Source organism: Mucilaginibacter mali (assembly GCF_013283875.1).
Taxonomy (GTDB): Bacteria; Bacteroidota; Bacteroidia; order Sphingobacteriales; family Sphingobacteriaceae; genus Mucilaginibacter; species Mucilaginibacter mali.
The window spans coordinates 2,763,078-2,878,420 of record NZ_CP054139.1; the positions used below are offsets into that span (position 1 = coordinate 2,763,078).

103 protein-coding genes and 1 tRNA gene (2 of these 104 cut by a window edge) are annotated in these 115,343 nt (G+C 45.4%); 67 read left to right on the forward strand and 37 right to left on the reverse strand.

Translation table 11 applies throughout. The annotated features are described in order from the left end of the window. Together HQ865_RS11660 and HQ865_RS26060 are read right to left on the reverse strand one after the other, a co-directional pair. A protein-coding gene (locus HQ865_RS11660) for a glycoside hydrolase family 43 protein (RefSeq protein WP_173415060.1) crosses the window boundary here: on the reverse strand, positions 1 to 349 show its beginning. 713 nt of this gene lie to the left of the window's left edge; the window shows 349 of its 1,062 coding nt (coding positions 1–349); it begins with the start codon at positions 347 to 349; its stop codon lies off the left edge, out of view. A gap of 121 nt (positions 350 to 470) precedes the next feature. Next, entirely contained in the window at positions 471 to 596 is a 126-nt protein-coding gene (locus HQ865_RS26060; protein WP_262889729.1) for a hypothetical protein, read from the reverse strand. Between the two features lie 92 nt (positions 597 to 688). Here HQ865_RS26060 and HQ865_RS11665 point away from each other — a divergent pair, with 92 nt between their 5' ends. Further along, the gene (locus HQ865_RS11665; protein WP_173415061.1) at positions 689 to 1,120 is read left to right on the forward strand and encodes a DUF1801 domain-containing protein; all 432 of its coding nucleotides are present in this window, start codon (positions 689 to 691) and stop codon (positions 1,118 to 1,120) included. A gap of 329 nt (positions 1,121 to 1,449) precedes the next feature. Here HQ865_RS11665 and HQ865_RS26135 read toward each other — a convergent pair whose 3' ends face one another. Together HQ865_RS26135 and clpB are read right to left on the reverse strand one after the other, a co-directional pair. Beyond that, positions 1,450 to 1,776 (reverse strand): Ig-like domain-containing protein, encoded by a 327-nt coding sequence (locus tag HQ865_RS26135; RefSeq protein ID WP_173415062.1) that lies wholly within the window; start codon positions 1,774 to 1,776, stop codon positions 1,450 to 1,452. 234 nt (positions 1,777 to 2,010) lie between these two features. Beyond that, entirely contained in the window at positions 2,011 to 4,614 is a 2,604-nt protein-coding gene (gene clpB / locus HQ865_RS11675; protein WP_173415063.1) for an ATP-dependent chaperone ClpB, read from the reverse strand. A 410-nt stretch (positions 4,615 to 5,024) separates the two neighbouring features. On the opposite strand from clpB, the gene HQ865_RS11680 reads away from it, so the two are divergent. Beyond that, positions 5,025 to 6,356: a sensor histidine kinase gene (locus tag HQ865_RS11680; RefSeq protein WP_173415064.1), complete on the forward strand. Its 1,332-nt coding sequence runs from the start codon at positions 5,025 to 5,027 to the stop codon at positions 6,354 to 6,356. 95 nt (positions 6,357 to 6,451) lie between these two features. Here HQ865_RS11680 and HQ865_RS11685 read toward each other — a convergent pair whose 3' ends face one another. Next, positions 6,452 to 7,213, reverse strand: a complete 762-nt coding sequence (locus HQ865_RS11685) for a YdcF family protein (RefSeq protein ID WP_173415065.1) — start codon at positions 7,211 to 7,213, stop codon at positions 6,452 to 6,454. Positions 7,214 to 7,237: 24 nt separating this feature from the next. Next, positions 7,238 to 7,438 carry a YqaE/Pmp3 family membrane protein gene (locus HQ865_RS11690; protein ID WP_173415066.1) on the reverse strand — a complete coding sequence of 67 codons (201 nt, stop codon included), beginning with the start codon at positions 7,436 to 7,438 and terminating at the stop codon, positions 7,238 to 7,240. Positions 7,439 to 7,514: 76 nt separating this feature from the next. Between HQ865_RS11690 and HQ865_RS11695 the strand changes: the two genes are divergently transcribed. After that, the gene (locus HQ865_RS11695; protein ID WP_173415067.1) at positions 7,515 to 8,411 is read left to right on the forward strand and encodes a pirin family protein; all 897 of its coding nucleotides are present in this window, start codon (positions 7,515 to 7,517) and stop codon (positions 8,409 to 8,411) included. A gap of 271 nt (positions 8,412 to 8,682) precedes the next feature. Here HQ865_RS11695 and HQ865_RS11700 read toward each other — a convergent pair whose 3' ends face one another. Further along, positions 8,683 to 9,621, reverse strand: a complete 939-nt coding sequence (locus tag HQ865_RS11700; protein WP_173415068.1) for a PepSY-like domain-containing protein — start codon at positions 9,619 to 9,621, stop codon at positions 8,683 to 8,685. A 199-nt stretch (positions 9,622 to 9,820) separates the two neighbouring features. On the opposite strand from HQ865_RS11700, the gene HQ865_RS11705 reads away from it, so the two are divergent. From HQ865_RS11705 to HQ865_RS11720, 4 genes are all read left to right on the forward strand, one after another. Continuing rightward, complete coding sequence (locus HQ865_RS11705) at positions 9,821 to 10,198, forward strand: hypothetical protein (protein WP_173415069.1); 378 nt, start codon at positions 9,821 to 9,823, stop codon at positions 10,196 to 10,198. A 97-nt stretch (positions 10,199 to 10,295) separates the two neighbouring features. Then, the gene (locus HQ865_RS11710; RefSeq protein ID WP_173415070.1) at positions 10,296 to 11,684 is read left to right on the forward strand and encodes a TolC family protein; all 1,389 of its coding nucleotides are present in this window, start codon (positions 10,296 to 10,298) and stop codon (positions 11,682 to 11,684) included. Positions 11,685 to 11,691: 7 nt separating this feature from the next. Further along, positions 11,692 to 14,931, forward strand: a complete 3,240-nt coding sequence (locus HQ865_RS11715) for an efflux RND transporter permease subunit (RefSeq protein ID WP_173415071.1) — start codon at positions 11,692 to 11,694, stop codon at positions 14,929 to 14,931. Between the two features lie 4 nt (positions 14,932 to 14,935). Further along, positions 14,936 to 16,153: an efflux RND transporter periplasmic adaptor subunit gene (locus HQ865_RS11720; RefSeq protein ID WP_237073794.1), complete on the forward strand. Its 1,218-nt coding sequence runs from the start codon at positions 14,936 to 14,938 to the stop codon at positions 16,151 to 16,153. A 145-nt stretch (positions 16,154 to 16,298) separates the two neighbouring features. Here the strand turns inward: HQ865_RS11720 and HQ865_RS11725 are convergent, their stop codons facing one another. The 7 genes from HQ865_RS11725 to HQ865_RS11755 form a co-directional block, all read right to left on the reverse strand. Next, entirely contained in the window at positions 16,299 to 17,063 is a 765-nt protein-coding gene (locus tag HQ865_RS11725; RefSeq protein WP_173415072.1) for a PI-PLC domain-containing protein, read from the reverse strand. A gap of 467 nt (positions 17,064 to 17,530) precedes the next feature. Continuing rightward, positions 17,531 to 18,805, reverse strand: a complete 1,275-nt coding sequence (locus tag HQ865_RS11730; protein WP_237073795.1) for a BamA/TamA family outer membrane protein — start codon at positions 18,803 to 18,805, stop codon at positions 17,531 to 17,533. Between the two features lie 145 nt (positions 18,806 to 18,950). After that, positions 18,951 to 19,994 (reverse strand): carboxypeptidase-like regulatory domain-containing protein, encoded by a 1,044-nt coding sequence (locus tag HQ865_RS11735; RefSeq protein ID WP_173415073.1) that lies wholly within the window; start codon positions 19,992 to 19,994, stop codon positions 18,951 to 18,953. 169 nt (positions 19,995 to 20,163) lie between these two features. After that, positions 20,164 to 20,943, reverse strand: a complete 780-nt coding sequence (locus HQ865_RS11740; protein ID WP_173415074.1) for a GLPGLI family protein — start codon at positions 20,941 to 20,943, stop codon at positions 20,164 to 20,166. A gap of 11 nt (positions 20,944 to 20,954) precedes the next feature. Further along, positions 20,955 to 23,756 (reverse strand): TonB-dependent receptor, encoded by a 2,802-nt coding sequence (locus tag HQ865_RS11745; protein ID WP_173415075.1) that lies wholly within the window; start codon positions 23,754 to 23,756, stop codon positions 20,955 to 20,957. 214 nt (positions 23,757 to 23,970) lie between these two features. Continuing rightward, positions 23,971 to 24,765, reverse strand: a complete 795-nt coding sequence (locus tag HQ865_RS11750) for a DUF4249 family protein (RefSeq protein ID WP_173415076.1) — start codon at positions 24,763 to 24,765, stop codon at positions 23,971 to 23,973. After that, positions 24,765 to 27,575: a TonB-dependent receptor gene (locus HQ865_RS11755; RefSeq protein WP_173415077.1), complete on the reverse strand. Its 2,811-nt coding sequence runs from the start codon at positions 27,573 to 27,575 to the stop codon at positions 24,765 to 24,767. Before HQ865_RS11755 ends, HQ865_RS11750 begins: the two co-directional genes overlap by 1 nt. Before the next feature lie 386 nt (positions 27,576 to 27,961). On the opposite strand from HQ865_RS11755, the gene HQ865_RS11760 reads away from it, so the two are divergent. Then, positions 27,962 to 28,225: a hypothetical protein gene (locus HQ865_RS11760; RefSeq protein WP_173415078.1), complete on the forward strand. Its 264-nt coding sequence runs from the start codon at positions 27,962 to 27,964 to the stop codon at positions 28,223 to 28,225. A 21-nt stretch (positions 28,226 to 28,246) separates the two neighbouring features. Continuing rightward, complete coding sequence (locus HQ865_RS11765; protein ID WP_173415079.1) at positions 28,247 to 28,597, forward strand: DUF488 domain-containing protein; 351 nt, start codon at positions 28,247 to 28,249, stop codon at positions 28,595 to 28,597. Here the strand turns inward: HQ865_RS11765 and HQ865_RS11770 are convergent. Beyond that, a complete protein-coding gene (locus HQ865_RS11770; protein WP_173415080.1) occupies positions 28,594 to 29,295 on the reverse strand; it encodes a uracil-DNA glycosylase family protein in 702 nt (233 codons plus the stop codon). The two genes, HQ865_RS11765 and HQ865_RS11770, sit on opposite strands and share 4 nt — an antisense overlap. 181 nt (positions 29,296 to 29,476) lie before the next feature. Here HQ865_RS11770 and HQ865_RS11775 point away from each other — a divergent pair, with 181 nt between their 5' ends. Continuing rightward, the gene (locus HQ865_RS11775) at positions 29,477 to 31,894 is read left to right on the forward strand and encodes a TonB-dependent receptor (protein WP_173415081.1); all 2,418 of its coding nucleotides are present in this window, start codon (positions 29,477 to 29,479) and stop codon (positions 31,892 to 31,894) included. A gap of 67 nt (positions 31,895 to 31,961) precedes the next feature. Here the strand turns inward: HQ865_RS11775 and HQ865_RS11780 are convergent. From HQ865_RS11780 to HQ865_RS11790, 3 genes are all read right to left on the reverse strand, one after another. Further along, positions 31,962 to 32,032: transfer RNA gene (locus tag HQ865_RS11780), tRNA-Gln, on the reverse strand. Between the two features lie 87 nt (positions 32,033 to 32,119). After that, positions 32,120 to 33,136 (reverse strand): zinc-binding alcohol dehydrogenase family protein, encoded by a 1,017-nt coding sequence (locus HQ865_RS11785; protein WP_173415082.1) that lies wholly within the window; start codon positions 33,134 to 33,136, stop codon positions 32,120 to 32,122. A gap of 14 nt (positions 33,137 to 33,150) precedes the next feature. Next, positions 33,151 to 34,161 carry an aldo/keto reductase gene (locus HQ865_RS11790; protein ID WP_173415083.1) on the reverse strand — a complete coding sequence of 337 codons (1,011 nt, stop codon included), beginning with the start codon at positions 34,159 to 34,161 and terminating at the stop codon, positions 33,151 to 33,153. Positions 34,162 to 34,317: 156 nt separating this feature from the next. Here HQ865_RS11790 and HQ865_RS11795 point away from each other — a divergent pair, with 156 nt between their 5' ends. The 9 genes from HQ865_RS11795 (at position 34,318) to HQ865_RS11835 (ending at position 50,660) form a co-directional block, all read left to right on the forward strand. Continuing rightward, complete coding sequence (locus HQ865_RS11795; protein ID WP_173415084.1) at positions 34,318 to 40,407, forward strand: putative Ig domain-containing protein; 6,090 nt, start codon at positions 34,318 to 34,320, stop codon at positions 40,405 to 40,407. A 44-nt stretch (positions 40,408 to 40,451) separates the two neighbouring features. Next, complete coding sequence (locus tag HQ865_RS11800) at positions 40,452 to 40,874, forward strand: secondary thiamine-phosphate synthase enzyme YjbQ (protein ID WP_173415085.1); 423 nt, start codon at positions 40,452 to 40,454, stop codon at positions 40,872 to 40,874. 210 nt (positions 40,875 to 41,084) lie between these two features. Then, positions 41,085 to 42,023, forward strand: a complete 939-nt coding sequence (locus HQ865_RS11805; protein ID WP_173415086.1) for a hypothetical protein — start codon at positions 41,085 to 41,087, stop codon at positions 42,021 to 42,023. Positions 42,024 to 42,216: 193 nt separating this feature from the next. Next, positions 42,217 to 43,659 carry an arginine deiminase family protein gene (locus tag HQ865_RS11810; protein WP_173415087.1) on the forward strand — a complete coding sequence of 481 codons (1,443 nt, stop codon included), beginning with the start codon at positions 42,217 to 42,219 and terminating at the stop codon, positions 43,657 to 43,659. A 132-nt stretch (positions 43,660 to 43,791) separates the two neighbouring features. Further along, the gene (locus tag HQ865_RS11815; protein WP_173415088.1) at positions 43,792 to 44,007 is read left to right on the forward strand and encodes a hypothetical protein; all 216 of its coding nucleotides are present in this window, start codon (positions 43,792 to 43,794) and stop codon (positions 44,005 to 44,007) included. A 116-nt stretch (positions 44,008 to 44,123) separates the two neighbouring features. Next, positions 44,124 to 44,954: an isocitrate lyase/PEP mutase family protein gene (locus HQ865_RS11820; protein ID WP_173415089.1), complete on the forward strand. Its 831-nt coding sequence runs from the start codon at positions 44,124 to 44,126 to the stop codon at positions 44,952 to 44,954. Between the two features lie 113 nt (positions 44,955 to 45,067). Next, positions 45,068 to 47,107 carry a polysaccharide lyase family 8 super-sandwich domain-containing protein gene (locus tag HQ865_RS11825; RefSeq protein WP_173415090.1) on the forward strand — a complete coding sequence of 680 codons (2,040 nt, stop codon included), beginning with the start codon at positions 45,068 to 45,070 and terminating at the stop codon, positions 47,105 to 47,107. A gap of 100 nt (positions 47,108 to 47,207) precedes the next feature. Continuing rightward, positions 47,208 to 49,928 (forward strand): carboxypeptidase regulatory-like domain-containing protein, encoded by a 2,721-nt coding sequence (locus tag HQ865_RS11830; RefSeq protein WP_173415091.1) that lies wholly within the window; start codon positions 47,208 to 47,210, stop codon positions 49,926 to 49,928. A 111-nt stretch (positions 49,929 to 50,039) separates the two neighbouring features. Then, the gene (locus HQ865_RS11835) at positions 50,040 to 50,660 is read left to right on the forward strand and encodes a thioredoxin family protein (protein WP_173415092.1); all 621 of its coding nucleotides are present in this window, start codon (positions 50,040 to 50,042) and stop codon (positions 50,658 to 50,660) included. A gap of 292 nt (positions 50,661 to 50,952) precedes the next feature. On the opposite strand, the gene HQ865_RS11840 is transcribed toward HQ865_RS11835, so the two are convergent. The 8 genes from HQ865_RS11840 to HQ865_RS11875 form a co-directional block, all read right to left on the reverse strand. Next, complete coding sequence (locus HQ865_RS11840) at positions 50,953 to 52,833, reverse strand: CocE/NonD family hydrolase (RefSeq protein WP_173415093.1); 1,881 nt, start codon at positions 52,831 to 52,833, stop codon at positions 50,953 to 50,955. Beyond that, positions 52,830 to 53,240, reverse strand: coding sequence for a PIN domain-containing protein (locus tag HQ865_RS11845; RefSeq protein WP_202020470.1), 411 nt, complete (start codon positions 53,238 to 53,240; stop codon positions 52,830 to 52,832). The genes HQ865_RS11840 and HQ865_RS11845 overlap by 4 nt, the downstream gene beginning before the upstream one ends. Further along, positions 53,222 to 53,461 (reverse strand): hypothetical protein, encoded by a 240-nt coding sequence (locus tag HQ865_RS11850; RefSeq protein ID WP_173415094.1) that lies wholly within the window; start codon positions 53,459 to 53,461, stop codon positions 53,222 to 53,224. Before HQ865_RS11850 ends, HQ865_RS11845 begins: the two co-directional genes overlap by 19 nt. Before the next feature lie 85 nt (positions 53,462 to 53,546). Continuing rightward, a complete protein-coding gene (locus HQ865_RS11855) occupies positions 53,547 to 54,737 on the reverse strand; it encodes a phosphoglycerate kinase (RefSeq protein WP_173415095.1) in 1,191 nt (396 codons plus the stop codon). Between the two features lie 103 nt (positions 54,738 to 54,840). Beyond that, entirely contained in the window at positions 54,841 to 55,275 is a 435-nt protein-coding gene (locus HQ865_RS11860; RefSeq protein ID WP_173415096.1) for a GNAT family N-acetyltransferase, read from the reverse strand. Then, on the reverse strand, positions 55,272 to 56,267 hold the full coding sequence (gap, locus tag HQ865_RS11865) for a type I glyceraldehyde-3-phosphate dehydrogenase (protein ID WP_173415097.1): 996 nt from the start codon (positions 56,265 to 56,267) through the stop codon (positions 55,272 to 55,274). The genes HQ865_RS11860 and gap overlap by 4 nt, the downstream gene beginning before the upstream one ends. A gap of 77 nt (positions 56,268 to 56,344) precedes the next feature. Next, complete coding sequence (locus HQ865_RS11870; protein ID WP_173415098.1) at positions 56,345 to 57,454, reverse strand: MraY family glycosyltransferase; 1,110 nt, start codon at positions 57,452 to 57,454, stop codon at positions 56,345 to 56,347. Between the two features lie 57 nt (positions 57,455 to 57,511). Continuing rightward, positions 57,512 to 58,261: a glycosyltransferase family 2 protein gene (locus tag HQ865_RS11875; protein WP_173415099.1), complete on the reverse strand. Its 750-nt coding sequence runs from the start codon at positions 58,259 to 58,261 to the stop codon at positions 57,512 to 57,514. Positions 58,262 to 58,511: 250 nt separating this feature from the next. Between HQ865_RS11875 and HQ865_RS11880 the strand changes: the two genes are divergently transcribed. From HQ865_RS11880 to HQ865_RS12045, 34 genes are all read left to right on the forward strand, one after another. After that, on the forward strand, positions 58,512 to 59,099 hold the full coding sequence (locus HQ865_RS11880) for a polysaccharide biosynthesis/export family protein (RefSeq protein WP_173415100.1): 588 nt from the start codon (positions 58,512 to 58,514) through the stop codon (positions 59,097 to 59,099). After that, entirely contained in the window at positions 59,100 to 61,520 is a 2,421-nt protein-coding gene (locus HQ865_RS11885) for a polysaccharide biosynthesis tyrosine autokinase (protein WP_173415101.1), read from the forward strand. Positions 61,521 to 61,526: 6 nt separating this feature from the next. After that, positions 61,527 to 62,042: a UpxY family transcription antiterminator gene (locus HQ865_RS11890; RefSeq protein WP_173415102.1), complete on the forward strand. Its 516-nt coding sequence runs from the start codon at positions 61,527 to 61,529 to the stop codon at positions 62,040 to 62,042. Between the two features lie 163 nt (positions 62,043 to 62,205). Beyond that, positions 62,206 to 65,073 carry an asparagine synthase (glutamine-hydrolyzing) gene (gene asnB / locus HQ865_RS11895; RefSeq protein WP_237073796.1) on the forward strand — a complete coding sequence of 956 codons (2,868 nt, stop codon included), beginning with the start codon at positions 62,206 to 62,208 and terminating at the stop codon, positions 65,071 to 65,073. After that, the gene (locus tag HQ865_RS11900; protein WP_173415104.1) at positions 65,070 to 65,933 is read left to right on the forward strand and encodes an ABC transporter permease; all 864 of its coding nucleotides are present in this window, start codon (positions 65,070 to 65,072) and stop codon (positions 65,931 to 65,933) included. The genes asnB and HQ865_RS11900 overlap by 4 nt, the downstream gene beginning before the upstream one ends. A gap of 2 nt (positions 65,934 to 65,935) precedes the next feature. After that, the gene (locus tag HQ865_RS11905; protein ID WP_173415105.1) at positions 65,936 to 67,204 is read left to right on the forward strand and encodes an ABC transporter ATP-binding protein; all 1,269 of its coding nucleotides are present in this window, start codon (positions 65,936 to 65,938) and stop codon (positions 67,202 to 67,204) included. After that, positions 67,201 to 67,923 (forward strand): class I SAM-dependent methyltransferase, encoded by a 723-nt coding sequence (locus tag HQ865_RS11910; protein WP_173415106.1) that lies wholly within the window; start codon positions 67,201 to 67,203, stop codon positions 67,921 to 67,923. The genes HQ865_RS11905 and HQ865_RS11910 overlap by 4 nt, the downstream gene beginning before the upstream one ends. Continuing rightward, a complete protein-coding gene (locus tag HQ865_RS11915; RefSeq protein WP_173415107.1) occupies positions 67,920 to 68,708 on the forward strand; it encodes a family 6 glucosyltransferase in 789 nt (262 codons plus the stop codon). Before HQ865_RS11910 ends, HQ865_RS11915 begins: the two co-directional genes overlap by 4 nt. Positions 68,709 to 68,775: 67 nt before the next feature. Then, positions 68,776 to 69,621: an alpha-1,2-fucosyltransferase gene (locus tag HQ865_RS11920; protein WP_237073810.1), complete on the forward strand. Its 846-nt coding sequence runs from the start codon at positions 68,776 to 68,778 to the stop codon at positions 69,619 to 69,621. Continuing rightward, positions 69,614 to 70,552: a glycosyltransferase family 2 protein gene (locus tag HQ865_RS11925; RefSeq protein WP_173415109.1), complete on the forward strand. Its 939-nt coding sequence runs from the start codon at positions 69,614 to 69,616 to the stop codon at positions 70,550 to 70,552. The genes HQ865_RS11920 and HQ865_RS11925 overlap by 8 nt, the downstream gene beginning before the upstream one ends. 4 nt (positions 70,553 to 70,556) lie before the next feature. Beyond that, positions 70,557 to 71,141, forward strand: coding sequence for an acyltransferase (locus HQ865_RS11930; RefSeq protein ID WP_202020471.1), 585 nt, complete (start codon positions 70,557 to 70,559; stop codon positions 71,139 to 71,141). Continuing rightward, entirely contained in the window at positions 71,138 to 72,307 is a 1,170-nt protein-coding gene (locus tag HQ865_RS11935) for a glycosyltransferase family 4 protein (RefSeq protein WP_173415110.1), read from the forward strand. Before HQ865_RS11930 ends, HQ865_RS11935 begins: the two co-directional genes overlap by 4 nt. Continuing rightward, positions 72,304 to 73,197: a glycosyltransferase gene (locus HQ865_RS11940; protein ID WP_173415111.1), complete on the forward strand. Its 894-nt coding sequence runs from the start codon at positions 72,304 to 72,306 to the stop codon at positions 73,195 to 73,197. Before HQ865_RS11935 ends, HQ865_RS11940 begins: the two co-directional genes overlap by 4 nt. Before the next feature lie 6 nt (positions 73,198 to 73,203). Next, positions 73,204 to 73,953 (forward strand): glycosyltransferase family 2 protein, encoded by a 750-nt coding sequence (locus HQ865_RS11945; RefSeq protein ID WP_173415112.1) that lies wholly within the window; start codon positions 73,204 to 73,206, stop codon positions 73,951 to 73,953. Positions 73,954 to 73,956: 3 nt separating this feature from the next. Then, the gene (locus tag HQ865_RS11950) at positions 73,957 to 74,664 is read left to right on the forward strand and encodes a glycosyltransferase family protein (protein WP_173415113.1); all 708 of its coding nucleotides are present in this window, start codon (positions 73,957 to 73,959) and stop codon (positions 74,662 to 74,664) included. Between the two features lie 2 nt (positions 74,665 to 74,666). Then, positions 74,667 to 76,205: a hypothetical protein gene (locus HQ865_RS11955; protein WP_173415114.1), complete on the forward strand. Its 1,539-nt coding sequence runs from the start codon at positions 74,667 to 74,669 to the stop codon at positions 76,203 to 76,205. Between the two features lie 3 nt (positions 76,206 to 76,208). Beyond that, positions 76,209 to 77,105: a glycosyltransferase gene (locus tag HQ865_RS11960; RefSeq protein ID WP_173415115.1), complete on the forward strand. Its 897-nt coding sequence runs from the start codon at positions 76,209 to 76,211 to the stop codon at positions 77,103 to 77,105. After that, positions 77,106 to 78,116, forward strand: a complete 1,011-nt coding sequence (locus HQ865_RS11965) for a glycosyltransferase family 10 domain-containing protein (RefSeq protein ID WP_173415116.1) — start codon at positions 77,106 to 77,108, stop codon at positions 78,114 to 78,116. Continuing rightward, entirely contained in the window at positions 78,083 to 79,102 is a 1,020-nt protein-coding gene (locus HQ865_RS11970) for a glycosyltransferase (RefSeq protein ID WP_173415117.1), read from the forward strand. The genes HQ865_RS11965 and HQ865_RS11970 overlap by 34 nt, the downstream gene beginning before the upstream one ends. An 8-nt stretch (positions 79,103 to 79,110) precedes the next feature. Next, the gene (locus tag HQ865_RS11975; protein ID WP_173415118.1) at positions 79,111 to 80,091 is read left to right on the forward strand and encodes a hypothetical protein; all 981 of its coding nucleotides are present in this window, start codon (positions 79,111 to 79,113) and stop codon (positions 80,089 to 80,091) included. 1 nt (position 80,092) lies between these two features. Continuing rightward, the gene (locus HQ865_RS11980) at positions 80,093 to 81,010 is read left to right on the forward strand and encodes a glycosyltransferase family 2 protein (RefSeq protein WP_173415119.1); all 918 of its coding nucleotides are present in this window, start codon (positions 80,093 to 80,095) and stop codon (positions 81,008 to 81,010) included. A 37-nt stretch (positions 81,011 to 81,047) separates the two neighbouring features. Further along, positions 81,048 to 82,037 (forward strand): glycosyltransferase, encoded by a 990-nt coding sequence (locus HQ865_RS11985; RefSeq protein WP_173415120.1) that lies wholly within the window; start codon positions 81,048 to 81,050, stop codon positions 82,035 to 82,037. A 39-nt stretch (positions 82,038 to 82,076) separates the two neighbouring features. Further along, on the forward strand, positions 82,077 to 83,108 hold the full coding sequence (locus tag HQ865_RS11990; protein WP_173415121.1) for a glycosyltransferase family 4 protein: 1,032 nt from the start codon (positions 82,077 to 82,079) through the stop codon (positions 83,106 to 83,108). Further along, positions 83,092 to 83,823, forward strand: a complete 732-nt coding sequence (locus HQ865_RS11995; RefSeq protein ID WP_173415122.1) for an FkbM family methyltransferase — start codon at positions 83,092 to 83,094, stop codon at positions 83,821 to 83,823. The genes HQ865_RS11990 and HQ865_RS11995 overlap by 17 nt, the downstream gene beginning before the upstream one ends. Continuing rightward, complete coding sequence (locus tag HQ865_RS12000; protein WP_173415123.1) at positions 83,813 to 85,030, forward strand: glycosyltransferase family protein; 1,218 nt, start codon at positions 83,813 to 83,815, stop codon at positions 85,028 to 85,030. Before HQ865_RS11995 ends, HQ865_RS12000 begins: the two co-directional genes overlap by 11 nt. Then, entirely contained in the window at positions 85,027 to 86,313 is a 1,287-nt protein-coding gene (locus tag HQ865_RS12005) for a glycosyltransferase family protein (protein ID WP_173415124.1), read from the forward strand. Before HQ865_RS12000 ends, HQ865_RS12005 begins: the two co-directional genes overlap by 4 nt. Position 86,314: 1 nt before the next feature. After that, positions 86,315 to 87,466 (forward strand): glycosyltransferase family 4 protein, encoded by a 1,152-nt coding sequence (locus tag HQ865_RS12010; protein ID WP_173415125.1) that lies wholly within the window; start codon positions 86,315 to 86,317, stop codon positions 87,464 to 87,466. Then, positions 87,459 to 88,871, forward strand: a complete 1,413-nt coding sequence (locus HQ865_RS12015) for an exosortase Y-associated Wzy-like protein (RefSeq protein ID WP_173415126.1) — start codon at positions 87,459 to 87,461, stop codon at positions 88,869 to 88,871. Before HQ865_RS12010 ends, HQ865_RS12015 begins: the two co-directional genes overlap by 8 nt. Next, positions 88,868 to 90,001 (forward strand): XrtY-associated glycosyltransferase XYAG1, encoded by a 1,134-nt coding sequence (locus HQ865_RS12020; RefSeq protein ID WP_173415127.1) that lies wholly within the window; start codon positions 88,868 to 88,870, stop codon positions 89,999 to 90,001. Before HQ865_RS12015 ends, HQ865_RS12020 begins: the two co-directional genes overlap by 4 nt. Beyond that, positions 89,994 to 90,614: a class I SAM-dependent methyltransferase gene (locus tag HQ865_RS12025; protein WP_173415128.1), complete on the forward strand. Its 621-nt coding sequence runs from the start codon at positions 89,994 to 89,996 to the stop codon at positions 90,612 to 90,614. The genes HQ865_RS12020 and HQ865_RS12025 overlap by 8 nt, the downstream gene beginning before the upstream one ends. Then, complete coding sequence (locus tag HQ865_RS12030) at positions 90,611 to 91,486, forward strand: glycosyltransferase family 2 protein (protein ID WP_173415129.1); 876 nt, start codon at positions 90,611 to 90,613, stop codon at positions 91,484 to 91,486. Before HQ865_RS12025 ends, HQ865_RS12030 begins: the two co-directional genes overlap by 4 nt. After that, positions 91,464 to 92,024, forward strand: coding sequence for an exosortase Y (xrtY, locus tag HQ865_RS12035; RefSeq protein WP_173415130.1), 561 nt, complete (start codon positions 91,464 to 91,466; stop codon positions 92,022 to 92,024). The genes HQ865_RS12030 and xrtY overlap by 23 nt, the downstream gene beginning before the upstream one ends. Further along, positions 92,011 to 92,562 carry a WcaF family extracellular polysaccharide biosynthesis acetyltransferase gene (locus HQ865_RS12040; RefSeq protein WP_173415131.1) on the forward strand — a complete coding sequence of 184 codons (552 nt, stop codon included), beginning with the start codon at positions 92,011 to 92,013 and terminating at the stop codon, positions 92,560 to 92,562. Before xrtY ends, HQ865_RS12040 begins: the two co-directional genes overlap by 14 nt. A 9-nt stretch (positions 92,563 to 92,571) precedes the next feature. After that, positions 92,572 to 94,107 carry a hypothetical protein gene (locus HQ865_RS12045; RefSeq protein WP_173415132.1) on the forward strand — a complete coding sequence of 512 codons (1,536 nt, stop codon included), beginning with the start codon at positions 92,572 to 92,574 and terminating at the stop codon, positions 94,105 to 94,107. 71 nt (positions 94,108 to 94,178) lie between these two features. Here the strand turns inward: HQ865_RS12045 and HQ865_RS12050 are convergent, their stop codons facing one another. Both HQ865_RS12050 and HQ865_RS12055 read right to left on the reverse strand, forming a co-directional pair. Next, positions 94,179 to 95,048 carry a ferritin-like domain-containing protein gene (locus HQ865_RS12050; RefSeq protein WP_173415133.1) on the reverse strand — a complete coding sequence of 290 codons (870 nt, stop codon included), beginning with the start codon at positions 95,046 to 95,048 and terminating at the stop codon, positions 94,179 to 94,181. Between the two features lie 11 nt (positions 95,049 to 95,059). After that, on the reverse strand, positions 95,060 to 95,746 hold the full coding sequence (locus tag HQ865_RS12055) for a ferritin-like domain-containing protein (protein WP_173415134.1): 687 nt from the start codon (positions 95,744 to 95,746) through the stop codon (positions 95,060 to 95,062). Positions 95,747 to 95,865: 119 nt separating this feature from the next. On the opposite strand from HQ865_RS12055, the gene scpB reads away from it, so the two are divergent. The 3 genes from scpB (at position 95,866) to HQ865_RS12070 (ending at position 97,925) form a co-directional block, all read left to right on the forward strand. Then, positions 95,866 to 96,426 (forward strand): SMC-Scp complex subunit ScpB, encoded by a 561-nt coding sequence (gene scpB, locus HQ865_RS12060; protein ID WP_173415135.1) that lies wholly within the window; start codon positions 95,866 to 95,868, stop codon positions 96,424 to 96,426. A 116-nt stretch (positions 96,427 to 96,542) separates the two neighbouring features. Continuing rightward, the gene (locus HQ865_RS12065) at positions 96,543 to 96,716 is read left to right on the forward strand and encodes a hypothetical protein (RefSeq protein WP_173415136.1); all 174 of its coding nucleotides are present in this window, start codon (positions 96,543 to 96,545) and stop codon (positions 96,714 to 96,716) included. A gap of 90 nt (positions 96,717 to 96,806) precedes the next feature. Beyond that, positions 96,807 to 97,925 carry a GNAT family N-acetyltransferase gene (locus HQ865_RS12070; RefSeq protein ID WP_173415137.1) on the forward strand — a complete coding sequence of 373 codons (1,119 nt, stop codon included), beginning with the start codon at positions 96,807 to 96,809 and terminating at the stop codon, positions 97,923 to 97,925. A gap of 29 nt (positions 97,926 to 97,954) precedes the next feature. Here HQ865_RS12070 and HQ865_RS12075 read toward each other — a convergent pair whose 3' ends face one another. The 6 genes from HQ865_RS12075 to trpD all read right to left on the reverse strand — a co-directional run bounded on the left by HQ865_RS12075 (position 97,955) and on the right by trpD (position 103,640). Then, on the reverse strand, positions 97,955 to 98,296 hold the full coding sequence (locus tag HQ865_RS12075) for a helix-turn-helix domain-containing protein (RefSeq protein ID WP_173415138.1): 342 nt from the start codon (positions 98,294 to 98,296) through the stop codon (positions 97,955 to 97,957). A 71-nt stretch (positions 98,297 to 98,367) separates the two neighbouring features. Continuing rightward, a complete protein-coding gene (locus HQ865_RS12080) occupies positions 98,368 to 99,738 on the reverse strand; it encodes a UDP-N-acetylmuramate--L-alanine ligase (RefSeq protein ID WP_173415139.1) in 1,371 nt (456 codons plus the stop codon). Positions 99,739 to 99,853: 115 nt separating this feature from the next. Next, on the reverse strand, positions 99,854 to 100,624 hold the full coding sequence (trpA, locus tag HQ865_RS12085) for a tryptophan synthase subunit alpha (protein ID WP_173415140.1): 771 nt from the start codon (positions 100,622 to 100,624) through the stop codon (positions 99,854 to 99,856). A 90-nt stretch (positions 100,625 to 100,714) separates the two neighbouring features. Continuing rightward, entirely contained in the window at positions 100,715 to 101,896 is a 1,182-nt protein-coding gene (gene trpB / locus HQ865_RS12090; protein ID WP_173415141.1) for a tryptophan synthase subunit beta, read from the reverse strand. 137 nt (positions 101,897 to 102,033) lie between these two features. Next, complete coding sequence (locus HQ865_RS12095; RefSeq protein ID WP_173415142.1) at positions 102,034 to 102,648, reverse strand: phosphoribosylanthranilate isomerase; 615 nt, start codon at positions 102,646 to 102,648, stop codon at positions 102,034 to 102,036. After that, positions 102,648 to 103,640: an anthranilate phosphoribosyltransferase gene (trpD, locus tag HQ865_RS12100; protein ID WP_173415143.1), complete on the reverse strand. Its 993-nt coding sequence runs from the start codon at positions 103,638 to 103,640 to the stop codon at positions 102,648 to 102,650. The genes HQ865_RS12095 and trpD overlap by 1 nt, the downstream gene beginning before the upstream one ends. Positions 103,641 to 103,905: 265 nt before the next feature. On the opposite strand from trpD, the gene HQ865_RS12105 reads away from it, so the two are divergent. From HQ865_RS12105 to HQ865_RS12115, 3 genes are read left to right on the forward strand one after another with little or no spacing between them, the layout of a single operon-like run. After that, positions 103,906 to 104,850 (forward strand): ion channel, encoded by a 945-nt coding sequence (locus HQ865_RS12105; protein WP_173415144.1) that lies wholly within the window; start codon positions 103,906 to 103,908, stop codon positions 104,848 to 104,850. Between the two features lie 46 nt (positions 104,851 to 104,896). Further along, a complete protein-coding gene (locus HQ865_RS12110; RefSeq protein ID WP_173415145.1) occupies positions 104,897 to 105,118 on the forward strand; it encodes a DUF433 domain-containing protein in 222 nt (73 codons plus the stop codon). Further along, positions 105,118 to 105,453: a DUF5615 family PIN-like protein gene (locus HQ865_RS12115; protein ID WP_173415146.1), complete on the forward strand. Its 336-nt coding sequence runs from the start codon at positions 105,118 to 105,120 to the stop codon at positions 105,451 to 105,453. The genes HQ865_RS12110 and HQ865_RS12115 overlap by 1 nt, the downstream gene beginning before the upstream one ends. 1 nt (position 105,454) lies before the next feature. Here HQ865_RS12115 and HQ865_RS12120 read toward each other — a convergent pair whose 3' ends face one another. The 3 genes from HQ865_RS12120 to recR form a co-directional block, all read right to left on the reverse strand. Then, entirely contained in the window at positions 105,455 to 106,270 is an 816-nt protein-coding gene (locus HQ865_RS12120; RefSeq protein WP_173415147.1) for an SDR family oxidoreductase, read from the reverse strand. Then, complete coding sequence (locus tag HQ865_RS12125) at positions 106,254 to 107,090, reverse strand: glycosyltransferase family 2 protein (protein ID WP_173415148.1); 837 nt, start codon at positions 107,088 to 107,090, stop codon at positions 106,254 to 106,256. Before HQ865_RS12125 ends, HQ865_RS12120 begins: the two co-directional genes overlap by 17 nt. A 152-nt stretch (positions 107,091 to 107,242) precedes the next feature. After that, the gene (gene recR / locus HQ865_RS12130) at positions 107,243 to 107,860 is read right to left on the reverse strand and encodes a recombination mediator RecR (protein ID WP_173415149.1); all 618 of its coding nucleotides are present in this window, start codon (positions 107,858 to 107,860) and stop codon (positions 107,243 to 107,245) included. A gap of 163 nt (positions 107,861 to 108,023) precedes the next feature. On the opposite strand from recR, the gene HQ865_RS12135 reads away from it, so the two are divergent. From HQ865_RS12135 to HQ865_RS12170, 8 genes are all read left to right on the forward strand, one after another. Then, positions 108,024 to 109,511: a sodium:solute symporter gene (locus HQ865_RS12135; RefSeq protein WP_173415150.1), complete on the forward strand. Its 1,488-nt coding sequence runs from the start codon at positions 108,024 to 108,026 to the stop codon at positions 109,509 to 109,511. Positions 109,512 to 109,623: 112 nt separating this feature from the next. Continuing rightward, complete coding sequence (locus HQ865_RS12140) at positions 109,624 to 110,331, forward strand: LOG family protein (RefSeq protein ID WP_173415151.1); 708 nt, start codon at positions 109,624 to 109,626, stop codon at positions 110,329 to 110,331. A gap of 124 nt (positions 110,332 to 110,455) precedes the next feature. Further along, entirely contained in the window at positions 110,456 to 111,694 is a 1,239-nt protein-coding gene (locus HQ865_RS12145; protein WP_173415152.1) for a TCR/Tet family MFS transporter, read from the forward strand. A gap of 8 nt (positions 111,695 to 111,702) precedes the next feature. Next, positions 111,703 to 112,938 (forward strand): TCR/Tet family MFS transporter, encoded by a 1,236-nt coding sequence (locus HQ865_RS12150; protein WP_173415153.1) that lies wholly within the window; start codon positions 111,703 to 111,705, stop codon positions 112,936 to 112,938. Positions 112,939 to 113,051: 113 nt separating this feature from the next. Next, on the forward strand, positions 113,052 to 113,474 hold the full coding sequence (locus HQ865_RS12155) for a response regulator transcription factor (protein WP_173415154.1): 423 nt from the start codon (positions 113,052 to 113,054) through the stop codon (positions 113,472 to 113,474). Positions 113,475 to 113,631: 157 nt separating this feature from the next. Next, positions 113,632 to 114,162 carry a DUF4199 domain-containing protein gene (locus tag HQ865_RS12160; protein ID WP_173415155.1) on the forward strand — a complete coding sequence of 177 codons (531 nt, stop codon included), beginning with the start codon at positions 113,632 to 113,634 and terminating at the stop codon, positions 114,160 to 114,162. Positions 114,163 to 114,184: 22 nt separating this feature from the next. Continuing rightward, positions 114,185 to 114,721: a DUF4199 domain-containing protein gene (locus tag HQ865_RS12165; RefSeq protein ID WP_173415156.1), complete on the forward strand. Its 537-nt coding sequence runs from the start codon at positions 114,185 to 114,187 to the stop codon at positions 114,719 to 114,721. Continuing rightward, positions 114,721 to 115,343: the 5' portion of a VOC family protein gene (locus HQ865_RS12170; protein WP_173415157.1), read on the forward strand. Its footprint extends 145 nt past the window's final position; the window shows 623 of its 768 coding nt (coding positions 1–623); its start codon is at positions 114,721 to 114,723; its stop codon lies off the right edge, out of view. The genes HQ865_RS12165 and HQ865_RS12170 overlap by 1 nt, the downstream gene beginning before the upstream one ends.

Here is a 115,343-nt window from a genome sequence, read left to right on the forward strand (position 1 = left end):
GTTCCCACTCGGTATTGCGGTAGCCTGCCTTTTGCGCGTAGATATGCAGGTCGGTCAGTACGGTATAAAACATACCATCGGCACCACGGTAGATGTACGGGTCGCGGATACCTTTTTGTTCGGCAATGGTATCGCCTGCAATAATGGGCTTGCCCTGGTTAACATCGGTAAAGCTGTAACCGTCTTTACTCAGCGCGAAGTAAAGGCCATGCGTTTCGTCCTTAAAATACACCATCAGGTATGCTTTCATATCCTTTTCGGGTGGGAATTTGGCCTTTTTTTGCGCGATGCCTGTCACCGGTAACAACATTATCAGCGCAAGGATATGCAGACGTAAAAGTTTTTTCATTTGCAGCAGGAATAATTGGTTAAAGCAAACATAATTATTAAATGTTATTTTAACAATTATAAGTATCATGCACTATCTGTTACCTCAAACTGCCTCGCCGTTAAAAAATCTGCAAGTTTTTTTATTTATTCTGGATAAACCACCACATCGGCATAGCGAGGAACGATAGCGACGTAGCTATCCCCAGTTTAAAGGTCGACATGCCAATCCCCCTGCTTATCGGGGATAGCCACGCTACGCTCGCCATGACGATGAAGGGTAGTTAGGAAAAAACGACCTAAATCTTTTTTCGATGACTAAAAAATAAACGAGATTTGAATAAACAGCATCCCCATCATTATGAGTATACAGGAACAGATAGATAACTATATCAGCAGCCAACCGGAATCCAAACGTAGCGACATGCAAACCCTGCACGCGCACATTCTTAAAACATTGCCGGGATGTAAACTGTGGTTTTTAGATGGCAAAGACGCGGACGGTAAAACGGTTAGCAACCCCAATGCAGGCTACGGGGCTTATACGATGAAATACGCAGATGGATCGACAAGGGAGTTTTACCAAATTGGCATGAGCGCTAATACTACCGGGATATCTGTTTATATTATGGGGATAAAAGATAAGAATTACCTTGCCCAGACCTTTGGACCAGAACTGGGCAAAGCCAGCGTAACCGGTTATTGCATTAAGTTTAAAAAACTGCAGGATATCAACCTGAATGTACTTGAAGATGCGATAAGGTACGGAGTTAAGGCAACGAATGAAGATTGAACTATTAACCGGGATACGCCACACAGCGGAATTATCCGGCATATCATCTGAATTCTATTGGGATCCTATTTTTATCGTTTATACTTTGCACATCAAACCTTTGTAAAGTTGCTGAAACAACTTCAGCATGAATCTCTTCTTCTGGTCATTTCACTACTACCTCAATAGGATTCCCTACAAACAACGTGGATATACCGCCACAATGCGAAAAATACACCCCGAAAAAATCTTAAAAAAAATTAAAAAAAGCAGAACTTTTTAAAAACCCTACCGTATAAGGGGTATAAACAACACTAAGAAACGTGGAAAACACTGTTAAAAAAATAGAATCAGTTCACTATGATCAGGCACTTGCCTGCGGTGGCACTGTTTTTGTCTTTAACAGTTATCCAGGCAGAACCAGCTTTGTTAGCATGGATGGTATGATCTGGCTGAATAGTAAGAACAGCGTCGTTGGAAGTTGACCATACAACATCGATGCTACTAAATACGGATGGAGTAAATATAGGGGTAAGTTGAAGATTGTCGCCAACCGCCCTGTTTAATGTTTCAGACTGAAATTTTATGGTCTGCAGGACTACCTGTGTGCTTGCTTTTTGGCAAGCAGTAGTAAGCAGAAAGCCGAAAATGATCAATATGAATAAACTAATTTTCACTTAGGGTAAACTATACTATCAATACACAGGTATATTAAGGGTCAATATTATAATATATTTCTGATGTTTTAAAATTTATTTTTAAACATTTCAACTCTTTTGTGCATAATTTTTCTTATTCCCATTAGTTGTAAAACTTTCGTTAATAGCTATTTATATAACAAAAACGGAGTACTTATTGTACTCCGTTTTTGTATTTATTAATCAATAGGCAATATTTAACTATCGCATATATTATTTCCCGTTATTATCATTCAGAAAAACAAACTGGTTATCGAACATATCCAATTTTATTTTGGCGTCTTTATCTACTTTGCCTGCCAAAATTTGTTTAGAAAGTTCGTTCAGGATGCGTTTCTGGATCACCCGTTTCAGCGGCCTTGCACCAAACTGCGGGTCGTAACCTAACTGCGCCAGCCAGTCCAGTGCCTCCTCCGAAGCATCAAGCGTAATGCCCATTTCGGCCAGCGTTTGCTGCACATGGCGGAACTGCAATTTTACGATATCCCCTATCTCGTCCCTGCTTAGCGGGGTAAACATAATGATCTCGTCTATCCTGTTCAAAAACTCGGGGCGGATGGTGCTGCGCAGCAACTCGAACAACTGGTTCTTTGTCCTGGCCATCACTTCTTCCTTATCCTTATCATCAAAATGGGTAAAGTTTTCCTGTATGATGTTCGACCCGATGTTGGATGTCATAATGATGATGGTGTTCTTGAAGTTCACCACGCGGCCCTTGTTATCGGTCAAACGGCCGTCATCCAGCACCTGCAGCAGGATATTAAATACATCCGGGTGAGCCTTTTCGATCTCATCCAACAGGATAACGCTGTAAGGCTTGCGGCGTACTGCTTCGGTCAGCTGACCGCCTTCATCATAACCCACATAGCCCGGAGGCGCGCCGATTAACCTTGATACCGCGTGGCGCTCCTGATATTCAGACATATCTATCCGCACCAGCGCCTGCTCATCGTTAAACAGAAACTCGGCAAGGGCTTTGGCCAGCTCGGTTTTACCAACGCCGGTGGTACCCAAAAATATGAACGAACCTATTGGCTTCCGCTTATCCTGCAAACCGGCACGGCTGCGGCGTATGGCATCGCTAATAGCCTCGATAGCTTCCTCCTGCCCTGCGACACGCTTGTGCAGTTCTTCTTCCAGGTTCAGCAGTTTCTCGCGCTCGCTTTGGATCATTTTACTCACCGGTATACCTGTCCAGCGCGATACCACGCCGGCAATATCATCAGCAGTAACCTCTTCCTTCAGCATGCGGCTGTTCTGTTGATTTTCAAGCAATGCAGCTTTCAGTTTTTCAACCTCCTGCTCGGTCTCTTTTATGCGGCCGTATTCCAATTCTGCTACCTTGCCATAATCACCCGCTCTTTTGGCTTGCTCAGCTTCAAGTTTATAGCTTTCTATCAGCTCCACCTTTTGATTAATGCCATCAACCAGATCTTTTTCGCCCTGCCATTTGGCACGGAGTGAATCACGTTCTGATGACAGATCAGCTATCTCCCGGCTCAGTTCTTTCACACGGTCGTTATCCTTTTCCCGCTTAATCGCCTCGCGCTCAATCTCCAGCTGCATAATCCGGCGATCCAGTTCGTCAACGGCTTCCGGTACCGAATCCATCTCCATCCGCAGTTTAGAAGCGGCCTCGTCCATCAGGTCGATGGCCTTATCAGGCAAAAACCTGTCGGATATATAACGTTGCGACATTTCTACCGCGGCAATGATGGCCTCATCTTTAATACGCACCTTGTGATGGGTTTCGTAACGCTCTTTCAAACCACGTAAAATCGATATGGCATCCAGCGTATCCGGCTCATCTACCAACACCATCTGGAAACGGCGCTCAAGTGCCTTGTCCTTTTCTAAATATTTTTGATACTCGTTTAAAGTAGTGGCACCAATGGCCCTCAGTTCGCCACGGGCCAGGGCAGGTTTCAGGATGTTTGCGGCATCCATAGCGCCTTCGCCACCGCCGGCGCCTACCAGCGTGTGGATCTCATCAATAAACAAAATGATCTCGCCATCGGCCTGGGTAACTTCTTTTACTACGGCCTTCAGGCGTTCTTCAAACTCGCCTTTGTATTTGGCACCGGCTATCAGCGCGCCCATATCAAGCGAGTAAACAGTTTTACTCTTCAGGTTCTCGGGCACATCGCCTTTGATGATACGAAACGCGATACCCTCGGCAATAGCGGTTTTACCTACGCCGGGTTCACCCACCAGTATCGGGTTGTTTTTGGTTCGGCGCGATAAGATCTGGATCACCCTGCGGATCTCATCATCACGGCCGATCACCGGGTCTAACTTGCCCGATTCGGCATATTCGTTCAAATCGCGGGCGTATTTGTTTAATGCGTTATAAGTGGCTTCGGCGTTCTGATCGGTTACCTTACTATCGCCACGCAGTTCTACAATGGCTTTTTTCAGGTCTTTCTCGTTAACACCCATATCCTTCAGGGCGCTGCCGGCCTTATCGCTTACGGCAAGGATACCCAGCAGGATATGCTCTACCGATACAAACTCATCTTTAAATTCCTTTAGATAACCCTGTGCTTTTTGCAAGGCGCTGTTGGCACTGCTTGACAGGTATACATTGCTGCCGCTCACCTTAGGGAACGACGCGATCTGCTGATCCAACTGTTCGTTCAAGCGGTTCAGATTTACGTTAAGCTTTTTAAGCAGATAACTGATCACATTTTCATCAACCAATAATAAGCCTTTCAGCAAGTGCGCATTTTCAATAGCCTGCTGCTGGTTACCTGTGGTGATCTCCGAGGCTTTTTGCACAGCCTCCTGCGCTTTTATGGTAAAATTGTTGAAATTCATAGTACTGTTATCTCATCAAATGCACTGCCAATCAGCAGGATATGAAAAAAAGTCAGGCAAACGCTAAAGTTGTCCGTCAAATTGACAAGCTTGATTAAAAGTACTTGCCATAGTTGCAGTAAAACCGTTTAAAACATCCATATAAATGTTACATGGTGGCCAGTAAACCTTTGGGCGTCAAATCCGTTTAATACTTTAAAAACACCCTTATCAATGAAAAAGTTTTTCATCTCTGCCGCTTCCTTTGCCGTTTTGCTATTTGCAATTGTGGCCTACCTGTTTGGTTTTAAAGAATAGCCTTCTTTTAACATTTGCGCAATTTATTGGGTGCTTATGCCTGTTGTTTTTATTTGGCATGCTAAACAGATTAAAAATTTTATATTTTTGAACGGCCCAAGTTCAGCGCTCCATTGAATATTTATTTTTTTAAAAATATACCTGCCAATAACAGGTCGGCTTTCCGTAAGCACTACACGCTTCAAAACCTGAAGGCGGTGCGTGTGGTCTGTATCGTTTTTTTCGCGCTGAACGCTTTTTTGAGGTTATTTTATTTTGCCGCGCCCAATAATCTTACGCATGCCAACAATTTCCCCGAGTTTAACTTCAGCAACTGGATATACCTGGGCTTAACGCCACTGTTTTATCTTATCACCCGGCAATTACTATCGGCTTTTGATAAAACAAAGAAAGCTACCGGCCTTATGGCCTTCATAGTGATCACGTTCTCCATTTTTCTGCTGTGCGCGGGTATTGTATCCTGTTTTATTGCAAATTTTAGTACACGGGGTAACCTTACGCTATACCTGGTGGCGCTGATCACTGTAAGTGTGATGTGCGTGTTTGAGTACGAGGACACCATCATGCTCACTATCCTTACCGAGCTGATATTTACGGTAGTATTGTTCCTTTGCGAAGCAGACCCGTCAGAGGTGATCTATAGCCAGCTGACATCTATCGTTATCCTTTGCGGATTTTATTTTATATCGCGCTATTTTTACTCGTACAAGGCCAGCCATTTTATGCAGCTGAACGAGATCAGGCGGAAAAATATTGAGATTGAAAAGGCCAGCGATTTTAAGAATGATGTACTGGGCATCGTTGCGCATGATTTGCGCAACCCCATCGCCGCCATTGAATCGATAACGATGATGATGGCGCTGGAAGACCTTGACGAGGAAACCGAAGAAAACATGGACATGATCAAGGCATCATGCGCCAAGGCCCGCTCCATCATCGGCGATTTGCTTGAGGTGGCCAAAAATGAGAACGACCGTCCCTTCGAAACCCAAATGATAGACCTTGCGGCGCTGGTAAAAGGTATCATCGTAACCTGGAAAAGTATGAGTGAGATAAAGAACAATATTATACTCACCGAACACGCCAGCAATGTATACGTGCACCTTAATACCGATAAATTTAACCGGGTGCTGGATAACCTGATCAGCAACGCGTTAAAGTTTTCGAAAGAAAAGGATAACCTGGATATTATTTTAAGCCGCGAGGATGATATGGCCCTGCTGCAGGTGCAGGATCATGGGCTGGGTATCCCAAAGGATATGCTGCCACACATTTTTGAACGATTTACCAAGGCCGGCCGGCAAGGTTTAAAAGGTGAAGCCTCAACCGGATTGGGATTGAGTATTGTTAAACAGATCATCGAGAAGCATGGCGGAAAGATCAGCGTGGATAGTGAAGAAGGTAAGGGCACCTGCTTTAGCATCAGGCTGCCTTTGGCTGGTTGAAAAGTAGAGAATGCCGAATATCGAATGATAAATAACGAATGATAAAGGGTTTTACATTTATTATTTAACATTTATCATTCGATATTAATAACAAGTCAGTTGGCTGGTTTCATAAAGTAATTCACCATATAGCCCCACTCCTCTTTTATCGTACCGTTCCACCAGGTAATGGCCTCCATATCGGGCACCATCTCCAGCCATGATGGCCTGCTAATATTACTGGTGCTAAAGTTGCAGGGATACGGCACCACATCAACCCCGGCATGTTTAAATATCATCAGTGCGCGGCGCATGTGATAGCCTGATGTAATTAACAGATATGGCGGTTTCAACCCGCTTGTCTTTAATATTTCGGCAGAGAACCTGGCGTTCTCCAATGTATTGCGCGATTTGGTCTCCAATACGATAGCACTATCCGGAACGCCAAACTGCTTTAGTTGCCCCTGCACCCAAACTGCTTCCGAAAACTGCCTCGGATTTAAGGTACCGTTACCTCCACTGATCATGATATGTGATACCTTACCTGTTTTTTGTAACCGTACGGCTTGTAAAAAACGCTCGCATGCTGCATTAAAACGTCCGTCTGTAGCGCTGATCTGTGAACTGAAGCCCCCCAATACGATCGCTGCGCTGTAGTGTGCATTATCCGGCAGTTGCGCGGCCGGATACTCCCAAATATGTTCAAAGAGGTTGCAAAGCCAGGTATTGGAGAATATCAGCATTAAAACAACCGCGGATATGGATGTCCATTTACGCAGTTTTTTACGCTTGGTAAACGCGGCTATCAACAGCAAAACAAATATCCAATAAATTGGAAAGATGAGAAAGAGCAATATTTTACTGAGCAGGAAGTACATAGTGCAAGCTGGTTAAGGATGGTACTAATACCGGTTACGCCTCATCTCCCTGATCAGTTGCCTGTTGCGGCGGTTCTCGTAAAAATCGCCGGTTACCAGTATGGCGTGTATCACTCCCGGTATCCAGCCACACAGGGTTAAAATGATATTCAGTATAAGCGTGAACAGCCTGCCGGTGCTTAACACAGCTGCCGGCGGAAATATAATGCATAGAAAGTAGCGCATAAAAACAAATATTGGGTTAGGCTAATATACAAACAGGTGGGTATATTGCATCACACATTTCGCCAAAACAAAAAACATGTCAAACATCAACCTTATTATCGAAGAACGCCCGCGTAATATCGGCAACTTTATGGTGGGCCGCCTGCTGCCATTCCAGGGGAAGCGGATGGTGGGCCCGTTTATTTTTATCGATCACATGGGGCCTGCCGTTTTAGGTCCGGGTCAGAACATGGATATTCCGCCGCATCCGCACATCGGGCTGTCTACCCTCACCTATTTGTTCGAAGGGAATATTAAACATAAAGACAGCCTGGGTACCGATATTGAAATAAAACCCGGCCAGGTAAACTGGATGACCGCCGGCAAGGGCATCGTTCACAGCGAACGCACGCCCGATAACCTGCGCCAAAGCAATAAAACCCTGCACGGCCTGCAAATATGGGTGGCGCTGCCAAAGGACCTGGAAGAGATGGCCCCGACGTTTTACCACGCTAACGAAGAAGACCTGCCCAAGTGGGAAACCGATGGCGTAAGCTATACCTTAGTGGCCGGCACCATCGCCGGCAAAACATCACCGGTGCCGGTTTACAGCAAGCTATATTACCTGGAGTTGAAAAGCCCGGCCCGCCAAAGCATTAAATTAGGCGAACACCTTTACGGCGAGGTTGGCCTGTATATATTAGAAGGCAGCATCGAAAGTGAAGGTACCACTTTTGGCCCTAAGGAATTACTGGTGGCTAAAGAAAGCCAGCTTTGCGAATTTACCATGAACCCGGGTACTACTATTTACTTCTTTGGCGGTGAGCCCTTCCCCGAGGAGCGCTTTATTTACTGGAACTTTGTAAGTACCGATCACGACCGTATTGAGCAGGCCAAAGCCCGCTGGCAGGCGCAGGAGTTTGGCCAGGTACCCGGAGAGACGGAGTTTGTGCCGCTGCCTGCTGAGAATGTGAATTTGAAGGCGCATAAGTAGCCACTCTCTATCCGTCATGCTGAGCGATAGCGAAACATGACATATATGTTTTTCCGCTGAAGCCTCACCCTGCCCTCTCCAGAGGAGAGGGTTCCAAAGTCTCCCCCTTTGGGGGAGATTTAGAGGGGGCTTTCATCGGCATGTCATAAAAACCATTAGAGGCCGCCGGGATTATATCGCTCAACATGACGATCCCAGGTATAAAAAAGCCCCGGCAGGAATAATTCCAGCCGGGGTTAACGTTTAATTATATGTTGATTTCCGGGGAATCTTACTTAATCGTAGTCGCCTTTACAAATACGCCCGAGGCATCAAACTGTACCGCGTAGCGTGTACCGCTGGCGTCTATCAGCACCACGTATTTAGATACCACGCCGCTTACCTTTTCTACAAAAGCCTTATCGAACACATAACCGGCATAGGTAGCGCTCAGGTAAGTATTGATAGCGGCCGGCAGGTTAGCCTGCAATACCGGGGTTTTGATTGGCCTTGGATACAACTGCACTCTTTTGCTAAACACCAGTTTAGAGGTGAACGAGGTTGCGAACAAGCCCTTATTAGCGCTGAATACAATATAGCTGGTATCCTTAGTTACCACTGCATGTAGTAAGGTATCGGTAGCATAATTGGCAGTGAAGTAACTTTTGATGGTGGCCGGCAACGCGCTTAGGGCAATAGTATCAGGGTGCATACCGTTGCGGTTATCAAAGCGGCCGCCCGGGTGCCAGCCTGGTCCGTCGTGATCGGCGCGCTCGCGTTGTTCAAGCACGGCTACAAAGGTGCCGCTGGCGTCAAATTTTAACCCAACCGGTTTGCTGTTATAATTGATAGCTACCACGTAGCCGGTAACAGTGCCACTCTTATCGGTAACCTTAAATGCCTTTTGGAAGGTATAGCCCGAATAGTTGGTAGTTAAATAAGTGGTAATGCTTGCAGACAAGGCGCTGAACGCAACCGTATCCGGGCGTTTTCCGGCCGGGCAGGCATTCATCAGGAATAGCGAATCTTTAGTGGCTGCCGTAGTGGTTGTACTGCTGCTCGATGTAGCCGCGATAAGCAGATCGCCGTTGGTGGTGGCGGTTACCGTTGATGCCGATTTGCTGCTGCCAGTGCTTAAAGACGATACCGCCTCCTTGTTACATGAACTCAGCGCAAATACAACAGCGGCCGATGCAGCCAGTGTGTAATAGATGGTAATTAACTTTTTCATTGCTCTTAATTTTTAATTGGGTATTAAATCTGAAATGAAATTAAGGAGGCTGATGCAAAGCCGCAGCATTGTATCGGTGAATGGCGGGGATGTGTGGATTAACGACTGTTTTAAACCAACAACAGCAACATTTTAGTTACAAACAAATACCAAATTTATTTCTTATCAACTTTGCTTATTATTATTGCGTTTTAGAAAAATGTCGGTGTCAGCGTTTAAATATTTCCTTGTTTTTGCCATGTTTATGTTTGTGGCGAAGCCTTTTGTGGGGTATACCTTGCGCTATCAGCATTATTTTCGTAAAACCCATCACCGTGCAAGTATACTGGTAAAATCGTTCACCAAGCGCAAGCTGGAGCATAACGAAGACAGCGAGTTTAGTCTCGCCGGTATCCAAAAGCGCCTCGCCGATCCCACCCTGCCATCGTTATTATTATTTACAGCCGCTCTCGCCTTTATATTACCTGCTATACTTAATGCCGGTAAAAACATCACCTCGGGTTTTATAGCCCATATTAAACTGCACCTGGCTCAGTCACAGGCACGCTACCTGCTGGTGGGGCAACTTATTATTTGATCCATCATTCTGTTTAAATAATCAACCATAACTCCCCTGCCGGGTGTGTATGGCTATTCTATTTATTCCTGATTTTTTTAAAACATCATTTAACAGAATGCAATATTTCAAACGATATTGCTGCCTGGGTTTATTACTGCTAATTGCAGTTTGCGCCCATGCGCAGCAAGGCCCTGCCCCGGTTTCTCTAAAGGAAATTTTAAGCAGGGTTGATAAAAATGCCCCTACGCTCTTAACCGATTCGGTTGCCATTGCCATTAAAAAGGCCCAGGCCACCGAAACCCGCAACAACTGGCTGCCCAACTTAAAGCTAAATTACCAGGCCGATGTGGGCACCAATAACAATACCGCCGGGCCTTACTTTGGCTTCGGCATTGTGCCATCAAACACCAGCGGGGTGCGCGCCCAAAGCAATACCAGCACAGCACTGGTAAATTTAGGTATCGCCGCCTTTGATTGGGAAGCCTACAACTTTGGCGCCTACGCCGCGCAAAACAAGGTGGCGGGGGCAGAAGTAACCGTCGAAGAAAACCAGTTCCAGCGCTCGCGATATCAGTTACAAGGTTATGTCATTGGCGCCTACCTGCAACTCATCAGGTTACAAGATTACTTAACTATCCAATCGCGTAATATCGAACGCGACCAGCAGATCAGGCGGTCTATCCAATCGCTGGCAAAAAGCGGCCTGCGGCCCGGTGTGGATACCAGTATTGCCGAAGCCGAACTTTCCAAAGCGCGCCTCACCTATATCGAACTGAATAACCAGTACAAACAGGTACAGTTGCAGTTGGGCAATATCAGCGGGATCGATTACCGGAACATCATCCCCGATACGCTTTCGGCGGCCAAACTGGTTACGCAAGCCACGATGCCGGCATTGATCACGCCAGATACGGCCAACCATCCCGCTATTAACTATTACCGGTCGGTATTGCAAAGCAGTTTACAAAAAGAAGAACTGGTTAAAAAGCAATACAACCCAAAAATACTGTTGGAAGCGGCAGCCTGGGGACGGGGATCGAGCATCAGTAACGATCACTTTAACAACCTTTCCAGCGGCTGGGGTTTTGACAGGAATAACTACCTGGTGGGCGTTGGTATATCCTATAACCTGTTCGATCTGCGCCGTAAGCAACTAAAGCTAAGCACGCAAAAGGTAGCTACCGATTACGCGTCGCGGAAACTGGACGAACAAAAATCGTTGCTGGCATTAAGCATTAACCAGGCCGATGCCGAATTGAGCACCGCACGGTTACGGTTACAGGAGATCCCTAACCAGTTACAGGCGGCCAACAGGGGTTACCGGCAAAAACTATCGCTATACCGCAGTGGGTTGACCGACATCATCGAGCTAAACGCCGCCCTCAACATCCTGTACCGTGCCGAAACCGATTACGCGCAGGCTAAATACGCTTATATCAGCGCGCTGTTTCAAAAGGCGGTTACCGGCAACCAGGTTGGTTCAGTTTTAAACCTATTAAACTAAATTCCGAATGTCTATAGTTACATCCGCGCTTAAACGACCTATCACGGTGGTGGTGATCACCCTCAGCCTGATGATATTTGCCGTGTTAAGCGCCCTCAATATCCCAATTGATATTTTCCCGCAGTTAAACCTGCCAACGATCTACGTGATCGAATCGTACGGCGGCATGTCGCCGCAGCAAATGGAGGGCTTTTTCAGTACCCGTTTGCAGGATCAGTTCCTGTATGTAAACGGTATCAAAAACATCACTACCAAAAACATACAGGGGCTAACGATGCTTAAGATCAGCTTTTACGAAAGCACCAATATGGCCGAAGCACAGGCACAAGTAGCCCTGCAGGTAAACCGCGCCATGAAATTCTTTCCGCCCGGGGCGTTGCCGCCGCAAGTGATCCGGTACGATGCCTCATCGTTGCCGGTGGGCCAGCTTGTGATGTCGGCTCCCGGGCGTAGTTTAAAGGAGATCTACGATATGGCGGCCACCCGCATCAGGCCCATGTTCGCTTCGGTGCCGGGGCTTTCTGCACCGCCGCCGTTCGGGGCTAACTCGCGTTCCATCACGGTAAGTGTCGACCCCAATAAATTGCGCAGCTACGAGTTAACACCTGATCAGGTGGTTGAGGCGCTGGCCAAATTCAACGCCATGTCGCCATCGGGTAATTTGCGTATCGATAATACCATGTTCACCACCACCATCAATTCGCTGGTGAAGAAATCGGCGGAGTTTGGCGATATTCCCATTAAAACTAAGAACGGTGTATCGGTATTTGTAAAAGACGTGGCCCGCGTGGCCGACGCGTCGGATATCACGGTCGATTACGCTTTGATCAACGGCAAGCGGTCGGTTTATATCCCCATCGTAAAAACAGCCGATGCCTCTACCTGGTCGGTGGTGCAGGGCTTGAAAAGCAAACTGCCCGAAATGCAGAGCCTGCTGCCCGATGATATCAAGGTATCGTACGAGTTTGACCAATCGGTATTTGTGATCAACGCTGTAAAAAGCCTGATGACCGAGGGCGGTTTAGGCGCCCTCCTAACCGGTTTAATGGTACTGCTCTTCCTGCGCGACTGGCGGAGTAGTTTGATCGTAGTGATTACCATCCCCGTATCTATTTTATTGGGTGTGATGCTGCTGGGCATGTTTGGCCAAACCATCAATATCATGACATTGAGCGGCCTGGCGCTGGCCATCGGTATCCTTGTCGACCAGGCTACGGTAACTATCGAGAACATCCACCAACATTTGGAGATGGGCAAAAGCAAACGCCTGGCCATTTACGATGCCTGCGAAGAGATATCGTTCCCGCTGCTACTGATATTGCTTTGTATCCTGGCGGTATTCGCGCCATCGTTCCTGATGAATGGCGTGCCGAGGGCGATGTTCCTGCCGCTATCCATGTCAATCGGGTTGACGATGATCGTATCGTACATCCTTGCGCAAACCTTAGTGCCGATTATGAGTAACTGGCTTATTAAGGCCGAGCAATACCAACACTATCACCACGGCGAACTGCACGCCCATGCCGGCGAGGCGCTTAACCGGCCGGAGGAGATACAAGTTAATACCCATCTTCAAAACGAACAGCAGCATCCCGAAAAGAACGACCTGTTCGAGCGGGTAAAAATGCGCTTTATGGCCATCATTACCCGATGGATGCCAAATAAGAAGTGGATCATCCCGGTATATCTTGTTGTGGTTGTGGTATTGGCGGGTGTCGGCTTCGCCATCATTGGTAAGGATATGATGCCTAAGCTGAACAACGGGCAGTTCCTTATCCGCATTAAAGCACCCGATGGCACGCGCCTGGAGCGTACCGAAGACAAGTTTAAACAGGTACTGGATATCATCGATAAAACGGTTGATCATCACGTAGAGATCAGTTCGGGTTATGTAGGTATCATCCCCAGTAGTTATGGCAGCAGTAACCTGTATATCTTCAATACCGGCACGCACGAGGCTGTGTTACAGGTGAAACTGGATGAGAGCTACCACATGAATATGGACGAACTGAAAGATGCCCTGCGCAAAAACATCGCCCATGCCATGCCCGACCTGCGCATCACCTTCGAGCCCATTGACATGACCGAAAAGATCATGAGCCAGGGCGCGGCTACACCGATAGAACTGCGCGTGGCCGGCAAGGATATGGCACAGATTGAGGATTATGCCAACAAGGCCGTAGCCAAATTTAAGCAGATCCCTTACCTGCGCGATGTGCAAATCGTTCAGCCATTGAAAATTCCGGTGATAGCCGTAACGCTGGACAGGCAAAAGGTATCGCAATTTGGATTGAATGTGACCGATATCGCACGTTCGGTAACAGCCAGTACTTCATCCAGCCGCTTTACCGAGAAGAACCAATGGTTGGACGAGGATAAGCAATACACCTACCAGGTGCAGGTGCAAATACCCGAATACACCATGAACACCATGGATGAGTTAAAGGAGATCCCCCTGTTAAAAGGCCAAAGTACCCCTACCCTTGCCGATGTGGCCACCTTTAAAACCACCTATGCCCCCGGCGAATACGACCGCACCGGCCCGCGCCGCTTTTTAACCGTGAGCGCCAATATTTATAAAAAAGATTTGGGTACCGCCACGGCCGATGTACAAAAGGCCATTAAAACCATCGGTACACCGCCAAAGGGATTAGTAGCCGATTTAAAGGGTATGACAAACTTGCTTACCGAAACCATGAGCAGTTTGCAAAGCGGTTTGGGTTTCGCCGTATTGGTGATCTTCCTGTTGCTGGCGGCTAATTACCAATCGTTCAAGTTATCGCTGACGGTATTATCAACCGTACCGGCGGTTATCCTGGGTTCGTTGACGGCTTTGTTGCTTACGGGTTCTACACTCAATTTGCAATCGTACATGGGCATGATCATGTCGACAGGGGTATCGGTAGCCAATGCTATTCTTATCGTTACCAATGGCGAGAAGTTGCGGTTGGAATTTAAGGATGCCACCCGCGCGTCCATCACCAGCGCCGCTATCCGTTTAAGGCCCATCCTGATGACCAGCTTAGCCATGATGGCGGGGATGATCCCCATGGCATCGGGCCTGGGCGAAGCGGGTGAACAAACGGCGCCGCTGGGCAGGGCGGTTATCGGTGGGTTGTTCGCATCAACCCTGGCGGCTTTATTTATACTGCCGCTGGTATTTGCCTGGGTGCAGGATAAAACCACCTACGTGTCCCCATCGCTAATGCCCGAAGACGAAACATTTACCGAAACCTTAACAGCATAAAAACATGAACATCAAATTCAATAAATCCGACAATGAGGCCAATGGCCCGGCAAGCGGAAAAACATTACATCATATGGTTAAGATAGTACCGCCCCAACAACACCGCTCCGGGCACCGCTTCAATATGGAGTTTATTAAACGGTCGAAGCTGAGCGCCTTATGCATCGCTGCCACATGCCTGTTAGCTGCCTGTGGAGGCAACCAAAAGCCGGTTGACCTTACCGAAAACAAGAGCGCTGCACCGAAGAAATATGAAACAGGAACCATTGCCGAAAAGACGCTTTCCAGCTATGCCCGCCTGCCCGGACAACTGAACCCTTTTAACGAGGTAAACCTGTTCCCCAAAGTAAACGGTTTTGTGAAGCAAATTTATGTCGACCGCGGATCAGAAGTAAGAAAGGGACAATTGCTGCTCACGCTGGAAGCGCCCGAAATGGAATCGCAACTACAGGCCGCCAACTCGCGCTACCTGCAGGCACAGGAAACGGCCAATGCCAGCAAGGAGAAATATGCCCGCCTAAAACAGGCCGCGCAGGAACCCGGTTCGGTATCGCCATTGGATCTGGATAATGCCCTAACCCGTATGAAAGCCGATAATGCTATCGCCCAGGCCGAACGCTCGAATGTAGAATCGGTAAAAACGGTGCAGGGCTACCTCCGCATTTATGCACCTTTCGACGGCACCATCGTTCAGCGTAATGTATCACCGGGCGCGCTGGTAGCCCCCGGCAAGGCCACCGACCAGCCCATGCTGGTATTACAGGATACCCGCAAACTTCGCCTTGAAGTGGCTATACCCGAAGATTATGTAGACAAGGTTGATCTGAAGCAAGCTGTTACCTTCAGCTTTAATGCCATCCCGGGAGTGGATCATACGGCAAAGATCAGCCGGTCGGCAAACAGCTTGGGCGGCATGCGCTCGGAGGCTATTGAGATTGATGTGATGAATAACAACAGCCAATTAAAACCCGGGATGTATGCCGAGGTGAAGATCCCGATGGTGTCGGGCGCCAAATCATTACTGGTACCCAATGGCGCCATTGTACGCTCTACCGAGCGGAAATATGTGATTGTGGTAAAAGATGGCAAGGCCGCGTTAACAGATATTAAAGATGGCATGACCGGCAAAGATTCGACCGAAATTTTTGGCAACCTGAAAGCCGGCGACAAAATTGTACTTAATGCTAACGATGAGTTGAAGAATGGGGATGCGGTGAAGTAAGCTTTCTGCAATACACTTACCGCAAAACATAAAGATAAAAACTGCAGGCGCGAGGCCTGTACACTGTATATAACATATGCGGTTTTTACAGTGAGCGATGGGCATTACGCCCATCGCTGTTTTATATGAATTGCATCACTCCTCTTTATTGCTTCAAGTAAGCCGATAGCTCATCAATAAGATCGGTGCCGATAATATCTGCTTTCAATTTGATAAGCGATGACCATCCTGCCTTATTATCCGGCGCGTCCCAAAAGCGGATGGGTTTGCCCAGGCTATGCACGCTGTCTATTACGTGCTTTATTCGTTGCTCATCTTTCAAAGGGATCGCTCCTACACCTTTCCATTTTGAATAAAGCGAATATTGGAGGCTCACCTGCCCTATTTTTTTCAATTGTTCGGCCGTGTAAGTATGGCGCAGATCCTCGTCAAAGTAAATATAATCGGGATAGTTGGCAAATTCGGTCGGTGGCGGTCGGTTACCGCTGATGAGGATGAGCAGGCGGCCATCCTTTTTATCGGTTTTGCAATATTTGCGCAGGGGTTTCAGTTCTTCCAGCAGCACCGGCATTTCGTACCAGTAATCCTCCTTAACATCTATCAGCAAGGTTAAACGGCGACCGGTATCTTTTTTCAACGATTCCTTTATCGGATCGAGATACATCCCTTTCAGCGTACGATCAGGGTTGACGCTTTTCAGCTCGTGCGCAACCAGCAAGTGCCCATTCTTCAGGAAAATATCGGCCTCGATAGCGCCAAAGCCCGCCCCGTAAGCATGGGTGAAGGGTGCTGCCTGCATATAATCGTTATGCGAATGGGCATTTATAGCCGCATAGCCACTTTGCGCGGATGTGATTTTTGTAATAACAATAGCAGCTACCAGTACCAGCAGCTTCGACAGGATTTTCATGGATACAAGTATAGGCGATATTTTTATTTGCGGGATGTGCGGTGGTTTAAATGTTTGTTAAATGTGGGGCTTAAGAAAGTTCCCTCCCTCCGGGATCTACCGTGCGCCCACATTTTTTATTAAAATCAAATTGTCATTTCGAATCCTTAGCGGGGAGGGAATAGCCGGGCAAGGGTGAGAAATCTTATACGCGCAGCCGGCTTCACGTATAAGATTTTTTGCCTACGGTCAAGAGATAGTTCTCTTTCGCTCCATACCGCTTTCCCCTCGCTGCTCTATCGTATTATAGGTGGGAAGATGTGGGACACGGTAGCTCTGGGAGGGTGCGTTAGGTCTGTGTTGTGGCAGGGAGGGGTTTGGCCACGATGTGATACTGAATAACCCCTCCATACGCCCTCCCGTTGGGAGGGAATCGCACAATCCTCCGCACCTATACGCTAAATGACAGCGAAGCGTAATGACCTAAATCAAAACGCCTCATTCAAATTCAGGAAAAACCCCCGGTTACCAAACTTGCCGAAAGCGTAATCCAAAGCCAGATTAGTGCGTGTAGCTTTGTTAAACAACACCCGAAGGCCGCCGCCATAACCAGGCTGAAAGGTTTGGAACAGTTTAGTCCCCTGCAGATCGTTAGCAGTTTGCAGGCTGCCGAAAACTACCCCGCTGATAAACTTATTGGCCAGGATGGGGAAGCGGAACTCGGCCTCGGTATCATTAAACTGTGTGCCTTTAAAGTATTGGGCGGTGTACCCCCTGCCGCTTTTAAACTGGCCATCGCGGGCCGTGCCGGGTAGTTCAAGATAAGGGATAGCGCCGCTGATGAGGTAGTTACCCCAGTTCCAAAAGGCCAGCACGGTTTCGGGACTTGAGGCAGACAGGCTAATGTACTTACGCAGATCGGTGGTGAATTGCAGGGCATTTTTGGTACTGCCTATCCAGGTTTGGTTGGCGCGGATACCGGCATCAAAGTAGATGCCCTTGTAAGCCCGGTTCTGGTTATCGCGCGTGGTGTACTGCACATTAAACAGGAAACCATTTGCCGAGTAATGATCCTGCGGGAAACCAAAGCGTGTATTATAAATACCCGATGGTGTGATGTTATTGGCAGCTACATCGCCGGTTTGGATGTTACGCCGCACCTCGAACGACATGCCCGCGCCTAAAAACAGGTTATCCTGCACTTGTTTATACACCTTTTCGCGCAGATTAAAATAGAGGGAATGGATAGCATAACCCTTATGCGTTGGATTGGCCAATACCACATCGCCCGGTGCACCGCTATTGCTACCGGCACCTATACCAAAGCCATGATCGGGACTGACGGTTTTGGCCGCTACGATATTGCCCTGCAAGTTCCATTTATTGCCGGGTGTAAAAACGTTGTGGTTTACATAAAAATAAATAATGCCTTTGGTAGTGATAGACGCCGAAGTAGCCGCCACAGACATCAGCGTACGCGGATCATCGCCCAGTTTACGGCCGGCCACCGCCTTAATGCCGAGTTGCGCGCCGATGGTAGGGTTAGCCGCCACATTGGGCACCACCGTTATCCCCGAGCTTTTATGCAGGCTGTCAGGTCCTTTGCCCGGATGAAACAGGTTGCGGGCAAGATCACCAACATCGTACTGATAACTGGTATTTTCGATAGCCTGCTTGTGCTTAAGTATCCGCAGAGAATCGGCTTTTAACGAATCGGCCGGGGCAACTACCTGCGCGTGAGCAAGTGTGCAAAAGCTTATCAATGATACAATCAGCAGGCTTTTTATAAGTGTGGCTTTGCTAATAACAAAGCGGAGATCATAACAGTTAGTATACACAGTCCTTTACATTTGTGGGGTACGAACTATGTTTAAACCTGCTTTTTAGCGAATTGTTTGGCGCGCGTTATTACCTTTTATCGCGTTTAACCACCGGTTGAAACTCGAACGGCAGTAATTTATTCACCCGCGAATGCCCCATATCGCCACGCCATTCTATGCCTTCGCCGTAGTTGCCATCGGCGTCTATCATCGCGCCGGCGCTGTTGGCGGCAAGTTGCAGGTACGATAGCTCCCTCACATCCCGGCTTCGCTGATAATTAACCGACACTTCATCCTTTAACACAATAAATTTCTGATCGTGGAAGATAGCATTACTTTTAACGGCAACCAGGTCGTTATAACTCAACTGACTTATTCCAGGTTTATCACCGGCTGCGGCGCCCCCGGCTTTTGGCATAGGGTGATAAATATCGAAAGTGTTTTTAGCCAGCTGATCGGCCCAAAGCGCCCGTATAAAATGCATACGCGAGCCGTAATAAGCTTCATCGCGGTCTTTTAATAACTGCTTCATGGCACTGCGCTTTAATCCTGCCGTATCCTCGGCAAAAATGTAATTGCCCTCATAGGCTGTCTGCGTAGGCACATGCCTGAATGATGACAGGTAGTAAGTGATCTTATACCCCAGCTTTTTATTATGGATGATCAGTGGTTTATCCGCACCGCCAGTTAGTTCTTCGGTATTTTTGCTATAATGCAGCCATACATCGCCGGGGTTTTCGATATAACAGTCTGTACTTGCGCCAAGAAACTCGGTCAGGAATATGCGCATTTTATTGGCCCTGCTCATCGCGTCGGCCGTAACGGTAACTTCATCCAACTCGGTAGGCTTGCGTGTCATCATTATCTGCAAATCCACGCCGGCATAATTGCTGATCTGGTGCGTAGTATATCCCACATAACTCACCACCAGCGGGATGGTGGTTTTATTGGTTGTTAACATAAACACGCCCAGTGTATCGGTAACGGTGCCGACGAAAGTACCGTTCAGGTAAACGCTGGCCCCGGCAATAGGCTTACCGGTTTCGGCATCGGTTACTTTGCCCTTAATGGTTTGCGCATGGGCGATAATAGCAAATAATAAGAGCGCGGGTAATAAGAAAATGTGTTTCATATTTGTGCAAGGTATAGATGATCAATTGGGGACAGGTATATACTTAAACCACTTATAATGAGCAAGGTTTAACGGCAAATCATCTTTTTATTAAGAACCTGCTACAAATACACAAGCCGGAGCAAAAATGCCCCGGCTTGTATCATAATAATGCGCGATAAATACGTCTTTACATCATAAAAACCTTCATCTCATAAGGCCCCCTGTTCCCTACTGTCGACCATGTTTTCATGATATCCCACAATACTTTCGATAGTTGTTTAGGATTTACCGGCTTCCCTTTTTTGGGTACGGTAATGGTAGCGGCAGGCACACTGGTATCGGTTACCTTGGTGGCAAACCAGGTTACGCCCTCGTGCGGCAGGGCTACGCCCAATATCATGCCGGGCAGGCCGGTAAAAGTTTCCGGTCCACCTGATACGTGGATCTCGTTAGTATAAAAAGCCACCACATACACCGAATCCATAATGAGCGCGTTGGCACGGCGGCAAACGTAACCGGCAATCTCACGGGTTTCGTCGGTTAGCTTCCAGTTTATCCGGCGGGTGCTATCCTTTACCAGGTACAGGTCTTCGTAAACGTTTTTCTGCACGGTGGTCATGCCTGTGGCTAAGTCGTTATATACTGTATTGAACTGCCTGGCCATGGGGTTATCGTTACCCATTACCTTGTCGTTGATCTCTATCGGCACAGGCGTGTATAACGTTTTCTCATCGGTAAACGTCAACACCGACTTTAGCTTGCGATATTGCGGCGTATTTTTTTTGTACGCGTTAAAACGCAACATTTCAAACTCATCCGGCTTGGCAGACATTTGGCCTTTGGCGAGGGTGAACAGGTTGATGGTCTTCTCAAACTCAACGGTACCGCTATGGGTAAATTTAGTAAACTGCGCAAGCAGCGTGGTGCAGGGCAGCAGGCAAAGTATGGTAATAATGATCTTCTTCATGTGATAAGGTTTTAGTTTTTAGCAGGTTCGGTAGCAAATTTGGTGAAGTTCCAGATAACCGAGAACATCACGTAGCGGCCAATACCGCTGTTATTGGTTTGTGTGATCATGTTAGCGTTGGCATAACGGTTGGTACGCAGGTTGTTATTCAGCAAGTCGGTAGCGTTTACGGCAAAAGCGAGGGCATCATCCTTAAAAAACGTTTTGGTTAGCGAAGCGTTCCAAAGGGTAATGCGCTGTGCATCGAATGCTCGGGTAGCAGCGGTATAAGTGTATTGCGCATCCGTCCTGATCAAAAACTTGGCAGGCAGGTAATAACTCGCGTTTCCAAAGGCATTAAACCCGGCTGCGTTATTATTGGCCGTTGGCTGCAACGAAAACTCGTTAAACGTATACGAGGGGCCACCGCTTACGTAAAGATCGTACTTTTTGACAGCAGATTTTGAGAGATTCAGCGATGCGCCGTAAGTGCGGCTTTTTGTTTCGTTTAAAGCATTATTAATATAGCTGTAATTGATGTTGCCGTTTGTATTTAACCTAATGCCGGTGCTTAAGCCTATCGATTTAATTTTGCGGCTGGTAGAAAAACTGGCGCTGTAGTTATACGGACTGCGGTCTGTAAGATTAATATATTGAATGGTTGTTTTGCCGGTCTTTGCATCAGTTACGGTATTATTTACAATAGCATCGTACTGGTTATAAAAATACACCGATCCATAGCTGCTGGTGCCGCTTATTATCTTGGCTGAATTGTAGTAAACACTAAAGTTTTGGCTGTAGGCGGGTTTTAGATTGGCATTACCCAGGGTAATATTTAAAGGGTCGGTGTTCACACGGATGGGCTGTATCTGGTCTATCCCCGGCTGCTGGCTAAAGCCACTGTAGCTAAACGTGATTGATTTTTGTAACGACGGGCTGTATTGAAAGCTGGCGCGTGGCAACCAGTTAACATAGCTGCGGCTAAAGGTATTCATAGTATACTCGTCTGTTTGCTTGTAATCGGCAATAGAGGCCTTAGCGCTTAAAGTGGTATTAAACTTCTTTTTACGATAAGTGTACGATGCGCCGAACTGGTTGGTGATGCGCAGCAGCTTATAATCGTTACTGTATACATTGTCAAAAATGGTGTAATTGCCGGCCGCGTCCTGGTTAAACGATTTCCGGTCGGCAGTACTATTATTCAGCGCGAAGCCGTAGTTAAATACCATCGAGGCGAATTTGGTGAGCGGCTCGCCATAAGTGATGTTACTGTTCAACACCGAGCTTAACACATCAGATGTTTTGTATTGATTGATGCGCTGGGTACTGTCTATTCCGCCGCTGGTGGTATTGTAAAAATCCACCCGCGAGTTCAGGTTACCCTTAGTTTCGTTATTGTTATAGCTTTCGCTGATATTCCACGAAATGTTACGGCCTACTTTTTTAAACTTTTTGGTGTAAAACAAACTGGCGTTAAACAATTGCTGATCGCCATGATTATTTACGTCACGATCGTTAAAGTTGATCAGCTTCCCGTTGCCATTATCGGTAACGTTCTGGTAATTATTCATTACCCTGAAGTTTTTAAACGCACCATCGGCGCCAATCTTCAGGTTTGATGTAGTATCTATCTTAATGGTATAAGTAGCCTCTGCCTTATTGCGGAAAGCATAATTGTTAAAGCCCTGCCTCGAATTGGTGTTGATGATACCGTTTGTTAAGGTTTGCTGTGTGGTGGTGGTTGTCAGGCCGTTAATATCCATCGAACCGATACGGTAGTTGGTGTTGATGGTTTCTTTATCGCCGTTCCACTTGCTATCGTAATGCAGGCCGCCGTTGTGCGCTAAAGGCTTACCGTTACCAAAATAAGTACCATCAAACGAATCCAAACCATCACTCGATCCGCCAAACACGATGATACCGCCGCCATCGTCGATCTGCACGCTGTTAGCAGAAGAGCCCAGGGCATTATTATCGGCGAAGCCCAAACCTATCTTACCGTTATTGGCCGAAGTACCGTAAGCCGAATATTTGGCTTTAGCTTTAAAACGGTTGTAAATAGCCTGGCTCTCGTAAAGCTTTTGGGTGGCTAAACCACCATCCAGTTTACCAAAGGTACCGTTCTTTTTATCTTCCTTTAGTTGTATGTTGATGGTTTTGGTGCGCTTGCCATCGTCCACACCGGTAAAGGCGGCCTGGTCGCTCTTCTTATCAAACAGTTGCACTTTATCCACCATATCGGCACGCAGGTTTTTGGTAACCAATGTCGGGTCATCACCGAAGAATTCGTCGCCATCTACCAAAACCTTGCTTACGGTTTGTCCGTTGGCGGTGATCTTGCCGTCCTTATCTACCTGTATGCCGGGCAGTTGCTTCAACAGGTCTTCTACTTTATCGTTGGGCTGTATCACATAGGCTTTGGCGCTGAATTCCGTCGTATCGCCCTTTATTTTAATGGCGTTCACGGTGCCTTTAACAATCACATCGTGCAGCAGGCGGCTTTTCAGCGGCATATTTACACTACCAAAATCCTTTGTGGGATGCGCGGGATCGAGCGTAAACTTCTCTACATAATCGGCATAAGCGGGATACGATACCAGCAGGATAAAATTACCCGGGGGCAGGTTGTTAATGGCAAAACTGCCGCCCTCCTTTGCATACACAAACCTGCGGATGATGGAATCCTTGGCATTAAGCACACAAACGGTGGCATTGGTCAGTCTAGTTTTTGATGAGGTATCTGCCACCGCGCCCTTAATGTGGTAAGGGCTTTGGGCAAATAAACGGGCGCTGCAAAGCAGCATCATAAGGATGATAAGTGGGTGTAGTTTCATTTAGGTCAGTTATAATGGCCTAATATAAAACTAAATTATTAGTAATAAAACTGAATTTAACGTTTTTTAACTTATTTTTTAGTTTAAATTAATAGTTAATGGTTTTCTTTTGGAGCAACCGGTTAAAAAAAATGCACACTGTGGCAATTTAACCACAAAGGGCACAAAGGTTATAAAGGCTTTCAAAGCCCTGATATTATTTATTATTTTCCTTTTAATACTGCGTCAACGTCAGCTTTATCGTATCGGCCTGCATCCCCGCAAAAATACCGTAACCATTGGTAATATTCCCCGGCGGGTTGGCCAGGCGTTGCGATGTGGTGTTGGCGTTACTACTCAAAATATCACCATAAGCTTTATCTACACTATACAAAATAGCGCGGTATACACCCAAATAACTGAATGTGCGGTAATATACATCGTAATGGTCGGCCGTTTTAGCATCAATGGTAAAGTTTACCGGGCTGTTGCGTTGCGGATGCAGGTTATATGGACTGTTATCATCATTCTTAAAAACGATCACATGGTACAGCGAATCTGGGTTGCTCCACCTGAACGTGACGGCTATAGAATCGGTAGCGGCAGGGCCGTTGATTGTGGTCAACGGCATATTGATGGTAGTACGCGATGCTGTGTACGATGTAGCTTTGGCCGGGATGTTTGTAGTAGCGGTTACATCTTCATTGAGATAGTTAAACTTCAGTGTATAGGTTTTGCCCGATGACAGGAACGATGTATTGTTATAAACATAATTTCCAGAGCCGCTTTCGGTAAGGGCTACGGTTTGGCTGCCGTTAGATAGACTAAGCGACAGACCAGTGATGGCCGCGCCATAAGTTGCGGTATCAGCCAAACCTTTTTGCTGATAAACCTTTACGCCTACGGGCTGACCAGGCGTTAGGTAAGCGATAACAACAGGGCGTTCGGTCACATTTGCCGAATCCTGTTTTTTGCAGGCTGCGAACATAATTGTGGCGACCAGTATAGTAATAGCAGATAATTTGCGCATTATTTCCATTTTAAGCTAAGTGTGATGTTTGGGGTGAAACCTAAGTACTTTACAGCGGTGATGTAAACAATATTGTTGCGGATGTAATACTGGTTATACCAGGAGTTAACGTGATTGTAAACATTAAACAGCGACAGGCCGATGCTGCCCACTTTTATGCCGTCAACCTTTAGCAGGTCATACGTGGCTGAAAGGTCGAGGCGATGATAATCGGGCAGGCGCTCGCCGTTTTTGGGGCTGATGGTGAGATAGGTTGTTTTATTACCATCAAGTGTTTGCACGGTATAGGTACCCAATGGCGCGGTGTACGGATGCCCGGTGCTGAAGATGAACGTAGCCGCCAAACTCCAGCGCTGCCAGTGGTACATATTTATGGATTTCAGTTCGTGCGTAATATCCTGCGGCGAGGAGAAGTAATCATCACCATAAACCGCGAACTTGCTTTTAGCCTGTGCCAGGGTATAACTTACCCAGCCGGTATAGTTCCCCACTTTTTTTTGCAACAGAAACTCAACGCCTTTGGCATAGCCGGTGCCCTGGTTAAAATTCTCGGTTACAGTTGTCGCACGGTTGGCGCCACCGAAAAAGCCACCGGGGCCGCCGCCATTTTGCCTGATGGTATATTCGGTCAGGCCGTTCAGGCTTTTATAATAGCCTTCCACATCAAACAAAAAGGCATCGGTCTCATAATTAAAACCGGCTATAAAGTGATTGGCCGAACTTACCGGAATATTGCTGCCATTGGCCATCACCCAAAAGTTGCGGTCGCCGCCGGCAATGTCCTCGCGGATCACCTGGTTGGTGAACTGGTAGAAGCGGCCCGTTGCGCCTTTTAAATTCCACTGATCGTTTAAATGATAGGTGAACGATAGCCGGGGTTCGATATAGGGCTTGCCCGTAATGCCATAATAAGTGGCCCGCACACCCGGCTGAATATGCCATTTGTTATTGGGGTCTAACTCCAGTTCGGCGTAGCCACCGCCGATAGTAGCATCGTTATGCTGATTGATCAGCCGGCTGGTATCGTTTTGAGTGTAGGTATAATCGATATGCAAACCCGAGCCAAAGCCGCCAAACAGCCATTTCATTTTAGATGATGAGCGCCACTCCCAATCTGATTTAAGGCTCAGGTCGCGCAGTTTGTTGTACTCGATAGTGCCCATGTTAATGGCTTTGGTAATGCCGCTATCCGTAGCGCTGCCGGTGGTGGTGTTTACCCTATCGCTATGGAACCCCGAATAGCTAAATGTGGTATTGGCAAATAGTTTACGCCCAACAACGCTATTCCACTTAAGCGCAGCGCCCGTATTGCCCGATTGCTGGTTATCTTTAACGCTCAAACTGGTGCTGCTACCTGTACTAAACGATGGCAGGTTCATATCGCGGCTGTTATCCAGATTATCCGCGCCGCTGTAATAGCTTAGGGCGATGCTGTTGCCGGTAGATATGGTGTAAACGTATTTGGCGTTCACGTCGTAAAAGTAGGACGATGGTGTAGTCTGCGCGCCGAAGCCGCCGCCGCCTCTTCCACCGAAACCGCCACCACCAAATCCACCGCCGGGGCCTCCTCCTGCCCCACCGGCGGTAAACGTACCGGTGCTGTTAAACTTCCCGAAGATCTTATCGTACAAAGGCCCCTGATACGATCGCCTGAATGATACCAGCGCCGACGATTTGCTGCCGATGGGTGTTTCGGCATACAGGTTGGTGCTCAGCAAGCTGATATCACCGCCGATATTGGTCTCGTTCTTATTGCCATCCTTACCGATGATCTCGGTAACGCTGGACAGGCGGCCGCCGTATTTGGCCGAGAAGCCGCCCTTCAGCAATTGCACATCGCGCACGGCATTGCTGTTAAAGGCACTGAAGAAACCGTAAAGGTGATCTACCTGGTAAACGGTAAAGCCATCAAAGGTTACCAGGTTTTGGTCGGGCGTGCCACCGCGTACGTAAGCTCCGGATGATGACTCGTTAGTGGCGCTTACACCCGGCATCAGCTGAAAGGCACGCATCACATCACGTTCGCCCACGTTAGGCAGCTTATCCAAAGCCGCCGGACTTAATTGCAGCACGCTCACTTTTTTGCTGTCGGTATTCAGTACGCCGCTTTTTTTGCCTGTGATAGTAACCTCGTTAAGCGCATTCATGGATGGATAGAGCGAGAACGTGAGGTTGCTGCTGATGCTCTTGCTGTCGAGCCTGAAGGCATCGGGCTGGTAACCGACGAATGAGACCTCCACTACCGATGTATCCGAAGGAACCTTTAATATGGTAAAGCTACCGGTAACGTTGGTTACCGTGTTCAGATCGGTGCCCCTTATTTTTACTGTAGCGCCCGGCAGGGCTTCGCCGGTGTTCATATCGGTTATTTTACCGGTTATCGAAAAACTGAAGTGCATGGGCGGCAGCTTAGCGGGTTCCAGTACCAGGGGCTTCACGGCCATGGTGGTATTGCGTAACGATTTCAGCTTCTTCAACCGTGGCAGGTCGTCGGGGTTTTGCAGCAGGTAAATGGTGCCGTCGTTCTCTATCCAGTATTGCAGATCGTTTTGCTTACATACATATTTAAAAACATCCTGCAGGCTTTCTTCAAAAAAGTGGTTGGCTACATTCATTTTAGCTAATTCGGAACGCTCGAAGTAAATGGGCAGGTGGTACCGCGTGGATAGTGAATCCATCATCAGATCGAGCGTGCAGGTGTAAAAGTGATCGATGACAGTTTTCTTCAGGATCTTTTTGGTGTACTGCGCCCGGGCGGTACCGCAAAAAATAAACAACAGGAAAAACGAGGAAAGGAAAAGTCGCTTCATCTTAAATAGTTCAGATAAATAATAGATAGTGTGTAGAAAAAATCGCGTCAGATCATCCGGCAGGCACTGGCCTTATCGAAGTAGATCGATGCAGTTTGAAAATTTGGCGGCTTGACGCGGTTACGCTTTACCCGTGGCGGTTTTTGAAATGGGATATTGATCATAAAGTGATAGATAAACTGTAATACATTTAGTGTTTCATCGCCTTTAACTGAATTTTAACATAGTTAGTATCCCAGAAAGATGAAGAAACGATGAACAGGCAAAATGTATCGGTGAATGGCGGGTTTGTGCGTCAAAATATACAGCCGGACAACAAATTGGACGCGCCCGCCAAGAAAAAAACGTTATGGTACAGGTTTTGCATCCAAATCAAAAACACTGCTATGAAAACAAACATACAATGCCCCCACTGCCACGGCAAACATGTGAACCCGGAGGGGAAAACAACCCAGATCATATTTGGACTGGTGATGGTAATTATAGGCTTAGGATTTTTAACTGCTGCCTTAACCCACGCGGTTGGTTATTACTTGTTCGCGCTGCCACTGTGCACGGTTGGTTGTATCCGTATTGGTAAAAGCTACTATTCGCACGAAACCCATGCGCAGTGTGAAGATTGTCAGCATGAGTTTGAATACATTTTTTGATTAGATGCTGTATCTTAGATCATGTCAGTCAAAATAAAGCGTATTTATGAACCTTTTGCTAAAAGCGACGGCTTCCGCATATTGATAGACCGCCTGTGGCCTCGCGGCATAAAAAAGGAAGGCACCCATATTGATAAATGGATGAAGGATATTGCCCCATCCACCCAATTGCGCAAGTGGTTTGATCACGATCCGGAAAAATGGGACGAGTTCCGCATGAAATATCATCATGAATTGAACGAGTCGGACGCGATGAAGGAAATGGCCGCTATCATCAATGAGCAGGCTACCGCAACCTTGCTATACGGCGCTAAGGAAGAAAAATACAACCACGCGATAGTATTGCAGGAGTTATTAAAAAAACATTACTAAAAACCTTGTACCGCCGCGAATGCCGATAGATACTTATCAATATAAAATTGCTTTACAGCCGATTTATACTGCATAATAAACCGGGGATGCTCCAGCGCGATGATGTTTTTAAAGAAGCCGTGTTGGTTATTTAATTTACGCAAAAAAGCCTCGTTCTTCCCTGTACCGAAGCAAAAGCAGACATCAGTGTTTACACCTAAATTTATTTGAGTGCGGATATTATCAACAATATAATCCTTTACCGCATCCTGCAATTCCCTGCTATCATAATAATTATAATTGGTTTCCCTCCCTTTCTCATCTATCGATGTAAAGCCTAATGGACAAAGCGAATTGATATAAAATTTGCCATAAAAAGCACCGGGGCCGCCATAGGCATTTATCATTTCATAAATAAATACCGATGATGGTTCGTGCGTTACTTTACCTTCATAGGCAATACCGCATTCACTCACCAGCCGCTTAGGGTCGGTAAAAGGTATACCGGTCATCCCGCTGCCAAACCTGCCGGGGTTAATGCCAAGTATTAAATAGCGCGATTGATCATCGCTATAGTATTTGCGGTAAAATGCTTCAGAAACAGTATTTGCCTGCTCCGATTCCCGGTACGGATTCATCACCCTGATGCCGTTGGGCAACGGGCCACCTGTATAAGTCAGGTGGCGGTTAAGGCTTATCACTTTGTCGGCAAATGTCATCTACGCAAGTTAAAAGGATATTTATCGCTTTCAAAGTTTTCTATGCCCGGCTTTTAAAACACCTAAATCAGGTATATTATTTTTATTTAAAATAATTCTAAATAAAGTTTGTCAAAGCAATTTCGCTTTTTATATTTGCCGCAGATTAGAATTAATCTAAATAAAGATACAACTAAGACTTATGAACAAAATCTACAGCATCCTCCTATTATTTCTATGTTTAACTGTCGTCGTGGCCAAAGCAGATGGCCCCTTGCTTAAAAACGGCAGCATACGTGGCCGTGTACAAACCAGCGATGGCAAACCGGCAGTTTTTGTAAGCGTAGGTATTAAAAACACCAACAAAGGCACTACTACCGATGATAATGGTAACTACGTGCTCACTAATATCAAACCCGGCACTTATACCGTAAAAGTATCTTCAGTAGGCCTGCAAGCCGAAGAAAAAGACGTAACCGTTAGCGAAGGCAAACCTACCATATTGGATTTTATACTGCGCGAAAGCGCTTCGCAACTGAGTGAAGTATCGGTAACGGGCAGTAACCGCCGCAACAAGCCGGTATTGGTTGGTAAATCGGGCCTGCGCCCGCTGGATGTGCCGCAAGCCATACAGGTGATAGATAGTACCGTTATTGCTGACCAGCAAATTAACCGTCTGGCCGACGTAATGAAAAACGTGAACGGTATTGCCCTTGGCGAAAACCGTGGTTCGGTAAACGAATCGTTTTATGCCCGTGGTTATAGCCTTGGCGCGAATAATGTGTTTAAAAACGGCGCGCGTTCATCAACAGGTGGTATGCCCGAGGCCAGTACGCTTGAATCGGTAGAGGTATTGAAAGGCAGCGCGGCCCTGATGTATGGCGGCGTTACCGGCGGCGCTGTAGTGAACATGGTTACCAAAAAGCCCAAATTTAACTGGGGCGGCGAGGTAAGCATGCGTGCCGGCAGTTATGATATGTATAAACCTACGGTTGATGTGTACGGCCCGCTATCTAAAAACATCGCCTTCCGTGTGATCACTACCAAAGAAAACGCCAACAGTTTTCGCGATGTGGTAAAAACCGACCGCTTTTATATCAATCCTTCCTTGCTGTTCAATATCAGCAAAAAAACAGAGTTGATATTACAGGGCGATTACCTGAAAAGCAATTACACACCCGATTTTGGTATCGGCACCGTTGCCGGGCAGATCACACCGGTTGGCCGCAACGCGTTTGTAAACGCATCGTGGGCGTATAACAACACCAACACCGGTACAGCACAAGCTAACCTTACCCACCGCTTTAACGATACCTGGAAACTGAATGTTATCGGTTCGTTCCAGTCATATTATCGTAATTACTTTGGCGCGGAACGTCCGCAGGCCACCGCGGCAAACGGTGTAGCACCGCGCGCACTTACCCGTTCAAACTCTAAGGAGTATACCACCAACCAGCAAATTAACCTGACCGGCAGTGCTGTAACAGGTGCAATAAAACATACACTGTTGTTTGGTGCCGATGCAGATCAGTCTAAAACTACAGCGTACGCCTTTAAATATGGTAGTGCCGGGGCTACATCTTTCAGCTACCCTAACTTTAACCTGTTAGATCCATCTACCTATGCAACCAGCATGGATATCCCCTACACCTACACCTACCAAAACACCCAAACCCCTATTTACCGTATGGGCGCCTTCGCGCAGGACCTGATCAGCCTGACCGAGCAGTTTAAAGTATTAGCAGGCGTGCGTTACACCTATCAGCGCACCCCTAAAGCCAGCACATACAACCAGGAAACCGGCGTAACTACACTGGCCAATACCGGTATAGCGGGCAATAAAGTTGATAAAGCATTTTCGCCAAAGGTAGGCCTGATCTATCAGCCGGTAACCAGTACATCGTTTTACTTAAGCTACGCCAATAACTTCACCTCAAACTCGGGTGTGGATGTTAATGGTTCACCAATGGGGTCATCTATCATCGATCAGTACGAGGCCGGTGTGAAAAGAGAATTCCTGAACGGTAAACTATCGGTAGGCGTTACAGCTTACCGCATCATGAATAACCGTTTTGCCCAAACCGCGCAATTCCAGGCCGATGGTGTTACACCAAACTCGGATACCAACGTGAAAGAGTTTAGCGGTAAAACCGCCAGTGATGGTTTAGAACTGGATATTAACGGCAAGCTATCGCCTAATATATATTTCCTTGCGGGATATGCTTATAACTTCTTCCGTTATACCCAAACCCTGCCTACCGGTATTACCGAGGGCGAACGTATTGTGGGCAGCACACCGCACACAGCAAATGCCACCGTATTTTACACTTTTACCAATGGCGATTTAAGCGGTTTAAAATTTGGCCTATCGGGCTTTTATACCGGCAAACGCAGCAGCGGTTTCAACACGCTTAAAACCGGCGCCGCACGTGGCGTACCTGTAACCCTTACCGATTATGCCACGTTCGATCTTTCGGCAGGGTATACCTACAAAAAAGTATCACTGCTGGCTAAGGTATCAAACTTCACTAACGAAATTAACTACCTGGTGCATGAGAACTACAGCGTAAACCCAATTGCGCCGCGCATGGTACAGGCTACCTTATCGTACAAATTCTAAAAACAAGACTGATACAAAAAGGAAAAGGGGAAAGATCAAATGATCTTTCCCCTTTTCCTTTTTTGAGTTCCCACGCATGGATTCGAACCACGACAAGCAGAGTCAGAGTCTGATGTGCTACCGTTACACCACGTGGGATTTTTGAGGTTGCAAATGTACTCTTTTTTTGATAATTCCGAAATCAATTCATCATTTGTACATGTGCATATCCCGCACATTTGCACATTAATCCAAACTCACCATCGCCTTAATTACCCCATTGGCCGGGTTCAACCAGCTTTCAAACTGATCTTTTACCTCGTCAAATTTCACCCGGTGGGTGATGTAATTGGTAGGATCGACCAAGCCCTTCTTCATCGACGCGATCACGTGTTCAAAATCGGCACGGGTGGCGTTACGGCTGCTCATCAGCGTAGCTTCGCGTTTATGAAACTCCGGATGACTGATGCTGATCTCGCCCTTTTGTAAACCAACCAACACATATCTTGCCCCATGCGCCATGTATTGAAAACCGTTATTAATAGCACGCAGGCTACCCGTGGCATCTATTACCACGGTAGGCATATCGCCGTTGGTAATTTCGCTTAGGCGCTCCATCACTTTTTCTGTCGATACGTTGATCACGTGGTCAACCTTCAGCCTGTCGCGGCAAAAATCAAGGCGTGCCTCGTTCATATCCATGGCAATTACCTTGCCGCCGGCTATGCGGGCAAATTCCATGGTACCTAAACCTATCGGGCCTGCTCCTATCACCAAAACATATTCGCCCGGTTCAACGCCTGCCCGGCGCACACCGTGCGCACCGATGGCCAATGGCTCAACCAGGGCCAGCTCATCATAACTCAAACCTTCGCCATGTACTAACGAATAGCTTGGCACGGCAAGGTATTCGGCCATACCGCCATCCACATGCACGCCGCATACTTTAATACTGGCGCAGCAATTGGGCTTACCGCTGCGGCAGGCAATACAGGTACCGCAATTAAAGTATGGGATAAAGGTAACCGCCTCATCTTTAGCAAACCCTTCGGCGCCGTTAGGCTCCACCAGATCGCCTGATAATTCGTGGCCTAAAATACGCGGATAGCTAAAAAATGGCTGCGTGCCCTCAAAGGCGTGCAGGTCGGTACCGCAAATACCAATACGTTTTATTTTGATGATGGATTGACCGGCTTCGGCTACCGGCGCTTCTTTTTCGGCGTATGCCAGTTTACCCGGCTCTTCGCAAACTAATACTTTCATGTTTTATCTATTGCTTACAAATAAGCGTAATCTTTATTTATCAAACCCTCAGTTCTCATTTCTTCCCAAAAGCCTGCGGGGATGGCTACTTCGGCCATATCTACATTGCCTTTTACCCGGGTGGCATTGGTGGTGTTCAGCGCTATACTTTTCACACCCGGCGCATTTAAACCAAATGCCACACAAACTTCAGCAGGCTTGATGCTGTATTTACTGCACAATCGAAAGAAATCTTCGCGCCATTTAAACAATGCCGGATGGCTCTCCCTGCCCATCAGTTTATAATTGTAATAATCCGACCCGATCAAAAAACCGGCGTTAAACACTGCCGAATTGATGATGGCTATGCCCTTCACATCCAGTTCTTCCATAAAATCTACCAGTTCATCGGGGTGGCTGTGCACCGTCATGCTGTTGGCAATCATCACCCAATCCAGCGCAACATCCTGCGTAATACGTTGTACCATGCGCCAATCCTTGCTGCCCACGCCTATGGCCTTTACTTTGCCTTGCTGCTTTAGTTCGCCTAAAGCGCGGTAAGCATCCAGTACATCGGCGTAACGCTTTTCGGCGTCCTGCCCATTTGCGGCAGCGGCCAGGTATTCGTCCGGATCGTGTATCGATACCAGTTGAGCGTCGTAACCGTTCAATAATTCGTTGCCCTGGTGATAGCATTCCAGTATGCCCTCGTAGCTGATCTTCTGTACAGCATCGTTCTTCAATCCTATCCAAACGCCGGGTTCAAAGGTAGGCTCTGCGGTTTTTAGTTCCGTCCTAACCCATCCCAGTTTATTGCTGATCAATACCTCATCAGGCTGCACGCCTAACTCCTTTAAACATTTACCCAGCGATTCCAGCGCGAGACCAGCGCCGTACTTCCCCGCCGAATCGAACACGACCGGTTTTTGCGAATGCGCCATGCATTCTTTCACAATGGCCAGTTTGGCATCATCGCTAAGCGCTACAAAAAGGTTACCTAATCCGCTGGTGCCGAAGATGACCTTGGGTAATTGGATATCGGGCATAATTATACAGGTTTATTGCTTTGTGCCAAAACTAAGAAAATATGTCATTAATACAGTTAATAAAAAACACATTTTGAGTGTTGAAATAGGGCATCTTTCCACCTAAATAAACAGTTTAAAACCATTGAAACTGATATATTTGTGCCTGCAAAAACTATGACCAATACTGCGGGGGTAAAATTTTCGGGGGTACGATATGTATTGCACGCGGTGCTGTTTTTAACCGGCCTGTTTGCCGGTAGCGGTATGTCGCAAGCCCAGTCTGTCAGCTATAATCCTTCCCAGCTTACTTTTACCGCGCATCAAACAACTACGCCAATACTGCCCGCTACAGGCGCAGGTATAACGGCTCCAGGCTATGGCATGGTGAGTACCTTTGCCGGCAGCGGTGTGGCAGGCAAGGCCGATGCTACAGGCACATCGGCAACTTTCCGCACGCCCATGCATGTGGGGGTTGATAGTTACGGAAATGTATACGTTACCGATATGGGCAACAACATCATCCGCAAGATCACCACCGATGGCGTTGTCAGCACCTTTGTGGGCGGGGGGGCCACTCATGCCGATGGTATTCATACCTCATCAGGTTTTGTAAATCCCAACGGACTTGTTGTTGACAAGGGCGGTAATTTATTTATCAGTGAAGATAATTACATCCGTAAGGTTACCGCCAATGCCTGGGTAAGTACCATTGCAGGCGGCGCGGCGGGCGGATTTGTAGATAACAATACAGGCACGGTAGCACGTTTCAACTCACCGGCGGGGCTTGCACTAGATGCAGCCGGTAATATTTATGTGGTTGATAACGGCAACAACGCCATCAGGAAAGTTACACAGGCCGGCGCGGTAAGTACTCTGGCGGGCAAAGCAGCATCAGGCAATAGCAATGGTAACGGTACTGCCGCCCAATTTTGGTACCCTTCTGATATAGCCACCGATGCCGGCGGCAATATGTATGTAGCCGACCGCCAGAACAACCTGATCAGGAAGATCACGCCATCGGGCGATGTAACCACCTATGCCGGGCAGGCGGGCGTGGCATCCAGCAACAACGGACCTGTTGCCTTGGCTACCTTCAACGCGCCATCGGGCATTTGTGTTGACGGCGGTGATATTTATGTTACCGAACAGGGCAGCCATTTGATCCGCAAGATCAACACGGCAACCGGGACGGTTATTACTATAGCCGGCACAGGCACACCGGGCAGTACCGATGGCCAGGGTACTTCGGCAAAGTTTAATTTACCGATAGGTATTGCCTCCGATGGTCTCGGGCATTTATTCGTTGCCGATGTTAGCAATAATAAGATCAGGAAGATCATCATCGCGCCCTACAGCATAGATAAACCATTGCCCGATGGCCTTACTTTCGATACCAACACGGGGCAGATCAGTGGCACGCCGGTAAACTCTTTCCCTGCTACCGATTATACGGTTACCGCGTTTAGCGCCTCCGGAACAGCCACAACAACCATCCGTGTTACCGTAAACGCCGCGCCGCTGCCGCCCAACGTTGATGCGCCTGATATCGCCTATACCCCTGCCAAACGCAGCTATACTATTAACACGGCTATTACCGTCGCCACGCCACATAACCAGGGAGGTGCAGTCCCCCCTGCCAGTTACGGACAAGTTACAACTTTTGCGGGTACCGGTGCCTACGGTGCTGCAAACGGAACCGGTACGACGGCCAGCTTTAATGGTCCTGCCGGCATGACGCTGGATGCCGACGGTAATATCATTTTAGCCGAAGCAGCCTCGGGCATCATCAGGAAGATCACACCCGACGCGGTAGTTACTACAGTGGCGGGCGCGCAAGGCAACGGAAGCGGAGACGGCCCTGTCGCCAGCGCCAAATTCTTATTTACGGATGCAGTGGTTACGGATGCCGCCAACAATATTTATGTAGCCGACAGGGGCAATAGCCTTATCCGCAAGATAACGCCCGATGGTATTGTAAGTACTATTTCGGGCAGTGGTTACCAGTTTGAGACTGATGGTAACGGCACGCACGCTTCATACGATACGCCTTCATCTATTGTTATTAATAAGCAAGGCGTGATATACATTGGCGACCGCATCACCATACGTAAATTAATGCCCGATGGTACGGTTACTACCTTAGCAGGTAAAAATTCGGGCAATGCCGATGGTACTGGCATAGCCGCCAGTTTTAAAGGCCAGTTACATATTGCTATGGACAACAACGGCGACCTATACGCTACCGACCCGGGTAACAGTTCTATCCGTAAAATAACGGCTGCAGGCGTGGTTACTACCATGGTGCTAAAGCCAGTTACGATAAACGGCATCACCCCATCACTTTCGCAGCCGTTTGGTATCGCTATCGATGCTAATGATGTGATCTACGTATCAGACAAGGCCACCAATACCATCTATAAGATCTTAAAAGACGGCACCTTTACCTTTTTGGCAGGCAGCACCGCTGGCAAGGCCGATGGTATTGGCAGCAATGCCAGTTTTAGCCAGCCGCTTTACCTGTTAGCCGATAACAGGGGCAACCTGTTTGTTTCCGACCAAACGTACGACCTGATCCGCAAGATCAACCTGAGTGGTTACACCATCAACAAAACCCTGCCCGATGGTTTGGTTTTTGACACCGCGACAGGTACGATCAGCGGAACGCCAACGGTCAAATCACCACTAACAGATTATACCGTTACCGCCGTAAATGCCAGCGGCAGCAGCAGTACGGTGATCAGTATAGAGGTGAATGATGTAGTAGTAACGCCGCCACCCTCAACCCCAACGGTGTTACCGCCGGTCATCACCTATAAATCGCCGGTAACTTATTACCCGGGCTATAAAATAAATGATCTGATACCGTCAAATACAAGCGGCGGCACAGTACCAAATATCCCTTATGGTAAAACAACTACCATAAATATACCCGGCGGTTATACAGTTACCCGCGGTATATCCACTGATGCCGCAGGAAACATCTACTTTACCGATTACAATAAATATCAAATAATTAAAGTAGCCGCGTCCGACGGCTCGTTAAGTGTTTTTGCAGGCGATACCAATGCTTCGCCCGAAACTAAGGATGGTACAGGAACAGCCGCGCATTTTTACTTCCCTTTATATTTATGTACCGATGCCGTAGGGAATATATACGAAACGGAATCGAACCTTATCCGCAAAATAAATATCTCTACCGGGCAGGTAACAACTATTACCGGCGCAGCCACAACAGGTAATATAAACGGAATACTGGCTAACGCCCGGTTTAACAGCCCGCAGGGCATTGATGCAGATGCCGACGGGAACACTATCTACGTAGCCGACAACCAAAACAACCAGGTACGAAAGATAGATCTGCTGACGGGTACGGTTAGTACACTTAATACATCTGGCGAAAGCCTGCAAACACCTGTTGGCGTAGCTTATGACGCCACGACGGGTAATGTATACGTAAGTCAACTTAATGGTATCATAAAAAAAATAACAGCCGCAGGTGCGGTTAGTACTTTTGCAGGCAGCAGCATAAATGGCAAAGCCGACGGGCAAGGAACAACGGCCAGCTTTAGCGGCAACCTTGGCGCTATAGTGGCCGACCAATTAGGCAACCTGTACGTAACCGACGCCGGCAATAACCTTGTGCGTAAAATCACCCCGGGCGGTTTGGTAAGCACGCTTGCAGGCAGCACGCAAGGCAGCAATGATGGCGTGGGCTCCGGGGCGCAATTTTATAATCCGTATGGAATTACATCAGACAGGAACGGCTTTGTTTATATTACCGATAACAATAATTACCTCATCCGTAAAATATCAACCTATGGCTATGCCATTGACAAAGCCTTGCCTGCAGGTTTAAATTTTGATGCATCTACCGGCACCATCAGCGGGATACCTGCTGCTGTTACCCCCGGCGCCGATTATACCGTAACTGCTTATAATGGCGGCGGGCAGAGCAGTTTTCCAATCCATATAACTGTAGCGCCTGTGCCGCAACCGCCGGCTACGCCAAGGCCCATCATCAGCTACACTACGCCAAACACCTATTACAAAGGCGTACAAATGGCCGATCTGAAACCCAGTCTTTCGGGCGGCGCTGTACCTGCAACCCTTTATGGCGATGTTACCACCATAACAGATCCTAACAATATTGCGGGAAGCACTTTTAACAGTGCAGTAAGCCTTGCTGTTGATTATAATAACAATATTTACGCGGTTGATAACGGCTCCAGTCAGGTGAAAAAGATAACCCGAAATTCGGCTACTCCGCCTTATACTTATACTATTACGCCCCTTACTATTGCTTTAAACCGGCCAACTGCTGTGGCTACCGATGCTATTGGTAATATTTACATTGCCGACCAAAACGGCACGCTGATCAGGCGCCTTGACGCGGATGGTACCGTTAGCGTATACGCAGGAACGACAACAGCCGGGCGACAGGATGGCCCGGCCTTATCGGCCCAGTTTGCGTTGATTACCGGCATGGCGGCCGACAATGCCGGTAACCTGTACGTAGCCGACCAGGCCAATAACAGTATTCGCCTGGTAACACAAGCGGGACAGGTGAGCACACTTGCAGGGCAGCTAACCGCCGGTAAGACTGACGCCCCCGGCCCTGCGGCAAAATTTAATAAGCCAACTAATATCACCATCGGCCCCGATGGCAATTTATATGTAGCCGATTATGGCAATAATATGGTCAGGATGATAAAAATAAAGCCGCAGGCCGATGTGACCAAATATGTTGGCGATGTTGGCGGTAGCACCGGCAATGCCGACGGTCAATACCCTGTGGCTACATTTCATGGTTTATATGGCGTTGCGATGGACCCGACCAGTAACATTTACATTGGCGATGAGGGGAATTATACCCAGCGCCGTGCCGGCGATAATACCCAAACCGTATCGGTTATTGCCGGGAATAATGTAGCTGGAACCGATGATGGGCTGTACACCGTGGCCCGCTTTTCGCAACCGGGCAGCATGGTGCTGGATTACCTTGGCAACTTGATCATGACCGATAAGGACCGGATACGAAATACCCTTGTAACAGGTTATACCATCAGCGGCGGTTCGGGCAAATTACCGCCGGGCATAAATTTTGATCCTAAAACCGGAATATTTAGCGGTAAGCCGACCGAACTATGGGATCCAACGGATTACACCATCACTGCCTACAATGCCGGGGGCAGCAGTACCGAATTTGTGGTGAACATACGTGTGGTGAATGCTGAATTTACTTTTCCACCAATACCGCCAAAAACAATTTGCGACATTGGCAAGATAATCGATCCCGGCGCGGTAACCGTCCGCGGAACAATAAGTTATACCAGTAGCGACCCAAGCATAGCACAAATTACGGCCGACAACAAAGTACTGATTAAAAATATAGGTACTGTAGATATTTATGCATATAACGGCATTGATGCGCCTATAAAGCAGACACTAATTATTACGAAACCGGTTTTATCGGTTACCATTTCAAAAATCAATAGTAATACCTGCGAAACCGATGAAATTGTTTACCAGGCAAGCGTACAAAACCTGGGGACAGAAACCGCTTTTTACAAATGGACAGTTGGGAACGTCGATTTGAACAATAATAATTATGAATTACGTACCTCCGCATTAAAAAATGGCGATCTGTTGACATGTACGGTTACCAGTTGCCTTGGTACAAAATCAAATACTATCACGGTAAACCTTAGCCCTATACAAACAGCCACCGTAACCATACAATCATCTGTTGGTGCCGGTATTTGCCCGGGTACGCCTGTAACTTTTACAGCCACCACTAATTATATTATCGATATTCCCCAATATCAATGGAAATTAAATGGTAAGGCCGTAGGTAATAACAGCGATAACTTTACCTCATCGGCTTTGGGCAATGGTGATCAGCTTACCTGCACAGTTACAACAACTACAAAATGCCTCAGCAGTACTACCGTTGCATCAATGCCGTATACGGTTGTTGTGCTTGATGAAAGCGCCTGTGTCATCAAAGTCCCCAATACCTTTACGCCTAACGGGGATGGTATTAATGATACCTGGAAATTTAGCCTGCCCGGCGCGGTGACATTTAACATTACATCGGTTAGGGTTTACAGCCGGGCCGGTATGTTAGTGTATCAATCAAACGATTACAGCAAGCCATGGGACGGCACCATGAACGGGCAACAATTACCAGCGGCAACCTACTATTACATTATCGAATCGGACGACCGGAAGAAGATCAGCGGCAGCGTTACCATCATCAGGTAAGGTTATTAAAACCACATTCGCCACAAGTCTGTATTATTAATATCATGAAGATCTACCAGCAAACCATACAACTGCGCGAACGCCGCCGGGGTTTCCACCTTATTACTAACGAGGTTGTGCATGCCCTGCCCGAAATTGCCGGGATACAAACCGGCATCTGCCAGGTGTTTATACAGCATACCTCGGCATCGCTCACCATAAACGAGAACGCCGATCCTACCGTGCGCCAGGATTTTGAAATGTATTTTAATAAAGTCGTCCCCGAGAACGACCCCGATTACCGCCACGACGACGAAGGCCCCGACGATATGCCCGCGCACCTTAAAGCCGCTATGCTGGGCAGTTCGGTAACCATCCCCATCGCCGGCGGGCGATTGGCTTTAGGCATGTGGCAGGGTATTTACCTGTGCGAGCACCGTAATTATGGCGGCGGGCGTAAACTGGTGGTAACGGCCTGGGGTGTTTAATGTTGGTGGCAAGTTAACCACAAAGGCCGCAAAGAAAGGAATCACAAAGAACGCAAAGGATTTAAACTAATAATACTTTCACCCTGTGTTCTTTGTGCAAATCTTTGTGCTCTTTGTGGTTAATTCCTCAACGGCTAAATTTCAGCTTAAGATTTTTGTTACACCTGGTTAACCTTTGCAATGGTTTATTATCTTCGCCACGCGTTATATATGAATAAGTTCATCCAGCTATACCCCTGCTTCTTGTTACTCGTCAGCATGCTGTTTATCGGTGCCTGTAGTCAGCCAGCCCCAAAACAGGCCGTAAAGCAAAAGCCGCAGGCATCGTTTAAAAAAGTTTGGGGTGTGGAATATACCGAGGTTCGACGCTACTTCAACACCGGCTATTCGTTTAACGAGAAAGGGTACGAGCTGGATCCTAACTGGCGTTTCAGTTTCCCGTCGGATGATTCGGTGCGAATCTATAACCCCAAGCGCAAAATGTTTGTGATAGCCCCGGTTACCTTCGATCATGATTCGGTTTTCAACATTGCCTGGGCCTATATGCGTTTAAAAATGCTGACGCGTGACAGCCTGATCTTCCAGGTGCTGCACGTAAGCGGCAAAGTGATAGATAACGAGGGTTCATCGGTTTACCTCACCGCCTATTCTAACGATTACATTAAAAACGTGCTGCACAAAAACCCGCTGGATATGCAGGTGTTTACCCGCAAGGATACGCTGTTTATCAAACGCAAGGTGGCCGAGGCTACGGCCGATCATCACAAAGCTTTTGCCGCCCGTAAAATGGCCGAATTGAAAAGCATATCACCAATGGTAAAGGTGGAGCAGGTGATAAACGACGACCGTGCCGACACCGACAACGACGGCCCGCCGATAGACTACCTATCGCCCGAATACAATATCACCATCAGCAAGGCATACGACGATTTCAGCTATTACTTCACCATTTATGTGGATGAAAGGGGCGGGATGGAATTCGGTAAATCAATGGTACCGCTGGAACCTGAGTTTGCCCAATCCTACCCGCGCATTATGAAAGGGTTAGTGGCCGGCTACCTGAAAGCCTACCTGAAGGTTAAACCCGGCACCACGCTTGGCATTCCTCACACCAGCGAGGTGATCGTTAACGTAAAAGGCACAAAATAAGCCGACGGGCCATGTTGGTTTATACTATCCTGCCGCAAACCAATGTGCGTATTGTGGTGCAAGGCATAACAGATAACTGGATACCGGTAAGCGCTGTAACCGGGTACGAGGTGAAATAAATTCAAAACACTATCCCCCTCTTCTAAATCCAAATAATTCGGATAGCTTTGTGTTATCTACTGATATCTCTTTTATGCTTTTTACCAAAGATTTTAAACTCGGTGTAGGTTCTGAAATTGGCGCGTTGCGCGCATTATTGATACATAGTCCGGATAGCGGATTGGGCAAAGTGGTACCCAGCAAGGCGCAGGACTGGCTGTTTGAAGACATTGTGCACCTGGATACCATGCGCAAAAACGAGTACGATCATTACGTAAAATTGCTCATGTACTTCCTTGATCCGGGCAAGATAAAAGGCAAGCTGGAGGATATCAACTCGCGCGCGGCCGACCGGGCATTTTTTAAACCCGATAACCCCGGCTTTCACGCATCAACCAAAGTAATTGAGCTACAAACCCTGCTGGCCGATATTTTGGAGGATACCGCTATCTGCGAAAAACTGGTGGCATCGGTATGCGCCATAGAGGGCTGCAACTATCGCCTGCAGCAAAAACTGGTGGCTACCCCGCCTGTCGAACTGGCCAAGATCTTTATTTCAGGCGCGATAACCGATGACGAGATGATCTTCGCCCCTATCCCTAACCTTATTTTTTCAAGGGATATCGGCATTGTGATCAATCAACATATTCTGATCAATAAGCCAGCTAAAAAAGCCCGCTCGCGTGAGACTTTGCTGGTACGATACATCTTTTTTAACCACCTGTTGTTTGCCGCCTACCGTGATAACATACTGGAGATCCCCGAAACCGTACAGCACTTTCTGCGCCCGGGCGAGGATAATGAAGGAAAGACTACCCTTGAAGGTGGCGATGTGATGGTGGTGGCACCCAATCATGTCATCATCGGTTGCAGCGAGCGTACATCCGTAAGCGGCGCTAACGAGGCTATAAAGCTTTTGTTTGATAACAGGGTGGTGAGCAAAGTAACCATCGTAAAGATCCCGCACAAACGCGATTATATGCACATAGATACCGTTTTTACCCAGGTAAAGCGCAATATGTGGGTGCTGTTAGGTTCGCTGGGGCGAATGGAAATTGATGTGGAAACGGCAGAACCTATAGCCTGGTTCGGCGATAAAAAATCGAAGGACAGGACAGAGATACTACAGTTTGAAGCGGGTAAACCGGAACCAAAACCATTTAGCTGCATCGAGGACCTGCTGAACGATATCAGTCAAAACGACTTAGGCAGTACCGAGCCTACCAGGTTTATCTATTCGGGCGATAATGTTTTCCCATACGATTCGCGCGAGCAGTGGACAGACTCCTGCAACCTGCTGGCCCTTAACGAGGGCATTGTACTGGGTTACGACCGCAACACCAAAACCGTAGAAGCTTTTAAAAAGAACGGTTTCAAAGTAATAAAAGTAACCGACCTGCTCCAAAAATTTGAGCGTGATGAACTTGACCCTAAAACCATGAAAGATACACTGGTTTTGATGCCATCGGCCGAGCTTTCGCGGGCACGTGGCGGCTTCCATTGTATGAGTATGCCGGTTTTAAGGGATGGGGTTTAGGGTTAGTGATTAGAGGTTAGTGATTAAGATTAGGGGAAGCAGAAAAATCAAACCCGACATGATGCCAAATGAGCGGGTTAAAACTTTTACTCCATTTAGTAGTTGTAATAAATTAATTAAAAACAATTACTCATGAAAAAGATAACCAGCTTGTTATTGGCATCGATGTTTTGCATCGGCCTGACATTTGCCCAAACAAAAACCGAAGTTGTAAAAAACGAAACCAAGACCAAAAAAACCAGCACCCTCCCACAAAAGGTGCATAATGTATTCAGTAAAAAGAAAAAATACAGCGGCACTAAAACCAAGCATGTGGTAAAAACCGCTAAGGTTAAAACCAACCCGTAAATCAATTTTAAGTCCCGGGAATAATTGCCCTTAACCCTGCGTCTGGCAATCGTTCCCGGGATTTTTTATGCTTTATTTTGTAATTTTGGGTATCTGCTTATCAAAAACCAACTGCTATGTCAGCCACCCAATCATCCAAAGCCGAAAAATTTCGCGCCCTGCATCAACGCGATGGCATATTTGTGATCCCTAATCCATGGGATGCCGGTTCGGCTAAAATGCTGGAGGGCCTGGGTTTCGAAGCGCTGGCTACTACCAGTGCCGGGTTAGCCTACTCGCTGGCCAAAACCGATGGCGATGGTATGGTAACCCGTAAAGAAACATTGGAAAATGCCCGGCTGATCTGTTCGGCAACCGACTTACCTGTAGCTGCCGACCTGGAAAATGGTTACGGCGATTTGCCTGAAACCTGTGCGGAAACGATATTGATGGCAGCCGGGGTGGGCCTTGTAGGCGGTTCGATAGAAGATGCCACCGGTCGCGCCGATGACCCTATTTACGATTTCGACCTGTCGGTAGCCCGTATAAAAGCCGCGGTTGCGGCCGCCCGTAGTTTGCCATTCCCTTTTATGCTGGCTGCCCGTGCCGAAAATCTTATCCGCGGCAGGTACGATCTGCCCGATACCATCCGCCGACTTAAAGCCTACGCTGAAGCCGGTGCCGATGTACTTTTTGCCCCCGGCCTAAAAACCCGCGAAGAAATTGAAGAAGTAGTTAAGGCCGTAGCCCCCAAGCCGGTGAACGTGGTTGTAGGTTTGGGTAGTTCTGCCCTGTCGGTTAATGATATGGCCGCGCTGGGTGTAAAACGTATCAGCCTGGGGTCGGCACTGGCGCGTGCGGCTTATGGCGGTTTCATTAATGCAGCTAAGGAAATTAAAGAACGTGGCACATTCGGCTTTACCGCCGATACGATATCGTATGCGGAGATAGCGAAGTTTTTTAAATAAACTCGTCATACTGAACTTGTTTCAGCATCCCATACGCAAAGTCTTTATCATGCACGTGGGGTCCCGAAATAAATTCGGGATGACGGGCTGATTTATTTAAATTAGCGCCCGCCATGAACAAACTATCCGCGCTATTCCTGTTCTTTACCTGCATCATATCATTCAACAGCCATGCGCTGCAAACCGTAACTCCCCTACAGGATATCCGCCGGGAATGTCGCCGTTTGCTGCTATCAGATACAGCCTATGCTACCGAGCAAAGCTTCCGGTTGACTGATGATGTAAAATACAACTCAGATGCCGCGGGTTACTTTAAAAGCCTGACGACCGATGGTAACTGGAAGGATCTGAACTACACCAACGATAGCCCCAGCGCGTGGCCACCTGCATGGCATATGTACCGCATTATGCTGCTTTGCCGCGAGTGGAATAAAACACAAAACCCGCAGCAACTGGCTGCCATTCACCGGGCGCTGGCTTATTTCATCAAAAACGATTTTAAATGCAGCAACTGGTGGCAAAACCAGATCAATATCCCCTACACCTATAGCAGCGTTATGCTGATGCTGGATAAAGAAACCAATACCGCTGAAATAGCCTACCTCAACAACGTTCAGGTAGTACGCGAACAGCAGCAGAAAAACCCAACCGGCCAAAACAAGATCTGGCAAAAGGATATCGAGGCCCGCATAGCCCTGTTGCACGATGACCAGTCGGCTTTTACAGCGGCCATCAACAGCATGCAATCGGTGATCACCAAATCAACAGCAGAAGGGATACAGCCCGATAACTCCTTTCAGCAGCATGGCGCTATGTTGCAATTTGGCAATTACGGCCTGCACTTTGTAAACAGCCTTTTATTTTGGATAAAGCTGACCGCCAACACCTCCTACGCTTTTGACAAGGATAAACAGCAGATCATTTTTGATTACTGCGCTAACGGCCTGCGCTGGACTATATACAAAGGCGCTATGGATATTACTGCCGTCGGCAGGCAATTACGCCCTAACTTTACCGCTAAGCGCGGCGCTAATTTGTACGATGATTTTAACCTCATTAAATCATTCGATAATAATCTCTGTAATTATTTCTTAGATGGCATAGGTCCGGCATCAACCTGTACCCTGGCCGGTAACAAAGGCTTTTGGCGCAGCGATTATATGGTGCAGTTGCAATCGGGCCAGTACATGATGAGTGTGAAAACCCACGGGCCGTTTGTAAAGCGCGTGGAATCTATCAACGGAGAAAACCTGAAAGGCGCTTATCTGAACGATGGTGTTACCATCATCCAAAAAAATGGCAACGAATACAAAAACATAGCCCCCCTTTGGCGATGGAACATGCTGCCAGGCACCACTACCGACACCACTATGGAGGTTACCGATGCCAAAGTAACGGCCAGCAAAAATGAATCGGCCTTTGTAGGCCAGGTTAGCGATGGCACTATCGGCGCCAGCGCTATGATCTATAGCCGCTTGGGCGTAACCGCTTATAAGAGTTACTTCTTTATCAATGATATGATGGTGGCCCTCGGCGCGGGGATCACCGCGCCAAATAAGGCCAGTGTAGTAACTACGGTTAACCAGCGCTATTACAACTTTAAAACCGGCAAACATTTAAAAGGCGAAAACTGGGTTTGGCACGAGGGTACCGGCTATTTCTTCCCCGATCGTACCACCGAGTTAAAAACCGTTATCCAAAAACGCAAAGCCGATTGGGGCAGTATCGATAAGGCATCCACAGGTATCATGGCTGCCGATTCGGTGATCACCTGGTATATCGGGCATAACAATTCGGATAAGTACGTGTACATGGTGAAGCCTAACTTTGGCGTGGTTGATACGCGTAAACTGGCTTATCACCTCCCGGTTAAGGTTATTGCCAACAGTACCTCAGCGCAGGCGGTACAATCGGGTAATACTATCATCGCTGTATTTTATAAACCCGGGGTGGTGTACCTAAGCGAATCGCAACGCATCCAAACAGATCAGCCTTGCATGCTTATCTGTAAAACCGGGACCGGTAGTAGCGAAATTTGGGCATCAGATCCATCGCGAAAGCTGCAAATGCTGAATATCATTATTAATAAAAAAGCCATTCCGGTACAATTGCCGCAGGGCGATATGCTGGGTTCGGTAATAAAGGTGTTATAAAGACGCTTTTGTAAAAAAGTGTTAAATAAACCTGCTTGTTTTACGTTATTGGCTTTATAACGCTATATTGAGCCATTCATTTTGTGTTTTAAATTAACTGATGAGTTACAAGAAATTTCTACCCCTCTTCGTCGCGCTGATCTGTATTTGCTGTTCCGTTTTCGCGCAGCGCGATACTGTAAGTTTAAATACCATCATTGCCAAATCGGTAAAATTTGTTAACGATTACCCCATCGAGAAGGTGTACGTACATTTTGATAAGCCCTACTATGCCGCAGGCGATACAGTTTGGCTAAAGGCTTACACCACTACCGACCTGCACGTACCCAGCACACTGAGCAAAATTGTTTATGTAGACGTTTATAACGACCAGGATTCGCTGATGGCATCCATAAAAATGCCCTTGGTAAATGGTGTGGCCCCGGGGATGATCCCCCTGCCTGCCGAAGGCTACAAGCAAGGCAATTACCGCCTGCGCGCCTATACCAACTGGATGCTGAATTTTGACGGATCATACCTGTTTACCAAAGTGCTGACCATAGGTAACCCTATTGATAAAGACGTACTGACAACTGTTTCATTCGGTCATACTGCCGGGGCGCAACCAGGTACCACAGTCCGTATTTTTTATAAAGACCCGAACGGCAAACCGCTGGCCAATCAAAAAATAAGCTGGCGCACAGAAGCCAGTCATGACGAAACCGGCAAAGGCCGCGGCACAACCGATGCCAACGGTTATTTAACCATCAGCCTGCCCCCTACACCATCTATTACTTTAAGCAGTTCTACCCTGTTTACCACTATGGAGCTGGGCACCAAGAACGTAACCAACATTTTCCCGCTTAAATCGGCCGCGCCGGGTAAGGATGTGCAGTTTTTCCCCGAGGGTGGGCAATTGATCGCCGGTGTACCAGGTAAAGTAGCGGTAAAAGCCATTAAAGCAGATGGTTTGGGTGTTAATTTAAAAGGCACGGTAGTGGATAATGCCGGGCAAACGGTATGTACCCTATCGGCCGACCATATAGGTATGGGCGCCTTTGCTATGCAGCCCGAGGCTGGCAAAAGCTACAAAGCCAATATTACCTTTGCCGATGGCACAACCGGCAGCTACGATCTGCCTCGCGTACAAGCCAGCGGTATCACCCTCATGATAGCCAACGCAGATGCCGATAATCTGACCATCAGGATATTATCCAGCGAATCATTCTTCCAGGCCAATCAAAACAAAAACTTTTCGATAGTTGCCCAGCAGGGCGGCTTTATAAAATATGCCGCGCAAACCAGGTTAGAAAAACAGGTTTACAGCGCCATTGTACCTAAAACAAAATTCCAATCGGGCACATTGCAAATTACGCTGTTCGGCCCAACCGGATCGCCCATTAGCGAACGTATGGTATTTATACAAAAGGCCGATCTGCTTAACCTGGCCATTAACACCGATAAGCCGCAGTACCTGCACCGTCAGCCTGTAAAAATGACTATCGCTGCCAAAAACGGCGCTTTGCCTGCCGAGGCCAGTTTGTCGGTATCGGTGGTTGACGAAGGTAAAGTGCCTGTTGATGAGGATGCCGAAACGACCATTTTAACCAGCCTGTTGCTGACATCGGACTTACGGGGTTATATTGAAAAGCCAAACTATTACTTCAAAAAGCCTGACGAAAAAACCATTGCCGACCTGGATATCCTGATGCTGACACAGGGCTACCGCCGCTTCTCGTTCAGGGATGTGATGGCGGGCCGCAACCCTAAAATATTGGTAATGCCCGAAACCGGTATAGATATTACCGGTACCCTGCGTAATCGTACCGGCTTACCTATTTTTAAAGGGATCGTACGGTTAATGATGGCCGACAGAACGGCATCTCTGCAGGCTACTACCAATGCCGACGGGCAATTTAAATTTGCCAACGTGATGGTGAACGACTCTACAAAAATCACCATTACTGCCCGCGATAATCCCGGCTATACCAACCTGATGCTGATGGTTGACGGACAAACCTACCCCGCCCCATCGCGCATTACCACTCTGCCCGATGAACGTTTGAATATCGATAGCGCCATGCGCCCATATTTAGAGAACAGCAAAAGGGTTTATAACAATACGCACCAGTTAAAAGAGGTTGTGGTTAAAGCAGCTGTAGCCCCCAAAAGGCCCGGCCACCTTGAGCATGGCGCCTTAACCGGTCTTAGTCCAGAACCCGACCACCTGATTGATGGCGAGCGATTTAAAGGCTGTACCTTTTTTGTAAGCTGCCTGCAAAGCATGGCACTGGGACTTACCTATGTTGATAATATCTTTTACGTTACCCGCGATTATAATGCAGGCATTAAAAAACCGATGGAGGTTTATATGGATGGCTTGCAGGTGGATATGAATTACCTGCAGGGCGTGGTTGCCTCCGAGGTGGAATCGGTAGAGATATTTTTTAAGGATGGTATGAGTGGCATTAACCAGCGCGATGGTACAAACGGCGTACTGGTTATTAACAAAAAGAAGGCGCCAAAAGGTCAAAAAGTTAGCCTGGCCGATCTGCAAAAACTGTTGCCGAACCCATACCAGGTAGAAATGGTACCACGCGGGTATACCGTAGTAAAGGAATTTTATGCCCCGAAATATGATGTTGCAAAGCCAAATGCCGGTGGCGTAGATCTGCGCAGCACTATTTACTGGAATCCGAAGGTCACTACTGATAAGATAACCGGCGCGGCCACCGTGCAATTTAATAACGCCGATGGTACCGGCACCTACCGGGCCATTGTTGAGGGCATGGATGCCGCGGGGAATATCGGGCGATATGTTTACCGGTACAAAGTACAATAAGTTAAACAAAAACGGGGGGCAAATTGCCCCCTGTTTTGTTTAATTACCACATTATTAACGCTTGGTTTATTTGATAATATTTCCATAACTTGCTTAAAAAAAGCAAGAACCATGAAAAAGCAATTCCTATTAGCACTTGTCCTGATCTTCGCGGCCAGGGTAACCGGCTTCGCCCAGGCAGAGACAGCAGCAACCGACATGCCATCAACCGAAACGGTAATGAATAAGGCCTACGCCCAGGCAAAAAAAGAACACAAGAACGTGATGGTGATCTTCCACGCATCGTGGTGTGGTTGGTGTAAAAAAATGGAAGCTTCGCTTAATGAGCCTGCACTTAAGAAATTCTTTGATGATAATTATGTGATCGCTACGCTTGATGTGATGGAAAACAAAGGCAAAGAAAACCTTGAAAACCCGGGCTCGCTGGCGTTTATGACCAAATACAAAGGCGAAAAAGCCGGCTTACCATTTTGGTTTATTGCTGACGCAAACGGTAAAGAACTTGCCGATAGCCAAATACGCCCTGAAGGTGCCGGTCTTGACACTTATGGCAACAGCGTAGGCTGCCCTGCCGAGGAAAAAGAGGTTGCCTTTTTTGCCGGGATATTGAAAAAAACGTCTAAATTAAAAGATAACGAGATAGCCATGATCAGCGAGCGTTTTGCTAAAAACAAACCAGCACCGGTGGTTAAACCGGCTGCCGCTGCAAAGCCTGCTACTACCAGCAAATAAAATACTTTATAACATACAAATACAAAAGGCTTTACGGATACCGTAAAGCCTTTTGTATTTGTATGTTATTTTGAAGATTTAAGCAGGTTCTTCGCTATCAGCAGTTTCAGTATCCAAACAACCCGGTTGGTTTATAAGCGCCGAAAAAAGTTAACACAATGTAACACAATTCGGTACAAAAATTAAATCAACTTACTGTATATCAACTACTTAAAGTTTAAAACAGCAATAATCATGTTAACCTTTTTTTAAACATGGTCATTACTGTTTTAAGTATCTACAAATCAAGTGTTTAATTATCATTTATCACTCTAACCTTTAAAAAGCTGGGATGCAGCTTGCCGGTATAAACCTTGTGGGTTGCCTTCTGAAAATCGCTTTCATCGGCCTTCATAATATCCACAAACTTTTGCGGGTTGCGGTCTATCAGCGGGAACATGCTACTTTGCACCTGTATCATAATGCGGTGTCCTTTTTTAAAGGTGTGCAGTACATCCTGCAATTCCCATTTAACCGGGGTTACCTTACCTGGCACAAATGGCTCGGGCTTATCAAAAGCGTTGCGGTATTTGCCGCGGATAGGTTCGCTGCGCACCATTTGCTGGTAACCACCCATTTTTACATTAGGGCGGGTGTATTTATTGTTGGATGCTGTATCGGGATAAACATCAAGCACCTTTACAATAAAATCGGCATCGGTACCTGTGGTAGATACATTTAAATTAGCCCAGATGTTACCGGCTATGGTTACATCCTTATCCAATACATCGCTGGTATAGCTTAATACGTCCTTACGGTCTGCCAAAAAGCGCTGATCGCCATCCATATAATCCTGGCTCATGCCCATGGTTTTGTTGGGTGTGAACGGCACAGGATTAGCCGGATCGGATACGTATTCATCAAAAGTTTCCTTTGTGCCAGCCGGCGCGGTGAAAGATAGTTTGCCGCCGGGTAACAGGTACAGGCTTTTTTCAGCCGCTTCAACAGGCGGCCATGCTTTATAGGTTTTCCATTTATTAGCGCCAGTTTCGAAAGCGTTTATCGGGGCCAGATCGCCAAGCGGCGTACCTTTCAGGTAATGGCTAAAAAAGCGGAACTCCACATTTTCGCGGTACCATGGACCAGTGGGGCCGCCAAAGTAAACATCACCCAGATTTTCGCCATCGCCGCGCGCCCAACCGCCGTGAACCCATGGACCCATGGTAAAGTAAACCGGGGTCTTGGGATTCATTTTAGCCAGGGTTTTATAGGTATTAATGGCACCGTACAAATCTTCAGCGTCATACCAGCCACCGGTAACCAGTACGGCGGTTTTAATATCGTGCAGGTGGTAAAGTACGTTACGATCTTTCCAGTGCTGATCGTAATCAGGGTGGTTAAGGATATCGTTCCATAACTTCACTGTGTCTTTATACCAATCGCGGTTAGTATTTTTCATCGGCCCCATCTTCATGAAGAAGTCGTAACCATCGTTTGAGGTGATGTTAAAACTGCGGCCCCTGCCTTGCGTAGGTTTATCGTCCTGGCGATTGGTGAAACCCGGATAAAAATCGAAGTTCGCTACTAAAAAGAAAGCACCGTTATGCCAGCCGTCATCGCGCCAAAGATCAGACATGGGTGCCTGCGGAGACGCGGCCACCAACGCTGGGTGGCGGCTCAGCAACGAGGCTGTCGTATAAAAGCCGGGATAAGATATCCCCCACACCCCTACTTTGCCGGTGTTGTTTGGAATATTTTTGATCAGCCAGTCGATGGTATCGTAAGTATCAGTGCCTTCATCTACATCGTTTTTGGTTTTGTGCACTTCCAATTCGGGGGTCATTTCTTTAAAAAGGCCCTCACTCATGTAACGGCCGCGTACATCCTGGTAAACAAAGATGTAACCATCGTGCACAAACTGTGTAGACGGGCCAAGGCTGGTTTTATAAACATCCGCACCGTAGGGCGATACACTGTAGCAGGTACGGTCCATCATAATCGGGTACTTCTTGCTTTGGTCTTTAGGTACGTATACCGATGTGAACAGCTTTTTGCCATCGCGCATGGGTACCTGGTATTCATATTTGGTATAATTGGTCTTGATGTATTCCGCATCAGGACCACCGCCACCACGGCGCTGGGCAAAAGTAGCCACGCTGCTCAGCGTAAAAAGGATGAGTAGAAATTTCTTCATAGGGATATTGGATTAAAAAGTTGTAAGTGGTTTATATACCTGTAATCTTTCAAATTGTAAGTAAATAACTTAACATTTTTATATAACGCGGTGGCTGCAATTAAGGCATCAGGGATTTGCAAATTGTAGGCAAGCTTGTATTTTTCAATCAATTGCAGGGCAATCACGGTGATATCAGGATTGATAAGGGCTACATCAAACCATAAAATATTTTTGTTTAATAATGCCAGTTCTGATTTGTTAAACGCGCCGGCTATGAGTTCCATTTTGGTAATTGCAGATAGAATAACGTTGTCTATGCCTATTTGATTTTGAATAATATCCCTTGTAGATAAATGGCGTGGCTGCCGATGATCGAAATAGTCGATCATAACATCGCTATCGCAAATTATTTTTTCCGTTCCCACGCGTCTTTTCTTAGTTGCTTTGCATCCAAATTTTTTCCTGTAAAAATATCATCTAAAACAGATATATCTAACGATTTATCGCCGGGTATAATAATATCATCGACGGGTTTAGTTCCTTTTGCTTCCGGTTTAGTGGATATTACAAAATCAAAGTATTTGGCCAGTCCCTTTAATATTTTTAAGGTCTCCGGCTTTTTATATTTAATGGTTACTTCGGGCATGATATTCTTTTTTATAAAGTTAGGTTATTAAACAAAAAAAGGCAAATCGATATCGATTTGCCTTTTGTAAATAGTTGTTTTGAGATTACTCGTTTATCGCTTTTACACCCGGCAACTCCTTGCCTTCCATGTATTCCAGTAAAGCGCCGCCACCGGTTGATACGTAGCTTACCTCTTCGGTCATGCCAAATTTAGCCACAGCCGCGGCAGAGTCGCCGCCACCGATCAGCGAGAACGCGCCATTATCGGTAGCTTTGGCAACCGCATCGGCAATAGCTTTGGTGCCTATCAAAAATTTCTCCATCTCAAATACCCCCATCGGGCCGTTCCATAAAATGGTTTTCGAGTTTTCTACTACTTCGCTGAATAATTTAGCAGTTTCAGGACCGATATCCAGGCCCATCCAGCCATCGGGTATTTCGCCGGTTTTGGCAATGTCGGTATTGGCATCGTTAGAGAAAGCATCGGCTGTAACGTTATCTACAGGCAACAGTAAATTCACACCTTTATCCTTAGCTTTCTGGCGAAGATCTAATGCAAGCTGCAATTTATCCATTTCTACCAGCGAGTTGCCGATATCGCCGCCATCTGCCTTGGCAAAAGTGTAAGCCATGCCACCGCCGATGATCAGGTTATCAACCTTATCCAGCAGTTTTTCAATCAGTTCTATCTTGTCCGATACCTTCGAGCCACCCATTATAGCGGTGAAAGGTTTTGGCGCGTTGTTCAATATCTTTTCGGCGTTGGTCAATTCGGCAGCCATCAGGTAGCCAAAGTATTTGGCATCAGGGAAAAACTGCGCGATGATAGCGGTAGAAGCATGCGCGCGGTGAGCAGTACCAAAGGCATCGTTCACATAGATATCACCCAGTTTAGCTAATTTTTCAGCAAAATCTTTATCGCCTTTTTCTTCCTGTTTATAAAAGCGCAGGTTTTCTAACAGCAACACTTCGCCGCTGTGCAATTCTTTGGCTTTCGCAACGGCATCTTCACCAATGCAATCATCGGCAAACTCCACCTGCTGGCCTAACAGATCGCTCAGGTGGGCTACCACATGTTTTAATGAGTATTTATCGGTAGGGCCATCTTTGGGCCTACCCAGGTGCGACATCAGGATAACAGCGCCACCATCACGCAAAATTTTCTGAATGGTTGGCAGGGCCGCGGTCATGCGGTTATCGTCGGTGATGTTAAAGTTTTCGTCTAATGGAACATTGAAATCGACACGGATAAGTGCCTTTTTTCCGGAAAAGCTTATTTGATCTACTGTTTTCATACGGTGCGTTAATGGTCAGAAGTATAATTGCGGCCAAAATCCGAAAAATAATCTAAAAACAGCAACGTAAATGTGATAAAGGTGTTTGCTATGCCCGCAAAATTCACATTATCTTAACATACATTACATAATGCGGGCCTATGCCGGGCACCTCAAACTCGTCGGAAATGATCTCGAAGCCAAGACTTTTGTAAAACATTACCGCTTTTTTACGGGCGTTGCACCAGCAATAATTTACTTTTTGCCCGCGCATATACACAATAGCGAAGTTTACCAATTGGTTACCAAATCCCTGGCTACGATATTTTTCGACAGTGGCCATGCCGCGCAACTGGTAAGCTACACCCGGGTAATCTTTATAGGTTTGCGGATGGAAGGTTGCCACACAAGCCAGTTCATCGCCTACATAATAGCCTAAATGAAAAGACTCCTCCTTTTCATCGCCGGCAAATCGGCATTCATCGGGTGTTAAGCGCCCCTCGCGCAATACTTCGTTACGGATGGACAGCAGGTCTTCAACCTTTATAAACTTTATCATTTCAGGTCTTTTATTTCTTCTACCAGATCGGCAAGGCGACTGGAGTAACCAACTTCGTTATCATACCAGCCAACCACCTTTACCAGCCCGCCTACAACCGAGGTCAGTTGCGCGTCGAAGATACAACTATGCGGATTATCTAAAATATCGGTAGAAACTATCGGGTCTTCGGTATATTCCAGTATATGCTTCATCGGCCCATCGGCAGCTTCTTTAAAGGCAGCGTTGATCTCGGCCACAGTAGGGATGGTTTTCAGGCTGCAGGTAAAATCCGTTAGCGAACCATTCAATACCGGCACACGGATACCAGCCCCGCCCAGCTTACCATCCAGGTGCGGAAAGATTGAGGTGATAGCCTTGGCGGCCCCGGTTGTGGTTGGGATGATAGACCCCGATGCCGCGCGGGCACGTCGCAGATCTTTATGCGGGGCATCGTGCAGGTTTTGGTCGCCGGTCATGGAGTGTACGGTGGTAATGTAGCCGTCAATAATTCCCCATTTCTCGTCCAGCACCTTTATCAGGCAAGCCACATTATTAGTTGTGCACGATGCGTTTGAAATAACAGCGGCATGCAAGTGCGCTTCATCATCATTCACACCCAAAACCGTTGTAGGCACATCTTTATCGGGCGATGGTGCCGATATGATCACCTGTTTAGCGCCGGCAGTTAAATGGCCCTCTGCCCCTGCTCTTGTTGTATATTTTCCGGTCGATTCGATCACCAGGTCGATATTTAGTTCCTTCCATGGCAGTTGCGATGGCTCTTTTATCGATAGCGTTTTTATAGCCGTACCGTTCACCAGCAGGTGATCGTCTCCGGCGCTTACCATACCCTTAAAGCCACGGTGCACCGAATCGTACTTGAAAAGGTGGGCCATGGTTTTAGTATCGGCCAAATCGTTTATGGCCACCACTTCTATGCCCTGTTTTTGTAAGATGTTTCGTAAAAAAATGCGGCCAATGCGGCCAAATCCGTTGATAGCTATGCGCATTGAACAATAATATTAGAGAGGCAAAGCTAAAAAATAAAAGAGTATTGCATCAACGATACAAAAAGATACGACAATGCTCAGACAAACAGGAAGCGCGCCGAGATCTTTTCCCGCTCCTTACATCTAAGCATAAATGTAATAGACCAGTTAAAGCATAACGAAGCTACGCCGATAACAATGATCATGATGGTGCTGCCAAAACCGCTGAACAATAATGCCAGTGCTATACTGATGATATTTACACTGGCCAGTATCAGCGTGGTTTGTATGTGATTAAAACCCAGACGTAATATGCGGTGGTGCACATGGTTCCTATCGGCATGGAAAGGCGATTTTTTATCTAAAATACGCAGCGCGAATACCCGGAAGGTATCAAATATAGGCCCAATCAATATGGCAATGGATAAAGCCGGAACCGAAAATATGTGCGGCAATTCGGGGTTATAATTTGCGGGGCTGTTTACTTCTATAAACTGTATTGCCATCACAATAGATACCAGGCCGATGAGTAGCGATCCCGTATCGCCCATAAATATTTTTGCCGGGGTTAAGTTATAACGCAAAAAACCGATCAATGCGCCTACCATGGCCAGGCAAACGCTGGCCAGTTCATACTGATGAATATAAATAAACAGCGTTGCGAACGAGCTATTTGCGATGATGCCCGTTGTTGCAGCTAAACCGTCAATACCGTCGATCAAATTAAAAGCATTAACGATAAGCATTATTGTTAATATACTGAATATCACACTTGCGGTATAGGGCAGCGTATATATGCCCAATACGCCGTACATGCTGGTAAGGCGGATATCGCCCGGGATAACCAATATAGCGCCAACCACAAACTGAATAAAGAACTTGGTACTCGCGTTTACTCCCGACAAGTCATCCTTTACGCCCATGGCAAACAGGATAACACATGCCGTCAGCAGGTAGTTAATAGGCAATTGCTTACCGGTAACACAAAAAAGCAAAAGGGTGATAATAAAACTTACAAATATGGCCACACCGCCAAGGCGCGGGATACCATGATCGTGCTGTTTGCGAAAATGCCCGAGGTCATCATACAAATGCCGGGTGCGCGCAACATGCAAAATAGAGGGTATTGCCTGTAAAGTGATCAGGATAGACAATGCCAAAATAAGCGTGTAATATACAAACTGGTGGCTGTGTAAAAACTCCGGCATTAATCTGTTATATAAATTGTTAGGGCCAATTATATGCCCCAAAGATAGAAAATATAATTACGTGATAAACTGCATAATTTTACGAAAAGGTTTCCATATTATGGAAAACAGCGGAAATAATAGCCCATTATTTCTCATTGCTTTAATATCATTTCGCCATGCTTTAAATCTATTGCTTATACTTTTATTGCTTACCCCACCCACAAGCATCTTCACCATTACGATGTTTAGATAATATACGGGGCTTTTATGTGTATGGATGTAGCGCAGCATCAATTCATAATCGGTAGCGCTGCCATATTGCGGCCGGTAAGCGCCTAATTTTTCAAAAAGCGTGCGCCTGGCGTAAAACGATGGGTGCGGCGGCATCCAGCCCCAATTAAAACTACCGTGCTTGTATTTCCCCGAGCGCCATTTCCTTATGATCTTACTTTGTTTATCAATATAATCAATATCGCCATAAACAATATCGGCGCCCGATGCGGTAAAGGCATTGGCTACATCGGCTAAAATATTATTCGAAGCGAAAATATCATCGGCATTAAGCATCCCTATTACATCGCCTGTGGCCAGGGATATGCCTTTATTCATGGCGTGGTAGATACCGTTATCCGGTTCGGAAATAATATGATGGACATGCTTCTTATATTTATCAATAATGGCAAGTGAAGTATCTGTCGAGAGGCCGTCGACAATAATATATTCTACATTGGGGTATGTTTGCGAAATTACGCTCCTGATGCAGTTTTCAATGGTGTCGGCGGCATTAAAGGTTACCGTTATTATCGAAATCTTTAAACTGCTCACACTCGTAAATTATACCGTTTTAATGCAAAATTATATTATTTTTGAAACTCTTTGTTTAATAAGTTAAACAATGCACCTATTATATATTATGCGCTATAGATTTTTGTGCTATATTGTTATGGTTTGTTTGTGTTACTCCTGCTCATACAAACAGCAACATGCGCTTTTTGAAAACAAGCCTGCCGCACAACCAGCAAAAATTACCGAACAATATAATCCGCCTGTTTATCATATTAAACCCGATGATATTTTGCAGATAAGAAATTTGCAGGATTATAAGGCATTTGGTAATAGCGCTGGTGTCTCAACTGCATCCGCACAGTTAACTTTCCAGGTAGAAGAAGATGGCAATGTATCATTACCCGTACTTGGGCATGTACCTGTTGCCGGGCTTACACGCATTGAAGCACAACGGAAGATAGAAAAGCTTTATCGCGATTCGTCCCTGGTAAACCCGCTGATAGAACTAAAAATAGCTAATTTGAAAGTGCAGGCATTTGGCGAAATAAAAACCCAGGGGAATTTTACACTAACCAAAGAATATACCAGCCTGATAGACATTATTGGCCAGGCCGGAGGCTTAACACCGGCTGCGGATGAAAAACATGTAAAGATCATCCGCCACGAAAAAACAGGAATAAGGGAAACGTATATAGACCTGAGTGATATTAATATTTTATCCGACCCGCGCATTTTTTTGCAGGCTGATGATATTATCTATATTGCAAAAAACAAACGTGCCGTACGCGATGATAATTTGCAAAATGTCACCACGCTTATACAGCCATCCATACTTATTTTTAACACCGCGTTAATTATATACTCGCTTTTCAGGTAAATGCAGGATACAGAGAAATTTAATAAAAAGTTACCGAACCAGGAGATCGACTATTTTAAAATAGGCAAGATCCTGTTAAGCCGCTGGTATTGGGTGGCCGGTACTGTATTAATTTGTATGGGCATTGCAAAAGTATACTTGTGGGTTACGCCCAAAATGTACGCCACATCGGCTACTTTAAAGTTTGAAGAAAAAAAGTCGGAGATCCCTGATTTCGCCAGCTCGGGCTTTACCACAAACGACAGGAACCGTATACAAAGCGAGCAATATGTGATACAAAGCAACCAGCTATTGCTGCGGGCTATCCGCAAAATGGATTACCGGATAAGCTTCTACCTTTCGGGGCGGTTGCGAACTACGGATGCCTACCCGGATAAACCACTTGATATTGAATTTGTAAACCTGGATACACTCAATTTTTTCAGGGGGAATATAACTTTTAAGGCAATTAATCAGCACACCTACAATTTATCATACCCGGCAGGAAGCAAAACCATCCAAAAAAATTACGCATACAATAACCCGGTAACCATTGGCCCAACAACTTTTACCATTAAACGCAGGGATGGCATGGCTAACAATACCATCTACATATTTAAGTTTAATGCACCGGAAGATTTTCTGGGCAGAGTGAAAGGCGGCTTGCGCACTCAGGAAGCGCTTAAAAACTCTAATATCATCAGTCTGTTTGAGAATGACCTGAACCCCGTATTCGCGGCGGATGCCCTGAACCGAATAATGGAAGAATACCTGATATACGACCGGGAGCAAAAAACAAAGTCGGCATCGCAGATCATTAAATTTATCGACCGGCAGCTATCCTACCTCTCCGACTCGGTTAAAAGTTCGGAAAAATCTTTACAGGATTATAAGCAAAGAAAAAAGATAGTTAACGTAAGCACAGCATCAGAAAGTGTTTTAGCAAAATCTAAGGACCTGGAATCGCAGCGCTCTATTTTGAAGATGCAATTAATGTCTATCGATCAGCTTAAGGAAAAATTGATAAACGAACAGGATAACGCTAATATCAACTTTGACCTATCAGGTGCACTCGACCCGCTTTTAGGTGGCATCCTCAGCACTTTTAACGGTTTGTTATCTGAAAAAGCTACGCTGATCAAAACATTCAACCCCAATTCGCGCCCGATAAAAGATATTGATAAACAAATTATACAAATTAAGGTTGCTGCGCTGGCAAATGTGAACTCCACACGCGAGACGATCGTGAAAAACATGACGTACCTTGATTCGCAATCAAAAACCATCGACCAGCAGATTGCCGCGCTGCCTGTAGCCGAACGCGATGTGATCAGCCTTCAGCGTAATTTTGATGTTAACGACAAGGTATATTCCTTCTTATCCGAAAAAAAGATAGACGCCCAGATCAGCAGTTCGGCCATATTGCCGGGCGCATCAATTGTTGACCGGGCACAACCAAACTTTGGCCCCATTGGCCCTAACGAGCAACAGATAAACCGCAATGCCATAATAGCGGGCCTGGCAATAGGCTTGGGTATTATTATACTGATACGCCTGCTTAACCCTTATATTTATGATAAGGAAACTGTAGAGAGCCTGACCACCATACCAATTATTGGGGTAATAAGAAAATTCCCGGCATCGCTTGATGAGGATAACTCGCAGCTGTTGGCACTGAGCAAGCCCCGGTCTGTTTTTGCAGAATCGGTCCGGTCGGTGCGTACCAATTTAAACTTCCTGGCGTCCGAAAAGGACAGCAAGGTGATCTGCATTACATCGGAGGTAGCGGGCGAAGGAAAATCATTTGTGGCGGTAAACTTATCCAGTACTTTAGCGCTTATCAATAAAAAAGTAGTGCTGATAGGCGCCGACCTTCGGCGTTCGCGCATACACCGTACATTTCGTGTACCAAACGATGTTGGATTAAGCAACTACCTGGCCAACCAGGCAAGCATTACCGATATCATTCATCACTCGGAAGTAGAAGATCTTGATTTCATCATTTCAGGACCGGTTCCGCCAAACCCATCGGAGCTGCTCCATTCGCATAAAATGCACGAATTGATAGCCGAGTTAAAAACCATGTACGATATTATTATTATCGACACCGCCCCTATCGGCCTTGTTTCAGACTCGATACCACTGATACGGGTAAGCGATATTAACGTTTTCGTGATCCGTTCGGGTAAATCAAAATATTACGCCGCCACAGTGCCACAGCGCATAGCGCACGAATATCATTTAGATAATACCGTTATTGTGCTTAACGCCTTTGAAGAAGATCTTTTACACTCGCGTTATTATACCACCAAGTTTACCGGTGAAAGTTATGGCACCCGGTACTATTATTACTCAGACTACTCGGGCTATACCAGTTCGGGCTATTATGTAGATGAGGAAGAGAAGAAATGGTGGCATATTAAGCGCTGGCTAAAATTATAAACAAGCATGGCTTTAGGGCTAAATACAAATTTGTTGCAGTGGTACCCAGTTTATACAAACCCCCGTGCCGAAAAGAAAGCGTATGAGGCACTCATAAAAAAAGGGATAACAACTTATTTGCCTTTACGCAAAACGCTGAAGCAATGGAGCGACCGAAAAAAATGGGTGGATGAGCCCTTTATAAAATCGTACCTGTTTGTGCATATTAAACCAGGCCAGCAAACCGATGTGCTAATGACCAAAGGTATAGCCCGGTTTATCTATTTCGCCGGCAAAGTAGCAGCTATGCCCGACAGGCAGATTGACGATTTAAAGCTGGTGCTGGCCAGCGCGCTTGATGTTGAGGTAACCGAAGAAGACCTGCAACCCGGCGAACGGGTTCGTATTAAGGCAGGCCCCTTAAAAGACCTTAATGGAGAAGTGGTTGCTTATCGCAACCAAAAACAATTAGCGTTACGTTTTGAAAGTATTGGCTGCTCCGTGATCGTATATGTCGGGGCATCACTAATAGAAAGGATCTGAAGCAGTTCGGGTCTCCATAATATTCACGTATATTAAAACAATTGATATACAATAAGTTGCAAATTACAAATGTAACTTACGGGGCGAAGCTGTGCCCTGTACAGTCATTTTTATGTGCCGTATAGCCGGGATCATTTCTAACAAGCTCCCGCCGCATGAGTTAATGCTAAAGACCCGCGTTATGTGCCAGGTTTTGGCGCATGGCGGGCCTGATGACGAGGGCTTTTATCAGTCTGAAACACAAGGGCTGGTGTTCGGGCACCGCAGGCTGGCTATTATCGACCTGACAGCAAACGGGCACCAACCCATGGCTAATGCCGGCAAGGATGTATGGATAACATTTAACGGCGAAATTTATAATTATCCTGAACTAAGGCAGGAGTTATTAAACCTGGGCGCAAGCTTCCACTCGGATACCGACACCGAGGTGATCATACAGGCCTACATGCATTGGGGTACAGATGCTTTTATAAGATTACGGGGTATGTTTGCTTTTGCATTACACCATGCCGCACAAAACGCAACTTATCTTGTGCGTGATTCGGCAGGCATAAAGCCCTTATATTATCATATCAGTAATAGCCAGCTAAGCTTTGCATCAGAGGTTAAAGCGCTAAAGGATGCAGGGTTAGCGACAGAAACTGATGAAAACTGGCCGATACGTTTTTTGGCGTTCGGGCATATCCCCGAACCTTATACCACTCAAAAAGATGTATTTAGCTTGCCTAAGGGGCATTATTTACAGTGGGACCATACAAATTCAAGCCATCATATAACGCCTTTTTATTTTACCGATGCCGGTAATACCCCAATATGTGATGCCACTGAAGCCCGAAAAAATATCAATACAGTATTTGATAAAACCATACAAAGACAGTTATTGGCTGATGCACCCATCGGTGTATTTTTAAGCGGAGGCATCGATTCGAGTATTATCACACTGCTGGCGCATCGTTACAAAAAAAACGAACTGGAAACCGTATCGATATTTTTTGACGAACAAGCGTATAACGAGCGTGCTTACCAGGATATTGTTGTTAATAAAACCGGCACGGGTAATCACCAACACCTGGTAAGGCAAAGGGATTTTGAAGCAGCGCTGCCCGATATCATCAACAGCATGGATATGCCCACGACTGATGGTATTAACAGTTGGTTTATTAGCAAATACGCCCGGCAAAATGGGCTAAAGGCCGTATTATCGGGCCTTGGCGCCGATGAGTTGTTTGGCGGTTATCCGTCATTCAGGCGTATTAAGTACCTCAAGTATTTTAAGCTGATCCCCGCTCCTGTACTCCGTCTCGCTGCTATACTAAGCGTGGGGCGTTTTAAGCGGTTTGAGCTATTAACTTACGATCATCCACTGGCCGATTATCTTTTTTTACGTGGATTGTTTACCCCTGCCGAAATAGCTCCAATTTTAGGTGTAAGTAAACAATCGGTAGTAAATACGCTGTTCTCAGATCCGGTGCATTTAACCGGGCTTACCGATACACAAAAAGCTGCATGGTTTGAAACAAACCTATACATGCAAAATCAACTGCTGCGCGATACGGATGTAATGAGTATGGCACACGGACTGGAAGTACGGGTACCATTTTTGGATGAAGATTTTTTACAAACAGTTAATTCCATCAGCTCTGATACCAGGTTTGATAACAGCAAGCCCAAAAGCTTATTAATTGATAGCTATACCAATTTGTTGCCAAAAGAGATATGGGACAGGCCTAAGATGGGCTTCAGCTTCCCGCTGCAACAATGGATGCATGAGCACCGGGAAATTGGCAATGTTAATTTTTATAAAGGCAGGCATACCCGTAAACTGATCGGGCGTTTTAGAGATAACGATGTGCATTGGTCAAAGGCGTTTGCCTTGTATCAATTACAATCGCATGAGGTTATTGAAGAGCAAGCTAAGCCAAAAAAAATCATGCTGCTTACCTTACAAACTTTTAGCGCGACAGGTGGCATACAAAAAATGAGCCGTACCATGGCCTGGGCTATGCAGCAAATAGCCGATACCAAACGCTGGAAGTTTAGCTTATGGTCGGGCTATGATAACAATAACGATCTGACCGGAGATTATACCCGGGAAGCAAACTTTAAAGGTTTCAATAAACGCCGGGGCTGGTTCGCGCTTGACGCGACTGTAAAAAGCATACAAAGTGATGTAGTAGTGCTTAGCCACATTAACCTGGCCCTGATTGGCTGGCTGGCCAAAATATTTAATCCCAAATGCCGGGTTTGGCTTGTAGCGCATGGTATTGAAGTGTGGCGCCCACTTAGTTTAATGAAGCGGATGCTATTAAAACGATGCGATAAAGTGGTTTGTGTAAGCCACTTCACCCGGAAGAAGGTGATTGACATGCATAAGGTTGATCCGGCTAAATGCATCGTCTTGAATAACGCGCTCGATCCATCTATCCGGCTCCCCACCAGTTTTAATAAACCTGCTTATCTGTTAGCTCGTTATGGGCTGGCAGAAAACAGCAAAGTGATTTTCACGCTTACAAGGCTGGCATCAACCGAGCAATATAAAGGTTACGAACAGGTGATCAGGGCAGTAAGCGCGCTAAAAAAACAATTCCCTGATGTAAAATACATCCTGTCGGGAAAGTATGATGCTGCCGAAGATAAACGTATCAGGCAACTGATCGATACTTATGATGTTGCCGGTCAGGTGATCGTAACTGGTTTTATTGATGAAGCCGAGCTGGAGGATCATTTCCTGCTGGCCGACCTGTTTGTGCTGCCCAGTAAAAAAGAAGGGTTCGGCATTGTGTTTATCGAGGCTTTGGCCTGCGGGTTGCCGGTAGTTTGCGGTAACGAAGATGGTAGCCTGGATGCCATTCGCAATGGCGAATTGGGCAAAGCTATTAATGTGGATAATTTAACCGAACTTGAGGACGCCATTACCGAATATTTGAATGTGCCGCTGACACCTGCCGACAGGTTTAACCTGCAAAGCAAATGCCTGGCGTATTTTAATACCATAGATTATAAAAACGCTTTAGAAAAAATGCTGATATGACACCCCCCCGGCACGAAAACTGGGATATGGAAATAACCCCGCATAATAACATCTTCGACCTGAAGCTGAAAGATGTATGGCATTACCGCGATCTGTTATTTCTATTAGTGCATCGCGATTTTGTTTCCTTTTACAAGCAAACCATCCTTGGGCCATTGTGGTTTTTTATCCAGCCTTTGTTCACCACACTTATTTATACTTTTGTATTCGGCAGCCTGGCCGGTATCTCAACAGATGGCCTGCCACAGCCACTATTTTATATGGCCGGCATAACCGCATGGAACTACTTTGCCGATTGCCTTACTAAAACATCGTCGGTATTCACCACCAACTCCGGCTTGTTTGGCAAGGTTTACTTCCCGCGGCTTATTGTTCCGTTAAGCATTGTTGCCTCAAACCTTATCCGTTTTGGGGTACAAATGCTGCTGTTCTTTATCATTATGGGTGTTTATTGGTATAAAGGGGCAGTTTTTCATCCCAATATATACCTGTTATTGTTCCCGGTATTACTACTATTAATGGCAATGCTTGGTTTGGGCCTGGGTATGATCATATCGGCCATGACCACCAAGTACCGCGATCTTACCTTTCTTATCACCTTTGGTATACAATTGATGATGTACCTTACTACGGTGGTTTACCCGCTATCGGAAGTGAAGAAAAAATTTCCGCATTACCAGTGGCTGGTGGAATATAACCCCATGACACCTTTGATCGAAGCATTCAGGTATGCCTTTTTGGGCCAGGGCACCTTTACATTGGCATCGCTTGGAATCACCGCTATTTCAACCACCGCCATCCTGCTGATAGGCATTGTGATATTTAACCGGGTAGAACGCAATTTTATAGATACTGTTTAACCATGCCGCCAGTAATTAAAGCCCAACATCTATCCAAAGCTTACCAGTTAGGCGAAATTGGCACCGGCACAATATCGCGTGACCTGGAGCGTTTTTGGGCGAAAATGCGGGGTAAGGAGGATCCGTTTTTAAAGATCGGCGAAACCAATAATCGCGAAGTAACCAGCAGCAGCGATGTGGTATGGAGCCTGAACGACCTGAGCTTTGAAATTGAACAGGGCGACGCGGTAGGTATTATTGGCCGCAACGGCGCAGGCAAAAGCACCTTGCTCAAAATATTGAGCAGGGTTACGGCACCAACAAGCGGATCGGTAAAAGTAAAGGGCCGCATTGCCAGTTTGCTGGAAGTAGGCACCGGCTTCCACCCCGACCTTACGGGTCGGGAGAACATCTATCTGAACGGGGCCATATTAGGCATGCGTAAAGCCGAAATTAAACGCAAGTTTGACGAGATAGTAGATTTTTCGGGCGTGGAGCGATACATCGATACCCCGGTAAAACGATACTCGTCTGGCATGTATGTGCGGCTGGCCTTCGCTGTGGCGGCGCATTTGGAAAGCGAGATCATGATTGTTGACGAGGTGTTGGCCGTTGGTGATGCTGAATTCCAAAGAAAATGCCTGGGCAAAATGGACGATGTAAGCAAAGGCGAGGGCCGTACAGTTTTATTTGTAAGTCACAATATGACGGCTTTATCAAATATTTGCGATACCGGTTTATTACTGGAAAATGGCCTGCTTACTTTAACCGGAAGCGTAGATACTGTTATTAAAAGTTACTTACAGAAACAAAACAGGCAGGATAATCATCACTTTACATGGGTTGATAATGAAGGCATAGTACCGGGAGTTGCCCGGTTTATTTGTGCTGATATTAAAAAAACGGGAAATGATAGTTACGGGGAAAACATATTTACGCTGGACAGCGCATTGGCGCTAAGCATCGAATTTTCAATCGATGCCGGGCTGCACAGTGTTAATATCGGCATAGAAGTTTTCAACCCCGAAGGCTTATGTGTATTTAAACTGGCCTCGCCATCATTTACCACGCAAGGAAAATACCGCGCAAAATGCACTATCCCGGCAAACCTGTTAAACGATAATACTTACAATATAAACGTTTATTTGATAAAAGACCGCAGCGTGGTTTTGGCTGGCTTTAATAGGATCATTCAGTTTGAGATACAGGAAATATTACGCGATGAAAATTGGCACAGCAAATGGATAGGCATTATAAGGCCGCAGATACCTGTTAATATAGAGCTGATATGAATATTGTCCCGCAGGAATATTGGGATGCCGGCTATGAAAATATTGCTATACGCAAGGCCAGCGATACCGACCCAATATCACAGGTGATCAGGGCTTACATCCCCCCGGCCCAACCCAACGGTCATGCATTTGAAATAGGTTGTTACCCAGCACAATTTCTATGTGTTTTAGGCGACATGGGGTACACCCTTAACGGTGTTGATGCTACCCCCCGTGTGGCAGCCTTACCAGTGGCCCTTGCTAATTTGGGTTATACAACCGGTAAATTCGAGAACAACAGGTTTGAGGATCTTGACAAGGTAAAATATGATGTGGTGGCATCCTTCGGGTTCATTGAGCATTTTACCAATTGGCCCGCGGTTATCAAAGCGCATACCGAGTTTTTGAAACCTGGTGGATATTTAATTATCACTACCCCTAATTTCAAAGGTTTGTTTCAATACTTATATCACAGGCTTGTAGATAACCCAAACCTGGAAAGGCACGTAGTGAGCAGCATGTCGCCGCGCAAGTGGAAGAAGCAATTAGAACGTGCCGGTATGACAGTCATCGCATCAGGCTATACCGGTAATTTTTTTTGGGATGAGGCGCAACGAAACAGTATATTTTACCGCGTTGTTAAGAGAGCTTTTACCCGGATATTTAAACTGGTAAACAGTATCGCTCCAAACCACCCATCTATTGGATCCTATTGCTATATCGTGGCAAAAAGTAAATGATCGGCATACTTTACATCTGCACCGGCAAATACGATATCTTTTGGAAGAAGTTCTATACTTCAGCCGAAAAGTATTTTTTACCCGGCCACAAAAAAATTTATTTTGTTTTTACAGATGCCAGCCGCATCTACGCTGAAGAAAAACCGAATATTAAAAAAATATACCAGGAAACCTTGGGTTGGCCATACAACACTTTGCTAAGGTTCGAGATGTTCCTGAAAGCGGAAGAATACCTGCAGCAATGCGGTTACCTTTTTTACCTGAATGCCAACATTGTTTTTACCGATACCGTAAGTGATGATATACTACCGGCAAACGGCAACGAAGGCTTGCTTGTAGTAAAACACCCGGGTTACTGGGATAAAACAAACGACGTTTTTCCATATGACAGAAATCCGGATTCGTTGGCATCTATCGCCAGCGGACAGGGACAATATTACTTTATGGGCGGCTTTAACGGTGGCCAAACCGATGCTTACCTGCAATTGATCAAAACCTTAAAAAACAATATCCGCACCGATCTGGATAAAGGCGTGATAGCGCTATGGCATGATGAATCGCATCTGAACAAATACATGCTGGATCGTAATCCAAAGATATTATCCCCCGCTTATGGATACGCGGAAGGCTTTGACCTGCCATTTGAACCTAAGGTGCTTATTTTAAAAAAGGAAAAATACGGCGGGCACGATTACCTGAGGAATATATCGGCTAAAAAGAAAAAACGTAGTGTCATGCAACGCTTTAAAAATTTGGTACACATTCTTCGTACCGGGAACAAATGAAAAGCTAATTGAACAAGCTTAGTTGCTGATGATCATTGTAAAACTACAGGGGGGGCTTGGTAATCAAATGTTTCAGTATGCTTTCGGCTTATCGTTATCACATAAATTAAATTGCAGGTTATATTTAGATAATGCCGTCTTCGGGCAAACAGATCACGATATGGCATTAAGAAATTACGAATTGGATATTTTCAGCAAGGACATAGAACTCGCTGATGAAAAACAGATCGGCAAATTTCTCCGCCCCGGTAACTTGCAAAGGCTGCTTAATAAAACCGGCATTAATAATACTACCGTTTATCGTGAAAAATCCTTACGTTTTCATAGTGAGGTTTTCACAGTAAAGCCTCCTGCATATTTCGAGGGCTTTTGGCAAACAGAGAAATATTTTAATGCAGAGCGGGTGAGACAGGCGTTCCGTTTCAACCGGCCGCTTAATCATCAATCAGCGGAAATAGCTACAGAAATTTCACAGCAAGTTAATCCGGTAAGCATGCACATTCGCCGGGGTGATTATGTGAGTTCAAAAACGACTAACGAATTACATGGATTATGTTCCATCAACTACTATAAAAAAGCCACTACATTGATAAACGAGCAGCTGGCCGATCCGCATTTTTATATCTTTTCTGATGATCCGGAATGGGTTGGGCAAAACCTGCTCCCCTGCCTTAAAAATGCCACGCTGGTACACCATAACCCGGGTGCAGATAGCTGGCAGGATATGGCATTGATGAACAAATGCAAACATCACATTATAGCCAACAGCAGCTTCAGCTGGTGGGGGGCCTGGCTAAGTGCCGGTAATGAAAAGACAGTGATCGCACCCAAAAACTGGTTCGCCAAACCGTCCGCTTACTTTGATGATGCCGATATTGTGCCGTCAAACTGGATAAAGCTGCCGAATGACTAAACCATTGATATCCGTTATTATGCCCGCGTTTAACGCTGAAAAACATATGGCAGAATCGGTTGAAACAGTAATTAACCAAACTTACCAAAACTGGGAACTGATCATTGTTAACGATGGTTCTACTGATAGCACCGGGGCTATTGCCCAGCAATATGCCCTTGCAGATAAAAGGATAAAGCTGATCAATCAACAAAACAAAAAACTGAGCGCGGCCCGTAACACCGGCATAAAGGCATCTACCGGTGATTGGATAGCATTTTTAGATGCAGATGACCTGTGGGTAACTGATAAGTTGGAAAAGCAAATTGATATTATAAATACCAATCCAGATATCGGGCTGGTATTTTCTGACGGGTATATATTTAACGATGGCGATATGAATACCGATTTTCCATATGGCGCTGTATCCGGGCGCTTTACGGGGGTTCAGATGTATAAACGCTTGTATCAGGGCAACTATGTGCCTATCTTATCTGTGTTAGTAAAAAAAACGCATTTAGATAAAGCCGGCTGGCAGGATGAGCAATTTGTAGCCTGCCAGGATTGGGATTACTGGCTGCGGCTGGCAGGCAACGATGTGATATTTTATGGTATGCCCGACCGGCTATTCTATTACAGGCGGCATGGCAATAATATGTCGAACGATAGCAACCTGATGGATTTAGAAAAATCGGTGGTATTTGTAAAGAACTTTAACAGGGAATTATTTGATGCCCCAGCGTTGAAAAACCTGAAAAGCTTTCTTAATATTACTATTTGTAAACTGATTGGTGAAAGTAAAATTAAGGAAGCCCTGTATCTGATCAGCAAACCGGATGGACTTTGGAAGAAAATGGCTCAAAACATTGTCCGCTTTTTGATAAACAACTTAAAGAAAAACGCAAACTACCCGGTACGGCTTGCTTTTAAGACCGAAAATTTATTCGCTTAGTACAATGCAAATAATAAATAACTGGCTAACAAAGATCATGAACCGGCTGATGCTGTTGCATGAAAAAAACCGGCTGAAGGTTATTTATCAAAACGCCGATATCACTGGTACAGAGCACCTGAACATTGAAGAATACTTTACGGCCAACCTGCCCAACGGTAATTTTTCCATCAAATTTGGGCCTTATGTTCACTTTAAAAAGTACTGCCATATCCTTTTATTCGCTGGGGCGGAATTAATTATTGATGAAAACGTATTCTTCAACAATTACTGTTCGGTTAATTGTCTTGAAAGGATACATATTGGTAAAAACACCATGTTTGGCGAGGGCGTAAAAATATACGATCATAATCATGCGCACAGTTATACCAACGGGGAACTGGTAGTTGAGAAAAGCCATTTTAAAACCGCGCCGGTAAGCATTGGCAGCAACTGCTGGATAGGCAGTAATGTTACCATATTGAAAGGCGTAACCATTGGCAATAACGTTATCATCGGTGCAAACAACCTAATTTACCAGTCTATTCCCACAAATACGGTTGTTAAAGCAAACGCCGCTTATACCATCCAAACCCCAGACTTGCGTTGACGGCTGCAAAGCAATATAAAGCACTATTCATCAGTCACGAAGCCTACCGCACCGGTGCTCCGATAGTGTTGTTGCATCTGCTGAAATGGTTGAAAAAGAATACAGCCTTGCAATTAGATATACTGCTATTGAACGATGGACCGCTAAAACCCGAATTTAAGGCAATAGGCAAAACCTACGTGGTGCAGGAAATAGCCGATCGGTACAGCTATCCCAATCGTATCAAAAAGAAACTTTTTAATTCACCGGTAGATCCTGTTGAAAAGGTAACCGCTAAGCTTGCCGCAAACGGCTATGATGTGGTTTATGGCAATACCGCACTCAGTTTGCCATGGCTCGGCACGTTTAAAACAGCGCATCATACTAAAACCATTTGCTGCATACACGAATTATCGTACGCGCTAAACCATTGTTTTAGCTACGATTATTTATCGCAGAATTTGCCCCCGATCGATCAGATCATCGCCGTATCGGGGGCTGTAAAGGAGAACTTGCTAAATACCTACGGATTAAAAGATGAGCAAGTAGCGTTGCAATATGAGTTTATCGATACTGCCGCGACAGTAAATGATAAAGCCCCACCCCTAACTGCTGATAATAACACCTTCATCATTGGCTCGGGCGGAACGCCTGAATGGCGGAAAGGGGCCGATTTGATGGTACCCTTAGCGCAAAAATTAATGGTACAATACCCCGACCTGGATTTTAAAATTGCCTGGCTGGGTGCCGACGACGAGAATAACTACGGCAAAATGATCCGTTTTGATGCGCAGAAGTGTGGCGTATCTGATAAGCTGCTGTTCATCCCGCCAAGCAATAATCCACTGGACGCAATTAAGCAGTTTGACGTTTTTGTAGTGTTTTCGCGCGAGGATCCGTTTCCGCTCATCGCGCTGGAAGCCGCTTTTTTAAGCAAGCCCCTCATTGCGTTTGAAAACAGTGGCGGTATACCCGAATTAGTAGAACAGGGCGCGGGATTGCTGGCCCCCTATCTTGATATCGACGCGCTTAGCCGACATATACATCAGTTATATACCGATGAGCAATTAAAACACCAATTTGGATCGCGTGGCCGGGAATTGATATTGAGCAAATATAATACAGATGTGATAGCACCAAATATTTACAAGCTAATAAGCGGATTGGCAGAAAAACAGGTATCGTGATATCGGTTATTATCTGTTCGCGAACAAAAAGTTTAGATGCGGCATTATCGCAAAATATTGCGGATACCATCGGTGTTGAATATGAAGTTATCCTTATCGATAACTCGGAAAATCAATACAACATTTTCCAGGCATATAACCGGGGCGTGCAACAAAGTAAATACAACACGCTTTGCTTTATGCACGATGACATCTCCTATCATACCCCAAACTGGGGCAATGCCGTTGTTGGTCATTTTGCCGACGATCAAATTGACGCGATCGGCATAGCCGGCACGCCCTATTGTACCTTTATGCCCGGCCCCTGGTGGGGAAATGGCATTATTTACCGGCACATTTTGCAGATCAACGGGGATGGGTCAAATGCTCAATTACAATCAAACGGGCAAACGGATGTAAAGCGACAGGCTGTAATACTGGATGGTGTTTGGTTTTGCATCAGAAAATCCATGTTCGGGCAAATTAGTTTTGATGATGCTACATTTAAAGGCTTCCATTTTTACGATGCGGATATCTGTATGCAGATACACCAGGCAGGCGGGAATTTGTGGTGCATTAACGATGTGCTGATCAGCCACCATTCTATGGGTAATGTAAACCGCGACTGGATAGATAGCGCGCTGATATTTCACAAAAAATGGGAGAAGCATTTACCTGCTACCTGCTTAAAACTAAGCACCGCCGAAACCGGCCGCTTGGAATACAAAACATTAAACAGCTTTATATTGGCTTGTGCCGCCAATGGCTACACTAACAGGCAGATATACAGTATAGCGATAAAGTATTTGCTAAGCTTTAAAAAGGGGTACCTGTTTTTAAAAACGCCGGGATATTTTGTAAAGTTCCTTTATAAATACTTGTTTAAAAAAGGCGCGCCGTTTTACGCGTAGTAATTTATGGCAAAGCCAATTGAAATAGATATCATTATCCTCAGCTACGCTAAGGATGAGAGTTTAAAGGACCTGACCAACCAAACTATCCAAACAGTTTTAGCGTCTGAAAATCCGGATGAGATACATTTCAATGTCGTGGTAATCGAATCGAACAAAGGTCTATTCCCTTATCAGTTCCCAAATTCAACTACGATTTATCCAAAGGAAAAATTTGGTTTTCATAAATACCTCAACATCGGCATCGGGCAAACAAACAGCCCTTATGTATGCCTTTGCAATAACGATCTGGTTTTTCACAAAGGCTGGGCAAGCGCTATGCTAAAAGCAATGGATGAAGATGCTAACCTGCTCAGCGCGCACCCCTACCAGCCGGGTTATATAAAGAATAAAAACCACACCGGCGAGGACTGCGAACTGGATAGCTTTTACGGTGTGCTGTTCGGTTGGTGCATATTTGTAAAGCGGGAGTTGTTTAATATCACAGGGCCCCTCGACGAGCAGCTTACCTTTTGGTATTCGGACTATGATTACATTAAAACCCTGCAAAAGCATCAGATCATAACCAGGTTGATCCCGGGGTCAATAGTCGATCATTTGGGCAGCCGGTCGTGGGTTACCATGGATAAAAAAGAGCATCAAAAGCTTACACAGATACCGCGGTTGTACTTTAGTTATAAATGGCACCATCGTTCATATATTCGCTATCGTATCGAACTGACTTATTATAAACTTAAAATGCTTTTAGGCCTTTAGCGCATGGAATACAAGCTTATTATTTTAGTGATGTGTTCCAGTTCGGCCAAATATCGCAGGTTGGAAAAGGCCATTAAGCAAACATGGGCAAGTATAGGGCAGCCGGGTATCAAGGTTATTTTTTATACCGATAACCAACGGAAGCTTTTTAAAAACAAAAGCGCCCTGATGCGTGGCAACGATCTAACACTCCCCTGCAAAGATGGCTATTTTGAATGCATCGAGAAAACGTTGCAAGCCTTTGAATACGTATCGGCCAACTATCAATTTCAATACATCTTCCGCACCAATCTTGGTTCATACATCAGTCTTAAAAATATTCTTCATTTTTTGGAGGGGATGCCAAAAGAACAATTCTATGCCGGTATAATTGGTGATGGGGAGTATCAGAGCAAACCATATCGCTTTGCTTCCGGTTCCGGCTATTTTTTATCAGCCGATTTAGTAAAACTGGTAGTTGATAACAGGGATGAGGTGCCAAAGGACACGATAGACGATGTAGCTTTAGGCGTATTCATGAACCATCACCACATCCCGATAAGCGACAAAGCCATACGATTGAGTTATACCGATGATGAAAAAATATACCAAACCGGAGATAAAACGGTGGAGCATATTTTCGATAATTTGATCTATCATGTGCGACTAAGGTCGGCAAATAGAAGTTTGGATATCAAACGGATGCAGGCATTACATAATTTAAAATTTTAAAATTGATCATTGACCGCGCCATCGTTGCAACCAGTCCAATGCCGCTTTATTACGAGTTTTGGCCCATTGTAGCCCGGGGCTGGCGTAACATAAAGATCGAACCAACGGTGGCTGCCATCGGGGGTTTAAATCTTAACCATGGCGAGGGTACGGTTATCAAATTTCCGCAGATAGAGGGGATCGACCCCGGCTTTATTGCGCAGGTAATACGGTTTATTATCCCCTGCTTTTTTCCGGAAGAAGTATCCATTATAGCAGATATTGATATGGTGCCGCTCAGCATCAATTACTTCTCGGCCAATATCCGGCAGTATGATAATGATGACATTATCGTTTTTTCATCAGACGCCCATCCAAACGAGCTGCGATACCCAATGTGCTATATTGCAGCCAGGGGCAAATATTTTCAGCAGATAATAGGGCTCAATGGGCTTGATCTAAATACCATTATAAATTTTATAAAAGACCTGCATTCGCTTAACTTGAAATGGGATACCGATGAACTTTTTTTTGCAAAAAAGCTGCATGGGTCGCCCTTGCTAAGTAAGGTGATATTTCTTAAACGCGGTTGGAACCCCATGGCTAAAAACCGCATTGACCGTGGGCGCTGGCAGTACAACAAATGGGGGCTGGTGCGCAATAAATATATCGACGCGCATTGTGTACGTCCGCTTCACTCGCACCAAAAGGAGTTGAAGGATATTTTTGAATACGTTAACCATGGCTCAAATGGAAAGGTCTATGGACTTTACCTGCTCAAAAAGCCACTGAAAGCGTTGGTCCATCGCTTCGGCAAGCAACATTATCAGAATAAAAACCTGTTTAACATAACCGGGACGCGGAATTTGGACAGACTAAAAACCAGGATCATTTCATTTTCGCTATATGGCAATGCGGCGCGATATACCCAAAATCTTGACGAGGTTATCCGATCGTACCATAAAATATTGCCCGGTTGGAAATGCCGGGTATACGTGGGAAGTGACGTAGACGAGCCATCGGTAAAATTATTAACGGATAACGGTTGCGAATTAATAATGATGCAAGGCGCCGGTGTGGATGCCCGCTACATGTTATGGCGTTTTTTAGCTATTGAAGATAAAGATGCGGAAGCTGTCATTATCCGCGATCTGGATAGTGTTTGCACGGCCCGGGAAGGCTTGATGATTAGCCAATGGCAGGCATCGGGTAAAACGTTCCATGTCATCAGGGATCATTTAAACCACAATACGGCAATTATGGGTGGCTTATGGGGTGCAAAAAAGAATAGCATCAACATAAAGAAAAATGCCAGGGAGGTGGTTCTGACCAATAATTACGGTATAGACCAGGTATTTTTACAACAAATGATCTACCCGAAGATCAAAGATGATGTAATGATACACGACAGTTTTCCGCGGTTTCCCCATGAGGAAGCTATCATTATTCCGTTTGATGAAGATGGTGGCTTTGCAGGCGAGATATATACTGACGCTTCCGCCAACCAACGGGACAAAAACGTAGTAGCCGATTACCATAAAAGATGTTTCAGCATTAAGTAAAGCATGATCAGCCTGAGTTATATAATAGCCACCCGTAACCGTCTGCCGCTTTTAAAGATCACTTTAGAGCGCTTGCTGAATGAATTGCAGCCCGGCGAAGAGATTGTTGTGGTAGATGGCGATAGTACCGACGGTGCAAAAGAGTACCTGCAGCAATTGTTTAACGAGGGGCACATCCACCAGTTTATTTCGGAACCCGACAACAACCAGGCCCACGGCTGGAACAAAGCCATGTTGATGGCCAAAGGCACTATTATTAAAAAGATAATAGACGACGATGTGTACAATTATACGGCTATTCGCCAGTGCAAAAACTATATGCTGGCTAATCCGCAAGTTGACCTATGCATATCCAACTGCCTTACCACCAATATACTAACACCCCAAACCATTACAGAAGCTAATCGCCTGGAGCAGTATAAAAAATGGCAAAATGGAGAGGTTAAAAGCTTTACATTCAGCGATGTTTCGATGCTTATCCGCAAAAGTGCTTTAAGCTACCTGGGCTTGTTCGATACACAATTTAGCATGATGGATTGGGAATATGCGCTGCGCTGCTCGTGGTTAAGGGCCAATATCGCATACTATACCGGCTATAATTCGCTTTCGGTAGGTACACCAGGTAATGTAACCTCAAAAACCAGCGAAGCAAGGCTAAAGCGCGAGGGCAAAATAGGTATGCGGAAGTACGAATACTTTGGCGACCGGGCCGACATTTCGCTTTACTCTGAACTTAAGATAGCCGTTGGTAAAGTATTGTTCCACAAGAAATATGATCCCTACGCTGATGTCAATCAACTCAAAGCAATTAGCGATCCTGAATTAAAAGAAATATACAACAGTTTGTACCATCATCTTGAAGCTTATAACCAATCGCGCAGCGGTGATTTTATTTTATAAATGAAGAAAAAGATCCGCATCAAATTTCAAAACGGGGTTAATTACCAGATCATCATTAACCAGGTGCTGAACATTGTGCTGGACGAATTTGAGTTTGAAGAAAGCGATCAACCCGATTTCATTTTTTTCGGCCCCTACGGCAACGATGTTCCTGCCCCCGGCCCATATGTGCGTATCGGTTATTTTTGCGAGAATGTGATACCCGACCTTGATAGTTGTGAATGGGCCTTTGGCATCCCGCGTGAGCAGGAAATAAACAACCCTAAGTACAAACGGATACAATGGCATAACCTAAACCCGGAAGATCTGGTTAAAAAGAATGTGGATGCTGAGCAAATCCTGGCATCGAAGAATAAGTTTTGCAACTTCCTGTATTCGCACCGGGTGCCCTACCGCGAGGAGTTTTTCCGGCAATTATCTAAATACAAAAAAATAGACGCGCCGGGCAAAAGCATGAACAATATGCCATCGATAGATAGCCGCCCGGGCGAAGACCTGTGGACAAGCAAACACCACTTCCTGTCGCCTTATAAATTTACTATCGCTTTTGAAAACTATGTTTACCCGGGTTATCAAACCGAAAAGCTGTACGATGCCATGCTTTGCCAAAGTATCCCCATCTACTGCGGCGACCCGTTCATAGGCGATATCTTCAATACAAAAAGTTTTGTAAACACCCCCGACTATACCGACGTAAACAACACAACGCTGGTGCGCTGGTTGGAGAGAAACTCGCAATGTAATTTTGAAGATATCAGGCCCGCATTTTATAGATCGCCCCAAAACAGGGTACAGCGCAAACTGAAAGCAATTGGCAGGGAGTTAAAGATGAAGCAACAGTTCAACAAGCTTGATTTCAGTTCACTAATTGAACGGATCATCGACCTGGATACGAGTCCGGAAAAATACATAGCCATGTTGCAGCAGCCCTGGTTTAATGATAATAAGGTACCGCAAGGTATTTCGTTAAGGGAAAGATGGATAGAGATATTTTCGGGAGGGAAAGCCTGATGGATACCCCTTTAGTTTCCATAATTATCCCGCTATATAATGCCGAACAGTATATTGCTGAAGCTATACGATCAGCGCTGGATCAAACCTGGCCGAATAAAGAAATCATTATTGTCGACGATGGTTCAACAGACCGGTCAGTTGATATCATTCAAAAATTTGATAATGAAATAATTAAAATATATAAACAGCGTAATTCCGGGGCTGCCGCAGCTCGCAATTTTGGCTTAAAACAATCTGTCGGCCAGTATATCCAGTTCCTTGACGCGGATGATATCATCAGCCCTGATAAAATTGAAAGCCAAATGGCTTTAATAGGCAACAGTAACCATTACCTGGGTTTATGTGGTACCGTGCATTTCCATGATGGTACCGATCATTTATCTTACCCTTTGGAGCATGAATGGGTATCTGCCGGCACTGATGATCCTGCTGATTTCCTGATTAAGCTTTACAGCGGCAAACTCTATGGCCCTCAGTATGGCGGCATGATACAACCAAATGCCTGGCTAACCCCCAGGTTATTGATTGATAAAGCCGGCTTATGGAACCCGATGAGAAGCCCGGACGATGACGGCGAATTTTTTTGCCGGATGGTTTTGGCATCAAAAGGCATCAGGTATACACGTAAGGGCATAAACTATTACCGCAAGTTCACATCCTCTAATAGTTTGAGCGCCCAAAAACATTACGATGCCATCAAAGCGGTATGGCAATCTAACCTGCTAAAGGCCCAACATCTGCTTTCTGCCACAACCGACGAGCGGGCAAAACCAGCCATAGCCCGGCTATTTTTGGAATATGCGTTTAGCTTTTACCCGTATTATAAAAGCCTTTATAAGGAAGCGCAGGAAAATGCCTGGTTGTTAGCACCCAACATGAAGTTTAACCCCTATCATCATGGCTTAAATAAAAAAATGGCAGAAATAATAGGGTGGAAAAGCGTGAAATACATGCAGTATATAAAACATAAGTTTAAATTGTAAACCATTGCATGACCGATAAGCGTTACGTTTTAACCATAGCCACCGGCAAAAAATTGTACCTTGATATGGCAGTTACCCTGGCTCGTTCGTTCTATTTATGGCACCATGACAGCAGCATTACCTTTCAGTTGGTTACCGACCTTCCTGATGATCATATCGCGGCCGATATCAAGCCGAAGATAGAGGTGATCAATGTAAAGCCGGGCGAGTTGGGTGAAGGTTTTTCGCCCAAACTGCATTTGGATAAATTAGCCGGTAATGGCCAAACTTTATTTGTAGACAGCGACTGCATAATTTACAGTAACCTAAGCCCGGTGTTCGATAAATTTAAAGGGCACAGTGTTTCTGTAACCGGTAATTATATTTCAAACGGCGAGTGGTTTGGCGACATAGCGGCTGTTTGCCGTAGGTTTAACGTCCCCCACCTGCCTAAATTTAATGGCGGCATCTATTATTTAGAGAATGGCCCTGCGGCTGTAAAAGTGTATCAAACAGCCAGGGATCTTGAAAAACAATATGATGAAATTGGTTTCGTGCGCTTACGTAACCGCCCTAACGACGAAGTGCTGATGGCACTGGCCATGGAGTTAAACGGGCAAAAACCCATTCCTGACGATGGGAGCATTTTAGCTGAATTTGTCAATTTCAAATCGGGCATTAAATCCCGCCTGTTAAAAGGACAAGCCGAACTGTATAATAAACCCGGCCACCCTTTATACCAGCAGCAATGGCATTTAACCCGTGCACAACCGGCTATTGTGCATTATCTTGGCCACCATAATCAAAAAATCCCCTATATAAAAGAATCATTGCTGCTTAGTTATTTATTTAAAAATAAGTTACCTGTTTGGCTGGCCCGGTTGATAACGTTTTTCCGGGTAACCATCCCTTTCAAAACAGTAACGGTTCTCAAAAACATCTTTCGCCCGGTATACCATTCCTTATTTGGAGCCCGTGCCATAAAGAAATCGGAAAGGATAATTGATTAACATGGATGTAAGCATCATCATACCGGCATATAACCGTTTGTGGAGCTTGCCCAAAGCAGTAAACTCTTGCCGGGATACAGCGCTGCAAGCAGAAATTATTGTTATTGATGATGGCAGCACCGACAGTACATGGGACTGGTTACAACAGCAAAAAGATGTGATCAGCATACGCCAGGACAACGCGGGTAAAGACTGGGCTGTTAACAAAGGTTTCGCTATAGCCAGAGGCAAATACGTACGGTTTTTAGATTCGGACGATTGGCTGCTGCCCGGATCAACCAAACAGTTGTTTGACCAGGCCGAAACTTACGATTTGGATATTGTATGCGCCGGTTACCAATTGTATAGTGAAGATGAGCAAATGATCGGCGAAACCCCGTGGACCATCTGCGACGATTTCCTGGCCCAGCAATTGGGCGAGTGCGATTCATCGCATTATAGCGCCTACCTGTTTAAAAGGGATTTTATTGCCCACATTCCGCACCGGCAGGAATACGGCGCTTTAGACGACCGTAAATTTATCATAGAAACAGCCATACATCAGCCTAAAACGGGGTATATTAATACACCTGCTTTGGCGCATCGTACCCATAGCAATTTAAGGCTACAGCAACCTTCAAAATTGCAGGCTGCCGCCAACCATTTAGCTTTTTACAAGATATTTAAAACAAGCTTTGATATACTGGCGGCTAAGGGACAACTTACACAAAGGCACAAAAACGCCGCGTGTAATAATTTATGGCATCTGGCACATTGGGTAGCTAAAACAGATATTAAAACCGGACGTGAAATTCATGACTGGGTATACGAGTTGAACCCGGACTATAGGCCAGTCAACAACCTAACTATAGCGCGACTATACAAAAGTTTGGGCTTTACCCGTGCCGAAAAGTTATTACGCTTGTTGCGCCGCCCGTAAAGCACTACAGTATACATGCTACTATCTGCCAGTTAAATTGAATAAACCACTAAACATATTTTACGAAGAGCCCGATCCCGACCGCTGGTTACCCTTCGACAGGTATCCACGCAAACTGATCCGCCGTGTAGTACGGGGCAAAACCAGGCCCGGTGGCGTAATGATGGTGGCACTTAACCTGATGCAGGGTTTAGATAAATTGAGGGTCCCCTATCGCTTTAACGATTATCGCCATATTAAAAAGCATCCCGAAGAAACGGCATGTATTATCGGCAAACCGCATGTACTGTTTGAACATGAGTGGAAAAACCCGATAGTTTTTGGGGCGGGCGTATTCCCTCACCCCTCGCTTCAGCCTGATCTGTTAGAGCGTTTCCCGAACATCAAAAAAATACTGGTACCCGGGCCATGGATGAAGGAAATGTTTGAGCCGTTTTATGGCGATATAGTTGCCGGCTGGCCAACTGGCATCGATACAGATAAATGGTCGCCGGTAAGTCCTGTTGTCGAAAAAAAGTGCGATTTTCTGATCTACGATAAGATATTTTGGGAAAGGGATAAATATGTGCCGGAGCTTTTAGAACCGGTTATAGCGACATTAGAGGCAGGTAAGCTTAGTTATCAAATATTACGTTACGGTTATTACAATCCCCCTGATCTTAAAAACGCGCTCGACCAATGTAAGGCCGCCATCTTTTTATCAGCAAGCGAAACACAAGGCTTTGCTTATCAGCAAATGCTGTCGGCTAATGTGCCGGTGCTGGCCTGGGACCGTGGCGGTTATTGGCAGGATCCATCCTACTACCCGGTCATTAAATTTGGGCCGGTGAGTTCGGTACCCTACTGGGACGAACGCTGCGGGCTAAAGTTTGACGGCATAAATAATTTCGAAACGCAACTTGGCGCTTTTGTAGAAGGCATTGCCAATAATAAGTTTAGTCCGCGCCATTATATACTTGAAAATCTTACGCTTGAGAAATGTGCTGGTGAATACCTCCGTATTGTTGCGAGAGTTGAACAAAGCTAAATTTTTAGCTCTTTAAGTACTATTCATTAAAAAACATCAGTGAAGATACTACTCATTATGGATCCGGGTATATCGGTACCCCCTAAATTTTATGGCGGGCACGAGCGGTTGGTTTATCTCTTTGCTGAAGAGTATACACGAATGGGCCATGAAGTAACGTTGCTTGCCGGGCCCGATTCGTATTGCAGTGGGCGCACGGTAACATTTGGCATTAATTCGCTTCAGCGCCCGAAAACACAAAAATGGAGGGAAACATTCTTTGCATGGAAATATCTGCTTAAAAACCACCGCGCTTTTGATGTGGTCCATAACTTTGGCCGGCTGGTTTATTTATTACCGGTATTAAATGCCAAAGTTGCGAAGATCATGACCTATGGCCGCCGGGTTTCCGCCCGCAATATCCGCTACATCAATAGGTTACCCAGCAAAAACATGGTGTTTACAGCCTGTAGCAACTATTGTGTAAGTACAGGTAATGTAGCGGGCAGATGGGAAACCGTTTATAATACCATCAACTTTAACGATTACCAGCTTGTACAGGAAGTACCCGGCGATGCCCCTTTGATGTTTTTAGGAAGACTGGACAAAATAAAAGGCGTACACTTAGCTATACAAGCCGCTAAAGCAAGCGGACAGCAGTTAATTATAGCCGGCAATGTATCGCACACAGCCGATAATTACCAATATTATAAAACAGAAATTGAGCCCCATATTGATGGCGAGCGCGTAAAATATGTGGGCGAATTGAACGATACCGATAAAAACACCTACCTGGGAAAGGCTAAAGCTCTATTATTTCCTATCCAATGGGACGAACCATTCGGGATGGTAATGATAGAAGCCATGGCTTGCGGCACACCGGTAATAGCCTTTAACCGCGGATCGGTACCTGAGGTGATAACGGATAATGTGAATGGTTTTATTGTGAACGATGTACAGGAAATGACTGCTGCCATCTCCAAAATATCCGGCATCGATAGAAATAAATGCCGCGCATCTGCCTATGATCGTTTTAACCTGCCGCTTATCGCAAAAAATTATCTTAACCTTGTAAATGAGCCTAAAACTTAAAATAGGCCAGTTTATCTCGGGCGTTATCGATAAACTGATACGCCTGAACATTAAACTGGTTTCATTCCTGCCCAATGGCCGCTTTATGGTGCTCGATTTAAAAAGGGCCGGCATATATCCCCAAACTATTTTTGACGTAGGCGCCAACGTAGGTCAAACCGGGCTATACTATAGCAACCATTTCCCAAATGCTACAGTTTATTGCTTTGAACCTGTGGCAGATACTTATGCCGAAATGGTAAAGAACACCCAAAAACCGCAGATCATCTGCATACATAAAGCACTGGGCAGTACTAAAGGTGAAGCCAAAATCTATAAGTCCACTACGTATAGCGGTATCGCGTCGCTTAACGGGCAAGGTAACGAAAGCTTCTCGCAGGTAGAAACCATCAGTGTAGATGCAGGCCTAAACATCTGTAATGAATATAAGATCGACATCATCGACCTGCTGAAAATTGACGTAGAAGGTTTTGAAATTGAAGCGTTGAGTGGCTTCGGCACAATGTTGACCGATAGGGTAAAGCTGATCTATATAGAAGTGGGTTTCGACCCTGCCGATGCTTGTAAAACGCATATGTCGGATATATTGAATTACCTGCACCCGCATGGCTTTATCGTCTCCGGTATTTACGATTCCTATCGCTTAGGCAAGGGAAAACTCAAACTAAACCATGCTGATCTGTTGCTTGTAAACACCAATCTGATTGAAGTATAAAGTATTACTTGTTAGTGCCGGGCAACCATCATTAAACCCTCGCCTGGTTAAGGAGGCAGATACCCTTGCAGATAATGGTTATGATGTTACTGTTATTTACGCCTATTGGAATGCCTGGGGTACACAATTGGACGATGACCTGATCCCATCAAAAAAATGGACGGCCCTTCGCGCCGGCGGCGACCCGATACATAGGCCAGGAACTTATTTTTTAAGCCGGATCTTGTTTAAGCTGGCAAACGCGTTTACGCGCATAACCGGTTTAATGTCGTTTGCACCGGCAGCGATTTCCCGGAGCAGTATTTTTCTTCAATATGAAGCGGCAAGGCACAAAGCCGATATTTATATTGGTCATAACCTTGGGGCTTTGCCTGCTGTTGTGAAGGCAGCCAAAAAATATGGCAAGCCATGTGGATTCGATGCGGAGGATTTTCACCGGAACGAGGTAACCGATGACAGCAGGAGCTTAGATGCACGAATGAAAACCGCGATAGAAGATAAGTATATCCCGCAATTAAATTATCTCAGTGTAAGCAGTCCGTTGATTGGCAATGTATACCAGCAGCTTTATCCGCAAATTAAGCAACAAGTATTACTGAACGCTTTCCCTAAAAACAGGTTTATCAAAGCGGATGAAACCAGTACCGGGATTTTAAAGCTATTTTGGTTTTCACAAACGGTTGGCCCAAACCGGGGTATAGAACAGATTATCAATGCATTGCAGTACTTAAAGGATAATGCTTTTGAATTGCATTTACTGGGTGATGCCGATGCAACCATCCGCGATGCTTTTACGAGTAGAATACATGGCGCCAAAAGCATCGTGCATTTTTATCCACCCATACCGCCTGATGATATTTTTAAATTCGCTTCGCAATTTGATATCGGGATAGCTTCGGAAAATCACACACCACTTAATCGTGATATTTGCCTCACCAATAAAATATTTACTTATGTGCAAGCTGGGTTACCCGTTCTGGCCAGTAATACCACAGCACAATTGCATTTTATGCAGCAATATGCTGTAGCGGGGAAAACATATAACAGCAATGGGATAGGGTCTATAGCCGAAGCCTTATCATATTATCAAAACAACCCGGAAGCGTTAATAAAGGATAAGCGGCATAATTACGTTTTAGGTCAATCTGAATTGAACTGGGATACAGAAGAGCAGCAATTTTTATCGCTTGTTAATCAAACCATATGATGTTGAATAAAAAGGTACTGATCATTTCGCCGTACTTCCCTCCTGTTAACGCGGCTGATATGCAGCGTGTGCGGATGAGTTTACCTTATTTTAAGGATTTTGGCTGGGATGCGGAAGTAGTAACTGTTGACGAGAGTTATGTGGATATGGTTAAGGACAACTTACTTTTGCAAAGTATACCGAAAGATATCAGGATACATAAGGTAAAAGCATTAGATAAGTCATGGACGTCAAAAATTGGCCTGGGCAGCATTGCACTGCGGTCTTTGCTATATTACAAACAAACGGTAAACGCCCTTTTAAAAAGAGGCAGTTACAACCTGATCTATTTTTCAACTACGCAATTCCCGGTTTGTATTTTAGGGGCATACTGGAAACGCCGATACGGCATCTCTTACGTGATAGATATGCAGGACCCCTGGCATTCCGACTACTACCGCGATAAGCCCAAAAGCCAGCGCCCGCCAAAATATTGGTTCTCGTATCGTTTAAACAAGTACCTGGAGCCAATCGCTATAAAAAAAGCCGGGGGATTGATCAGTGTATCGCAGGCTTATATCGATGTATTAAAAAAACGTTATCCGGCTATAAAAAATATCCCCGCGGAAACCATCACCTTTGGCCTGTTTGAACCTGATCTGGAAATAGCCATCAAAAACAGTGAAGCCTTCCCTTCAGTGCTAAATTATGGTTACTTCAATATCGTTTATGTAGGCCGTGGTGGCGCTGATATGCATAAGGCTATCGCCCCATTGTTCAGCGCATTTAAAAACGGACTGCAAACAGACAAGGAATTATTTAACAAAATAAAATTTCATTTTATAGGTACCAGTTACGCCCCGACAGGTAGCGGAACACCTACCATTGCACCCTTAGCTGCCGAATACGGTATTGAAGACCACGTAATTGAAATTACCGACAGGATTAGTTATTACCACAGCCTTGCCATATTGCAAAAGGCAGATGCTTTGTTCGTGCCGGGATCCGACGATCCGCAGTATTCGGCATCAAAGATCTATCCTTGCCTGTTGATGAAAAAGCCCTTGTTAACGGTGTTGCACCCGCATAGTAATGTGGTTAATATGCTAAAAACCTGTGTGGAGAACGCGCTGGTATTTACCTTCGAAACGCCGGCTTTAGAAACGGTTATACAATATACCCTAACACAGTGGGCTAATAGCAAGGCCGATGCGGTAGTATTAAACAACAACGCCGATGCTTATACCGCCAAAAACCTAACCGGTAAACAGGTTGAATTATTTAACCAGGTTTTAAAACGATAGATTGAAAAGGCTCGCCATCATAACTACCCACCCTATTCAATATTACGCGCCGGTTTTTAAATTGCTGACCGAACGCGGGAATATTGGTATAAAAGTATTTTACACCTGGGGCGACAACTCAATGGCCAAACACGATCCGGGTTTCGGCAAAAATGTAACCTGGGATATACCGCTACTGGACGGATATGAGTATGAATGGGTTAAAAACACTTCGGCAGAACCTGGCTCGCATCATTCGAAAGGGATCATCAATCCCGATCTGATTGAACGTATAGATAATTACCAGCCATTGGCCATACTGGTTTTTGGGTGGAACTATAACAGCCATTTAAAAGCTATCCGCCATTTTAAAAACAAGCTGCCGGTTTATTTCCGTGGTGATTCTACCTTGCTCGATGATACCGGCTGGCTGAAAAGTATCCTGAAATTGTTATACCTAAAATGGGTTTACAAACATGTAGGTCACGCGTTTTATGTGGGCACAAACAACCGGGCCTATTTCAAAAAATATGGTTTAAAGGACAACCAGTTATCCTTTGCCCCGCACGCTATTGATAACGAGCGTTTTTCTGTTCCACATCAGCATGAAGCAAATACCATGCGCCACGAATTAGGTGTTGGTGAACATGATGTATTGATACTTTTTGCCGGAAAACTGGAAGAAAAAAAGTCGCCACAATTACTTTTAAAGGCATTCCTATCCGTCAATGCGGCTCATACGCACTTGCTTTTTGTAGGAAGCGGGCGTCTTAAAGAGGATCTGGTATCTGAAGCCCATGGAAATACTAACGTTCATTTCCGGGATTTTAAAAACCAGAGTGTGATGCCTGTAGTATACCAGGCATGCGATATTTTCTGCCTGCCATCCAAAGGCCCGGGCGAAACCTGGGGGCTGGCCGTTAACGAGGCGATGGCCTGCGGCAAGGCAGTGCTGGTATCCAACAAGTGTGGATGCGCGGCTGACCTGGTAAGCAAAAACAACGGGGCTATCTTTAGCAGTGAAAATATTAATGAGCTAACAGCAAGTCTAAAAGAGTTGTTCCACTCAAAAGACAGGTTAAAAAAAATGGGCGAAGCATCCGCCCTATTGATAAAATCGTGGAGTTTTGCGCATATTGCCGGTGCAATTGAACATAAACTATTAAATGAGTAAGGGGATATCATACGAGCGGCTTATTGCATTGTACCTGCCATGGGGCCTGGCCATTGCATTAAAGGGCGACCCATCCTTATCCTATATCGTTGCCTGGTTAGGTTCGTTTTATATATTCGCGCTTACGCTTTCGGGCTGGGTGAAACCCCTGCCTACCGACCTATCTTTTGGCGAACAACTGATGCGACCGATCATCCTGGTGCACATTATTTTTGCCGGGTACATGGCCTGCACATCTATATTTTATTTTTTCAACTTATTAGGATACGAGAACTTTGAGAAGATAAGTACTTTTTTCGTAGTCGATCAGAATAAATTACTGACACTGGCACAATGCCAGCGCTATTATTGCCTCGGGCATGCGGCCTTTGTTTCGGGCATACTTGTTTTCATGCATTATCCGGAAAAACAAAAATTCACATTCGACCAGGAGCGCACCGCATCCCTGTTATTTTATACAGCTATAATGAGTTTTCCGGCTTACATGGTGTTTAACAGAGTTCCGGGCCTATCACAATTCTCTAACCAGTTCAGCACCTTGAGCTTTATCGCCGGCACACTTGCACTGGCCTTTGCCATTCCCGAAAAAAAAATATGGAATACGGTGATTTGCCTGGTACTCTATTTCTCAAATTTTTATACCGCGCTTACATCCGGGTTTAAAGAACCTATCATCATCAGTGTGATGGTATTGGGCATATTTTTATACCCCAATTATAAAAAGGTGGTGCTTGCTACCTTTATCCCTTTGCTGCTTATCTTGTTTTTGCTGTTACCTACCTATGCCAGCATATTTAGGGAAAACGCGTGGAGCGGCGATGTTTCCGGCGATGCGGCCTCTCAGCTGGCTTTAGACGCTGTGTTAAACAACGGTACCGATGACGATGTATCCGATACTAACTGGTCGTTTGCCGTGTACCGCCTTAGCGAGGTAGATATGTTTACCGGCTTTGTAGAATCGACACCAGACAAAGTTGATTATTATGAATTTGATATTATAAAACAGGCGGCAACGGTTATTATTCCGCGCATTGTATGGCCGGGTAAACCAAGCACCGAAGACCTGGTAATGGAACGTGTATATGCATCGGGAGTAATACGCCGCGGGTCCCGGGTTTCGGCCAAGCCTGCTTATATTGTTGATGCTTATCTTTCGTACGGGCAAATAGGCATATTTGCAGGTCTGTTTTTTTATGGGATGCTTGCGCAACTGATCTCGCAAAAAGCTGAGCAATTATTTGGTGGTTACCTGTTAGGTACAGCGCTTATTTTTTCGGGATTGTTCCAGATATTTTGGAGGGGCCTTAGCTTCGAGTTTATTTTTAACACTATTTTCTGGAGTTATATTACCATGCACCTGATCCATTTCGTGCTCAAATCAAAAAATATATTACGACCGGCTTGAGAATACTGCAAATAAATGCCTCGTATAAACCCGCTTATATTTACGGCGGGCCGACCATGTCGGTATCAAAACTGAGCGAGCATTTAGTGCATTCGGGCTGCGAGGTACAGGTTTTCACTACAACGGCAAATGGGGCGACTGAATTACCTGTTCATCAAAACACACCAATTGAAGTTGACGGGGTACCTGTTTATTACTTTAAACGGATAACTAAAGATCACAGTCACTTTTCTCCCTCGTTATTAAAAGCCGTATGGAAACAGGTTAGGCGTTTTGATGTAGTGCATATCCACGCGTGGTGGAATACCGTATCGGTACTATCGGCCCTGGTGGCTATAATGCGGGGAGTACCGGTAATTATATCGCCCAGGGGCACTTTAAGCGGGTATTCTTTCAATAATAAAAACAGTTTTTTTAAAAGCTGTATCCATCATTTATTGGGTAAACACCTTTTGCACCGCAGTTATATACACGCTACCTCAGCGTACGAAAAAAATAATCTGCAGCAGATCATTACTGCTAAACAGATAATGACTATTCCTAATTTTATTGAGTTGCCCGAAATAGCCGCAAAAACAGGCGATTTTGCAGAACCGCTAAAGTTGCTCTTTTTCTCACGGATAGAAGAAAAAAAAGGCCTCGATATCTTATTAAATGCTTTGGTTGATGTTATCATCCCCTGGCATTTAACCATTGCCGGTACCGGTGATCCATTGTATATAGCACGTTTAAAACAGTTGGCTGTTCAAAATGGCATAAAAGCCAACATTAGCTGGATAGGGTTTCAAAACGAAAACAAGTTTGATATTATTGCCGAACATCACCTGATGGTATTACCTTCGTACGATGAGAATTTTGGTAACGTGGTGATCGAAAGCCTTAGCGTTGGGACTGCCGTATTAATAAGCCGGCAAGTTGGGTTGGCCGGTTACGTTACCGAAAACAATTTGGGCTGGATTTGCGATACAAACGCGCCTTCAATTGCCGATGCGATAAATAATATGGATACAGATCGGTTAATCGGGATCAGTAATAGGGCACCCGGTATTATCAGGCGCGATTTTAATGAAGCGGTTTTAACACAACAATATATCAATATGTATCAACAAGTTACTACACAACATGGCTGATTACCACGAATACGGCTATACCGACCAGGGCGCCACACACGTGTTTAGCTACATACAGGCGCCGTTATTAACTATGCTCGATAAAGGGGTTAATACTTGCATACTTGATTTGGGTTGTGGTAACGGTTATTTGGCTAATTATTTGTTAACGCAGGGATTTAATGTATATGGCACCGATGCATCGGCACAGGGTATTGCCATTGCGGCCAAAACCAACCCCGACAGGTTTTTTTTACAGGATCTTTCAACCGGAGAATTACCCGCTGCATTACAATCATTAAAATTTGATACCATTATATCAACCGAAGTAATTGAACATTTGTACGATCCGGAAGCTTTTATCAACTTTTGTAAAAGTTGCTTAAAGGCAAACGGGCAAATCATTATCTCTACCCCGTATCATGGCTATTTAAAGAACCTGGTACTGGCGCTTTTTAACAAATGGGATACGCATGCTAACCCGCTGTGGCTGGGTGGCCATATTAAACTTTGGTCGGCAAGTACGCTTAGTAAATTGTTAACTAATGCCGGATTTGAAGTAATTACCTTTAAAGGTTGCGGCAGGATACCTTATCTGTGGAAATCGATGATAATTAAGGCACGTTTAAAGTGAATAAGGCATTTTCATTTATCATATTAACCTATAACGAGGATGTGCATCTGCCCCGCCTTTTGGCATCGGTTGCTGATTTGAATGCGCCAATATTTGTATTAGATAGCGGCAGTACCGATAGAACAGTTGAAATAGCCCAAAGCTATGGTGCCGAAGTTGTACAACATCCGTTTGAAAATCATCCCAAACAGTGGCACTATGCGTTAACAAACTTTAGTATAAATACCCCATGGATTATTTGCCTGGATGCCGACCAAATAGTTAGCCCGGAGTTAAAAGACCTGCTCATCGATTTCGATCCCGAAAAATATGCTGATGTTAACGGTATCTATTTTAATCGTAAAAACTATTTTAAAGGCAGGTGGATAAAGCATGGCGGGTACTATCCTTTTTATATGCTCAAGATGTTCCGTTATGGTGTTGGTTTTTCCGATCTGAACGAGAATATGGATCATCGCTTTATTGCCCCGGGTAAAACGGTGATATGGAAGAAGGGGCTCATCACCGAAGAAAACCTTAAAGAGAATAACATCAGTTTTTGGATAGCCAAGCACAACCGCTACAGCGATCTGCTGGCGCAGGAAGAAGTAGAGCGGATAAAGGATCTGCGACAGCAAACTATCCAGCCACATTTTTGGGGCAGCCCGTACGAGCGTACCGCATGGTTGAAAAGGTTATGGTGGAATACGCCACGCTATGTAAGGCCATTCTTATATTTCTTTCACCGCTTTATTTTTAAATTAGGGTTTCTTGACGGACGGACGGGCAGCATATTTCATTTTATGCAGGCGTTTTGGTTCAGGATGGTAGTTGATATTAAAATAGATGAAATATTGAAGCAGGAACGTAATGATACAAAAGCCCGGCAATAAGGAACCTGTAAAGTTTATCATCACATTTATTGTGCTGTTTTTGCTATTTTATTATTTCAACATCTTTTATTTCGCCATCACCCTACCAAATAGCAGGCACTACAACGCTTTTTTAGCTACCCATTTCGATTATATTAATGGCTTACGCTGGGTGCTTATTAAATCGAGCGCGGGCATCCTGAAGTTGTTTGGCTACGTAGTGGTAAGCAACAAATACGAGTTATTGGTTGCCGGCCGGGGGATGATACAGGTGGTTTATACCTGCCTGGGTTTGGGTGTCCTCAGCTTTTTCGCAGCGTTTGTTATCGCCTATCCCAAACAGATGAAGGCCAGGCTTACCTTCCTTTTCGCGGGCATTTTCTGCATCGAATTTTTGAATGTGATACGCCTGGCCTTGCTTGCGCTGTATTGGAACAGGCAAAAAAACAAGATCATAGACCATCATACCCTCTTTAATATCTTTATTTACATTGTTATTGCCATAACCTTGTATTATTGGGTTACCGCAAAGAAAAACAATCCACATGGCGCAAACTGACCTTTCATTATATCGAAACCCTGAGTACGATCCCGGCGGTAACGCTTTTAAACGATTGCTATGGTTTTATATCAACGCGCTGATATTTAAAACCAGCATATTGCCCATAAATGGGCTTAAGATTTTACTACTGCGTATGTTTGGCGCGCATATAGCAAAAGGCGTGGTGATAAAACCATGTGTAAATATTAAGTACCCCTGGAATTTAAGTATTGGCGAAAATACCTGGATAGGCGAAAATGTATGGATAGATAGCCTGGTGATGGTGAGCATAGGTGCCAATGCCTGCTTATCGCAAGGCGCGATAATTTTAACAGGCAGCCATAACTATAAGAGAAAAACGTTCGACCTGATCACCAACCCGGTTACGCTTGAAGATGGCGCATGGATAGGTGCCGGCGCTATTGTAAACCAGGGCATCACCATACACTCGCACGCTGTGCTCACAACAGGTTCGGTAGCCAATAAAAATATGGATGCCTATGGTATTTACCAGGGCAACCCGGCGGTAAAGATCCGCGTACGGGAAATAGAATAAAGACACTAAATGCTTTCCGAAAAAAAGATCACTCAACTAATTTTAGCCGCTACCGCTTTATTCACTGTTATTATGGGTGCGCTCATCTTTGTACATCCTCCCGCCCTATATCCCGATCCGGGATGGGGGTTTAAGGTAATGCGCAGCATGCAAGCGGGAAGCCCGTTTAATACCCTTATCAGTCCCGATCATGAAGACATTGCGCAAAACGGTTCCGTCTTTTTATCGTGGTGGTCGCCAGGGCAATATCTTGTCCCTTACTTTTTTATTTCCGTTTTCAAATTAAAAATGGGGCCGGCTGTTGCTTTAACAATAAGCTTATGTTCATTATGCGGATTAGCAGGCCTAAACACCTTTTTTAAAAAGATCGGCTTCCCCCCGTTAATATCAGCCGTCAGCATCGCCTTTATTGCCAGCCAGCAGATCTACCTTATCCCCTTTATTTTTTATAATGGTGGCGAGGTTATCCTTTTCGCTTTCACGGGCTGGTTCTTATATGGCTGCTGCTATTTTACCAGGGTCAGCTGGCAATTAATGATTTTCGTATTACTGTCGGGTGTTGTCGGTTTCTTTTGTAAATCGGCTTTTTTATGGATCTACTTAGCAGGCCTGGCTTATTTATGGATACGCTTATCCACGGGAAGTAAAATTGTTTCCTGGTTGATAAATGGCATCAGTATTGGGGTACCTGCCGTGCTATCTTTGGCCACCATCTACCTGGGTTACCTCTCAAAAGGCGATAATCCGGCAGCTAATGTAAACGGAATTAAATGGGCCTGGGAAACGTTTTGCTTTCCGCTGGCATCCCCCCTGCTTACGGCTTTGCCTATCGATGATTTTAGCAATGGCATTATCAATTACCCCGTAGGCATCACTATTGTATTGGCATTGCTAAGTGTAGCTTTAATTGTATATCTCTGTAAAACCACCCCCAACAGCAGTTACACGTTGTTAGTGCTAATACTCTATGGCGTTGCCGTATTGTTTTACAGTATTAATTTTTTAAGGCAGGCCAATATCTCGTACGAAGCAAGGCATATGCGTATCATCGGGCTGGTCATTACCCCTGGCATTATTTACGCTTTAAGCAAAATAAACAGAGTGTACTGGCTATTATTCGCCCTGATATGGCTATACATTATTAAGGTTAATTACACGTTTTTATCTACCGGGTACGAAAGAAATGTCAGTTCATCCGGCCATGGCAGTACGGGGCTAGCTCAGGTGTTTATCGATCAGCCAACACTTAACTACCTTAGCGCGCTTGATGCAGCACAACGCAACGCCATTTTTGTATTCATCACTCCCGATGCTGGGCTGGAGATCAACCACAACCGCGTGATCACTTACCCTGAAATAGACGATAACCTGCAACCCCAAAACGATTTCGACAAATACGCTGGTCACAAAGGGCCATTGTATATCGTTCTGCCAAAATCGTACGTAGGCACCAAGGCATCCATGTATTTTAAAAATTTCCCTGGCTACAGCAATTTTGAGTTGGCACAGCCCGGGAAAAACTACGTTATATATTCGGCTAAGTAAACAGCACCGATCTTAAACAAAAAAACGCTCCGATTAATGGAGCGTTTTTTTATTTAGATATTTTTCGGGGATTACGAAACATGGAATGGAGCAACCAAATTTAGCACCTGAGCCATAGTTAGTGGCTCGTCAAAAGCCTCAACAGCCGCTGATAATGAAATGGTAGAATTTGCAGAGACACCCGGCAATTTGGTAATATCAACAGCAGGACTACCTTGCATTGTGTTATTTTCTGATGCATAATTGCCATCAACAGTGCTGATGCCGGTATCGTTGGCTACGTTACCGGTCCCTAATGATATCCAGGGTTTTGTTGCGCTTGCTCCGCTAATGGTAGTACGGCGCAAATAACGTATGGCCGAGGCGTGGCGCGCCTCTACCGAGTGGATATTCAGGGCTGCTGTTAAATAGGTTTGGTCTTTCAGCAACACACCAGCCTGTCCCTTATAAGCACGTACCCCGGTATCTTCAAGCACCTGCGCTACAGCAAGAAAGGTTGCATAATTAGTAAAAACCGTTGCAAACGCCCCTCCGGCAGTAAAATCATAACTACTATCGGCAGGTTGCGCTACTGCATTAGTGCCTAAAGCAGTTTTTAGGAAGTTCACGTGCGATACCTCATGCGCGGCAATCGGCGCTAAAATATTCGTACGATCTGACGTGGGTACAACCAACGAGGCTTGCGCTAAACCGGTGCGGTAGAACGCCGCTTCAAAGTATTCCAGTTTTAAGGCAAAGTTTAATGTGGCCAATACCGCCGATGATGGTACTTGTCCATAAGCCTTTTTAAGCAACTCACTAAAGGCAAAGGGCAAAGCGGCTACCGCTACTTTGCTACCGAAACTGGTCATGTTTTTTATCGCGTCTCGGCGCGGGCTGATGCGGTCCTGAAACTCTGGATCAGCTTTTTCAATATCTTCGAATAATTCAAATAAATTCATGGCAATGTTGATTAAGGGACGTAATTGAATGAAGCAGCGCTAACTTTGGTTTTAAGATAGGTGTTGGCAATGGGCAATACCTGCGCGATGCTTTGGGCCTTGTCCATACCATTGCCATCTAAAATCATATTGTTGGCAAAGCTACCGTAACTAACCAGGTTGCGGATATATGAGGCATGGCGCGCCTCTACCGAAACGATCTTACCGGCCAATAGCAAATAATCCGGGCTTTGTATCAGGTAGCCTGCGCCATTATAGGCGCTAACCCCTGTATCTTCAAAAGCCTGGGCCGCTGCAAGCACCTGGGTACGATTACTGAAATTAATACTGCTAAAATCGGGGGTCAAACTGCCGATAGCGTTTGAACCTAAAGCTGCTTTGAAGAATTCGCGATGCGCTACTTCGTGGTCCCTGATGTCAGTTAACAAGGCTGTCTCAGTAGGCGTAATCCCGCTGTACGGCGTTAATGCAACCTGGATATAAAAGGCCGCCTCTAATTGCTCAAGCGCGTAGGCATAATTTAAAATGCCGGTATCGCCCGAACCTACATCAACTGTGTTAAAAATGTTATCGTGGTGTTTGTGGCACGATGACATGGCCAGTACACCTGTCGCGGCAACTGCCCCTGCACCTGCATAGCGCAAAAACGACCGGCGAGCCATGTTTACGTTAGTTCCTGTGTCAAATAATGTTTTCATAAGGTATTGTTTTTTCGTTTATTATATTTACCCTAAAAAACGAACAACGGTTTTCGTTTTAAGATAAATACTTCACTACCAGTTAGAGTAGCACCAAAAGCTCTACTAAAAATATATAAATGGATCGCATTGAACAACATATTGAGGCTTTAATATTCGCGTCGGAACAAAGCATCCGCGTTGAAGAGATCGTTTACTGCCTGCAGGCCACGTTCGGGGAGGATTTTGCAGAACAGGATATCAAAACGCATCTTGATAGCATCAAAACCAAATATCAGTCGCCTGCTTTAGCTTTAGAAATGGTTAAAATAGGCAATGGTTACCAGTTTTTAACCAAAAAAGATCATCACCCGGTTATTAACCAGTTGCAGCTGCAACGATCGAAAAAGAAGTTAAGCCAGGCCGCTATAGAAACGCTGGCTATTATTGCCTATAAGCAACCGGTAACCAAACTGGATGTGGAACAAATAAGGGGAGTTAACAGCGATTACTCTATCCAAAAACTGCTGGAAAAGGAATTGATAACGATATCGGGTAAGTCGGAAACCGTTGGGAAGCCGCTTTTATACAGCACAAGCCCCTTGTTTATGGATTATTTTGGCATAAACGGCATCAGCGAATTACCTCAGATTAAAGACTTTACAGAGAACACAATTAGCATTGGCGAAGAGCAGGAATAAATTTTATTTATTTTTTGACGAAAACCGATTTTAATTATTTTTGGAATAGATAATTGAGTTGATAAGAAAAAAGATTTGTAGTAAATTTATCTTGATAAGACTAAAACGATAACGTTATGGAAACGCCCAAAAAACCCTTGAAGAAAGCTGCTTCGGACAATGATGACCTGGATGATGACGATATCACCCCGGCACCAAAAAAGAAGTACGATGACGACGAAGATGATTACGACATGCCTTTGGACGACATGGACGTTGACGACCTGGATTACGACGACGACGATTATTAATTAACAGATATATTTATTTTTTAATAAAAGAAAAAGCATCCCGTGCAAACACGGGGTGCTTTTTTTATAATTGTACTTTTAACCCACGGCATGACGATAATTGAGGTAAAGGATAAGGCATCAGCAAAAAAATTCAGGGACGTTGCCCGGTACATTTATAAAGATGACCCCAACTGGGTTTGCCCGCTGGATAATGAGATTGAAGCTGTTTTTGATCCGGCTAAAAACAACTTTCATACACATGGCAAATGTGCCCGCTGGATCTTAGTGAACGAACAGCAACAGCCCATTGGCCGCGTGGCTGCTTTTATTAATGATCTGAAGGCTTATAATTACGAGCAGCCTACAGGCGGAATGGGATTTTTTGAGTGTGTTAACGATCAGGCCGCTGCTTTTTTATTATTCGATACGGCTAAGCAGTGGCTAAGTCAGCAGGGGATGAAAGCGATGGACGGACCAATCAACTTTGGCGAGAACGATAGCTTTTGGGGACTGCTGGTAGATGGCTTTACCCAGCCATCGTACGGGATGACCTATAATCAGCCCTACTATCGCGCCTTTTTTGAAGCATACGGGTTTAATACACTATACGAGCAGATCACCAATCACCTGGATGTACACAAGCCCTTTCCTGAGCGTTTCACCAAAATAGCGAATTGGGTGGCCCAAAAGCCCGGCTACACCTTTAAACATTTAAAAATTAGCGAGATAGATAAATTTGGGGCCGACTTTATTGAGATCTATAACGATGCATGGCGCGATTTTGAAAATTTTGTGCCAATAGAAAAAGCGACCGTACTGGAAAGTTTTGGAAAGATGAAAGCTATAATGGATGAAAAGCTGATCTGGTTTGCTTATGTAAACGATGAACCGGCCTCATTCATCATCATCCTGCCCGATGCCAACCAAATGATAAAACCATTAAATGGCAAACTTGACCTTATCGGCAAGCTGAAGTTTTTATATTACCGCTGGAAGGGCGTATCGCGTATGCGGGCCATTGTGATGGGTACCAAGCAAAAATTTCAAAAGCACGGTTTAGAATCGGCTATTTTTATTAAGCTTAAGGAATATGTACTGCCGCTTCACCAGTACGATGAATTGGAATTATCGTGGGTTGGCGATTTTAACGATAAAATGCTGGCTATACACGAAGCCACTGGCGCTACCTTTGGGAAAAGGCATTTGACCATGCGATGTATATTTTAGAAAAAAGCCCGGCGATAACCGGGCTTTTTTTATGCGGTAACTTTATTATGTCGAAGTTCTTCGAAAAGCTCGATCACTTTCTTCTGCAAGTCGATAACTTCCGTTTCACGGTCCATCAGTTTCTTATTAACGGTTTCCAGTTCGTTCTGGAATTTTTGGTCCTGCTCAGTTTCATTAAACGTAAGCAACTGAACCACAGTCATTTCAAACAGATTAGAGATCTGTTCAAGACGCGACAGGTTGATATCAGTAATACCTGTCTCAATTTTAGAGAAAGCAGGAATAGAGATGTCTAAGCGCTTTGCAACATCTTCCTGGCTCCATCCCTTTTGATGACGAAGTAATCTGATTTTTTTTCCAAGGGTTTTCATAATTAATTAAGGATAAAGGTTTCTCAATAGTTAATAAAGTTACAATTAAATTTTAATATTCAAAAAATTAATTAATTCAGAGAATTTTTTATTATAACATTAGCTAAGGCCGATAGATCTATCCCGCCAAAATTGCCCGAACTCATCAGCAATAGGTTTTTTCCACTCATTTCCAACGCTTCCAGGTGCTTTTTAAGCTGGGCCGGATCGTTGAAAAACAATAAATTATCTTTAGCAAAAGCGGCTTTCACCACCGATGCATCGTAAGGCTCCATCTTTTTTTGCTCGAATGTCTTCTTGTCGATAAACACAATGGCCTCATCGGCAATATCTAATGTACCGGCATATTCCTTTAAAAAGTCCCTATTCAGGCTGCTAAAGGTGTGTAGTTCTATACAAGCCACCAGTCCCCTATCCGGGAATTGCGTTTTTACCGCATGTATTGTAGCCTGTAGTTTTGATGGCGAATGCGCAAAATCTTTGTAAATATTTGTGCTGCTATCTTTTGCCAATAGTTCAAGGCGTCGGGCAGCACCTTTAAAGGTGGTAATAGCCTTATAAAAAGTATCTGCATCAATACCCAATTGCAGGCAAACCAGGCGGGCCGCCTCCATATTCAACAGGTTATGGTCGCCAAACACTTCAAGCGGGTAACTTTCCCCACCGGCAACTACAGATGTTATGCCATCAGCAATGCTGTATTGAGGTAAGCGATAAGGCAGTTTTTCGATATTCTTCGAATCATCAGCCGCAACAGCCTCATTCAAAACCGCATCGGTTTCGCTGTAAATGAGTTTACCGCCGGGCTGTATCGTTTTAATGAACAGGCGAAACTGCTCCACATAGCTATCAAACGTAGGGAATACGTTGATATGATCCCATGCGATACCGCTTATCACCGCGATGTTAGCTTTGTACAAGTGGAACTTGGGACGACGGTCTATAGGCGATGCCAGGTATTCGTCACCCTCAATTACAATAATGGGTGCATCGGTTAACTTCACCATGGTTTCAAAACCGGCTAATTGCGCGCCTACCAGGTAATCAAAATCCTTACCAGCCTGCTGCAACACATGCAGTATCATACTGGTGATGGTGGTTTTGCCATGGCTGCCACCAATAACCACACGCTGCTTATCCTTAGATTGCTCGTAAATATATTCGGGGTACGAATAGATCTTTAAACCTAATTCCTGCGCTTTTAATAATTCGGGATTATCAACGCGGGCGTGCATCCCCAGGATCACAGCGTCCAGATCGGGTGTGATCATTTCCGGGTGCCACCCCTCCTGCTCGGGTAGTATGCCGTATTTAGCCAGCCTGCTGCGCGATGGTTCAAAAAGTACATCATCCGACCCGGTAACCCGGAAGCCTTTATTGTGGAGAGCAATAGCCAGGTTGTGCATCGCGCTGCCGCCAACGGCTATAAAGTGTACTTTCATGTAAACGTGCAGGTTGTAAAATTTAGTTCGCTGCAAATAAACACAAAAAGCTTAATCGTTACAATTAATTTTTTTTCCGAAAGCTATTTTTATTTTATCTGCTATGTTTGGTTTCTTATTTTATGGTTTTCACAAAATCGCCTATGCCTTGCAAATAGTCGGGCCGGGAACCCAGGTACTTTACAAAAACACTGCCTACAATGGCGCCATTGGCATATTGGCAGGCTTTTTTATAGGTAGCATTGTTAGAAATACCAAAACCGATGATCAGCGGATTTTTCAGATCCATGGCTTTAACGCGTTTGTAATAATCCTCAATTTGGTTGGATACATTCAGATTTCCACCTGTAATTGATGATGAGGACAACAAATAAATAAAGCTGTTACTCAGGCTATCAATTTTGCGTATACGCTCTTCGGATGTTTGCGGGGTAACCAAAAAGATGTTGCTCAGGCCATATTTGGCAAAGGTATCCTTGTACATGTTCTCATACTCGTACATCGGCAAATCGGGAACAATAACGCCATCTACACCAACTTCGGCAGCGGTTTGGCAAAAGCGTTCAACGCCATATTGCACCATCGGGTTGACATATCCCATCAGGATAATGGGAATGCTCACCCGTTTGCGCAGTTCTTTTAATTCTTCAAAAAGCACTTTAAGCGTCATGCCGTTTTCCAACGCCGTTTGCGAGCTATTTTGAATAGTCGGGCCATCTGCCACCGGATCGGAATATGGGAAGCCTACTTCCAGGAAATCGGCCCCGGCCTTTTCCAGCGCTTCAGCTATATCAACAGTAGTGTTTAGCGCAGGGTATCCCGCGGTGAAGTATATAGACAGCAGATCCTGCTTTTTTGTATTGAAGAGTTGATTTAAACGGTTCATGTTTAGTCGATAGTCTATGGTCCATAGACCATAGTAAAATTGTAATTTATAACTATATCCATGGACTATGGACCATGGACTATGGGCTACCTAATAGCCAAAATATTTAATATAAGTATCCAGATCCTTGTCTCCCCTGCCCGAGAGGCAGATAACCACGTTATCATCCTTTTTAAACTGCATTTTTTCAAGATAGGCAAATGCATGAGCGCTTTCTATAGCCGGGATAATGCCCTCGGTTTGCGATAACAACAAGCCGGCCTGCAGCGATTCTTCATCAGTTATGCTTACATATTCGGCACGTTTAATTTTGTACAGGTGCGCATGTTGCGGGCCAATCCCCGGGTAATCTAAACCAGCTGAAATTGAGTATGGTTCAACCACCTGGCCATCTTCTGTTTGCATCAGGATTGTGCGGCTACCGTGCAGCACACCTTCCTTACCCAAAAATGTAGTAGCTGCGGAGTGACCACTTTCCACACCTTTACCGGCTGCTTCAACGGCTATCAGTTTTACGCCTTCATCATCCAAAAAATGATAGAACATGCCCATGGCATTGCTGCCTCCGCCTACACAAGCCAAAACGTAATCGGGTAACTCCCTGCCGGTTTGTTCCAGCAATTGCTTTTTAGTTTCCAAAGATATAATGGATTGAAACTGCGCTACCATTTCGGGGTATGGATAAGGCCCAACCACCGAACCGATGATATAATGGGTATCGACCGGATTATTGATCCAATCACGCATCGCCTCGTTAGTGGCATCCTTCAGTGTTTTACTGCCCGATGTAGCCGGAACTACCTTAGCCCCCAGCATTTTCATACGGGCCACGTTTGGTGCCTGACGCTGGATATCGATCTCGCCCATATAAACTACGCACTCGATACCCTTCAATGCACAAACGGTAGCCGTAGCTACACCATGCTGACCAGCGCCTGTTTCGGCGATGATGCGTTTTTTACCCAAACGTTCGGCTAACAGTATCTGCCCGATAGCGTTGTTGATCTTGTGCGAGCCGGTGTGGTTCAAGTCTTCCCGCTTCAGGAAGATATTCGCGCCATATTTTTCAGAATAACGCTTAGCGTGATACAGTGGCGACGGCCGGCCTACGTAATCTTTCAGCAACTGGTTAAACTCGGCTTTAAAGCTATCATCGTTCAATATCGTTTGATACTGCTGTCTCAATTCTTCAACATTAGGGTAAAGCATTTCGGGGATGTAGGCCCCGCCAAAATCGCCGTAATAGCCTTGTTCGTTAACTCCGTATTTCATTACAATTATTTATTATCCTTGTCATTGCGAGCGTAGCGCGGCAATCTCGTAGTGTATTTAGGCTACGAGGTTGCCGCGTCGCCCCTATGCTATAGCCCCTACTGCTCCTCACAATGCCATGTTATTTTTTTAACTTCTTATCTTAAAACAGCAAATGCCTGTTTCAATTTTTCTATATTCTTCATACCCGGCGATGTTTCAAATCTACTGTTCAGGTCAACACCGTAAAAGGCCGGATGTTTAATGTTTTTTACTTCGGCCAGATTATCCAGACTAAGGCCCCCGCTTAAAAAGAATGGGGTATCCATCCGGTAATCATTCAGCACATCCCAGTTAAACACCCTACCCGAGCCGCCGTGCTTTTCGGTCTTGGTATCGAACAGGAAATAATCTACCTTGCCGGCATAAGGCTTTAACTGCTCAAAGTCAAAATGTTCGTCCACACCAAAAGCTTTAAGTACCTGCACTTCCTGCTTCAATTCAGCGCAAACTTCGGGGCTTTCCTTACCGTGCAACTGCACCGCGTTAAAGCCAAATTCATGGATCAGCGCCGTTATAATGTCGATGTGCTCATTCACAAAAACGGCTGTCTTGGTGATATTAGCAGGCAAAGCAGCCAGCACATCTTTGGGCAAACGGTACACATAACGCGGCGATTGCGTGTACCAGATAAAGCCCATATAATCAGGCTTCAGCGCGGCAACCGCTTCAATATTTCCCGCCTCGCGTAGGCCGCAAACTTTTATTTTCATTAGTTTTTATTGATCAGTTTATTAAAGCTCTTCAAGGCTTTCTTGCTTAGCAACGCGTCCTCGGCATCGTAATAGCAATCGGCAAATGATTTTTCGGGGTTGATGGTACGGATAGCCAGGGCTGCATTACACAATACCACATTATTTTGAGCAGTAGTACCATCGCCATTCAGCACATCGCTGAATATTTTCGCCGAATCGCTCACAGTGTGCCCGCCAATAATCTCGGATGGATCAAGCTTATCGAACCCTAATGATTCGATGGTGTTGATCTTCTCTCCCTCAGTGCTAAATGTTTTAAAATCACAGGTCAACGATATCTCGTCATAACCATCAAGCGCATTAAGAATGGTATACTTTACATCCGATTTTTGGTACAGGTAAGCATACAACCGCGCCAGTTCAAGGTTATAAACCCCGGCCATCTGGTTATTTGGCCGTGCCGGGTTCACCAGCGGACCAAGCATATTAAAGAATGTCTTCACACCCAACTCCCGGCGGATGGGGGCAACGGTTTTCATGGCGGGGTGGAACAAAGGTGCATGCAGGAAGCAGATATTAGATTCGTCCATATTCCGGCGCAATACATCAGTATCATTAGTGAACTGGTAGCCTAAAAACTCCATCACGTTTGATGAGCCGCAACCTGATGATACGCCGTAGTTGCCATGTTTGGCCACTTTATACCCGGCGCCGGCCACCACAAACGATGCCAGTGTAGAGATATTAAAGGTGTCCTTTCCATCGCCACCGGTACCGCAAAGATCGATCACCTCATCCGCATCCAGCTTAACGGGCAAGCACAGGTCGATCATCGCATCGCGGAATCCCTCCAACTCATCAACGGTGATGCTACGCATGCAATAGGCTGTCATAAAAGCGGCCATTTGCGAGTTATTGTATTTACCCAACGCGATGTTCGTCAGTATCTCCTTCGATTGCTCGTGGCTAAATGTTTTGTGTTCGAATAAGTGGTTTAATATGCTTTTCATACCCCCGTGCCCCCTGAAGGGGGACTTCTTTAAAATACTTCATTTAAATACCTGCCTCTGCTCCCCTTTAGGGGGTTGGGGGTAGGTAACAAAAAAGGGTTACCAAACGGCAACCCTTATATATATCTATATCAACAAGCACGGGATTGCCTTACGATCTCTCGTTAAGCCACCACCAATTGTTGTTTAATACTTTCATTTTCTATTGTGCAGCAAATATAAAATTGTTTTTACTAAAAGCAAGCGGATTATATAAATTTACAGCATGGCTATCCCCCATCCTAAAAAGATCAACCCCGAAGACGACCTGGGCTTTGGCCCACAGCCGGTTGTAAAAAGCCAGCCCCTGCTTAACCGCGATGGTTCGGTAAACGTAAGGCGCAAAGGCCACTCCCTGTTCAACACAGCCGATTATTATCACAACCTGATTACCATGAACTGGGGTAAATTTTGGCTGATCATTCTTTCAGGCTACCTGGTAGTGAACCTGATATTTGCCTGTATATACCTTGCTATAGGTTCCGACAGCCTTTACGGAACCGAGGGCGCAACGGGTATGGATAGCTTCTTCAACGCGTTTTTCTTCTCGGCGCAAACCATGTCGACGGTAGGTTATGGGCATATCAGTCCGCGGGGGATGGTGGCCAACAGTGTGGCCGCGCTCGAATCAATGTTAGGTTTGCTGGCGTTCGCGCTAGCTACCGGTCTGTTGTACGGGCGTTTCTCAAGGCCAACGGCCAAGATAGTTTACAGCAAAAAACTGCTGGTTTCACCCTACAAGGTTGATGGCCGGGGGCTAATGTTCAGGCTGGCTAATATGCGCAGGAACATCCTGATTGGCTTGAGTGTAGAAGTTATCTTCTCGTACAATGAAGATGTTGATGGCAAGACCGTACGCCGCTTTTTCCCGCTTGAACTGGAACGCAGCAATGTAAGTATACTCACCGTAAGTTGGACGATTGTCCACCCGCTGGATGACAACAGCCCTTTGCGGGATATGACCCTGGAAGAATTGAAAAGAACAGAAGCCGGCTTTAGCGTGATGCTAAAGGCATTTGACGATACCTTTTCGCAAACGGTGCATTCGCGCGCGGCCTATTACGCAAGCGATATTGTTTGGGATGCCAAGTTCAGACCAACGTTTGACAGGGATGAGAATGGGATCATCGTGCTTGATCTCTCGCGGTTGCATCATTATGATGCGGTGTGAGAATTTCTTAATTATCAATAATTGAAAAAAAGAACTATATTAGCATATGAACTACACCGAGTACATCGAGATTGACCCAGCAAAACGCTTTGGCAAACCGATTATTAGCGGTACAAGGATATCAGTATACGACGTATTAAGTTGGTTGTCTGAGGGGATGTCAACTAATGATATCATTTCTGATTTCCCGGAACTTACCGAAGATCAGATCAAGGCATGCCTATCTTATGCGGCCGATAAGGAGCACAAGTTAATGAGGGTTGTGTAGTGAATATTTTGCTCGACCAAAATATCTCTTTTAGGGTTGTATCCCTTATTTCCAGTGTTTTTGAGCATGTAAAACAAGTCAGAGAGTTAAAATTGACCGATGCCAATGATGTGGATATTTGGAAATATGCTCGCCTGCATAATTATACGATAGTTACTTTCGATAACGATTTTATAGATCTGGCTAATTTAAAAGGCTCTCCTCCTAAGATCATATGGCTGCGGTTCGGCAATTCATCCAATCTTAAGATCGCTCACAAATTAATATCCAACGCTACCGAGATACATCGTTTTGTTAATGAAGAACCCGATTTAGATTTCTTAGAAATAGACTAACCTATTTCAACAACGGATCCTTCTCTTTAGCAAAAACATTATAAACCAGTTTATCCAGTACAGCGGGTATAAACTTACTTAGGGTAACGGTCAGTTTCCCCTGTCCGGTCATAATCAGCGTGCGGGAACGGTTCTCTACCCCATCAGCAATCAGTCGTGCTACTTCGTCCGATGACATCATTTTCTGTTCATCCAAACTGCTTTCACCCTGTTGGGAGCCATCTTTGGCTAAAGCGGTATTGCGGATGTTGGATGCGGTAAATCCGGGGCAGGCGGTCATTACGTGTACGCCCGCTTTCAGATTCTCTACCCGTAAGGAATCAAGAAAACCATTCATGGCAAATTTAGATGCCGAATAGCCTGTACGACCCGGTAAACCTTTGTAGCCTGCTATGGATGATACACCAACTATACTGCCCTTGGTTTTCAAAATTTCGGGCAGGGCATATTTGGTGCAGTAAACCGTTCCCCAAAAGTTTACGTCCATCAGAGTTTTCAATACAGCAAGGTCAACATCGTTGAAGAGCGCCCGCATGGATATACCGGCATTGTTGATTAGGACATCTACCCGCTCAAAAGTGGTTATAGCTTGTTTTACCAGCTGCGCGCAGTCTGCTTCCGCGCTTACATCGCATTGTACAGCTATGGCCTTAACCGGGAATTGCTTTTGGATATCCTCGCAAATTTGGCACAGCGATACATATTGCCGCGCTGCCAATACAAGGCTAGCGCCCCGGCGGGCAAATTCGTAAGCAAGTGATCTGCCGATGCCTGATGAGGCGCCGGTGATGATAACAACTTTATCTTTCAACTTCATAAGATGGCGACAGGATTGCCCCCATGCCTTTCAGTTGCAGGCGAGGCATCCGCAGTAAATATTTACCGGCGAAGATAAACATCGCCCCGTAATAATGCCTGATGAAAGACCAGCTATATTTACGCATGCTTTGCCCCTTGAAGTGGATGATATATGTTTTTGGAAAGTAGTAGTTTTTAAACCCTGCCCTGCGGATGCGGTACGACAGGTCGATATCCTCGCCGTAGATAAAAAAGCGCTCATCAAAAAAGCCTGTACGCAATATTACCGACCGGCGCAACATCATAAATGTAGCGCCAAGCACGTCAACCTCAGCCGTCTCAAACTCGTCCGACCAATATTTGTGATTGCGATCGTTCAATCGCGATTTCGAGAACATTTTCGAAAGGCCGGTCAGTTTAAAAAAGATAGACCACTGCGTATCCAGCCCACGTTTAGATTCGGGCAGGAAATCACCCATCGGGTTGATCATCCGCACACTCGCGCCACCCGCCATGGGGTGTTTATCCATAAACTCGATGGTTTTACTTAGTGTATCTTTTTTTGTAATAGTGTCGGGATTAATGAGCAGTACGTACTCGCCCTTAGCCAGTGCAAGCGCCTGGTTATTGGCTTTAGAGAAACCCATGTTTTTCAGGTTAGCGATCAGCTTTACATCCGGGAACTCGTTGGTAACCATCTTCACTGAGTTATCCGTTGAAGCATTATCTACCACAAATATCTCATATTCTATACCCGCGCATGCCTTGATTATTGTATTCAACGCCTGCCGGAGCAGCACACAAACATTATAGTTAACAATAATTATAGATAGCTTCATAGATGGTAGATTTAACCTGATTACGTATTAATAATCCAATATGTTACATCGGCTAAGAAAAATATACCAAAGGCTATGCCAAAACTTAAAATTAAATCAATAAACCAGTAAGAAAGTATTTGCCTGCCGATTGGCAAAAAGGGCAGATCAAACTATCGCGACAAGGAATTTTCGTAAGGAACACGGGTTGCAATAGAACGGCCAAGGGTTATTTCGTCCACATATTCCAGTTCGCCGCCAAAAGCGATACCGCGGGCAATAGTTGATATGGCGATAGAAAAATCTTTTAAACGTTTGTGCAAATAAAAGATAGTGGTATCCCCCTCCATGGTAGCACTGAGTGCAAAAATAACTTCGCGCACTTCGCCGGTTTTCATGCGTTCCACCAATTGATCAACAGCCAGGTCGGCCGGGCCAATGCCATCCATCGGCGAGATCAATCCGCCCAGTACATGGTACACGCCGTTATATTGGTTAGTGTTCTCAATCGCCATTACATCACGGGTATCCTCCACCACGCAGATCAGGCCATGATCTCGCTTGGCCGACGCGCATATCCCGCAAACTTTACTATCCGAAATATTATGGCAAACGCTGCAATGCTGTATCTCGTTACGCAGTTTGGTAATGGCCGCGCTAAAGCGTTCTACATCGGCCTTGTCCTGGTTTAGCAGATGCAGCACCAAACGTAAAGCGGTCTTTTGCCCCACTCCCGGCAGCCGCGAAAACTCGGCCACAGCATTCTCTAACAGCTTCGATGAAAAGTTCATTTGTTGCGAAGATAGGGAGAAAGTCCGGAAGTCGGAAAAGACCAAAAGCCCGAAGGGAAGAAATGACAGCGTAGTTGAAATCATCACAATATTATCTAAATTGCCATCCGATAAACCATCCGGACTTCCGGTCTTTCCCGACTTCCGGACTAAATTAGAAACTATGTCTCCAGCGGTACTATTGTCCTTCATCATCGGTTACTTTTTGGTGCTGATCTTAATATCCTATCTCACATCGCGTAAGGCTTCTGATAACGATACCTTTTTTGTGGCCAACCGCAACTCTAAATGGTATTTGGTGGCTTTTGGTATGATAGGTACTGCACTTAGCGGGGTTACCTTTATTTCGGTGCCGGGTAAGGTTGGCGCACCAAGTGGCGATCAATTTGCCTACTTCCAGTTTATACTGGGTAACGCGGCAGGTTTTATCATCATCGCTACGGTATTGCTGCCGCTGTATTACCGCATGAAGCTGACGTCCATCTACAGTTATATTGAAAGCGCGCTGGGCACCTGGAGTTATAAAACCGCTGCTGGCATCTTCCTCATCAGCCGTACCATCGGTTCATCGTTCAGGCTGTATTTGGTGGTTATTGTATTACAAAAATTTATTTTCGATAACTATGGCGTACCATTTTGGATGACAGTGCTGATCTGTTTGATACTGATCTGGTCGTACACATTTAAGGGCGGTTTAAAGACCATCATCATTACCGATAGCTTGCAGACATTCTTCCTGGTAACATCGGTATTTCTATCCATCTATTTTATTTGCCGCAGTTTAGATATGACCGTTTTCCAGGCAGCTGAAACTATTAAGAACAGCAGTTACTCTAAGATATTCTTCCTGAACGACTTTATGAGCAGCAAGCTGCATCTCACCAAACAGTTTTTAGGTGGTTTGTTCATTACTATTGGCATGACCGGCTTAGACCAGGACCTGATGCAGAAAAACCTGAGTTTGAAAAACATTAAGGAAGCGCAGAAAAACATGTTCAGCTTTATAGGTGTATTCGTAGTGATCAATATCTTCTTCCTGAGTGTGGGCGCTTTGTTATATATGTACGCGGCAAAGAACGGCATCACCGTAGACAAAACCGACTATCTGTATCCTACCATCGCCCTGAAATATTTGGGCGTTGTACCTGCCATTGTATTTATGCTGGGCTTAACAGCTGCTACTTTTGCCACCACCGATTCGGCCCTTACCGCATTAACAACATCGTTTTGCGTGGATTTCCTGGGCTTCAATAAAAAATCAGACATCAACAGTAAATCGGCAGTAACTACCCGCCACAGTGTGCATATTGCCTTTTCTGTTTTGATGTTGCTTACTATTATCCTGTTCAACGCCGTAAATAACGATGCGGTTGTGGGCGCCATATTTAAGGTGGCATCATACACTTACGGGCCACTATTGGGCTTATACTCTTTTGGTCTTTTTGTAAGCAAACGCCAGGTAAATGATAAGCTGACACCCTTTATTTGCGTTGTATCGCCAACGGTGTGTTATTTTTTAAGCATCCACTCTAAAACAATATTGGATGGTTACGTTTTTGATAACGAGTTGATCATCGTAAACGGGCTGATCACCTTTATCGGCTTGTGGCTGTTCTCATCAAAAAAAGAGGGCAAAATGGCCACGGCCTGATAATTTTTTAGGATTTATAAAACTTTACTTTACATTTGAACCCCTCCGGATTTTGGCTTGCCCGATCCGGCCTAATTATTAATCTTCCGGAATCCGGACCAAATAAAAATATATGACTGGTGACGAAAAAATAAGACGCGCGTTTGAGAACAAAGACTGGCAGGAAATAAAAGTATCCGACTCATGGCAGATCTTCAAGATCATGGCCGAATTTGTGGATGGGTTTGAGAAACTGGCCAAGATAGGCCCTTGCGTATCCATCTTCGGTTCGGCGCGTACGCATAACGATAATCCTTATTACAAAATGTCGGAAGATTGCGCCCGGCTGCTAACCGAACGCGGCTATGGTGTAATTTCGGGTGGTGGCCCCGGTATTATGGAAGCTGCTAACAAAGGCGCTTATGAAGCCGGCGGTAAATCGGTAGGTTTAAATATCGAGTTACCGTTCGAGCAGTTCCATAATAAATATATCGATAGGGATAAATTACTGGAGTTCGATTACTTCTTCGTCCGTAAGGTAATGTTTATGAAATACTCTCAGGGTTTTATCATCCTGCCGGGTGGTTTCGGTACGCTTGATGAATCGTTCGAAGCGATAACGCTGATCCAAACTGGCAAGATCGCCCGCTTTCCCATTGTATTTGTGGGTGCCGATTACTGGAAGGGCCTGTTTGAATGGGTGCAGGAAAAAATGCTGAACAAAGAACATAACATCAGTCCGGATGATATGAACCTGTTCCGCGTGGTTGATACACCCGAAGAGGCAGTTGAACATATCTTCCGTTTCTACGAGAAGTATGTATTAAAGCCGAACTTCTAAAAAACTTCCGCCCATTGTTTGGCTTGTATTGCGCAGTCATTAAATTATTATTAAATGACTGCGCAACGTTTGTGTAGTGATGCACATCATACCCACAATTTAAAATTTATCTCTATTTTGCGGCATGGATCAAACAGCCCCTACTAAACGCCAGGCGGCACTTGGCTTTATTTTCGCCACGTTGCTGATAGACATTATGGGTTTTGCCATTATTATTCCCGTATTGCCATATCTGATAAAAGATCTTACCCACGCCGACATCAGCCAGGTAACCGCTTATGGCGGGTGGTTAATGGTTGCTTATGCGGTGATGCAGTTTCTCTGTTCGCCAATTGTAGGTAACCTGAGCGATAAATATGGCAGGCGACCGGTGTTACTTTGTTCGTTACTGGGCTTTAGTATCGATTATTTTCTTTGCGCATTCGCGCCAACTTACGGCCTTTTATTTATCGGGCGCATTATTGCCGGAATGACAGGGGCCAGCTTTACTACTGCATCGGCTTATATATCCGACGTTAGCACACCTGAAAAAAAAGCGGCAAATTTTGGCCTGATCGGCGTTGCATTTGGCGTTGGCTTTATATTGGGTCAGGGCATTGGCGGGCTTTTAGGTGGCCTTAATATTCATTATCCATTTATTGCCGCAGGTGCGCTGGCGCTATTAAACGCCTTATATGGCTATTTTATTCTTCCCGAATCGCTTGATAAAGAACACCGCCGGCCATTTGACTGGAAACGCGCTAACCCTATCGGCACATTAAAACAGCTTGCTAAATATGAGAACGTATTGGGGTTGGCCGCTTCATTATTTCTGATCTATTTTGCCGCGCAGGCCGTGCAAAGTTTATGGTCGTATTACACTATCGAAAAATTTGACTGGAACCCCAAACTGGTAGGCGCTTCCCTGGCCGTTGTAGGGGTTTTAACAGCGTTGGTGCAAGGTGGCCTGATACGCATTACTCTGCCGAAACTCGGCCAGGAAAAAAGCATCTGGATGGGCTTACTTTGCTATAGTATTGGCCTGATATTATTTGCCTTTGCCAGCCAAAGTTGGATGATGTTTGCCTTTTTGGTTCCCTATTGCCTCGGCGGTATAGCAGGACCGGCATTGCAAGGTTATATCAGCAATAACGTCCCTAAAAATGCACAAGGCGAATTACAGGGCGGATTGACCAGCCTGATGAGTTTAAGCAGCATTTTTGGACCGTTGGTAATGACCCAAACATTTTATTTCTTCACCAAAAAAGGTGCACCTATTCAATTTCCTGGCGCACCTTTCTTATTAGGTTCTGTATTAATGCTGGCCAGCGCCATATTGGCCGTACGCAATTTCCGTAAACAAGTTAACGCGAAAGCGGTTTAAGCATCTGTATGCAGGAAGCACCACTATCAAAGCTTAATACTAAAAAGGCACTCAGCTTTATATTTGTTACCATTTTTGTTGATGTGCTGGGATTGGGCATTATTATCCCGGTTATGCCTAAGCTTTTACAGCAATTGGGCCATGTGGATATCCCGGCAGCGTCCGAGATCAGCGGATGGCTTACCTTTACCTACGCATTGATGCAGGTGCTTTTTTCGCCCATTATGGGCAACCTGAGCGATCGCTTTGGCCGCCGCCCTATCCTGTTGATATCATTACTGGGCTTCAGTGTCGATTACGCTTTTATGGCCTACGCCCCCTCTGTTTTTTGGCTATTTGTGGGGCGGGTGATTGCCGGCATTACCGGTGCTACCATGGCAACCGCTACGGCATATATTGCAGATATCAGCACTGGCGACAAGCGGGCATCAAACTTTGGTATTGTGGGTGCGGCATCGGGCCTGGGGCTGATCATCGGTATTTCGGTAGGCGCCTTCCTGGGCGAGATCAACCTTAAATTCCCTTTTATGGCCGCCGCGGCCGCTGCTTTGGCCAATGCCGCATACGGTTATTTTGTATTGCCAGAATCGCTTGACAAGGAGCATCGCCGGGCGTTTGACTGGAAGCGCGCCAACCCATTAGGATCGTTTAAACAACTAACCAAATACCGCGACCTGGCCGGGCTGGCCACAGCCTTTACACTGGTTTACATAGCGCAGAAGGCAGTAGAGTACCAGCTATCGTTTTACGTGTACGAAAAGTTTGGCTGGAGCATGACCCAGATATGGATACTTGGGATGTTCATCGGCATTGTGCTTATCGGCATACAGGGAGGGCTTATCCGCTACCTGATCCCCAAATGGGGTTTAAAGAAAAACATCATCATCGGCTTAAATGCTTACGGCATTGGGCTGACGCTGATCGCTATTGCCCAAAAAGATTGGCTTTTATATCCATTCATGATCCCCTACTGCCTTGGTGGCATCTCGGGCCCGGCTTTGCAGGGCCTTATTACCAGTAAATTCCCGGCTAACGAACAGGGCGAACTACAAGGCGGCCTGGCTTTATTATCAAGTATCAGTTTAATTATAGGCCCGCTGATAATGGGTTATACTTTTAAATTTTTCTCCTACCGTAATTCAGCCATATATTTTCCCGGCGCGCCGTATATCCTTGGCGCGGTACTGATGCTGATCAGTGTGATACTTGTTATCAGAAGTTTAAAAAAAGAGGTAAATTTATAGGCATAAACCAGGCCGTTGGGAGCGGAACGTGGTAATCTCCGATATACATATCTGCTCTGCATTTCGGGGATTGCCACGTTGCTATGCTCCTCGCAATGACGGGATATTATAATATGAAGCAAGTTATTATCACATTTGGCCTACTTATTACCGCATCGCTGGTGCTGTTTAGGGTTGCCAGTTTGTATAATCTGCAAGGCGGTAATAACATGAACTGGATAGCCGCTTTCAGTATCCTTTTCCTGGTGATCGGTATTATCCTCAGCAAAAAGATGTTTCATAAAACCGTTGTCATCACCCAGGAAAAACCAGCTGTAATTAACGACGATAAACTACAGGAAACCGGCCTGAGCAAGCGCGAAACCGAGATATTGCTGTTAGTTCATGATGGCCTCTCCAATCAACAAATAGCCGATAAGTTGTTTATCTCCGAAAACACGGTGAAGAAACATATCTCTAATATCTTCCTTAAATTGAACGTTGAACGCCGTACCGAAGCCATTAAACGGGCTAAAGAATTATCGGTGATAGCGTAACTAATTCTAACAGCCCGTCATCGTGAGCGATAGCGAGAGTTCAGCATCCAGGCAGTACTACTTAAGTTGTATTTTACAATAATACAGCCAAATACCACTTTGGTAGTACTACATTATTGAAAACTGCCTTTACATTTGATTCAAAATCAATCACATCATGAAAAAATCAGTTTTACGTTATGGCGGGTACGCCGCTCTTGCCGAATTAATATTTTTTGTACTTACCTGGCTGTTTATATGGGCATTCGCACCCAGCCACAAGGTGCAGGGTTACATTGGCTGGGTAGACCTGCTCTGCCCGCTGGTGTTTGTTTATTTGGGCATACGCTATTATCGCGACAAGGTGAACAACGGCAATATCAGTTTTTTACAAGCCCTTAAAGTGGGGGTACTGATCGTGCTGGTCCCAGCGCTGGCTTACGCGCTGATAGAAACCATCTTCGCCCTTTACATCGAACCTGATTTTTATGATAAGCTGGCCAAATACGACATCGAACAATACCGTAAAACACTCAGCGCCGCTCAGCTCGACGCCAAGATAAAGGCCATTAACAAGCAACTGGTAATGAACAAAAATCCATTCTTCAATTTTACGGCTATGGTATTGGTCATCACATCGTTAGGTGTTATTGTAACCATCGTATCTTCGCTACTGCTAAAGCAGCAAAATAAAGAACAATCCGCATAAACCTAATTCAAACCTGATCATCATGAAAACAACCATTATACGTTACGGGCTTTACGGGGCTGCGTTACAGATCGTATTCTTTATCATCTACTGGCTAATCCTGCGCGTTCAGATCACACCGGAAAACTATAACACGCAGGAAATAACCGGCTACCTGGAGATACTGGCGTCCCTATGTTTTGTGTATTTCGGCATCCGCTATTACCGCGACCAGGTTAATGGCCATATCATTACCTTTGGTAAGGCATTAGGCATAGGTTTGCTCATTAGTTTGATACCTGCCATCGCGTTCGGTTTACTGGATCAACTTTATACAAAAATGGTTGACCCACATTTTTTAGAGAAATGGACCAATATACAGGTAGAACAATTAAGAAAAAGCACGCCTCCTGCCGAATTTCCCGCTAAAGTAAAAGCCCTTAAGGCCGAAATAGAAACGTATAGCAACCCATTTATAGGCTGGCTGGTGATGTTTCTTACTGTGTTCTTTATCGGGGTGATCGTAAGCGCTGTTTCAGCATTGATACTAAAACGTAAAACCATTAAACCAAACGCATAATGAATAATTTACCTACGCCCAAACTTGGTGATGTAAGCGCGGTTACCATTACTACAACCAACCTGGAAAAGTCTTTAGCTTTTTACCAGCAACTTGGCTTTCACGAATTATTCAGGTCTGATTTTCCGTTTCCGTTGATAAAGATCAGTGATGGCGCGATACAGATTATGCTGCGGCAGGATAAAAATCCTTACATAGCCCTCACCTACTATGTAAAAAATATGGATGAACTGATTGCCGGTTTAGAAGCCGATGGCCTTACCATTGCTACCAAACCCAACCCGAATGATATGGTGCAGCGTTGCCTCATCAAATCGCCGGATGGCGCTAACATTAGCCTGGTTACTTTTGTTGACGGCTTTACACAACCTACAGGGGCTACTTTATTAACCATGTCGCCGGCAGATTATTCAAAGCCCGAGAAATATCCCAACCAAATCTGCGGCATATTTGGCGAATTCGCCCATCCCGTTGCCGATTTTGATGTATCGCTGAGTTTTTGGCAAAAGTTAGGCTTCAAACTATTAACCAGCCATCAAATGCCCTACAAATGGGGTATCCTTACCGATGGCCTGAACATCATCGGCCTGCATCAAACTACAGATTTCAGCATCCCGACCAT

Coding starts and splice junctions, on each gene's coding strand:
- HQ865_RS26060 (WP_262889729.1), bottom strand. CDS start 596: ATGGCGAGCGTAGCGTGGCTATCCCCGATAAGCAGGGGGATTGGCATG.
- HQ865_RS11665 (WP_173415061.1), top strand. CDS start 689: ATGAGTATACAGGAACAGATAGATAACTATATCAGCAGCCAACCGGAA.
- clpB (WP_173415063.1), bottom strand. CDS start 4,614: ATGAATTTCAACAATTTTACCATAAAAGCGCAGGAGGCTGTGCAAAAA.
- HQ865_RS11685 (WP_173415065.1), bottom strand. CDS start 7,213: ATGTACTTCCTGCTCAGTAAAATATTGCTCTTTCTCATCTTTCCAATT.
- HQ865_RS11690 (WP_173415066.1), bottom strand. CDS start 7,438: ATGCGCTACTTTCTATGCATTATATTTCCGCCGGCAGCTGTGTTAAGC.
- HQ865_RS11695 (WP_173415067.1), top strand. CDS start 7,515: ATGTCAAACATCAACCTTATTATCGAAGAACGCCCGCGTAATATCGGC.
- HQ865_RS11700 (WP_173415068.1), bottom strand. CDS start 9,621: ATGAAAAAGTTAATTACCATCTATTACACACTGGCTGCATCGGCCGCT.
- HQ865_RS11705 (WP_173415069.1), top strand. CDS start 9,821: ATGTCGGTGTCAGCGTTTAAATATTTCCTTGTTTTTGCCATGTTTATG.
- HQ865_RS11710 (WP_173415070.1), top strand. CDS start 10,296: ATGCAATATTTCAAACGATATTGCTGCCTGGGTTTATTACTGCTAATT.
- HQ865_RS11715 (WP_173415071.1), top strand. CDS start 11,692: ATGTCTATAGTTACATCCGCGCTTAAACGACCTATCACGGTGGTGGTG.
- HQ865_RS11720 (WP_237073794.1), top strand. CDS start 14,936: ATGAACATCAAATTCAATAAATCCGACAATGAGGCCAATGGCCCGGCA.
- HQ865_RS11725 (WP_173415072.1), bottom strand. CDS start 17,063: ATGAAAATCCTGTCGAAGCTGCTGGTACTGGTAGCTGCTATTGTTATT.
- HQ865_RS11735 (WP_173415073.1), bottom strand. CDS start 19,994: ATGAAACACATTTTCTTATTACCCGCGCTCTTATTATTTGCTATTATC.
- HQ865_RS11740 (WP_173415074.1), bottom strand. CDS start 20,943: ATGAAGAAGATCATTATTACCATACTTTGCCTGCTGCCCTGCACCACG.
- HQ865_RS11745 (WP_173415075.1), bottom strand. CDS start 23,756: ATGAAACTACACCCACTTATCATCCTTATGATGCTGCTTTGCAGCGCC.
- HQ865_RS11750 (WP_173415076.1), bottom strand. CDS start 24,765: ATGCGCAAATTATCTGCTATTACTATACTGGTCGCCACAATTATGTTC.
- HQ865_RS11755 (WP_173415077.1), bottom strand. CDS start 27,575: ATGAAGCGACTTTTCCTTTCCTCGTTTTTCCTGTTGTTTATTTTTTGC.
- HQ865_RS11760 (WP_173415078.1), top strand. CDS start 27,962: ATGAAAACAAACATACAATGCCCCCACTGCCACGGCAAACATGTGAAC.
- HQ865_RS11765 (WP_173415079.1), top strand. CDS start 28,247: ATGTCAGTCAAAATAAAGCGTATTTATGAACCTTTTGCTAAAAGCGAC.
- HQ865_RS11770 (WP_173415080.1), bottom strand. CDS start 29,295: ATGACATTTGCCGACAAAGTGATAAGCCTTAACCGCCACCTGACTTAT.
- HQ865_RS11775 (WP_173415081.1), top strand. CDS start 29,477: ATGAACAAAATCTACAGCATCCTCCTATTATTTCTATGTTTAACTGTC.
- HQ865_RS11785 (WP_173415082.1), bottom strand. CDS start 33,136: ATGAAAGTATTAGTTTGCGAAGAGCCGGGTAAACTGGCATACGCCGAA.
- HQ865_RS11790 (WP_173415083.1), bottom strand. CDS start 34,161: ATGCCCGATATCCAATTACCCAAGGTCATCTTCGGCACCAGCGGATTA.
- HQ865_RS11795 (WP_173415084.1), top strand. CDS start 34,318: ATGACCAATACTGCGGGGGTAAAATTTTCGGGGGTACGATATGTATTG.
- HQ865_RS11800 (WP_173415085.1), top strand. CDS start 40,452: ATGAAGATCTACCAGCAAACCATACAACTGCGCGAACGCCGCCGGGGT.
- HQ865_RS11805 (WP_173415086.1), top strand. CDS start 41,085: ATGAATAAGTTCATCCAGCTATACCCCTGCTTCTTGTTACTCGTCAGC.
- HQ865_RS11810 (WP_173415087.1), top strand. CDS start 42,217: ATGCTTTTTACCAAAGATTTTAAACTCGGTGTAGGTTCTGAAATTGGC.
- HQ865_RS11815 (WP_173415088.1), top strand. CDS start 43,792: ATGAAAAAGATAACCAGCTTGTTATTGGCATCGATGTTTTGCATCGGC.
- HQ865_RS11820 (WP_173415089.1), top strand. CDS start 44,124: ATGTCAGCCACCCAATCATCCAAAGCCGAAAAATTTCGCGCCCTGCAT.
- HQ865_RS11825 (WP_173415090.1), top strand. CDS start 45,068: ATGAACAAACTATCCGCGCTATTCCTGTTCTTTACCTGCATCATATCA.
- HQ865_RS11830 (WP_173415091.1), top strand. CDS start 47,208: ATGAGTTACAAGAAATTTCTACCCCTCTTCGTCGCGCTGATCTGTATT.
- HQ865_RS11835 (WP_173415092.1), top strand. CDS start 50,040: ATGAAAAAGCAATTCCTATTAGCACTTGTCCTGATCTTCGCGGCCAGG.
- HQ865_RS11840 (WP_173415093.1), bottom strand. CDS start 52,833: ATGAAGAAATTTCTACTCATCCTTTTTACGCTGAGCAGCGTGGCTACT.
- HQ865_RS11850 (WP_173415094.1), bottom strand. CDS start 53,461: ATGCCCGAAGTAACCATTAAATATAAAAAGCCGGAGACCTTAAAAATA.
- HQ865_RS11855 (WP_173415095.1), bottom strand. CDS start 54,737: ATGAAAACAGTAGATCAAATAAGCTTTTCCGGAAAAAAGGCACTTATC.
- HQ865_RS11860 (WP_173415096.1), bottom strand. CDS start 55,275: ATGATAAAGTTTATAAAGGTTGAAGACCTGCTGTCCATCCGTAACGAA.
- gap (WP_173415097.1), bottom strand. CDS start 56,267: ATGCGCATAGCTATCAACGGATTTGGCCGCATTGGCCGCATTTTTTTA.
- HQ865_RS11870 (WP_173415098.1), bottom strand. CDS start 57,454: ATGCCGGAGTTTTTACACAGCCACCAGTTTGTATATTACACGCTTATT.
- HQ865_RS11885 (WP_173415101.1), top strand. CDS start 59,100: ATGCAGGATACAGAGAAATTTAATAAAAAGTTACCGAACCAGGAGATC.
- HQ865_RS11890 (WP_173415102.1), top strand. CDS start 61,527: ATGGCTTTAGGGCTAAATACAAATTTGTTGCAGTGGTACCCAGTTTAT.
- asnB (WP_237073796.1), top strand. CDS start 62,206: ATGCTAAAGACCCGCGTTATGTGCCAGGTTTTGGCGCATGGCGGGCCT.
- HQ865_RS11900 (WP_173415104.1), top strand. CDS start 65,070: ATGACACCCCCCCGGCACGAAAACTGGGATATGGAAATAACCCCGCAT.
- HQ865_RS11905 (WP_173415105.1), top strand. CDS start 65,936: ATGCCGCCAGTAATTAAAGCCCAACATCTATCCAAAGCTTACCAGTTA.
- HQ865_RS11910 (WP_173415106.1), top strand. CDS start 67,201: ATGAATATTGTCCCGCAGGAATATTGGGATGCCGGCTATGAAAATATT.
- HQ865_RS11915 (WP_173415107.1), top strand. CDS start 67,920: ATGATCGGCATACTTTACATCTGCACCGGCAAATACGATATCTTTTGG.
- HQ865_RS11920 (WP_237073810.1), top strand. CDS start 68,776: ATGTTTCAGTATGCTTTCGGCTTATCGTTATCACATAAATTAAATTGC.
- HQ865_RS11925 (WP_173415109.1), top strand. CDS start 69,614: ATGACTAAACCATTGATATCCGTTATTATGCCCGCGTTTAACGCTGAA.
- HQ865_RS11930 (WP_202020471.1), top strand. CDS start 70,557: ATGCAAATAATAAATAACTGGCTAACAAAGATCATGAACCGGCTGATG.
- HQ865_RS11945 (WP_173415112.1), top strand. CDS start 73,204: ATGGCAAAGCCAATTGAAATAGATATCATTATCCTCAGCTACGCTAAG.
- HQ865_RS11950 (WP_173415113.1), top strand. CDS start 73,957: ATGGAATACAAGCTTATTATTTTAGTGATGTGTTCCAGTTCGGCCAAA.
- HQ865_RS11960 (WP_173415115.1), top strand. CDS start 76,209: ATGATCAGCCTGAGTTATATAATAGCCACCCGTAACCGTCTGCCGCTT.
- HQ865_RS11965 (WP_173415116.1), top strand. CDS start 77,106: ATGAAGAAAAAGATCCGCATCAAATTTCAAAACGGGGTTAATTACCAG.
- HQ865_RS11970 (WP_173415117.1), top strand. CDS start 78,083: ATGGATAGAGATATTTTCGGGAGGGAAAGCCTGATGGATACCCCTTTA.
- HQ865_RS11975 (WP_173415118.1), top strand. CDS start 79,111: ATGACCGATAAGCGTTACGTTTTAACCATAGCCACCGGCAAAAAATTG.
- HQ865_RS11980 (WP_173415119.1), top strand. CDS start 80,093: ATGGATGTAAGCATCATCATACCGGCATATAACCGTTTGTGGAGCTTG.
- HQ865_RS11995 (WP_173415122.1), top strand. CDS start 83,092: ATGAGCCTAAAACTTAAAATAGGCCAGTTTATCTCGGGCGTTATCGAT.
- HQ865_RS12005 (WP_173415124.1), top strand. CDS start 85,027: ATGATGTTGAATAAAAAGGTACTGATCATTTCGCCGTACTTCCCTCCT.
- HQ865_RS12015 (WP_173415126.1), top strand. CDS start 87,459: ATGAGTAAGGGGATATCATACGAGCGGCTTATTGCATTGTACCTGCCA.
- HQ865_RS12025 (WP_173415128.1), top strand. CDS start 89,994: ATGGCTGATTACCACGAATACGGCTATACCGACCAGGGCGCCACACAC.
- xrtY (WP_173415130.1), top strand. CDS start 91,464: ATGATACAAAAGCCCGGCAATAAGGAACCTGTAAAGTTTATCATCACA.
- HQ865_RS12040 (WP_173415131.1), top strand. CDS start 92,011: ATGGCGCAAACTGACCTTTCATTATATCGAAACCCTGAGTACGATCCC.
- HQ865_RS12045 (WP_173415132.1), top strand. CDS start 92,572: ATGCTTTCCGAAAAAAAGATCACTCAACTAATTTTAGCCGCTACCGCT.
- HQ865_RS12050 (WP_173415133.1), bottom strand. CDS start 95,048: ATGAATTTATTTGAATTATTCGAAGATATTGAAAAAGCTGATCCAGAG.
- HQ865_RS12055 (WP_173415134.1), bottom strand. CDS start 95,746: ATGAAAACATTATTTGACACAGGAACTAACGTAAACATGGCTCGCCGG.
- scpB (WP_173415135.1), top strand. CDS start 95,866: ATGGATCGCATTGAACAACATATTGAGGCTTTAATATTCGCGTCGGAA.
- HQ865_RS12065 (WP_173415136.1), top strand. CDS start 96,543: ATGGAAACGCCCAAAAAACCCTTGAAGAAAGCTGCTTCGGACAATGAT.
- HQ865_RS12070 (WP_173415137.1), top strand. CDS start 96,807: ATGACGATAATTGAGGTAAAGGATAAGGCATCAGCAAAAAAATTCAGG.
- HQ865_RS12075 (WP_173415138.1), bottom strand. CDS start 98,296: ATGAAAACCCTTGGAAAAAAAATCAGATTACTTCGTCATCAAAAGGGA.
- HQ865_RS12080 (WP_173415139.1), bottom strand. CDS start 99,738: ATGAAAGTACACTTTATAGCCGTTGGCGGCAGCGCGATGCACAACCTG.
- trpA (WP_173415140.1), bottom strand. CDS start 100,624: ATGAACCGTTTAAATCAACTCTTCAATACAAAAAAGCAGGATCTGCTG.
- trpB (WP_173415141.1), bottom strand. CDS start 101,896: ATGAAATACGGAGTTAACGAACAAGGCTATTACGGCGATTTTGGCGGG.
- HQ865_RS12095 (WP_173415142.1), bottom strand. CDS start 102,648: ATGAAAATAAAAGTTTGCGGCCTACGCGAGGCGGGAAATATTGAAGCG.
- trpD (WP_173415143.1), bottom strand. CDS start 103,640: ATGAAAAGCATATTAAACCACTTATTCGAACACAAAACATTTAGCCAC.
- HQ865_RS12105 (WP_173415144.1), top strand. CDS start 103,906: ATGGCTATCCCCCATCCTAAAAAGATCAACCCCGAAGACGACCTGGGC.
- HQ865_RS12110 (WP_173415145.1), top strand. CDS start 104,897: ATGAACTACACCGAGTACATCGAGATTGACCCAGCAAAACGCTTTGGC.
- HQ865_RS12120 (WP_173415147.1), bottom strand. CDS start 106,270: ATGAAGTTGAAAGATAAAGTTGTTATCATCACCGGCGCCTCATCAGGC.
- HQ865_RS12125 (WP_173415148.1), bottom strand. CDS start 107,090: ATGAAGCTATCTATAATTATTGTTAACTATAATGTTTGTGTGCTGCTC.
- recR (WP_173415149.1), bottom strand. CDS start 107,860: ATGAACTTTTCATCGAAGCTGTTAGAGAATGCTGTGGCCGAGTTTTCG.
- HQ865_RS12135 (WP_173415150.1), top strand. CDS start 108,024: ATGTCTCCAGCGGTACTATTGTCCTTCATCATCGGTTACTTTTTGGTG.
- HQ865_RS12140 (WP_173415151.1), top strand. CDS start 109,624: ATGACTGGTGACGAAAAAATAAGACGCGCGTTTGAGAACAAAGACTGG.
- HQ865_RS12145 (WP_173415152.1), top strand. CDS start 110,456: ATGGATCAAACAGCCCCTACTAAACGCCAGGCGGCACTTGGCTTTATT.
- HQ865_RS12150 (WP_173415153.1), top strand. CDS start 111,703: ATGCAGGAAGCACCACTATCAAAGCTTAATACTAAAAAGGCACTCAGC.
- HQ865_RS12155 (WP_173415154.1), top strand. CDS start 113,052: ATGAAGCAAGTTATTATCACATTTGGCCTACTTATTACCGCATCGCTG.
- HQ865_RS12160 (WP_173415155.1), top strand. CDS start 113,632: ATGAAAAAATCAGTTTTACGTTATGGCGGGTACGCCGCTCTTGCCGAA.
- HQ865_RS12165 (WP_173415156.1), top strand. CDS start 114,185: ATGAAAACAACCATTATACGTTACGGGCTTTACGGGGCTGCGTTACAG.